The organism is Halobacteriovorax sp. RT-2-6, assembly GCF_047085025.1.
GTDB lineage: Bacteria > Bdellovibrionota > Bacteriovoracia > Bacteriovoracales > Bacteriovoracaceae > Halobacteriovorax_A.
The window spans coordinates 57,672-170,061 of the sequence record NZ_JBKIYH010000002.1 but is presented as its reverse complement, the minus strand read 5'-3'; the positions used below and the strand labels follow the sequence as shown (position 1 = coordinate 170,061).

Sequence of the window (112,390 nt, the reverse complement as noted above, 5' to 3'; positions counted from 1 at the left end):
AGTCCTAGCATTAAGACTTCAATTTCATCTTGAGTGAACATAAGTGGAGGCAGAAAATAACCTGGTTTTAGGATATAACCAACACCTGCTTCACCTTCAATTCTGGCCCCTTGTTGTTTTAGGGTTTCAATATCTCTATATAAAGTTCTTATGCTGATATCTAATTCATCAGCAAGTCTTGATCCAGTTACGGGATATTGGTTTTGCCTTAAGACTTGCATCAAAGTTAATAATCGTTCAGTTCTTGTCATGAAAAGTCTCCTGCCATTTTTTGACAGTAGCATGTGATAAAGTAGAAAAAAAGGAGATATGTATGATTTCGCCAAATTTGATAATACTTTACGTCGATGACCCTCTTAAAAGTAGTGAGTTTTATCGAGTATTATTAGGCCAGGAACCTGTTGGATTTCCAAGTTACCAATGTTTTGAACTTGAGAATGGCCTGAATTTAGGTCTCTGGTCAACAAAGGCAAAGAACTTTGTATCAGGGGGAGAAGGGCATAGAACAGAACTAGCTTTCCAAGTAGAATCAGAAGATAAAGTGAGGGAGCTTTATGAACAATGGAAATCCAATGACGTTAAAATCGAGCAAGAGCTTGAGGTAGCAGTTTTCGGTTTAACATTTGTGGCCGTTGACCCTGATGGTCATCGAATTAGAGTCAATTTATCAGATAGTTAAATACTTGTTTATAGGCTAGGGATGCAATAATTAATATCGTCTGGGCTACCATTAAAAGCCGAAGTTTACCGACTTCGGTTTTCCCCTTTTTATACTGTCGTATTTCAAACTTTATAACACCTATTCGTTATTTAAAATTTGTATTCTCCTGAGTCTTTGTTTTATAACTATAATTACTTATGAAAAAAATTCTCTTTTTAGGACTTGGACATTTAGGACAGCACTTTCTTTCGCAAAATAAAATACACGAAGTAATTGGGACAAGAAGAAAGTCAGATGAATTAGAAACTAACCTCATCGAATTCTCTTTAGGTGAGAGCTGGAAAGCTTCAAAGGACTTTGATGTTATTATCATTTCTTTTCCACCTGTCGAAGAATACTCTCTTAAACTTCAAAAACTATTAGATGATTTAGGGCCATTAAATAAAGTTATTTTTATTAGTTCGACTTCGGTTTTCGGCACAGGCCAGATAAATGAAGATAGTATGAAAGTTGGTCATACAAGAAATGCTAAAGAGCTTATTGAGTGCGAAAAATTGATATCACAGTTGGATGATTATGTAATTGTCAGGCCAGGTGGCCTTATTGATAGTAAACGCCATCCAAAATTCTTTTCTAAGAAAATGTCAAAGCTATCAAAGTCAAAAACTAATGTTAATCTAGTTCACACAAGTGATGTTGCTGCATTTTTACACTACGCAATTGGTCACAATATTATTAATGAAGATTTTAATCTGGTTTGCGATGATCATCCTACTAAAGAGGAATTCTATCGTAGCTTTAATTCGGCGATATCTTTTGATTCAGAAAATTCAGAACTTCGAATAATTGATAATTCTAAGAGTAAAAATACTGGTTTTACTTATCATTATAGTAATCTTTCTTGGTCTAAACTATAATAATTAAAATTTTTTAGATATAGTGAGGCCACAATGAATATTAGAACGCCTAGTCTGTCAGACGTAGATAAGTTATTTCAAATCGAATTAGAAAACTATGGTGAGCAAGAGGCGACTGAGAAAGAAACTTTTCAGGCCCTAGTTGAATTTCCAGAAGACTATATCGGCTATGACCTTAAGGTACTAGTAGATGCAGAGGTAATCGGATTTTATTGTACCGTGGAAGAGGACGGAAATATCGAGCTAGTTGATATTGCAGTCTCAAAAGATTTTCAAGGAAGGGGTCATGGCTCAACGTTACTTGAAGAATGTTTAAAAAATCATGCTCAAATGCCTTTATCTTTGACTGTTAGAGAAGATAATTATTCGGCAATTGCTTTATATAAGAAATTTGGTTTTAAACAAACTGAAATCGAGAAAGATTACTACGATGATTGTAATGGCCTGCGATTTGAGAAAACAGATTTATAAATAGGAATAATATGAGTAAGAAAGTAAAAATTTTTGTAGCTGAACAATATGATCCATATTTTAATCTCGCGACAGAGAATTGGATTTTTAACGATATGGACACGGATTCTCATGTTCTCTTTCTTTGGCAAAATGATGAAACTGTTGTCATTGGAAAGCACCAAAACCCGTGGACAGAGTGTATTACAAGTAAGATGGAAGAAGACGGGGTGAAACTTGCTAGACGCCAAAGTGGTGGCGGGGCGGTTTTTCATGATCTTGGAAATACTAATTTCACTTTCATGTCATCTAAAGAGTCATACGATAAGGACGCCAATAATAAGATCATTACAAATGCTTTAAAAACGTTTGGGGTTGAAGCCTTTGCTAATGGAAGAAATGATATTGAAGTGAAAATTGCACAAGAAGAAGGATCAAGAAAAATTTCTGGTTCGGCCTTTAAGGTAAAGAGAGATCGAAGCTTTCATCATGGAACACTTCTCATTAATGCTGATCTAAGTAAACTTGCTAACTACTTAAACCCTAATAAGAAAAAACTAGAGTCAAAGGGGATCAAGTCAGCACGTGCACGTGTGATGAACCTTTCTGAACTTAACTCTGAAATCAATCATGAGAGTCTTTCAAAGGCTATTGTTGAAGAGTTTTGTCGTTTCTACGATGCCCAAACACAGGTAGAGGTTTTAAACTACGACTTCTTAAAGTCTGTTCCTAAAGTTAATGAATACTATGAGGAATTAAAGGATTGGAATTGGCTTTACGGGAAAACGCCGAAGTTTAATCATCAATTTGATGAACGCTTTGACTGGGGTGGTGTTGAAGTTCATATAAATTCAAATAAAGGAATAATGGAAGAGGTGACAATCTTTAGTGACTGCTTACACCCACCTTTAATTGAGTCTTTTGCTGAAAAACTAAAAGGCATTGCTTATGATGTTAATGCTGTTCAAGATACCTTGAATAAACTTAAAGAGGACTTTCAAGATCATCATAGTGAAGTGGATGATTTTTCCAACTGGCTTGTCACAAATATCAAATAAATTTGTATGGAGTATTAATAATTGAAAGACATATATATTTTAAAAGATAATTTAAAGACATGCTTTAGGGTAAGTGGAGCAGAATCTGGGAAACCTGTCCTTTATATAAATGGTGCAGGGATGAGTGGAAGTTTAAATTTCTATCAAGAAGACCTTTTGGATAATAATATCAAGCTTTATTCGATTGATAGGCCAGGCTTTGGTCTGTCGGACTTCAATGAAGATAAGTCTTTTTCTAGTATCACTGAATCAGTAGAATTGTTATTAAGAGAGCTTAAGTTAGATCAGATTGACGCTATCGCATTCTCTCAAGGTGCGCCTTTTTTGTACCATATGTGCTTGCATGGGATTGTTAAAAAGGCCGTCATAGTTTCTGGTCAAGATGATCTACATTATAAAAGTACTTATGAGTTACTTGATGAGAATACGAAAGGTTTTGTTAACTCTGTAAGTAGTGGCCAATTAACATGCGATGAATTTCAAAAAACTTTCAATCTGGATGGTTTTATAGAGTTCGTTATTGGAACATCTTCTGAAGTCGATAAGAAGGTCTATACGCAAGATTCATATAAGAAGATGTATGGCGAATGTCTTCAAGAAGGGATTGGGAGTTCATTTGAGTCTTATTATCAAGACCTATTTATGTGCTTATCTCCTTGGGGCTTCAATCTTGAAGAAGTTACAACAGACGTATTCCATCTATATGGGAAACATGATTATAGCCCAGTTCATTCACCAGATTTTGGAGAGACTCTTACTCAAAGAAATTCTAATTTTACAGCTGAAGTAATTGATAGTGTTGGTGGAGCCTTGATTTGGACTCATGGCAGTTATATTTTGAAAGGGTTATGCTACAATTAGGTCATGAAATATCTCATTACTTTAGCGACTCTTATTTTTTGTCTAAGCTGCCAATCGAAATCTGAAGTTGACTATGACCAATACATAAAAAAGTGCAATGGTAATAGTTGTTGTGAAAGCTCTATACGAAATGCCAAGGCCTCTGAATCTATCATTATTGAAGAAGGTAAAAGTTGTCCTGCTGGATATCGTATTGAGATGCAAAAGTGTATTGGTAGCAAACGGTGGTGTGTCGAAAAAAAATGAAGAATAAAAAGGGCCAACTTAATTGGCCCTATATATTCTTAGTAAGCAAGAATTAGTGATTCAACAGGATCAATACATGACTCGAGAATAGTCATATATAGATATTCTTGTTTGTCATTATCGTATTCAGCAAGAGTTTCATTATTAAGTCCGTACATAGTACATGAGATATTTACAAATGCTCTGCCTTGTCTAACTAGTTGGAAATTTTCAAATTTAAGCGATGAGTTTAAATGACGATAATCTTTAGTCTTTCCATCTAGTGCTTTCAGAAGATCTGCATCAAATGAATCAGCTGAATCTTTCCAAGTATAGGCTTCGTATGAAATTGTACACTGATCACCGCTGCAGTTCATCCCTTGTGCATACCAATTTATATCGCCACCACAGTATGTATCCATACAAATATCACCCATGTAGTCATTGATATCTTTTGTTTCTGATTTGGATAGAAAATCAGACTGAGCTGAGACAGCTGTTGATAGTGAAATTAAAACTAGAAAAGATAGAAGACCTTTCATTTATTACTCCCTGCAAAATTTTTGTTTTATGTTTAAATAGCGAAAGTGACATGATGTGCAAAGGTACTAGATAATATTTACTTACAAGGGCCTAGAGGGTTTTGATTGTAAAGTATTGAAATTTAACAATCTAAATGTGTACGTTTTAAAATTTTATGATATATTCTGCGTCCTTATGAATCATTATGAGTATAAAGAATATTCGCAAATCTCTGATGAGGTCTTCGAAATCGTTTCCCAGACGAATTCTCAGATCTTTAGTACGCCGTATTGTGTCGACAGAATGTACTCAAAAACAAAAGACTGCACTAAGTTTCTTGCACAATTTTACTTTGATGGCAGCCAGCCAATCGCCTTTAAAGTTGGCTATGATTGTGGTGATTATTTCTACAGCTGGGTAGGTGGTGTTGTGCCATTTTATCGTGGTCAAAAATTAGCGACAAAATTGATGGAGAGGCAACATGAGTGGGCCAAAGAGCAAGGCTTCACAAAGGTTCGTACTCACACTGATGCTCGCTATCCAGAAATGATTGAACTCAATGAAAAATTTGGTTTTAAGTTAATTGATACTAGAATCAAAGAAAATCATATCGAACAGCTAATTCTAGAAAAAAACTTATAGTCATACTTAGAGTTTACAAAAACCTAACATTCAAATCCCATACTAAGGATATTATTTTTTTAATTTATTTTTAAAAAGGGATATCAATGAAATTTATATCAATCTTAAGTGCACTTATACTTACTCTTTCATCTTTTGCAGAAACTTCTCTTCAAGATCGACTTAACGAAAGAAAAGAGAAGGCCAATAAAAAGCGCTCTGTTGAAGTAACTAAGGTTATGGATGAAGCCCTTAAACATCTTAAAGATTCTGGAATTGTCGAAGAGAGTGTGAAAAAAGGCACTAAAGTTCCGAGTTTTAAAATTGGTGGGAAAGATATTAGTGAATATTATAAGGATGGAAATATCATTGTAAGCTTCTACCGTGGAAGTTGGTGTCCATACTGCATGATTCAACTCAAAGAGTATCAAAAGTATTATGAAGAAATTCAAAATAAAGGTGCAAAACTTATTGTTCTAGCACCAGATACCAAGAAGGAAATTGCTAAAACTAAAAGAAATCATAAATTAAATTTTCCAATTTATTCGGATGTCGATAATAAGATTGCAAAAAAATTTGGATTAGCTTTTAAACTCGAAGAAAGTTTGAAGGCCGTTTATTCAAAGTTCGGGATCGATATTGAGAAAAATCAAGGTAATGATAAATTTGAGCTACCTTTGCCTGGTACTTATATCATTAATAAGGAAGGACAGATTATTTATGCTTTTGCAGATGCTGATTATACGAAAAGGGCCGATCCCAAAGATTTATTACAATATTTAAAATAGAACTTACTCTTAATAGAATGGGTCTTTGATATAAGTTTCTAAGACTCTTTTCTTTCTAAGTTTTGTTGCATCACTATCTGGTAAATACTCTAGTAGACTAAGAATATTTGTAATTCCTGTAAGCGTTTTTGTGACACCATTCATAACTCTATCTCTGCCAGTAGAGACACCATACCTTTGACGATAAAAGAAGTAGCGATCTTTTAAGAGTTGCGACTGACCAAGTTCAGTGGCTGATGTTGTTAGTTTGAATTTAAAGACAGCATTAAATTTTGTTAGCTTTTGAAGTTTCAAATCTTTTTGATCTATATTCTTTAGTGATTTTCTTAGCACTTTAGCAATATAGGCCCTCAAGAATCTCGAACCAACTGAAATTTTAGTTCGCTTCTCCTCATATTGTGCGTTCTTATCCAGATAGAATGTGACTTGAAAATGTCCTTGGGCCTCAATTTCAACGAGTTCTTCTGGGTACGTTAAGTTTTGTTCAATTTTTGAAAATATTTGATTTGCTTTTGCTATTCCAATATTCGAGTTCGTTGAAATCTTGGCATCGTCTATGTTTAGGTGTTTTGGATTAATGGAGAAGTCTGAAAGCTTTAATCCCTTTGCTTTATAGTTTTTTGAGAAATTCTTTTGTATAGAGTTCTTTTTTTGTTTTAAGGATTTTACTTTCATTTTGATTGGTTCTCTTTGTGTAATTTTTTTGATTTGACCATTCTTTGAATATGAAAAGAGCAAGAGAGTATGAAGTAAGAAAGAGATGATTAAGTTTAATTTAAATTTTTTCATTACATCTATTGTATTTTTCAAATGAAAATTCTGTGGTTAGTACCTTGTCAATTTTGTGTGAATTTTAATTATTTGGTGACCACTTATTTTTCTTGTATAATTTAAAAAGTAATAAAAGAAAGGATACTTATGCATTTAGATTTTGAGCCGAGCGCGCCAGCTCTTACTGATATAGATTTTAGTAAATTTTTAGAAGTTGATATGAGAATAGGGGAGGTTCTTGAGATTGAAGATTTTCCAGAGGCAAGAAAGCCTAGCTATAAACTCAAAATTGATTTTGGCCCAGGTGTAGGTGTAAAAAAATCAAGTGCTCAAATTACTGTCCACTATAATAAGGAAGAGCTGATTGGAAAGAAGGTCTTGGCCGTTGTTAATTTTCCTCCAAGGCAAATTGGAAAGTTCATGTCGGAAGTTCTTGTTATGGGATTCTCAGATTCAAATAACGATATTGTCCTATTTAACCTGGATAAAAATGTGCCAAATGGAGCACGTCTACATTAGTCCAAGGGAGAGTTTAAATGAGTAATTTACATAAAGGTTCATGCTTATGTGGCACCATTGAATTTGAAGCGGAAGGGGCTTTTGATAATTTCTTTCTATGCCATTGTAAGTACTGTCAAAAAGATACGGGATCTGCACATGCTGCAAATCTTTTTGCAGGTAATATGAAGTTTAACTGGCTTAGTGGGGAAGATAATATTCAATCTTATCAATTACCTGAAACGAGACACTCTAAATCTTTTTGTAAGACTTGTGGCTCGGCCGTTCCAGGAGTTTTTAGCGAAGGAAAGCTCATTGTTATTCCTGCTGGTTGTTTAGATACTCCATTCAATAAAAAGCCAACCGCACATATTTTCATGAAGAGTAAGGCTGACTGGGATAATAGTTTAGAGAATATTGATAAGTTAGAGGGACTTCCTAGCTAAATCTTTTTATTTCTTGCAATCTTTGCCATAACGTTTCATGAGTTCATATAATTAAGTCCTACTAACAAAAGGGATGATATATGCGATGCGCATTTTTGCTGATGATTTGCTTAATGAATTTTTCGTATGCTTCTAATACTAGAAGTAAAAGTATTGATGGCCTGTTATGTGCGGTTGAGTCAGCAACTTACTATAAAAGGATCCTCGAATCTCAAAATATAGAAGTGGATAAATATAGACATTGTAGTGTCTCTTGTATTGTTGGTATCGAATGTGGTGTTAGCTCTTCTGCTGTCATTGGTGTTGCAAAAGAGATTTATGATCTCTTTGGTGGTGGCCATGCTGAATGGGCAGATCTTTTGGCCAATATACATGGGCTTCACTTAAGTCAACGAGCTGATATTCAAAATTTTGAAGATTGCTCTGCTTCTTGTAAACGCATTTACTAAAAGGATAAGAAAGGTGGGTAGGAAATTAATTTCTCTAAAGTGTGAGTGTGGCTCAGTTGAAGGTGAGTTAACAATAAATAAAAGCTTAAATAATCATGTCGTTTGCTGTTGTGATGACTGCCAGACGTATGCACAGTATTTAGGTCGAAAAGATCTTCTTGATAAGTTTGATGGTACGGAACTTTTTCAAACTGCGCCTCGCTATATAAAAATCACGAAAGGCCAAGAACATCTTTCGTGTTTAAGGTTATCTCCAAAAGGCCTCTACCGCTGGTATGCAGGATGTTGTAATTTTCCAATGGTTAATACTCTAGGTGCAAAAATTCCATTTAATGGACTTGTTTGTGCATTTGTTACAGGCGATAAGTCAGCGTTAGGGGATATCCAGTCTTATAATATGATGAAGTTTTCTTCTTTAAAATCTAGTGAGTGGCCAAAAAATGGCTTCGAAAAATTTTCAAAACTTGCGGGACTTTTTATTTTAAAACTTCTTTCTTTGGGCACAATTCTTAGATTAACAAAGCCTAATTCTTTCTTTGATCTTGATTCTGGTCTGCCAAAAGTAGAACCACAGATACTATCAAAAGAAGAAAGAGATTATACAAGAAGTAAAATTCTACACATTGATAAGTAATGAAGCTGAAACAAAAGTTAATCTTACTTATTTTGATATTAAGTTTTCAAAAAACTTACGCCAATGAATGCGGCAGCTTTCTTTCTGATTTTACGGCACCTATTTGTACGGATGCTAAGTACATCTTTTGGACCGGGACAGGGATTACACTCGGACTTCGTTTGCTAAAAGAATATAAAGGAATTGATGAAATTCAAGAACGTGCTGCTCAGAAAAACCACCTTAAAGATCTTGGTCAATTTGGTGGAGATATTGGTTATGGTGTTCTAAATGGTGCCTATATTATTGGACAATATTTTTGGGGCGGAAGGCTTGGTAAAGAGCGTGCTTCACATATGTTACAAGCGACTGCCTACACAGTTGGAACAACAGTTGCTTTAAAGACTGCCGTTCATGAAACAAGACCTGGATATCCCGACGAAAATGACTCGTTTCCTTCTGGTCATGCTTCTGCTTCATTTGCATTTGCTTCTGTTGTAACTGCACAACATGGCTGGGGCTGGGGTTCTGCAGCACACTTGGCCGCTATTTTTATTTCTTTTAGTCGCTTAAATGATAGTTGGCACTATCTACATGATGTTACTGCTGGAATGACTATAGGCTTAAGTTATGGATGGGGAATTTATTTTAATCATGTGGAGTATAATAAGCCTTACTGGTTAACTGTGCTTCCTACAGCGAAGCTCGATGGCCTTGCATTTAGTTTTTCACAAAGTTTTTAAAAATAAAAAAGGGCACTTAATAAGTGCCCTTGTATTTTATCTATGTAAATTAATTCTAGAAGTCAGTAATTCTTGAAACTAAATCTGGAGCGTCGATAAAAGGATTTCTATTTCCTTGAATGTCTTCAATTCTATCATTTCTTACACGCTCATCTTCATCAACAGGATCTAGCTCATGCCATTGGCGAAGAGTTTCTTCCATTTCCGTGCTGATTTTACGGTCGTAACGAATAGAAAAGTAGAACATTGCTCTTGCAACATTACCTTTGTGGTAAGTTGGTGGCTCGTATGTATTTCCATCAAATTTAGATGCTGGACAGTAGTCTAGTCTTGAGTTCTTTGCGTCTACTTTTCCAAAGTTATAATTACCACGCGTACTATTTGCTCTGTTTTGAGAAGGGTATAGGTGGTGAAGATCACCTACTTGATATTTTGCCAGAGCACCACGATCAAATTTAGATTGTGGCCAAGTGTGCTCACAATTTACTACCTCGTGGTTAGGGATTGTGCCCTTAGCGATTTTTCCAATTCTTGGAGTTGAGTTTGTATATACTTCGTCACAGTATACATCGCGAATATATAAGCTATTTCCATTGTCTCTTTCTAGGTGAAGATTTCCAAAAAGGTGCTTTCTTGCAACTTTATAAGAGTTCTTCGTGTGACCTTTTGTCGTTAGTCTTTCAAGTTCATAGCGAATACCATCAGAAGATCCTGAGCTTGCTAGGATTTCTTTGGCCTTTTCGAGGTTGCTTGATGAGTATGCGCATAAGCAAAGTGCGGATACAATTAAAAGTTTAAACATTCAATTCTCCAAGTGTTCATTATTGTGTGTGTATAAATGTTATAAGGTAGTAGTATTAAGTTGTCTAATATTTAAAATTAGTCATATCTAATAGGTTTTTTGTTTTTATGTAATATCCAGTGGTTTGCGAAGCATCATGAAAAACTCTTATTCCAGCAATCGAATCTATTCATTTTTTTTATTAAATTGAATTAACTAAAGTCTTCTTACTCAAAATGATTTGGGGTTGGATTAAGGAGAGTATTATGAAAAAGTTAATTTTAGGTCTTGCAGTTGTTCTGAGTTTTTCTAAAGCTGTTTACGCAGAGGTTGTTGTTATTCCACAAAGTTCGATAAATTTATATGTTGGTTCTTTCTCTAATATGGAAGCTGAATTGAAGGATAAGATTTTTGAAGCGGCCATTGAGAAATGTGGAGACTTAGAAAACGCACGTATTGGTAAAACTGAAATTCAATTAACATTAGGTAATGTTTTCAAATTTCCAGTTCAGTCAAAAGCTTTAGAGGGCTTAATTGAGGGCTCATACCCACAAGTAAGTGCTGTTACGAATATATCTTGTCGTAGGTAAAGTTTGGTTAAAAATAATGGCGTATATCAGGTCATAATCTTAAGTTAAGTTCGCAGTAAACATAGACGATTTGTTTACTGTGAAACTTGGCCTGTCAAAAATCTCATTAACAATTCTTGTCTTAGGAATCTCTTTCCTTGCGCTCTTATATCATCAAAGAGAAGTACTTCTTCGTGACAAGTATCAAGAAGAGTTTACTAGTGGTGCTCAAAAAATTATTTCAAGTATACAGGCCAATCGAATTGTTCGTGGTGAAGCCTTGGTTGGGATCTCACATTTCTTTGCTTCGTCATTAAATGTAAATAAGTGGGAGTTCAATAACTTCACAAAATCAACTTTAAATAAATTAAAAATCTCGGCCATTTGTTATAGCGGTGAAAATGGAACAACTTACGAAACTTTGCAGTCTAAGGGAAAGACTTGTGGCAAGTTTGGCAAGAATAATAAGGTGATTTTTGATACTGCAACATCCGATATTATCTTACAAGAATTTGTAAGCTCTGTTGATGGAACTAAGGGGAGGGCCTATATGATCTTTTCGTTCTCCTCTTTATTACCTTCAAATGTCAATCGAGGAGACTTGTCAGATTATCGAGTGAATCTAGATGTCGGTTATGGTGAAGGTGATAAGAATTACAATTTTTATCGTCAAGAGGAGCCATTTGCTACAGATGGTAATACAAATTATTACTTAACTGTATCTAGTCCAAAAACTTTATCAACACTTACGGTTTCATTTGATTACATTATTAACCTTGTTCTCTTTTTATTCATCATTATCCTAACTGTTTACATTATTGAAACAGGAAGAAAGCGAGAGTATCTGATTTCAAAAAAAGTAAAGAGACAAGAAGAAGCAATAAAAAAGCAGTATGAAGAATTAGGAAGACAAAAGAAGTTGGCAAGCCAAAATGAAAGGTTGGCCTCGATTGGAATTCTTGCTGCAGGAATTGGGCATGAAATAAATAATCCATTAACAATTATCTTAGGTCATTTAAAGTCTTTGAAAAAAAGAGTTACAAATAGTCATAAAGAAGAAATTATTGAAAAGATTGAAAAGTCAGAGTCAGCTGCACTTCGAATAGAAAAAATTGTATCAGGCTTAAGAAAGTTTTCACGGCAGACTCAAGATGATGAGCCAACAGATTTTAGTGTGCATAATGTTTTTAAAGATACTGTCTCAATGCTTAAAGACTTCTATGATAAAGATAATGTACATCTAAATCTCTATATGCATGTGAGTGATGAAGCATTGATAAAGGGTGAGAGAGGAAAATTTCAACAAGTTTTAATCAATTTAATTTCAAATGCTCGAGATGCAGTTGAAGGGAAGGAAAATGGAAAGATCAATGTCATTGTAAAAGAAAATAATGATCGAATTATTTTTAAAGTCGAAGATAATGGCCATGGAATTAGTGAAGAAGAACGTGAGAGAGTATTTGATCTGTTTTATACCACCAAGGATGTTGGTAAAGGTACAGGAATGGGACTTTCCATTGCTCATGGATTTATTAAAGATGATTTTAACGGAAAGATTGCATTGAAAAGTGTTGTTGGTATTGGAACAGTATTTAAAGTTTCACTCCCGATACATTATGGAAGAGAAGAACTACCATCACAGGAGAATAAAGTGGTTAGTTTAAGTGATTTTAAGATGAAGTTTCGTGCAATTGTAGTTGATGATGAAGAAGGTATTAGAGATCTACTTCAGGAGATTCTACAGGATGCAGGAATTACTGTATCGCTAGCAGAAAATGGTAAGGTTGCTTATGAAATGTACCTCCAAAGGCCAGAGGACTATGACCTAATTATAACTGATATGAAAATGCCTGTTATGAGTGGCCCAAAATTAATTAAAAGTATCAGAAACAATAAACAATTAAAGCAGCCGAGAATTTTAATTTCAACAGGCTGTGTGAGTATAAACTTTGAAGGCGAAGATCGCGAAGTTGCTGAAATGGTTGACGGATTTTTGTATAAGCCGTTCTCCGAAGAAGATATAGTTCAAGAAATCACAAAGGCAATGAATGTTGCTGTTGAAAAGAAGATCGCTTAACAATTAAGAATGTAATAGTAAATTGTTTGGTTTTTGTTAAGTATGTTAAGTTTTGAATAAGTAATTGCCGGGCCCTTTCGCCCGTCGTAGAAGTGCATTAGAATAGAATGGTAGCAACGTTTAGGCGTTGATTCAGTTTAAGAAAATTAGGAGTGTAAGATGAAGCGTTTATTTATTCTTGCTATTTTCTTAACTTCGCCACTTTCTTTTGCAGCTAATGAGAGAAAAATTAACAGCTCTGAAACTTACAATGCGCCAAAGAGTAAAGTGAATGAATTAAGCAATTATGCAAATGGAAAAAAGAGAAGTCATCAAAGAAAGAACTACAAGAGAAGTTATGATGACATCCAGGATTACCGCGAGGTACTCCAATCAGAAACAAGAGAACGTTAAAAAAAAGGCTACATAAAGTAGCCTTTTTTATTATAGTAGTGATAGTTCAAAGCTTACGACATCGCATCTCTCGTCAATTACCGTCTCAAGCTTATATGCACCTGAGTAAGTATTGAAGTAAGCCGAATAAAGATCTAGTCCTTCTTCGTTTAGTCCGTCAAAAGAGATATTAGTTTGATATTCGTTATAAACTTCGTCGTAAGAAACTGCTAGCTCTTGAGCTAGGATATCCATTGACTGAAGTTCAGCTTCTAAGCGACATGAAGCGTATGTGCTTGATAATGCAATAATAGAAACAAGTACTAGTTGAATAAATGATTTCATAAGGGCTCCTCATATTGATTTAAAGAGCTTATATGAATTTTGTTTTGATAGGTCAATTAGCATTGAGTATATATGAAAAAATTAATCTAATCTTGTTATAAATTACGGATTCCCCATAATATCTTTTACCTGAGATTGGATATTCTTAAATTGCTTGGAGTTAAAATCAATATTTTGGGCAGCACTATCTACTGTTAGCTCTGTGTTTATATTTGTCGTTTGCTGTGAGGCAAGCTTTCTTCCTAATTCACTTAGTTGGTTCCATTCTTGATCTGGCATTGCTACCAGTTTTGACTTTGCTTGCTCAGCTTCATCTTTACCAATGATTCCTCTGGCAACCATTTGGTCAATCATTGAGACTGTTGCATTGCGATCTATTTGCTGAGCATAGACAAATGTCGATAGTTTAAGTGATAAAATAAGTATCAATGGCCTTAAATAATTCATATTTGTCTCTCTCTATTCATATACCAAATTCATGCAGAGATTATAAATGAGAAACAGATTTGACCAAAAACTAACGAAATTTTAGTACTTTATATAGATAAGTCTTGGTAAAGTAGACCAATATTTGACAACTAATTTTGGAGGTTAAAATGAAGTTTCTCCACACAATGGTTAGAGTAACTAGCCTAGACGAAAGTATGGACTTCTATTGTAATAAACTTGGACTTAAAGAGGTTCACCGTATCGAGAGTGAAGCGGGTCGATTTTCACTTGTCTATTTAAGTGCACCTGAAGATGAAGAAAAAGCATTAAAGGAACAAGCTCCACTAATCGAGCTTACTTATAATTGGCCTGATGAAAATGGTAATACTGAAAAGCTACCTACGAGTAGTCGAAATTGGGGCCATTTAGCGTTTCGTGTTGATGACATTTATGAAACTTGTCAGAAACTAATGGATCAAGGGGTGACAATTAATCGTCCACCTAGAGATGGATATATGGCATTCTTAAAATCGCCAGATGATATCTCAATAGAGTTACTTCAAAAAGGTGAGCCATTGGCCCCATCTGCACCATGGAAAGATATGGAGAATATCGGATCTTGGTAAAATTCATATTAATGGACGCTGCTGTGTTTCTAACCTAGAATAGAAATATGGCAGCAGACATTGGTAATGATACCCGAAATATAAAATACTACTTTTCTTTTATCGCTCTTGGCGTCCTGACTGGAATTGCTTCGTCTGTCTTTTTACACCTTTTAAAAATCGTTACATCTTTAAGGTTTCGTTATAGCTACCTTATTTATTTTCTTCCAATTGCAATGGTTGCTGTAAATTTCTGTTATAAGAAATTTTCTCCAATAAGTGAGAAGGGAAATAATCTTATTATTGATGAAATTCACAATCCAAAAAGGGATATTCCCCTTATCATGATTCCCCTGATTTTATTTTCGACGCTACTCTCTCATTTATTTGGTGCAAGTGTTGGCCGAGAGGGAAGTGCTGTTCAGATGGGGGGAGCAATTGGCAATTATCTGGCTAAATTATTCAATCATTCAAAAAGAAAGAGGGCGGTTCTTCTTATGGCCGGATGTGGGGCCGGGTTTGGCTCTGCTATTGGTGCTCCCTTTGCTGGAGCAATCTTTGGCATTGAGGCCATTTACTTAAATGCAAGAATTAAGTTATCGACTTTTCTTGAGTGCTTAATTGCTTCTTATATTGGCTTTTACACAACACATCTATTATATGCGCCACACTCAAATTATATTCGATTCAAATTTTTAGGTTTTTCATGGAATCTAATCTTCTATGCACTTATTGCTGGAGCTGCCTTTGGTCTAGTTGCAAGGATATTTGTTTTAACTGTTGAGAAATCAAAATTGAAAATTAAAACTTTGGGAAAACCTTTGCTAATTACATTTACGGGAAGTGTTGTTTTATTACTTTTCTACTTTGTACTTAATGACTTCTACAAGCAGCGCTACACTGGACTAGGTATCGAAGTTATTCAGCAGGCATTAATAGAAGTTGTTTCAATAAAAGATTTTATTTTAAAATTCATACTCACGGCAATTTCTCTTGTTTCAGGAATTAAAGGAGGAGAGTTTACACCTCTTGTTTATATTGGAACGACAATGGGCTCTTGGATGTCATCGATTGTTGCGATCAATCCAAACTTTCTCGCTGCTCTTGGTTTCTGTGTTGTTTTTGGAAGTGCTTCAAATACACCTCTTGCTTGTATTGCTATGGGAGCTGAGATCTTTGGTTATGAATTATTGCCATATCTCTTTGTTGCGATGGCCGTAGGACAATTTGTCTCGGGTAAGAAGACAATTTACACATCTCAAATCGTTAAGAAGTTTAGATAGTTGACCAAAATACTTTCTAATTAAATCTGGCAAGTTAAATTTTTTTCTTCACAGACTGTTTTTTTAATTTCTATAATAACTTGTTTATATTTATTTATGTGCTTTCAGGGAGGAAAGAGATGAGAAAATCAACGCTATTGATTGCTCTTTTTGCTGCAATCTTTTCAATTCAATCTTATTCATGTGATATTCATGGAAAAACAGGAATCATGCCAGAGAACGATCTATACCGTGGTGTTGACGCACTAACAGGTAATGGAATGACTGAAGAGTTATTCAATATCATCATTGATCGTGCAAACGAAGTTTACGCTCCAGTTGTTGAAACTGAAGGTGCAACTCTAAAGTTTCACCGTAAATGGGAAGATGGAACAGTAAATGCTTACGCTAACCAAGGTGGCGGAGTATGGAATGTTCACATGTTTGGTGGTCTTGCTCGTCACGAGCTAGTATCTCCAGATGGATTTGCTCTTGTAGTATGTCACGAACTAGGTCACCACCTAGCTGGTGCTCCAAAAATCAAAAGATTTTGGGTTTCTTCATGGGCATCAAACGAAGGTCAGTCTGATTACTGGGCTTCACTTAAGTGTTTCAGAAGAATCTTCCAAGATGATGACAATGCTCGTATCGTATCAAAAATGGATATCGATCCAGAAGTTGAGTCAAAGTGTAATGCTGTTTGGTCTGATTCAAATGAAAATGCTCTATGTAAGAGAATGGCACAAGCTTCAAAAGGTCTAGCGACTCTTCTGAACTCTGGTCGTTCAGTATCTTTCACAACACCAGATATGTCTGTTGTTAGAAAAACTGATGACAAGCACCCAGCTGGTCAGTGTCGTCTAGATACTTACTTCCAAGGTGCTCTTTGTGACAAAGACCTAAATGATGACGTATCTAAAACAGATGCTCTTGCTGGTACTTGTAACAGAGTAGATAACTACGAAACAGGTATTAGACCACTATGTTGGTATAAGCCAAAAAATATGTAATTAAATTTTAAATTATATATAAAAAGAAAGGCAGGTTTTAAACCTGCCTTTTTTATTTCTATTGATTGATGACTTCTTGGATCGCTTCAATTTTACCATCAATTTGATAATGGTTATCAAGGCCTAGAAGTCTTAAGACAAGAGGGAAGATGTGAATATTCTCTTTTGAGTCTGCAATGTAATTCTTTTTAAAATCTGGCCCTTGAGCGTAGAAAATTCCATGCATCTGCTGATTTGTAAACTGATCCCAGCCATGTGAGCCCGCCGGTGTATCAAAGTCTGTTGCGGCAATCCACCAACCAGCATTAGCAATACAGGCAAATGTTCCAATACGAACATTATTTTTGAAATTGTATCGTGATGGAATTGAATCTTTATCATAGCACTTAAAGTTCTTTGCTTTTGCGTTTATTTGTTTAAGTGTTGCTTGAATATCTAAGACGATCTTTTGTTCTGTTTCTTTTTTATAGAATTGAACAATTGGTCCCTCTCCAAAAATTCGATAATCATCTTTTAACAGAGCTAGCGTTTCATCTTTTAAGATAATTTCCTTCTTGTTCTGATCAATATCTTCCATTCCATGATCTGAAACAATTATGATATTTAGATTTGGAACAAGTTTTGTTGCTGCTGTGATTAATTTCTCAAGAGAGGTGTCTACATTCTCAATGGCCTCTTTTACTTCTTTTGATTTTGTTCCGTAATGGTGGCCGGCAGAGTCCACATCTGGGAAGTAGAGAGTCATGAAGTATGGCCTTTCTTTAGTCGGTAGTTTTAGCCATTCTAGGATCTGTTTGATGCGATTTTCATGTGGCATTTTATGAATATAGTCATACCAATACGAAGGTCTTATTCCTGAAATATCAGCTTCAGATCCTGGCCAAAATAGAGTAGCAGTCTTTAGTCCTTGCTCTTCTGCAGCTGTCCAAATCGTAGGTGAAAGATAGAAGTTCTTATTTCTTACCGCTTTTCGATCTTTTAGAGAGTAGTTTAACTTTAGATCTGGAGCATAGAAATGATTTGCCACAATTCCATGATTCATCGGGTAGCTACCTGTTGCAATCGAGAGATGATTTGGAAATGTTTTCGTCGGATAAGAAGGAATGAGACTTTTTAATTGAGTTCCTTCATTTGAAAATTTTGTTAAAAACTTTGGTTTATAGTTCTTTGTATAATCGTATCGATAACCATCAAGAGAAATAAGAAGTACAGGGTTTATATTTTGTAATTCTTCTTCAGAGGCCACATTCTGGCTTGATCTCTCAATATGATAACTATTCTTGTAAGTGGAGTCGTTCTTCGTACATGAGCTATACGAGAATAAGCTTATTATTGCTAACGGAGCTAGTAACTTCTTCATTGGTTAATCCCTTGTAAATCAATATTTACTTAGATTGTAAGGGATTAACCGTATTCTTGTATATTAGGAATTAATAACAGTTATAATCGTCATAATCGATGTCAGAGAACCTGAACTTCAATGTACGAATATGGTCTAGAGGGATATCGTATTCTTGACGAAATAATCCATCTATATCCTTTGTGAAAATAATTCCATCTACTACTCTGTATTCAACCGCTTCAATTGTCATAAACTCTATCTCCTTCTTCATGAAGAAATTTTAAGACAAGTGATTAAAGGTGAACAAGTAAAGATTTTCTTAAGAAATGCTCTAAAGCCCCGTTTCTTAAGGTTATCTTAAGGTTCGTTAACGCTTAAAAAGAGGGTGAGTTCCTACACCCGTGTATTCACTAGTGATGTAGATACATGCAACAATAAAAGATGTTACGATTATTGTTGATAGTAGGAGTGTAACATTTTCTGACATTCCTTTCTCTTCTAAATAATTAACTAGCTTGGCCTGTCCCCAGATACCAAAAACGATGGTTACAATAAATAGAATACCTGTTGAAACAAGTGTCAGGAGGATATTTGAAATTTCAGTATAGTCACTATCAGGAGCGACATTTGCTGTCGTGTTCTTTGTGATTTTTCCACTTGGAAGGATGAGAGGCCCTCCGGATGTCTGAGCATCCAGAGAGACTTCACGTTTTACTGATTCTGTTGGAAGGTAAAAGCGAGAAAAGGCCGGCTTATCATTTGATTGATAGGCTTCGATCGTAAAGTTGATGATAACTTCTTCACCAACAACAAGTCCGCCGTCAAAGTTTTTACTCCAGTTGATACCAAAGTCAAAACGATTGATCTTAAAGCTTCCTTCAAAGTAGATCCCTTCTTTATTAGTCCAAGGATCAGTACGCTTACCAAGATATTTTAAGCTAACAGGAACAGTCTTCGTTTTTTCTTTTACTGTTATCGCTAGCTTTGCATCGGCCTTTTTGTCTTTTAAAACAATGGCCTGAGCACTTTTAAATTTGATAATTGGAAAATTCTCAGCATTGAAGAATTCATTTTTCTTTAAGTGCTGATCTCTTTTCTTATCAAAAGTATTGATACTCTTAACTATGATCTCACCTTGAAGATCAGAGATCGTATTATCGTCTTTCTTAAAGTAAATTGTGTAATCGTCAAATTGACCTTCAACATCAGTCAAGGCCATGTACTTAACACTGAACTTTAATTTTGAATGTTCTTTATTAACAATATAAGAAGATGCAAGAGTATTAAGGGAAATTAGTAGGGCAAAAAAAAGGTGCCCAATAAGGCACCCTTTGTAATTATTTAACAAATTTTTCATTATAGTCTTCTACGCCGAGGTTGATAACTTTCATTGCTGTTTCAGCATTGTATGTTTCTGTAATTTCTACTTTAGCTTCACCATCTTTTACAGGGATTTCCTTGTAAGTTAGGAAGTAGTGCTTAAGTTCTGCAAGTACAGCAGCAGGAACTTGATCGATATCAGTGATGTGACCAAACATTGCATCGTCTTTTAGTACAGCGATGATTTTATCATCAATTTCACCACCATCTAGCATTCTAAAACCACCAACAGGAATACAGTTAACTAGGATATCACCTTGAACAATATTCTTTTCCGCAAGTACACAAATATCGATTGGATCATGATCTCCAACAATTCCTGTGCGTCCTGTTTCTGCTTCAGCAAAGCTTGCTGATTTTGAGTCAGAGTAAGTGCGTGGGATTAATCCATATAATTGTGGAATAATATTTGAGAACTTCTGTGGACGATCTACCATTAGGTATCCACTTTCTTTATGAACTTCATATTTCACGCGGTCATTAGGAGTAATTTCGATATAAGCATTAAGAACTTTCTTATCTTCATTGTCCCAAGTCTTGATACCATGCCATGGATTTGGCCTAAACATTTTTCCATATTTCTCTAAGAAATCATTTAGCTCTGAGTTAGTCATTATTAATCCTTTTTGTGAATATTTTGGCATTAACTTAGCACAAAGAGGATAGTCTAGGAAGTTTTATCAGGCCCAATAAAAAGGGATTCGTCGCTACTTCGAAAAGAAGCGAATGATCTCTGCAAATGCACTTTTTGGTCCATTTACTGTATTCTTTAGATTGTTTTTATTGAGCTCACTTATAGCATGAGCGCTATGGGTAGTAGCGTTAAGAATACCAATCTTCGCCTCAATATCATCGAGGATTTTCTTTAGAAATGCTTCTTCTTTTGGGTCGAGCTCATCAGAGCGAAAGACAATATTTGCCAGGTGATGGAGTTGGCTTAAGTGAGCAGGGTAGTTTACTTTATGAATGAATTCATCTGGGCGATGTCTTTGAATCAGGTCTTCTTTTAGCTGAAGTCTATCTTTATCTTCAAGCTTGGCATTGTTGATAAAGTCTTGAATTAGAGTTTTTTCTTGTTCTGAAACAATATTATCGAGATGAGTCAGAGAAACTAGTGTTCTCCACATATTTAGGAAACTATCGTACTTCTTATCATCACTTAAACTATTCATTGAAATATCTTAGCACAAATGAAAAATCAGCTATTTAGGCATGACACTCTTTGCCTAGTGAACGCGAGACTATAAAGAAGGTATAATTTTTAGGACGGGCGGTAGTGTAAATTTATGAAAGTCGAAGATTACTCTAAGAAAATTACTCAAATGAATCAGGAGCAGCGAAAGCAGCTCAATCATATTCGTGAAGGCTATCAGTCCAATCTTCAAAATATTCAAGATAAGAATTCTCATAAAATCGATAATATTAAGCATGAGCACGCAAAGAAGCAGCAGGCCCTTATTGAGGATAATCAGCAAAAACTTGATGAAGCTGCAAAGAAGGCCAAGCTTGCTATGGCCAAGTCAAAAGAATTCTTTCGCGAAAGAAATGAGCAAATTAGAGAAGACTTTCATAAGACTTCCACTGATCAAAAGTCTAAATTCGACGAAAAGCTTGCTACCTTAAAACAAGCTTATGCAGATACTATTGAACAAAGAGATACTACATACGAAAGTAGTTTAGAGTCACAAAATAAAAGATCACAAGAGCGAATTGCACTTAATCAAGACCGTTTCCAAGATACGATTAAGCAATTAAATGAGCACACGAGTGAATCAAATCAAAAGCTTAATGCTGACTTCGCTGCCCGTGAAAAAGCACAAGTAAGAAGAAATCGTGACCAATTAAATGAGCTTAAGTCACAATTTTCTCTAGAGAATCGTGACCTTAAAAGTGCCGCTGACAAAAATCTTAGAAAAGTTGTCGATGAAGGCAAGAGACGTGAAGACTTCTTAGTTGCTTCTAAGAAAAATGCATTGGAAGAAGCAAACCAATCTTATCTTCGTCAAATTAATGAAAAGCAAGCAGGTGTTGATCAAATTGCTCGCGATCTTCATATGAAAACGCAAAAGTCTCTACAAGACCAAAGACTCAGTCACGAAAAAGAGGTCTCTGAGTTAATCAGAGATCAGGTTAGTAAAAGAGAAGATATCAAAGGTGATCATGATCTCGATATTGCTCGTTTCAAAAATTCTCAGTCGATGAGCCAAATGGAGCAAAAAGGTGTTGAAGATAAATTTCAACAAAAGATAGATCGCTTAAAAGAGCTTAACTCTCAAGTCATTAAAGATTTTGAGGATAAGTTAGTTGAAAAAGACAATGCGGTAACAAAAAGAGTTAAGGATCAGTCTCGTGAGCAACAGGCCCGTATGGCCGATTTCCAAAGTGAGACCAGAGCGAATGCTGATGAGATACAAGCTCGCTCTCAAAGACAGCATGAAATTAAAAAGGCCCAATATAATAGAAATATTTCTTATGAAAAAAAGGTTGCTGAAGACAATATTGTTCAAAAAGAAAATCAATTTCGTGAGTTGATGGATGGCCAGAGAAATCACTTTCGAAATAATCTTATTCGTACAGAAGAGAAAAATCTCGAAACAGTTAAGTCTTTGCAAGATTCATTTAGAGAAGAAAAAGAAGAGATCAATGCTCGTAATCACGAGATGTATGCAGATACACTAAAATCTCATCGCCAAGAAATGGATAAGAAAATCTCTGATATTCAGGCATCATATGAAAGTAAATTTCAAGTTCAAGAAGAGCACTTAAAGAAGTCAATTGCTGATGCTGAAGAAAAGCTATATATGCTGAGAACAACTTCAAAGAGAAAGCAGCAGTCTGAAAGTGAATTCTTTCAAGAACAGTCTCGTATGCAAAGAAGCGAAATGAAGGAAAATTTGGATCATATTAAGGATCAGTATGAGAAACAATTCCAAGCGCTTCGTGACGACTTTAACACTCGCCTTAAAATGGTAAAAAGAGAAAATGAAGTAAAAACATCTCGTATGACCCATAATCATAATCTTGAAAAACAGAAGATGACAGCAGATCACAATACAGATATGAGAAGAAAACTTAATCTTGCTCAGAAAAAGCTAGAGAGACAAATGAGCGACTCGCAAAGACTTAGAGATCAACTTGTTTCAAGTTACGAAGAGAAGATTAAGAACCTTAAAAAACAATATGAATTAAAACAAATTGAAGAGTATAAGCAAGTTTAATGAAAGTAGTTATTCAACGAGTCTCTAGTTCTAATGTAAAAGTAAATAATAAAGTTGTGGCCCAGATATCTAAGGGCCTTCACTTACTAGTCTGTATTGAACATGACGACAACCGACAAACAATCCAAAAGGCTTGTGAGAAGATCCTTGCTTTAAGAATATTTGCAGACGAGCAAGGAAGAATGAATCGTTCTGTTGTGGATATTGAAGGAAGTATTCTTGCGGTTTCACAATTCACTCTTTCTTGGAATGGTAAGAAAGGTAATCGACCAAGCTTTGATGGAAGCGCCAAGCCTGAAGTTGCAAATAAATTATTTGATGAGTTTGTTGAGATACTAAAAAGCACTGTCCCTGTAGAGAAGGGAGTCTTTGGAGAAAGCATGGCCGTCGAAATACATAACGACGGGCCAGTAACTTTTCATATTGAATTTTAATTAAGCAGTAACTTTAGATTTAGATCCTTCTTTTTCTCTTTTCTCCATTCTAACTGCTGTTTTCCAAATTCCAGCAAAGATGAAGGCAAAGATCACAAAGAAAGTCATAACGTGAAGAACTTCAATCGTCAGAGAAGATGCAATATATGCTGTATCTCTAACTGGCTCTAGCATTTCACCTTTAGGAACAATAGACGTCTCGTAAACTTTAGTGTTTTCCATGGGGTCTCCGTTTAAGTAGTCGATATTGCGTCAATATTAAACAATTTAAGAAAATTGTCCAGTATTAACTTACTACAAATATGAAATAGAAAACATGTTCTTTATCAGTTTTTTGTTTAGATTCGAAATAAGTATAAATTTCATGGCACTTATGCAAGTATGGACAATCCATTTTTTGTATTTTAAATACAATTTATTTTTATTTTCATCATATGGAGGGGATATGAGATTTTTTACATTTGCCTTATTACTAGGGCTATTAGTTGGTTGTAAGACTGAATTTAAAGGTACTCTAGCAGTTGACTCTGCTGTAGAGCTTAAGTCTAAAGATGATAGTATTTCACTTGCTCAAGGTGAGTACAAAGCTAAGCTGAAGTTTATCGGTAAGAGAAAGCTTAAGATTCAAGTTGCTGGTGAAAAGCTAACTGTTAAATTCGATGAGAAGTTTAAGCTTCCAAGTAATGGAGAGTTTACACTTGATAAGGCCGACACAACTCTAAATTATGATCTTCATGGAACGATCACAACTGATATCGAGCGTGGGCCAATTCGCCACCGTGATGAATTCTGTGAAATTACTATTCCTGAAGTTGTTTGTAGCAGTAGAAGAAGACAGTGTACGACAGTATATCGTCGCTACCCAGGTCGTCGTTTTGTTGAGTACCGTGATGACATTATTTCTAAAGTATTTAGAATTGATGTTGCAGATGCTGGTCAAACTTACTCGACTTTTGATGCAACTTCTAGAGACTACGACCGTGTTTACCTTTATCAAGGACGTTGTGGTTTTTAATTAAATCAAAATTAACTAAATGAAAAGGCCCTCTGTGTGAGGGCCTTTTTTATGCTATACCTTTGTTGATATCGTCGATTTGCTCATTAAGTGTCCAAAAGTCATAAAGAACACCAAAGAGGAAGAAGCCACCCGTTAGAAGATAGAGTATCCCCATAAGAATCTTTCCTTGATAAAACTTATGAAATCCAAAGACACCTAGAAATGTTAGAAGAATCCAAGCGATATTATAATCAAGGACGCCCTCATAATAGCGATTATCACATTCTTCATCCATAGAAGGAATTAGAAAGATATCTACTAGCCAGCCAAGCCCTAAAAGGCCTAGTGTTAGCATCCAGATCGTTCCTGAGATAGGCTTACCATAGTAGAAGCGATGAGCTCCCATAAATCCAAAAAGCCACAATAGATATCCCATGACTTTACTGTGAGAGTTATTAGGGAGAATTCCTTGTTGTTGATTCATTATTTATACTCCTTTAGACCCCATGGAGGTGCTTTGCGCTCACTTAAAAGAAGCTCAAAGGCATCTTCTATTTTTTCAAAAATTTCCTTGGCCTCAAAGAAATCCTCTAGCTCTTCCATTTGCTCTTCTTCATCAAGAGACAGGGGGATACCAGTGATAAAGTAGTTAAGCTCTTGACCTTCATACTTAGCATTTATCGTTAATGTATGAAATTTCATTTCATTATTTTGGTACTTCGTAAGCTTTGTACCAGATAGAAATAAATGGTATTTATCATTTGTGTCTGGGCCGATTTCAGTAGTGAAAAAATACTCAATATCGTTAAATTCGCAAGAGAACTTCATATTTTGCTCGTTGGTTTATTAGATTTAAATTTAAGTTACACTAATATTATACTAGACTTGGAGATATATGTGAAAGTTGATTATTTAATGAACTCAAATGGAGATAACGTGAGCGAAGAAAATAAGTCGAAAGACAGGAAAGAGCCTCGTCGCATTCTAGTTTCAAGTGATAAAAAAACTCTTAACCTTGCTGATAAAGATATCTTAATTGTGGCCTCAAAACTTAAGAAATATATTAAGGATAAGCATGGCCTAAATACTTCTGCAAATGTCATGGAAATCTTGTCTGATATCATTAGAGTAAAATGCGATTCTGCGGCCGAGCGTGCAAAGCAAAGCGGAAGAAAGACACTTCAAGAAAAAGATTTTTAAGTAATGTCCAAATTAGATGAAATAGCCAATAGTGTAGAGCTTTATTCTTCTGAGACCAAGTCGACAGTTACATTGTTTGGAGGAAGTTTTCATCCATTTCATCAAGGGCATCTTGAGTGTCTAAATCAATGTAGTGAGTTTGAAGACAATATTATCATTGTCTTAGACTACAGCCCTTGGAAGTCCAATGAACAAGAGGATCCGTATGGAGAGTATCTAAAGATCAAAGATGCCACAGGAGCTAGATTTCCTATCTATACGGGCTTTTGGGCCCAGAAGCTTAGAAGACCCACATATGAGTGGCTGCAAGAGGTTAAATACCCAAATATTAATTGGTTGATGGGTGATGATACATTTGGCTCATTTTTAAAATGGTATGAAGTTGAAAAAGTATGTCAGCTGCTTTCAAAAATCTATGTTGTGCCTCGTGATGAGAAAATGGATGAGTATAGGGAAGTCGAAGCTAAGATAAAAGTGTTTAATTCAAAGCTTGAGGTGATCTATCTTAAGCCTCATGAGTATCAAGAGCTAAGTTCGACAGCGATTCGGAATAAGTAGTCTTTATGCAGTTCGTGTCGACTTCGGCTCCTGCCTCTCGTCGACATACCGTCCATCCTGGACATAAAAAAAGGCTCCGTAAGGAGCCTTCTTTTATTTCTATTACTTAACTTTCCAGTAGTACTCAATAACTAGCTGAGAGTTGAATTCAAATGGTACATCTGATTCAAGAGGAGCAGCAACCATAGTTGCTTTCTTCTTATCTGTACCTTCAACATTGTAACAAGCTGGAACTGCTGCGAAACGTGGAGTTTCTTGAGTTTGCTTGTAAAGTTGGTTGTTATAACCTTTCTCAGTTAGAGAGATAACATCACCTTGGCCAACGATGAAAGATGAACGGTCAACTTTCTTTCCGTTAACTAGGATTTGTCCGTGAGAAACCATTTGAGAAGCTGCCATCATTGATGGTGCAAATCCAAGTCTGAAAACTACGTTGTTCAGTCTTGACTCAAGGTTAGATAGAAGTACTTCCATCCATGGCTTACCAGCAGTGTTCTTCTTAGCTTGCTTAACGTAAGTAACAAGTTGCTTTTCTCTTAGACCGTAGTGGAATACTAGTTTTTGTTTTTCTTTTAGACGAACGGCGTAGTCAGAAATTTTCTTTCTTTTGTTACCGTGTACACCTGGTCCGTATGGACGACGTGCTAATGCACCAGCTTTACCAAGACCTGGAAGTTCAACACCTAGTGCTCTTTGGATTTTAAAGCGTGATCTCGCTGTAGTACTCTTTGCCATTGTTGGCTCCTTTTGAATAAAAAAGACTTTAGGGACAAGGAAAAGTTACATCACATCTCAAAGGCTAACGCCTTAGGCCCATCAATCTTACTTAATATTTTCGGATGTAACTGAAGCTTTATAGCGAACAATGGCCACTATTGTCAATGGGAAAGGATGTAAATATTAGATATTATATAAGTTTCAGAGTTCAGACTTAAAGATATCAAGCACTTGTATAGTTTTACTTCCAGGTTTTCCATTTCCGATCGTTGTATCGTCAACTTTTACAATTGGAACAAGGTATTTTGTTGATGATGTAAGAAAGCATTCGTCAGCTTCTTTTAGCTCACTTCCCGTGAAGTTTACCTCTTCAAATGGGATGCCTTGTTCGCCAAGAATGCGGATAACATTTTCTCTGGTAATACCTTTAAGAAGTCCAGCTGCAATAGGGGGCGTTTTAAAAATACCATCTTTTACAATCCAGATATTACTCGTTGTACATTCTGTGACATTGCCATCTTGGTTAAGCATGATGGCATCAAAGTAGCCTGCTTCTTTGGCCTCGTTATATGCAAGGATATTATTAAGATAGTTTCCAGATTTGATATTTGGGTCCATCGACTTGACTGGATTTCTAAGAGTTGAAGCGATAATTACCTCAACGCCGTCTTCATACCAAGTGCTAGGATTTTCAGGAAGCTCTTTACCGATGATAATGACATTTTGATTACTGGCCGCTTGCGGGTCAAGAGTAATTTCTCCCTCTCCTCGTGTGACAATTAATCGTATATAGCACCTGTCATGACCAGCTTCGTGCAGCTTCTTTGCAACGTCTACAATGCGCTTTTCATACTCAGTAAAGTTGAGTTGAAGATGCATGTGCATCTTTAAAGCAGAGTTTTGTAAGCGTTCAAGGTGCTCTTTTAGAAAACCAATTTTACCATTTCTAACTTCCGTTACTTCGTAGACAGAGTCACCGTAGAGGAAGCCGCGATCAAGTACAGATATTTTTGCATCTTCTTCTCGCTCTAGAATTTGGCCATTGATACTTATTACTTTCATGGGAGAATTGCTTTGTATCCTTCTGGGATGATATTCCAGGCGTCATTCTCGAAGCGAATTTCTTTTGTTTCCTTACCCATTAGATAAATCTTCTGGCCACATTGTAGCCACTCGAGGATTCCACCAAATAAATTTGTAAACTTTGTATTAGGATTAGTTTTAGAGAGCTCGAGTATTGCCTTCGTTGAACGAGTTCCAATTGTAGAGTAGACGACAACTTCTTTGCCTTGAAGTTGAGGATAGACTTCATGAAGCTTCGATAAAGGAATTGCGCGTTCAATGTGAGAAACTTCAAATTGATAAATATCTCGTGCATCTACAATTACGAGGCGATTATCTTTTAAACGTAAGCGTCTTTTTAGGTAGTCACAGTCGATATTTTCAACGCTTGGGTACTTCTTAGAAAGGGCGGTTGCCATACTGCCAATAACTTTTCTCTGATCCTTGATTCCATCAGTTCCGATACAAGAAGTTAGCAGAAGTATTGAGAGAATAATATATTTCATAATTTGATCCAAACCTTTGTCATTTAAACAACTTAACTATTTTGATTATCATGCCAAATCTTTAATTATTTGACCATGAATAAAACTTAACCCATAATTTTACTATGCAGAAATTATTTAAAATCTTCATTTTTCTTTACCTTACAATCACTAGTGCTTACGGTGCGTCTCTGAGTCTGGATGACAAAACTGAGCCAATCTTCTACTTGAGAAATTCTACAGGTGAGAACTTAAATGAGCTTTTTTATAATTTGGGTGGGGATGGTTCCACTCCTGAAGCCGCGATTACTCTTTATGTTCCCCTAAGCCTTGGGACGGGAACTCAAGATTTTGCTTATTATACTGCAGACTCTGGGGGGCTAAGCCCAAACTTGGCAGATGAAACATCTGAGTTAGGTGGTCTCTACTTACAAGATGTTGACTCACTTGCTTACACTAATGAAGAGCTTTACGTTGCATTAAAAGATAACGACAATTCAAATCCTGCTTTTCGAATTGTTACTCAAATACCAAGCTCTCAAGTTGAAGCTCCTTTTGTAAGCTTTGCAGATATCTGTTCAACGAGTGAGCTAAATTGTGCTGGTATTACAGACTCTATCGCTTCTATTAAAGACAGTGTTGAATTAGTGTTATTCTTTATGCCTAATGATACTGATTACAGTTCAAATGAAGAAGTAGAGATTCCGGATGCTGTTGGTAGAGCAATCTACTTTAAGCTTGTTATTAGTGCAGCAGCTACTGATATTAGAACTCGTGCAACACTTAACATTATTGGTACATATGCAGGGGATCAGACTGCTGTTATTGAGTACACCGGTGATCATGGTGGTAATGGTGCCTATATTTCTCGAATGGCCCTTTACGTGCAAAGTGGCGGTGGAGTTGTAACGAGAAATATTAATGATATTAGAATTGTTGAAGATCAATCAAATGAAGGTAATGTAAAGGTAACTAACCTTACTAATAATACTACCTACAGTTCGGCAATTTCATATCTTGATCATTTTGGCTATGTCGGTCCAGGGAGTGTGAGTAATGCTGATTTGGCCACGCAAACTGGAAATTATCAACCGAAGCCAATTGAAAAGCTTTTGTCGCAAAATCAGTGCTATCTCGTGACTGCAGGCTTTCAAAGAGATCATTATGTCTTGAATTACTTTCGTGTCATTCGCGATGAGTACTTGATGAAGACGACGCTAGGGGCAGCATTTGTTGATTTTTACTATAGCAGTGCGCCATTTTTTGTTGAAACGATCTTAAATAACAAGGCCTTGGCCTCGATGGTTAAGAGATATAGTTTCTCAATGTATTTTATTTTACAAAATATCCTGTTTATAATAGGATGCATGACTATAATTACGTTGTTAACGTTTAGAAGAGAATTAACATATGCCGTACAAAGTTTTAATCGTCGATGACGAACCAGATATTCTAGAACTATTGGCCGAAGAGCTTGAGTTTGAAGGTTATGAGACAGAGTGCGCCAACTCTGGAAATAGCGCTGTAAAGCTTATCAATAGTGGAAAAACATTTGATGCCATTATTTCTGACTATAAAATGCCAGATGGTAATGGAAAGGTTGTCCTTGATTGCACAAATAGCAATGATAGCCAAAAAGAAAAAGTTTTCTACTTTGTTTCAGGTCAAGCTGATATTTCTTTGAAAGAAGCTATGAAGGAAGGGGTGACTCGTTTCTTTTATAAGCCTTTTGATTTAGATGAATTACTAACAAGCTTAAAAAGAGATTTACAATAAAAAAAGGGACCATTTGCGGTCCCTTTTTTATTTGGCTAGTTTAGAATTGTCGAATGCGTACCACGTACGTATCGATTTTTTCCGATGTGATCTTCTTTGCTTTCTTCAAGCAGTAGATCCCAAAAACCATCCATCTCATTATATTTGGCCAGTAGCTCATAAGTACGGCCAAGCCCCTGTCTCGAAAAGGCACTTCGTTGAAATTCTACATTTGTACGAAGTGACTCAAATTCACCCTTTAACTGATTTACTGTCTCTTGTGAAAGATCGCTGAACTCTTCTTGCATTAGCTCTAGAATTCTTCCTGCAAGTCTCTTTGGACCAAAGTATGACGAAATGAATTTCACAAAAACGCTGGCATTAATCTTTCTAAGAATAGGATTTGCTTTGTCATAAAAAGCTGCAAGGAAACACTCATCAATTTGCTGATGTCTTACTTCATCAAGCATATGATAGTAGTGGCATTGCCAAAAGTTCCAGTCCACTTCACCGGCCTTAAGGGCCTTATTGTATTTTTTAGAAATATCTAATGTTCTCTCTTCAAAGAATAGAGCAATCCAAATCCACCATAGAAAGATATTTGGAAATGTCGTAACAACCTTCATGATAAAGTTTTGAACTGGGCCAAGTTTAAAAATACGAAGAGGTCTCTCTTTCGAATAGTTTTCTGGCTCTGCCTTCATGAGCATTCTAAGAAAGATTTCACCGTGCTTATCTTCTTCTTCCATAAAGTGATCAATGGCCTCAGTCATTTGAGGATTAAGCTTATAGATTCTTTTACAGCTTTTAAGTGCCGGATTTAGAAGAACATTTTCAAACCAAATAAATTGCTCACAAATAGAGAGTCCAATTAATTGATTGAATCTAAGTTTTTGTGCTTCAGTAAGCAGATCATAACTAGGTAAGTAAGAGATAGTGACCATTTCTTCTGGTGTCCACTTGAGATTCTTATCGATTGGTTTAGACCAATCAAGTGCATCAACAGTGAAAGCACGCTCTACAGATTGCTTATTAAGTTTTTCTAATTTGCTAATAAGTCTTGTTTCCATCTTAGCTCCAATTATGAAAGTACTTGTCTCAGTTCTTCGTTATGATTTTTTTCTAAGTAATTAATTAGGTCTTGAGTTGTTTGACACTGTAAAAAAATTGTTACAGGTAGTTCTTCAAAATCTTCCTTAAGACGCCCAATAAATGACATGGCATCATAAGAATCAAGCCCAAGAGTGATAAAGCTAGTCTCTAAAGTCAGTGTGATCTCTTTTTCATCACTAACTTCAGCAATTGCTTCATTCAAATATTTTAAAATTTGCTCTTTCATCTATTTATCCCAATTTCTCTTTAATTAAGAAATTAAACTTAAATTTATTTTTTATGTAGCGAGATACTATAAGATTAAATCGATAATTTTTCTCGATTTTTGTAATTTCTCCGGCCATGTATCTTTTTTGGGCATTTTGGCGTTTTACTTTCCCACTAGTTGTCTTTTTAAGAGTTAGCTCTGGCACTATTGAAATATTGTCTTCTGTGAGTGCTAATTTTGATTTTAGAGCATTTGCCACGTCTTCTTTGACTTTTTTACGGGCCTCTTTTGACTTCTCATTTAGCTCAATGATGAGGTGAGGTTTCTCGCTCTTATCTGTTTGAATTGAAAAAGCAACCATACGCCCAAGCTTTACCGCAGGTACCTTTGCGGCCATAAACTCGATGTCATTTGCAAAGATATTAACACCATTGCAGATTAAGAGATCTTTACTTCGTCCTGTTACGTAGAGCCTACCTTCTTCATCTAAGAAGCCTAGGTCTCCTGTGTTTAGCCATCCATCTTCGAGATGAGTTTCTCTACCGTAATAGTTAGTCGATACTGATGGCCCTTTTATATAGATTTCACCAACACCTTGGTGTTGATTTCTAATCTCAAGCTGAGTCGGTGCTAGAACTTTTCCACAAGAAATAAACTCTTCATCTTTAATCGTGACTGTCTCAAACTGTGTACCAACCTCATGAAAAGTTACTGCAAGAGTCGCTTCTGCTAGTCCATAAACTGGCATAATGGCATTAGTATTGAAGCCATATTTTTCAAAACGATTGCTAAAGGCCTTTAAAACATTGGCCTTAATTGGCTCAGCTCCACATTGAGCAAAGCGTATATGAGAAAGATCAAGACCTTCTAACTTCTTTTCTGGGATTTTAGTTGCACAAACATAATATGCTGAATTTGGGATACAAAGTGCACTACACTTTGTTTCTGAAACAAGGTGAAGCCATTTATGAGGCGCAATGACATAGTCTTGAGTACGAATAATATGACATTCAAGATTCTTTAAAAGAGCAGTGAGAAGACTTCCTATCAGCCCCATATCATGGTGAAGAGGTAGCCATGTACAAATAGAGTCAGAATCACTCAATTTGATCCCTTGATTAATTTGATCATTATTTGCAAGTAGATTGCTATGGCTTATCACAACTCCTTTTGGTGCAGAAGTTGATCCTGAAGAAAATTGAATAAAACAAGTTTCACTGCTTTCAGGATTTGCAAATTGTGTTGCCATCTCAGCGTCATTAAATTTTGCTATATTTGTAAAGCCCTCTGGAGAGTTCTTTGCTGCGATATACTTTGTTTGTGCCGCAGATGCGAATTGGAATAGTAATTCTTGGTAATCATCTTTTAACATTAAGGCACTTGATGCCATTGGTACAGGTACGTTACCTGATAGGATGATACCAAAGAAGTAAGTCACAAAGTTTTCTTCATTTTCAAATGAAAGAATTATATTTTTTTTAGTAATATCATTTGCCTTAATTTTAGAAGCAATGACACGGGCCTTCTCCATAAGCTCATTTATAGAAAGTGAGCTAGCAAGCTTAAAGTTCTTGTAAAAGAAGAGAACCTTCTTTTCTTGATCTTTATTTGAAAGTAGCTTGTCGATGAGATTACGCATTCAGCTGACCTTCTAGGTATGAGATGATCTCAAGTGTTTTATTGAAGATATGTGGCATGAACTCATATTCATTTACACTGTGGCCTACATAGTAGAATAGAACTCGGTTAAGTAGATATTCATTTGCACAAGATAACATATTTTCTAGTTTTTCTTGCTTAGATAGTTCAAGCCCATCTTTTGAGAAGTAATAATCTATATCATTCGCAATTTCACCACTTGGTGTTGTAAAGCTCATGAATTCCACAAGGTCTCTATATGGAGAGTTGTAGCGAGATAGTTCCCAGTCATAGAAGCATGGGCGACCATTTTTAAAACAAATATTTCTTGGATTAAAGTCGTTGTGAGTAAGTGTCTTTGGACCTTCGTTGATGATCTTTGACCATTGTTCAAAAGTATTTAGAACTTCTTCTAACTTTTCCTCTGTCTTTGCACTGATGTAGTTTTGTGCACGAATATAAGTGATAATTGATTTCGTTAAGTCTTTATCAATATTTACTTTTCCAAGGTTAAGAGACGACTCAGAAACTTCTTGTGAATTTGCAAAGTTCTGATGAATCTTAGATATAGCATCAAAAATTAATTCACGAGTTGAGCTTATCCATAATTCTAAACATCCTTGAGTGTTCATTAACTCAATTTGAGAAAAGTTTAAATTTTCTAAAAGAAGAAGGTATGCTTCTTTCTGAGCATTTATATATGTTCCATGAAGCTCTGGCATATAGCGAGAGAAGTCCTTTGAAACCATACGGTATGCCTCAATTTCTCTAATATGACATTTCGTAAATTCATTATTGTGAATTGTTTTAATGAATTTTCTTCTGATATCACTATCCGCAAAACCTGCAATGGCCGCAAAACCTGCAATTACGTCAGTATCAAGGGGTTTTGACTTCAGAATTATTTTATCTTCTTTGTTGATCTCTAGTGATGTAAAACCAAGAGATTTGTTTACCACTCTTGAAGTAGCTTCAGTGATAATTCCATTTTCAATATTAATCTTGTGGTCGTGTTCAATTGACTCACTTTCTTTCACTAAAGTTGACTGATCAGTGAAGTTTTCATTGATAAATTCTTTTGTGATATCTTTCGTTTTAAGCTGATCTTTCGGATTATTTCTACCAAGCTTGTCGTGTGCATAAGCAAACTGTCCACCACAGATGGCCGACATTGTTGAAAGCTCAAGAGATAGCGCCGCACCAGCTATAATTTTTGCAAACCTTTCGACCTTTCCTGCTCCTGCACAACCGATCGACTTTAAGCAGTCTTTATAGTGACCAAGTCCTGTTCCACCTCCAACAGTTCCAATAACTAGTGAAGGTAGAGTTAAGCTTACGTATAAACCTTTTTCGTGTTTTTCAAAATTTAGAACAGCTGTTGATGACTCATGAATACAAGCAAGGTCTTGTCCTGTTGAAGCAAAAATGGCTGCAACAGCGTTGGCAACGTTTACGTTATATCCTGTCATTCCTTCAAGGCGAGTAATAGGTAGTGATCTTAAGTAGAGATTGATGAGATCAGTACTTGATGTTTTCAGAATACGCTTTAATACTTTTTCTGGTACTACACATTCTGCAGTTACATATGTTCCACGAGTCTGCATTGCAGAACCAACAGAAACTTTCTTATCACTTGAACCATTTCCTTCTAAGAAGAATTCAACAAGTTTAATTTTTGAAGTTAAAAGCTCTTCTTTGATCCAAAGACATGATTGCCACGTACAAACAGTTGTCATGTTTTGTCCGGAAGCGTCGGCACACTCATAGATAAATTTCGCGTGAACATTGCGACCGATAAGAACTGGCTTGATCTTTTTTAGATCTGCAAAGTTTGAATACTTTTTAGTAATACTTTTAATCGTATCGAAGTTATCTTCTAGCCATGAGATAAATTCATCAGCATGGTCAATATCATCAAATGTGAAAACTGGAGCACGGTACATACGCTTTCTTAAAACCTTGGCCTTGAAGCCACCACTTAAAGAAACGGCAAGTGCACCACGAGTGATCGAAGAAACTAGAGCGCCCTCTGAGGTTGCAATTGGAATATATAAATCTTCCTTTTCACCTTTCTCATTAATTTTTAATGGCCCACAAATTCCCATTGGAATTGAAATACTTCCAGCATAAGACTCGATATTACCTTTGAGGTTTAATCCATCTAGGTCTGTTATTTGAATTGAGTCGAGATTTTCCCCACACTGAGCCTCTAAAATCGCAATACGATTTAGCCTTGCCGCTTCAGAGTAGTCAAAACGAGATGGGGCCGAAAGCTTCTGCTTTACGACTTTTGCTTCCTGCTCAGAAGCTGAATTTGTGCTAATTTCATTGATCTTCATAGTTCAAATATAGCTTATAAAGATGAACGAGAACGTTTGATTGAAAATTGTACTATGGCCGTCTACACAGTAGACGGCAGTTTTATATTAGTAAAATCAATAGTTTAGATAGTGAATAGGTGATAGTAGCGAGTTTTCTGCGAAATATCTTTCGCAAATAGTGAGGGAAGGTTCCCGTCTCGCATCAAGCATAGATAAGCTTGCTCATAATGAGATCTTACTTGGGGGATAATTTCCTTAAGTAGGTAAATGAAGCTTAGCCCCATGTAACGATGATCTGGATGGACTCCCATAGTCTTAATTAAGAGCCTCTTTATATTTGTTGCTGTGGGATCCACAAAATTTAGGATGATCCCAATAATTGAATTGTCTGCTTTTGAAATTAGAGCACGTGAGGTATGAGGACAAATAAGGCCAGCCGCTTGTTGGCCATACTTAAGTTTGAATGTTTCAAATGAAATTGGTGAGTAGGCGATATTCTCTCCAAAAACTTGATCAGCACTTTGGTAAAATCGTTCAAGGTTATCAAGCCAAAATTGTCCATCAATTACTTTTAGGTCATAATTTTCAGTCATTGGTGAATCATCAATTTCATCAAATTGCTCAGACCATTTTAAGAGCTTATCAAAATCATTAATTTCATAAGTTACATAACTCTCAAAGATCTCACCATGAGACTTCAATAATTCGTACAACTCTTTGTCGTAAGAGGGCTCCATTAAGTGATGAGGTAGATCTTCATTCTGTTTTAAGCGGTAGCTATTATATGTAGAAAGATTTAATGACCCAACCATCTTTTCGCTTCCATACTTTTGACGATAATCTTTGGCGGCCTCAATAAAGCTTTGTGATAGCTTCCCATTACAAAAACCAAAGTACGCTTGCTTACCAATAAGAAAGAAAATTGCTGAAGCATCGCCATCAACAAATTGTTCAATACTTGAGATTGCTTCGTTATCTTTAAAAAGAAGGAACTCTTGTTTTTGCTCTTGGGTAAGTCGGTCTAAATTAATTTGCATAAACACCTACAATAAGAGCGATATAAAGTAGGAGAGCGAAGAGTCCGAATGACTTTTCATTCTTCTTACGTCCTTCAAGACTTGGTTTTTTTAAATATTTAAAAAGTGTCGATTGAGCAGCTGCAAAACCTGCGATACCCATTGCTGCTAGAATTGATCGTAGATTCGGCATTAGTGGGATGAGATAAAGAAAACATCCAAGAGTTATCATATTCATTAATGTGATAATGAGAACGCTTCCACCTGTGCCATAAATCTTTGTATATGAGTCAAGTGTTTCAGTCTCTTCTTCAGGGCCACGAGTCTTTCTTGTAAATTCATATGAGAAACCTGATGCAAAAGACATGGCAAGAATAAGATAAACATAGAATTCAAATGTAGGAACTTGCCATTTTGCCGACATAATCCAAATAATAATAAGAGGAGAAACGAGCATGTGGCTAATTGAATAAAGCGTTAAGCGCTTTTCTAGCCATGTACCAATAAAGAACTCCTTGGCCATAAGTATGGACCACAGATAAACAGCGCCGTAGCAAATAAGCGTTAAATAATTATTTGAAATTAAAGCAGAATAAATTAATCCAATAATAGTAAAAACTGCAGCAATAATATCTAGGTGCCAAAGTTTAATGAGGCCTCTTTGAAGCGCACGCTCTGGGTGATTAATACAGTCAACTTTGAAATCTTTATGTTCATCAAATACTCTTAAGACAAAGTAGTGTCCGACTACAGCAACTGCCCCTAGGATATCTAATGGTGTAAAATCTAATGCTTTATCTTGTAAGAATAGAGCAAGGCGACTCATGACAAAGAAAGTTATTAGACCGGAGATGACATTGGCCATTGGGAAGCGCTCGTTTGACCAAGCTAAATATCTCTTAATAAATGAATCTTCTATTGTAATATGACTTATATCTTTGCTCATACATCCTCATCTGAATTTATTTTCTTTGTACCATTATATAATGAAAACAACTATAATTGTGACATGGCAAAATATTTTACTGACAAATTAAATTACTCACTAGCAAATGAAGATATTGAGATGGAGTCAAAAGTTTGTGAAAAACTTTCTCCTAAAAAAATTGGCTCTATTTGTGGTGCAGGACCAAGAGGGTTATACCTTATTACAAATACTGACTCAAAGTTAGATCTCTTTGATGTATCGGGCCTTCAGATTGAATGGGCAAGAGCGTATGAGAAGGCGATTCTTGCACTTGAAGAAGTGGATTATTTAAGAGCATACCATGATGATTCCGCGATTTTAAAAACAGTTGGTGCTAATGTTGGACTTAATGATTATTTTGAGGCCAATGAAATTGCGGCACTTGCCGGATCATGGGAAAAAACATTTATTACCTTTTCAAAGCTTTGTCGTAAAATTTTAGGACATCGTATTATTGAGGCCCTTAGAAATTGTAAAACAATTCAAGAGCAATTAAATATAATGGATACAGTAAGCTTTAAGGTTAAGTGGACAGTTGTTTTATCAATTGTTGGAAACAAGGCCTTAATGAACTCTCTCTTGTATCGAGGTGACTTCATTAGAAAGAATATCCCAGAAAGTTATGTGAAATTTTATCGAAACCGATTTGCTCGTTTATTTAAAAATAATCTGATTAAAGATAATTTTTTCTTAAGCCTGTGCTTTTTTGGTGAAGTTACTTTGACAAATACACCCCTTCGTTGTCGAAATTATTCTGAGCTTAAAGAGTGCATAGAGACAACGCAAGTTAATTATCATATTGGTGATGTGGTTGCGGAGCTTGAAAGTGGTAAGTATCAATTTGATTACTTTTCTTACTCAGATGTTCCTAGTTACTTTGATGATAAACTAGGTAAGGATTTTATTAAGAAGGCAAGGCCATCAATTGCTATTGGTGGAGTTATTTGTGTCCGTTATTATCTACGTGTCCATACGCCGGAACTAGAAGGCTTTGAAGATATCACAGCTGAATTTAAAGATCTTATAAAGAAAGAAAAGGTCGGAGTTTACGACATAAGATTTTATAAAAGAGTTTCATAAAGAAAAGGCCTCTAATGAGGCCTTTATTATTCTTGGTTTTCTTGTAATAAGTTGATTAGACCTTTTTCACAGTCCATTTCAATCTCTTGTCCATTTTCTACAATTTTTGTAATTCCTGGAACTCCGACGATTGTAGGAATCTTAAGTTCTCTAGCAATAACTGCTGAGTGAGAAAGTGTCGATCCCTTTTCTACAAGTAGTCCTTTGATTGACGGAAATAATGGTGCCCATCCTGGATCAGTTCTTACTGTACATAGAATCTTGTCATTAACATCAATTCCATCATCCGGCTTAAAGAGTAGGGCAACCTCTCCTGTGATGTGACCTGGGTAACATCCTATACCTTTTAATGCACCATCATGATCAAGATTTGTATTGCCTTCATAGATAAATTTATTTCCTGCGTGAACGAAGCCAAATGTCTTAAAGTGATGACCAGGTTCCTCATCTTCATATGAATCGTACTCAGACTTTCTTAAGCTTATTAGTTCTTTTAGATTTGTCTGAACAATACGCCCATCTTTTAGTTCTTCAATTTCACTAAGAGTTAAAAAGAAAATATCATCTGGTGTACTGATTAGATTGAAGTTTGCTAATTGATTTCCCATTTCACGGTAAATTTGACGTGAGATACCAAAAGATTTTGTTCTAAGAAGTCTTGTGTTTTCACGATAACGAATGGCCTTTCTAAGTTTTGCCAGATCTTTATAAAAACGTTTTCTTCCAAAAATTGAAAGCTTTTTCTTAACTATTGGCTCAATCTTTTCTTCTTCAGACTCTCTAAGTTCAAGCTCATTTGCAATGAAGCTTTCATAACTTAGGCTTTCTTTAATCACGTAATTTTTTAGAATATTGATGAGAAAGTCTGGGCTTTCTCTCAGTGATAAGCTTTCAAGCTTAAGCTCACCAATTGTGCGATCACCATAGTTTTCGATATAATCTTGGCATAAATCAAAAATGGCCTTATTGTTGATGTAGAAGAAGTCCATAACTTTTGAATTTTCTAGTTTTAGGAATTGATCCTTAAGATTTTGATCGCATTTCTTAATTTCATCACTTATTTTTAAAAGTTCTTTAGTCGGTTGAGTACTGGCAATATCATGTTCTCCTGATAATAAATTTCCAAGAGTGATATCTGCATTTTCAACACCAAGCTTATCCATCCAGCGATACATCTTTCCATTCATCATCATAACGTAGAAGTCATTTATAAGTGGAGCGTGCCATTTACTCGTGATTTTCTGATCGAGCTCTTCAGTTAGATCATAGAGTTGAGTAAGATTAAGTCTATTGAGTTTGGTGAAATCAATGTCATTATAAACTTTATAAAAGTCAGACATAAAGTCGGCAACAACTTTATCTATTTTTGAGAAATACCAAAGAAGACTACCAAAGGTTTTTATCAGACCTGGTAACATTCTTAATCTCTCACATAAAGGTAGGTCTTTATCTTCAATAAAGTCGACAGGGTCTGTAATCCCCATCATTTTCTCCATATCTCCTTTAGATTGTTTAAAGGACGGAAGCAAAAGGAGCCCCTTATACCAAGATTGAATATTGTAGAATACTCGACCTTCAATAAGAGCGATCATATTCTTATGTCTTTTTTCGTGCTTTTTTAACTCTTCTTCACTTAGCCCAGTTAAGCCTAGTAGTTGATGATAGACCTTGTAGTACATCTTTGAGGCATAAGAGAAAGTTAGGGGCGTTGTAACTCCATTGAATGACTCTTGGATATTTGAGTTATCAAAAACATTGGCGAAGTCTTCACGCTTATCCATTGGAAGAGATGTGATATCTCGTGTCTGGACAATATAGATATTTCCATTTTGAAAACAAAATTCTATATCTTGAGGCTTCTTCTTTAATGCAAGAATATTTAGGGCAAGCTTATTTAACTCAATGATTTCTGCGTGAGTTAAGACACTTGAATTGATATCATTTCCTGTAACTTCAACTTTCTTTGTTGTTTTGTTTTCGTAGTCAGCAATTATCTTAAAGTCTTTTTCTCTAATTTCATCTCTAATGATACCAAGGTCATTGATTGTGTATTCATCAGTATTGCATTCACCACTTACAACACCTTCTCCTTGACCGTAGTTTGCTGAAATAAGCATCTCGTCTCTGTATCCATTAATTGGATTTGCCGTAAAGAGAACACCTGACTTCTCAGGATCAATCATTTCTTGAATGATGACGGCCATTTTAGGTGTCGATTGATGGATTTGATTTTTAAAGCGATATGTAAGGGCCGTTAGAGAGAAGTTGCTTTTAAAACAATTTCTAATGGCATCTTCTATTTTATCTTTTCCTTGAACATAGAGAAAAGACTCTAATTGTCCAGCGAAAGAGAAGTGACTACCATCCTCATCAGCAGCTGAGCTTCTAATAGCATAGTGAATATTAGGATTAATTCTCTCCATAACTTCATCAATAATGGAAATTTCACACTTATCAATTTCAGCATGAATTTTTGCGATTAGTTCTTTTAAATCATCAATAAATTGAAGTTGTGTGTAGCTTACAATGAGTTGCTTTAATACCTCATTTTGGTCAACTAATGTTTGAAAGTAATCACTAGTGATACAAAACCAATCTGGTGTATTAACACGACACTTTTCAAGCTTAGCAAGGTTATAGGCCTTACCACCAACTTGTGTTTTTGTTGTAAGAAGAGAATCAAATTTACTTAATAGATACATTTACTACCTAACATTACAAATTATATTATTTTCATTTAATATTATCATATGAAAAAAATTGAAGATATAAGGCAAGAACTGGGTTACGAAGGTATACCGATAAATGGATGTCACTACCTGGATTCTCACTTTCGAAATAATTTAGAAAAGCGATGCTTGATCTATCAAAATAAAGATCAGAACTATGGCGAGTTTATGTCTCAGGTTGGGGCATGGATAAAGACATTATCTGATGCTGGAATAAAGAAAGGGGATCGAGTTATCGTACTCATTCCATTGCGACTAGAGCTTTATCAGATAATGGTGGCATTGTTCTATATGGGATCAGTTGTCGTCTCAATTGATTCTACTATGCCAAAGGATAAACTTAAGCAGGCCATTGAAGATGCAAATGCTCAAGGGATCATCTCAGTTAAAGAGCTTTTAAAATGGACGCCTTTAATTCCTGCTCTGTGGAAAATGAAGCGCTTTACGTTTGATCAAAATTGTCTTTTTACTAAAACTTTAACAAGTATTAGAGCGCAAGATAATCTTAATTTCTCGCAAACACCAATTGAGCAAGATGCTCAGACACTTATTTCTTTTACAACTGGCTCTACTGGAAGACCTAAGGCCGCAAATCGAAGTCTTGATATCTTTTTATCACAAAAGATTGTCTCAGAATATTTTTGGCTACATAAAGAAGATGAAGTTGATATGCCATTTTTCCCAACTCTTGTTTTACAAAATTTGGGCCTTGGAATCACCACAATTTTCCCAGATATCGACTATCGTAAATTAGCTGAGTTTGATGCTTCAAGGGTTATTGCGCAAATGAATCAATATGGTGTCACACGATTTAGTGCTAATCCAATGATTATCAAAAGACTTGCTGATTACCTTGCATCAAATGATATCAAAATTCCATCGTTAAGAAGTATTATCATTGGTGGTGCTGAAATATCGACAAAGCATGCAAGTTTTGTGAAGGAACAATTCGATAGGGCCTGTTCGTTGGTTGAGATTCATATTATCTATGGCTCTACTGAAGTTGAGCCCATTAGTTTTGTTCAAATTGAAGAGTATATTTCAAATAAGAAAGTTGGACTTAAGTTGGGGCATATCATTGAAGTTTTAGATACTAAGATTGATAAGGTCGCTAATGGTTTTGATTTTCAGGAAGGAGTCGTTTGGGGAGAAATCTGTCTAAGTGGACCTCATGTTATTAAAGAGTATATTGATAATCATCCTGCCAATAAAACGACTAAGAGATGGGATGAACAGGGAAGACTTTGGCACCTCACTGGTGATGTCGGATATGTGAGTGGGGGACAGATTTATCTTCTTGGGCGACTCAAAGATTGTTTAAAGGTTAATGGCAAGCTCGTTCCAACATTTCACTATGAGAATGAATTGGCCCGTATTGATGGTGTTCAAAGAGCAGCTCTAGTTCAAGTCAATGATACGATATTGTGTCTCATTGAGGGTGAAGTTAAGATAAAAGAACATATTAGTGAAATCTTAAATGATTGGAATCTTGGTGAAGCGCTTGTTGAATTTGGCCGAGTTCCTGTTGATTCAAGGCATTTTTCTCGAGTTGACCGAAATGCCATAAGAGAAAGTATCCAGCACAAGTAGATTGTGCTGGATTGATATCTAAACTCTTATACTAGTTATCGTAATTTCGACAAAGAATTGAGATCTTCTTTGTCAGTTCTTTAGGTAGTGTTGAAAATAGGCTTGATCCGCTATTTACTTCGTGTCCATAACATCTTTGCCAGTGAGGAGTATAAAGTTGTCCTTTATCTCTTAAAAGGTACTCTTCCATATAATTTTGAAGATGCTTATCTAAGAGCTCTTTCGAATCAGATCTTTCTAAAACTTTTCTCTGATAAAGAGTATCTGCGATTTCAAATGGTGTAACAAAACTTGCTTGACCTTTGTATAGTTCATTTGATTCATCAAAGTTGTAGGCAGCACGTATAAAAGTATGAAACTTAATTCCTGGATAAGTCTGTTTGATACCATTATAGAAAGAGTTATCGTGTTCTCCGTTATCACCAACTAGGATAACTGTATCAGGTCTATTCTCAGCGATTAGCTCTTGAAGTCTTTGCGCTTTAAATACCTTGCTCGATACTTTAAAAGGTCTAATTTCCAAGCTTCCCTCTGGGAAGTTTCCGTTTTTAAGGAGTTCATTGTGCGACCATGCCATCACTTCCTCTGGCGCATTTGTTAGATAAAAAACATCTGCATCAAGGCGATTCTTTATGATGTGATAAAGGTCGGCCATGCCAAGGAAAATATTATTTGTGCGGTAGGCGTTTGAAACGGCATCGACTTTTGATCTGATATGGCCAACTTTAATTGTGTCGTCGATATCTGAAATTAGAATCGTCTTCCCACTATCTTTAGTAAAAGCTAGTGTTGCCGAAGCTAAGAGGTTTAACATTAATACTAGGATTACTGATTTCATCTTTCTTGTTTTCATGAAGAAATCATATTGAATGAATTCACTAATTTCACCATGTATCGCGTTAGTATGAACATTATACAGAGATTTCGTTAAAGTTTTCCATCCAAGTACTGAATTGTTGGCATTTTTGGACTTCTTTGGCCTTTAATAAGTAGAGATTCTTATGAGATCTGAATGTGAGAATACTACCATTCACTTTTAGCTCTTTTAGCTTTTCAATCTCTTTATAGTGCTCAATATTTCGATAATCACAAGTGCTGATTGTTTCGGCTTCAATTTTTTCTTTTTGAGTCACTTCTTCGTGTAGTTCATTTAAGAGATTTAATTGTTCTTGGGAGAGTTCGTGCTTAATCTGTGCTAATCTTTCTAGATAATCTTTTGATTCGTTAAGACTTCTGGCCGCAAGATGGCCCAGTCCTTTCTTTGAAAAGTTATTAAACTCTTCAATTTTCACTTGAGAGCGAAAGAGGTAGTCATTGGCCTTAGGTCCAACTGCATGAACCGTATTTGAAAGCCAGTAGACTCCGATTAATATAAAGATAAAGTATCTTAGTTTCATATGTATTTTATAGAGCAAGAAAAGTGCCAAGAAATAGGGCAGTTTTATACGAGCTTTCAGTAACTTGGAGTGTTTAGTATATGGACAGTGTCTAAAAATATCGTTATTTAAGGTACTTACTGTTTAAAACATGGTATAAGGCAAATTATGTACTATTTTGATCACGCTGCCTCAACTAAGCTCTATCCTGAAGTTATTGAAGTTTTATCGCAAAGCTTCGAACTGGACTATCCAAATCCTGCTGCTAAGCATTTAGCAGGAAAGGAATGTGCTAAGAAAATTGAGGATGCTAGAAGTAATATCTTAAAACTTATTCTGGCAAAAAACTATGGCCTAATCTTCACTTCTTCTGCAACTGAAGCAAATAATCAGGTGATTCGCTCGATTGAGGAGGGGATTATTTTTTTAAGTGGAGATCATCCTTCTGTCACTAAAGTCATTGATAATGGACAAGGTTATAAAAGCATCGATGAAATTGTCGATGGCGTAACAAGTGAAACACAACTTGTATGTATCAGCCTTGTTAACTCGCAATCTGGACAATACTTTGAAGTTGAAAAAATAGCGCAAGCTGTGAAGGCCAAGAATAGAAAGTGTCTCGTTCATGTGGATGCGACACAAGGCTTTGGTAAGGTTCCTTTCACACTCAAAGACTCTGAAATTGATTATGTCACTTTTGGTGCTCATAAAATGGGAGGTCCAAGAGGAATTGGCGGTCTTATTTTTAAAGAAAGTAAGGTTCAATTTCTTAAACGCTACCTAAGAGGTGGTGCACATGAAAAAGGCCTAAGAGCATCGACACCTCCTACTTCTCTTGTTGTAGCTCTTGAGAGAGCATGTGAATTGGCCTTTAAGGATTTAGAGAGTTCATTTGAAAAAGCAGAAGTTCTTAAAGAAGTAATTAAAAAAGGGCTAAGTGCTCTACATAAAAATATAAGTTATCCATTTGAGGATCGAAATACTTCACCATTTATTCTATGTGTTCTCTTTGAGGGAATTGCTAGTGATATCATCATGAGACACCTTGAAACCAAGGGAATCATGATCTCTTCATCTACAGCTTGTTCATCAAAGATTAAGGGATTAAACCCTCTCTTTGCAGGACTTGGGATTGAAGAGAAGTTTCATAAAAATATTCTTAGGATATCGATTGGTAAGTCAACAACACAAGAAGAGGTGGAAGGCCTTTTAAAAGGTTTTGGCGAAGTTATTGAAGAAATTGGTTTTTTAATTAAATAGGAATAATAAAGATGTATAAAAGTTTAATTTTAACAGTTGATGAATTATGGCTTAAGGGTAAGAACAGAAAGAGCTACTATAAGAAACTTCAGACAAATCTAAGTCGAATATTTAGTAAGTATCATCACACATCTTGGAAGCTAAAAAATAATCAACAGCGACTAGTGGCCGAAAGTGAAGAAGAGTTTAGTGAAGAACTAATCCATAGATTAACTTCTGTTGCTGGCCTAAGCTCTGTTACTCCGATGCGAGCGTGTCCATTAGATCTTGATTATGTTTGTGATCTTGCCGTAAAAGAATTAAGTCAATTATCAAATATTAAGACTTTTAAAGTTCAAACAAAAAGAGCTCTTAAACAATTTCCAAAAAATAGTGATGAAATTAACCGCTATATTGCAACTGCAATCTTAAAAAATACGGAACTTAAAGTTGATGTAAAAAATCCTGATCTCATGGTTGATGTAAAAGTCATGAATGAAGAGATCTATCTATCTTGGGAAAAGATTCCATGTATTGGTGGTCTCCCTGTAGGGACAAGCGGACATGCTATTACTCTTTTATCTGGTGGGATTGATTCACCTGTTGCTAGTTATTTAATGGCAAGAAGAGGCGTGAGACAATCTTTTGCTTTCTTCTATGCCTATCCATATGTTGGAGAGGAAGTAAAAGATAAGATTTTAGAGCTTGGAAAAATTCTTTCTAAATTTCAGGATAGCTTTAAATTATATGTTCTTCCTTATGGAGATATTCAAAACTATATTGCAAAAAATTGTAAGGAAGATTACAGAACATTATTTTTTAGAAAATATATGATGGATACTTCTGCGTATCTTGCAAGAAGAACAAAGGCGAGTGCCCTAATTATGGGAGATGCCCTTTCACAAGTTTCAAGTCAGACACTTCAGAATATGAGTGTACTTGATCGTTCTTGTCCGATGCTTGTGATGAGGCCACTTATTGGGATGAATAAGCTGGACATCATTACAGAGGCCAAAAAGATTGATACATTTGAAACATCTATTATTCCACATGATGACGCTTGTTCAATGTTTGCACCGAAACATCCAGTAATTAAGGCAGAAATAAAGTACTTTATGGAGTTTTGCGAAGAGCATGATTTATCAGAGTTAATTAAAGAATGCGTTAATAATGCTGAAGTATATCAGTATGATATTCAAGGTAACTTTGAAAAAAAATGAGCGGAATGAGATTTTATTGTGCGTTGCAAGTAATTTCTTCCTGAATAATTAATCTTTGATTAATACTGAAGAGGCTTTAAAATATAATTTAGGAACTACCTAATATTATTAGAATTGGAGCTTCAATGCACAAGAAATTTCGAAAGTCGTTGGGACTATTTTTAGGTCTCATTCTTTTATCAACGCCATTTGTTTTAAGAGCGGAAAATGGTTTATTTAGTATTAATAAAGATCAAGTTTTAGGGAACTTATTAATCGATGTTCTCGAAAAACTTCATTATAAAAAATTAAAAGTTAATGATGATCTTTCTAAAAATGCTTTCAAAGAATTTGTTCAAAAAGTCGATTACTCAAAGCAATTTCTATATGATTCGGATGTTAAAGAACTTAAGAAGTATGAGTCTTTAATGGATGATGAGATGAGATCAGGAAACTACAAGCTTGTTCTTGATGCCATGAAAATTAAAAAGCAAAGAATTGAAGAAGCAGATGCTTTAAGAAAGAAAATGTTTAAAGGTAAGTTTAACTTTCATGGAAATGAAGTTGTTGAGCTAGACCCAGAAAAAAGACATTTTGCAAAAGATAAGAGTGAGTTTGAAAAGAACTGGCGCCTTACTTATAAGCAATCAGTAATGGCCCGTTATATCTCGATTAAAGAAGACCAAGAAGACCTCAAGAATCCTAAGAAGAATGCTAAAAAGACTGCTAAGAATAAAAAGAATGGAAAGAAGAAGCTTGAGTCTGAAAAAATTCTAACTGAAAAAGAAATCGTAGCTAAGGCCCACGAAGCTATCGACAAGAAATATCGCCTTTATTTCGAAAGACTTTTAAAAGACACAAGAGATGACTATATGGAGCTTTTCTATAACTCTGTTGGTGCTGTATTTGATCCGCACACAGCGTACCTTGCTCCAAAGAGAAAAGAAGATTTTGATATCGATATGTCAGGGCAACTTGAAGGTATCGGTGCTGTCTTATCTGAAGATGAAGGTTATATCAAAGTTGTTGAAATCGTTCCAGGTGGAGCTGCATGGAGACAAAAGGAACTTGAAGTTGATGATTTAATTCTTGCTGTAAGCGAAGGTGACTCAGAGAAGGAGCCGGTTGATCTTGTTGGGATGAGAGTTGATGATGCCGTTAGATACATTCGTGGTAAGAAAGGAACAGTTGTTAAGCTTCATGTTAAGAAGGCCGATGGCTCACGTAAGTCAATTGGTATCACAAGAGATGTTGTTAAGATGGGGGCCTCTTTTGCTAAGTCTTCAGTTCTTGAACTTAAAGGTGTGAAAGGTAAGTTTGGATATATTAATGTTCCGAAATTCTACCGTGAATTTAATGGAACGATTAATTGTACTGATGATGTAAGAGCTGAACTAAAAAGATTAAAGAAACAAAAAGTTAATGGTGTCATCCTTGACCTTAGAAATAATGGTGGTGGGGCCCTGACAGATGCACAACTTATGTCAGGTCTATTTATTAAGGAAGGGCCAATTGTTCAAACTAGAAACTATATGAATCAAGTTGAAACTCTTGCAGATGAAGATCCAAGTATTGAATATGGTGGCCCACTAATTGTTATGGTTAACCGTTATTCAGCTTCTGCATCAGAGATTCTAGCGGCAGCAATGCAAGACTATAAGAGAGCTGTAATTGTTGGTGGTGCAGTTACTCACGGTAAAGGGACTGTTCAGGTTGTCTATAGCCTTGATCAAGGTCTAAATAAAATGATTGGTGAAGAGTTTGGAGCATTAAAACTTACGATCCAAAAATTCTACAGAATAAATGGAGTATCAACACAGTATAAAGGTGTAACACCTGATATTGTAATTCCAGATCCAATGTCATATGCTGAAAACCGTGAAAAGGATTTAACTTACTCACTTAAGTGGGATGAAATTAAGCCAAAGAAATATCAGAAGTGGGCAGGTATGTCTTATGATATGAAAAAGCTTATTAGTGAGTCTCAAAAACGTGTTCAAAAAGATGAGCGCATGCAAAAGATTGAAGAGAGCGTTGCTTACCTTAAGAAGAGACGTAAAGAGACTGAGCTTAAGCTTAATATTGACTCTTGGATGAAAGAAGAAGAGGCAAATAAGAAGAAGCTAGAAAGTCTAAAACTAGATCTAGAAAATAAAGATTTAGTTGTTACTCACTTCGAAGAATCACTAAAGTCACATGAGACTGTAAAAGAAGGTGATGAAAAGCAGTGGAAAGAAGACTTTAAACAACGTAAGGAAGAATGGGTATCATCTCTACGTAAGGATGCAGGGCTTGAGGAAGCAATCTATATTATGCGTGATATGATTGCTCAAGAAGCAAAGAAATAATAAGGATAAGAAATGGATTTTAATAAATTAATTGATAATTCAGATATTGATCATGTGATGGCAGTTCTTGAGGAAATGGATGATGAGCAATTATCAGTTGAGCTACTTAGAAAATTTAATGATAGCACTAAGGCCTTAGGAGAGTTGTTAATGAATCACGATCCTAGTTTAGATCATGCACATTGGAAGACTCAATGTGATGATGCAAAAAAGCTGGTTGATAAAGTCGTAAAAGAGATTCTTTCACATCAAAAATAATTTTTTAAGGTAAAAAAGAGTAAAAGTTTTAGATTATTTTTATATTTTAAATTAACAAAGGCCAAGTCATAAGTACTTGGCCTTTTACTTTTTATTTGCTGAAATTTCTTCCTCTTAATAAAAAGGGAAAAATGGCGAATAATAAATACCATGTAAGTCTTTTCTTACTATCCTCACATCAAGTTAGTCTAATTCGCGTTAGACGGATTGGCCCTGGCCCCCACCAGGGCCTTTTCTATTCTTGAGGTAGCGTTCTTGTTTACTACTTTGTCAGCATCAGTTTTCTCATGAAGTCACTTGCGCTTCGCACTTCCTTAGCAGCATCTTCCTCACTAATATAATTACCTTCAAGAAGATTAAGGATTGCCTGATCAAAACTCTGGCAAGGGATGTCTGCTGAATTTGTTCCACCATTTTCAATAATTGGAATGATGCGATCAAGAGGCTCATCTCCACGAATACATTCTTTAACACCTGGGCCAGTGACCATAATTTCTTGGGCAACTCGTACACCATTAGCAGATTTTTTTGAACGTATCATTCGTTGTGAGATTGTGGCATAAAGGGAGTCGGCCAAACGTTTTCGTGCATCGGCCTGTTCTTCACCTGGAAACATTGAAATGATTCGACTAATTGTCGATATCGCATCTGTCGTATGAATCGTTGCTAGTACCAAATGACCAGTTTCAGATGCCTTTAGAGCAATTTCGATTGATTTTTGATCCCTGAGCTCTCCAAGTAAGATAATATCTGGGTCCTGTCTTAGAGCATATTTTAGAGCATCTTCAAAATTATCGGTATCCACTCCAATTTCTCTTTGGGTGACACGTGATTTTTTTTGTTCATGGATATATTCAATTGGATCTTCGATTGTAATAATATGTTTTGCACGACGCTCATTAATATAGTTGATCATACTTGCAAGAGTCGTCGACTTACCAGAGCCTGTCGCTCCTGTAACAAGAATTAGTCCACGTTTAGCACGGATAATTTGTTTTAGTGAATCACTTAAGCCTAAGGCCTTATAGCTTGGAATTTCTTTTTTAATGACACGAAAAACAAGGCCATTCTTATTGTTGAATTTAAAGTAATTAAATCTTAGACGACACTTATCTTCAAAGTCAAAAGAGCCATCGAGATCCTTGATTGCCTCAAGCTCTTGCTGTTCCTTATCTCCAACGAGTAGGCGAAGGATATCGTAGATGCTTTCTTGGGTTAGTAATTTATTTGATTTAACGGCGACCATGTCACCACTTATTCTAAAGCAAGGGGTTTCGTCTGCCCTTATATGTATGTCACTCGCATTGTTGTCAATAGCGACATTGATTAGTGACTTGAAATGAGAGTACTCAAATGTCATTAATTACGTCCTTCATCGTATAGCTTCTATAAATCATAGATAGATAGAGACTTGTCGGAAGACCGCGCAAAAAAGTTTAGTATTATGTAATATTAATATCTTACTTCGCGTATTTCTTTCGCATTTCCCATAGAAGATTACTAATATAAGGCCTTCTCGACTCCTTAGTCGTAAGCATTAGAAGCTTTGTGATCTTAAGGTTCTTTGGGTCTGAGTAGAGTAGAATCAGCATCTCTCGAATGAAATTTGTCGAAAGGGTAATGTAATTATCTGTTCCAACCCCAAGCTTAACGCCTTTCTTTTCCCACCATGAAAATGGATGGTCTTTAAAGTCTGGGAAAACTCCTGTGAGCTTAAGGTTTGATGATGGAAGCGCAACAAGTGAAACACTCTTTTGAATAATACGGTTTAGAATATCGTGTTGATAGTGTTCAACTTCACGTGCATTATGAAATTTAGTCTTTAATAGTAAAGTCACTTCATCTGCTTCAAGTGGCTCACCTTTAAAGAGTTTCTTTTTTACTCCAATAGAATAAGATTCCCACTCCATCTCTTCGAGCTCATGTCCTTCTGTTGATTTCTTATCAATCGGTTGATGTTTTGCATTTGCTTCAACTATTCTTTGAAAGAGACGGTGGTAGTAATAGTTAGGATTAATCCCAAGGCTTAGCCCATGTTCAAGTGTATCAATATGCCAAATATTCATAGCATTATCGACAGATTGAATTCCTTTTTTTAAAGTCAACCAAGTCTCTCCGTGGTGAGAGCGAATCTTTAATCCACGGTACTGAAGCTTACGTAGTCCACTTTTAAGCTCTTTAAAGTGCGCCTTACGATAAAGGGCCTTCTCATCTCCAACTGTGTCAACTTCTACTAGGTTCTCTTTTAAGTACGGATACTTTTCCAAGATATCGAGTAGGGCATCCACTTGATGCTCAAAGTGTTCTTTCTTAGTCTCAAAGTTAATGTCATCAAAGAAGTTCAATTCTTTTCTAAAAGACGGAGATAGAATAAATTTGAAACTTGGTACTTCTTTTTGAAATTTCTTGAAACCTTCATAAAGTCCTAGAACAACATCTTCTTCAGTAACTTCTCCGATACCAGGGATTTGTTCTGCATCCATATTTGAAGCACGAGATAATGTAAACTTTAGACGAATACTTCCGACGTTATAATTTTCGTACAATTCTTTTGCCATATGATAGGCAGCATCTTGATGGGCCTTTTTAGATGTAAGGATAAGCTTTGCTAAAAAGAGTATTCGAAGGTAAGTTGCAAATTGTTCGCCTTCTTTAAGTCGAATAAGGTTATCGACATCTTCTATACTATTAATTGGGAGAGCATCATCTCCATAAACTTCTGCAATTCTCTTTTCGTAAACTTTTTTATTCTTACCACTTAGAAGTTTCTTTAAACGTGGATAGATAAATTCTGCATTTAAAGATCCTGTTAGGTGGATATGTTCTTCGTAGTATGGAATTGGAAATTTTTGAAAAAAGTTAAAAACTGCATCTGATACAGGGTGATTGAGAAGAGTTTCAATATCAACTTCATCAATTTGAAAAGATGAGAGTAGCTTCATAAATTCAAGAACTGGCTTCTCTAATAATTGATTGTCGCGAATACTAGGTGAGTGCACAAGTAGCTCTAGGGTATCATTTAAAGAGATACCATTTGTTTCGCTTACAATCTTAATTAGCTCACATTCAATATTATTGATAATTTGTTCTTTTCTCTTTTGCATCTTTTACTTCTCTCTATATCAATTACTTATTTTTATTATAAATATTTTGAATCTTATTAAAGTTTTCATTTAAACGATCATCAATGATCTTTGATTTTAATTCTGCCTGCCACTTATCTGGATGATAGGTTTGCACTAATTTCTTATATTTCTTTTTTCGGTCACTTTCTTCTTTTAGTGAACTAAATTCATCACTTAATTTATTTTCATCAATTGGAAAAAGTGCAAAAATCTCATCATATGAAGAGTTCATCTTCTTTGTCAGCGAAGTAAATAAAGAGTCTTTCTTAATCGGTAAGGATATTTCTTCGCTTCTTATAAAGCCTTCAAGAATTGCTACTCTATCACTTTTTATTGTGGATAAAGCTATAAGTAGCTTAAGTGTTAGTTTATTAAAGCGCTTGTGTTCAATTCTTTCTATGTTTTGAAAGAAAAATGCCGTTGTTGCAGCTGACAGAAAGGATTCTTTTGAAAGACTTGATTTGTTTAGCTTTGCTACTTTCAATAGCTCTTCCTTACAAAAGAAACTTTTTATAAAAGGATTTATTAGGGGAGATAGCTCTTCTTTATCAAATTTAAAATCTTTACGTAATAGATTTAATATCTCTTCACCTTCTTTAAAATCTCCCCACTGAAGAGACGACTGAAGACCTATAAAGAAATTTAAATCTTCATTACTTGCAAACATTTTCTTTTCTTCAAAATAAGAGAGAAAGGTTCTTTGAGATCCTTTCGTTGTTTTGGCCCCCGTTGCTTGAGTTGAGTTTGAATTACCTGTAGCAGACATTCTTTCAATCTTTCTTCGAACCATCTCATCAAACTCTTCTTTTGAATGAGACTTGTTTGATTTCTTATGAGGATTAAAGATTCCATCAAAGAACTCTTTAAACAGAGGCGCAAGCATGTAGGCCAAAACGATGGCAATAAATGCTAGTGTGATATTTGAAATTATTTTTGGTAACATATTTTAGTCTTTTTAATAATTATTTTAACGCTTTAAGGCATAATATGGAATGGGCAATAGATACACGACTAGTTAACTTAAATAAACCATGGAAGATTTCAGGGGCCGAGGTTTTGGCCAAAGAGATTATCTACGTGACTCTTAAAAATGGTGAATACAAGGGAGTTGGGGAAATTAGCTATGGTTCAAAAGAGAATATCTGCGTCGAAGATTTAAAACAAGAACTTGAGCGTTTTGCATCAGATTATGAAAATGCAGGTATTGTTCAATATAATGAGTTAACACAATATCTAGACCAATATGATTTTTATATTCCTCGTCTAAGACTAGGGGTGGAAACAGCTTTCTTAGATTATCTTGTGAAGGCCACTGAACTTAGTCCATGGAAAATTTTAGGTACTAATACAGTTAAAAGCGTAGACTCATTAGATTCATTTCCAGTTTTTGAAACAATAGAAGAAGGAAGAAAGCTGCTTGATGATGCAGATACTAATGGGGTTATCAAATTAAAGATTACACATGAAACATTTCCTGTTCAGGTACAACTTATAAATGAATCAAAGCGTGTATTCGTTTTAGATGCTAACGAGTCATATGGGAGTAATCTCGAATTATTACTTGAGCATTTAGCTATGATAGAAGATGAGAATGTACTTTTTATCGAACAACCGCTTTATCGAAATGAGTTCGACCTTTATAAAGAATTAAAAGAAAAGTCACCAATCGATGTTTTTCTTGATGAAGGCATTGAAGATCATCGATTTCTTGATCCTTTTAAAGACCTTTGTCATGGCGTTGTTCTTAAAACTTCAAAGGCAAATGGCCTGATGAAGACTTTCTCACAACTTCAACAAGCAAAGAAGCTAGGACTTAAGACAATGCTTGGCTGCATGGTTGAATCAACAGTGGGAATTGCGTCACTTTTCAATATTGCTTATGGTTTTGATTATTTTGATTTTGATGGTTTTACAAAATTGAAAGACGATTCAGGGCCTCATGTTATTTGGGAAAAAGGAAAAGTGATTTTGTCTAATATGAATTAAATTCCCCCCCTCGAAAAATTGTGGTGTTCATTTAAAATAGTAAGATATGTAAATTGGTAAAATTACAGAAAAACCTGTATTGAAGCTTTTTGGGAGCCCAATGAAAAAAATCAATATCTTATTACCTTTATTTATTCTTGTATCATGTGCAAACGTTCAGCCAACATATGTTAGTGAAACACCGGCACAAAATCCAAAAGTAATTGTAAAGGAAGTCGTAAAGTATAAATCTAAAGATGTAGGTAGTGTAAAGGCTTACACCATCAACAATATGGATAAACTTGAACTTCACTATCACCAGAAACATTTCGATTTTTGGGTTAAGTATTTTACAGAAAAAGAAAGAGATTTATTTCTTAGATATGTTAATAATGGTGCACGCTATCGTAATGTAATCGAAAAGATTATGCGCTCACACGGTATACCGGAAGATTTATTTTTCGTAGGCTTAATCGAGTCTGGTTACAATACTTTTATCAAATCAAAGGCCGCTGCAGTAGGTCCTTGGCAGTTCATTAAGGCAACAGGTATTAGATATAAGTTAAGAGTTGATAGCTACGTTGATGAGAGAACTCATATCATTAAATCAACTGAAGCAGCTGCTCAGTATTTTAAAGATCTTTATAATATCTTTGGTTCATGGGAGCTTGCTCTTGTTGCCTATAATAAAGGTGAGTACGGTATCATTAGAGCGATTAGAAAAGGTAAGACACGTGATTATATGAAACTTGTTTCACGTAAGTTAATTCCTACAGAAACAATCTATTACGTGCCAAAGGTCGCTGCTGTACGTGAGATCTATAATAATCCAGGTAAATACGGAATGAAGATTACAGAATCAAAAGATAGTCCTTTTGAGAAAGTAAAGCAACTCAACGTAAAAGGTTCATTTGATCTTTACAAATTAGCACGCGCTCAGGGTGTTGATTTAAAAACACTTAAAGTTTTAAATCCAGATTTAAAAAGAAAGTGGGTAAAGGTACAAAGAAGACATACTCAAAGCATCTTCCTACCTTCAAGTGAGTTTACTGATTATGATTCATTAGCAGAGTATGAAACACGTAAGTATATCAATATTGCTTCCAACTCTTCTGATAAAAAATCTTCTGGATTTTATAAAGTAAGACGTGGAGATAACCTTTCAATTATTGCAAATCGTCTAGGTGTTAGAGTAACTGATCTAAAGAGAATTAATGGAATTAGAGGTTCTAAGATTCTTGTTGGACAAAGGCTTAAGTATCAGACTAAAGGCGATATCGTTACTCATAAAGTTGCTAGAGGTGATAACTTAATTGATATTGCACGTAAGTACGGTGTAACAGTTTCAAATATTAAGACATTGAATAATCTTAAAGGAAACAGAATCTTCATTGGACAGAGACTAAAGGTTTCTACAACAAGAGTTCCATCAAGTGTTGCATATAAGAAATACCGCGTACGTCGTGGTGATAACTTAACTGCCATTGCACGTAAGTTTAATACATCGATTGGAACAATCAAGAAAGTAAATGATATTTCAGGTTCTGCTTTATATGCAGGACAAGTGATAAAAGTTCCAAGTGAGGGATAGGCAAATAGTGGCCTTTCCCTTATACTAATCAAATGAAAATTGGATTTGATGCAAAGAGAGCATTTCATAACTTCAGAGGTCTAGGGAATTATTCTAGGGACCTCATTGCAAGTTTAAGTCGCTATCACTCACAGAACTCATATTATCTTTTTACACCAGAATTTGATGACCCAAGGGCCATTCACTGGCTAGATCAATATGATAATTTGAATGTAGTTAAACCTTCTGACTTTTGGTCTAAAAAATTTCCAGCAGCATGGCGATCTTTTAAAGTTGCAGATGAAGCAAAGAGGCTAGAGATTGATATTTTTCATGGTTTATCTCATGAACTACCTCACGGTATTGAGAAGACGGGAATCAAGTCAGTTGTAACAATTCACGATCTCTTATTCTTACGTTTTCCTGAAAACTTCAAATGGATCGATCGACAAGTTTATCTTAGAAAAATAAAGTACGCGACAGAAGTTGCAGATGTTATTTTAGCAATATGTGAGCAAACGAAGAGTGATTTAATTCATTATCTTGGCTGTGATCCAAATAAGATCAAGGTTGTATATCAAACTTGTAATCCTCGTTTCTATTCTCCAATTCCTATTGAGAAACAGGTTTCTACAGTTGAACGCTATGGTGTGAACGAGAAGTTTATTCTTTATGTTGGTGCAATTGAGCCTAATAAGAACGTTCTAACTCTTGTTAAGGCCTATGCAGATATTAAGAAGTCGATTAATCATAAGCTTGTTATTATCGGAAATGGTGGAAGTTTCAAGAAAGAGGTTGAAAGTTATATTCACTCTAAAGGACTTGAAGATCGTATCATGATTCTTTCAAATGTGACTAATGATGACCTTCCAGCTTTTTACCAACGAAGTGATTTATTTGTTTTTCCATCATTCTTTGAAGGATTTGGTATTCCAATTATTGAGGCGTTATTTTCGAAGACACCTGTGATTACTTCTAAAGGATCCGTATTTCCTGAAGCGGGTGGCCCTAATACGATTTATATTGATCCAAGTAATAAACACGAAATGAGTGAGCAAATTGTCAACGTACTTACGAATCCTGATCTTGCCTTTGAGATGGTAGAAGCGGGCCGTAACTTCGTTGAAAAATTTCATCGTCGTAAGACGGCCCAGAATTTAATTGATTTGTATTCGAGTATGTAATTACTTTTCAGTGATTAGTGAGAGGTTAGTTAGGCTGTATTTTTTTAACACATCTAAAATACGCACTAGCCTCGAGTACTGAACTTCTTGATCAACTCTTAGATCAATTGGTTTATTCTTATCTTGAATAGATGCTAACTCAGTATCTAATTCATCGATAGTGTATTTCTTACCAGCAATTGCAACTTCTTCTTTTGATAATTCAATTGTTAAAACTTTAGAATCTGCAGAGGCCTTTTCACCAGACTCTGTCTTTGGAAGATTTAAAAGTAGCGCAAGCTCAGACTTCTTAAATACAGTTGAAGTCATGAAGAAGATCAAAAGTAAAAAGACAACATCAATCAATGGAGTGATGTCAGCATTTGCTTCTTGTCTTGTTCTTTTTGTGCGTGAACTCATAGAACTTTTTCCATGATTTCTTTTTCTAGTTTTGTCTCTAGTTTATCAACTGAACCAAGTAGGTAGTTGTGACCAACAAAGTGTGGAATCGCTACGATCATTCCACCAACTGTCGTGATAAGTGCCATTGAAATCCCTTGTGCAAATGAAGCCGGATTTGAAAGACCTGTTTCTGACATTACGTGGAAGGCCGTAAGTACACCAACTACTGTACCAAGAAGACCTAGAAGAGGTGAGATCGTTGCAATAATTTTTACAGTGTTTAGACCCTTTTCAACATTCATGATGTGGCCAGCAAGGTACTGCTTTGCAATTTCAATAGTTGATGAGGTGTCCATGTGCTCACCATTATCTTTTATCCTCTTTTGAATATCGCTTGAAGTTTGAGAAGTCATTTTCATTTCAACTGAAAGAAAATAAGCTTTTGATAACATGATTGCCCATCCTACTACATTGATAAATAGTAGAATATACATAATTAAGCCACCCTGTTGGATGTATTCATATAAGCGCATTGCGTCTCCTTTATTATAAAACATTTTAATTTTATTATAAAAATGGGGCCATGAGAACACTAAAATATTTTGATCAGATATGCTCAAATCAAACAATTTATTACTTTTAGAGAAATTTACAAAAATCTAACATAGCTCAGATAATTAATTGTGCTGGCCTGATATTATATATTCATAGAGGAACACAGGAAAAAATTGGAGGTCCTATGAACTATGAATTAAGCTTTCACAACGTTGATCACTCACCAGCTTTTGAGGATTACGTAGCTAAAAAGTTGAAAGGAATTTCAAACGACTTTAGAAATGTGGGTCATATTCAGTTCGTGGCCGATAAGAAAGGTCCAGAATATGTATTCTCGGCCAATGTGAACGGTCACAAACATCAGTTCCACAAAAAAGCCAAAGGAGATAATGTTTATCAAGCAGCTGCTGGTGTCTTAGTTGCTTTTAAAAGCTGGTATCGCGATCAGAAGATTGCTAGCTAATTAAAATAAGATACCAAAACAGTCGGCTTACGGCTCTCAATTCTAACTAGACAAGTGCCCAAAGTTTTTTACTTACACGTATAAACTTTGGGCATTTTTTTCCGATAAATTTTAAGTAGTAGACCCTTTCATGGTGGAAAGGGCCGAAAATTTAAAGGGTAGTCTTCAGGGATGAGAGTAGGGACTAATGTCACATCACAGCTGGCGCAAAGAATGCTAGGTGAAGTGAACGATCACCAGACGAGTGAGGTTCGCAAACTAGCAGGTGCAAAGCGCATTTATCAGGCCGCAATTGATCCGGCCGGCGCAGCTATATCCCTAAAGATGTCTGCACAGAATCGCTCTAATCTTCAGGCCCAACGAAACTCAAACGATAGTTTTTCAATGCTCGAGGTTGCTGATGCAACAATGGGGAGTATGCAAGATATTGCAATTCGCTTAAAAGAGCTCTCTATCCAAATGGCAACTGATACTTATAACGATAGTGATCGCGCCAATACAAACCGTGAATTCAAGCAGCTTGCACGTGAAATCATACGTATTCAAGAAAATGCTGAATATAATGGCACTAAACTTTTAAATGGTGGCCGTGATCTTGAAATGCAAATTGGTATTCGTAACTCAGAGAAGAATGATCGTATCAAGTACAATATCAGTGATGTAATGACTTCAAATCGTAAGCTTCTTAATCAAAACGTTCTGACAAAAGAAGGGGCGAGATCTGCAATGGGAGCTGCAGATGCTTTAATTGATAAGATCTCACATTCTAGGGCCAAGGTTGGTTCAACGATGAAAAGAGTAGAAAGTACTAGTGCTAATCTTCAGCATAATTATGAAAACTCTGAAGCGGCTAGATCAAAAATAGAAGATACAGATATTGCAAAAGCGACGGCAGCAAAGGCCCTCGATTCGATTAAGATGGAGTCTGCAACAGCATTCCTAGCGCAAGCTAATACTGCGCCAGGAGCAATTGCAAAGCTTCTTGGTTAGTTTACTCCAAGAGCTTTCTTAACTTTACCAAGAGTGATTGTTTCACCTAGCTTAATTAACTCACCATTCTCATTGATCACAAAGTAAGCAGGAACACCAACCATTCCCTGAGACTCTAGCCATTTTCCGATGGCCTCATCTTTACGAGTCCAGTCTCCAAGAAGTAGATCGATCTTATTTTCAGCAACCATATCTTTGAATGAGTCAGTATTGATAACAAGCTTTTCATTTACCTTACAAGTGATACACCAGCGAGCAGTGAAATCAATAAATGTAAGCTTCTTCTCATCAATGCGCTTATTCATTTCTTCTTGTGTCCATTTAGTCCAGTTAAGGCCTTCTCTTTTTTTGTCTTCGATAAGAGAGTTTCCGTTACCACCAGTATTAAGTGGAGTTGTTATTGCAGAATAGCCTAAGTAGAAGACTGGAAGAACAATGATTAAGGTTGCTAGAGCTTTCTTTGTCATATTCTTTCTCATATAGAAAAGGAAGAATGTGAAGACAAGGGCCGAATTGATATACATCATCGCAACAGGTGATCCCACAAGGGCTGAGTAGACATCAAGTAACCAGACAACTGTTAGAATTAAAGTTAATCCTAAAAGTTTCTTCACGTGATCCATCCACATACCTGGCTTAGGAAGGAAGCGAATTAGTGCAGGGAAAATTCCTGTTAGAATAAAAGGTGCACTTAAACCAAGTCCAATTGCTAGAAAGATCATGACAATATTTGTACTTGATTCTGAAAATGCAAAAGTAAGAGCTGTTCCAAGAAATGGAGCCGAGCATGGAGTTGAAAGTACTGTCGCTAAAACACCACTAATAAAGTCACCGTAGAAGGTATTTCTAACTTCAACATTTCCAAGTTTTGTTCCACCAGGAGTTTTAAATTCAAAGAGACCAAAGAGGTTTAGCGCCATCGTGAAGATGACAAAGACCATGATCGCTACAAACATTGGTGATTGAAGCTGAAAACCCCAACCAATTTGTTCACCAGATGCTTTAAGGCCAACAATAGTAAAGGCAAGTGCCGCAAATGTAGCAAGGACACCTAGTGAGTAGAACATATTATGTTTTAATACTTTTGAACGACTCTCATTCGAATGCTTAATTAGCCCAAATAGCTTAAGAGAGATAACAGGTAGAACACATGGCATGATATTTAGAATTAATCCACCAATAAAGGCCATAAAAAGAAAGTAAGGTAGGGAAGAAGAGCCTTCCTCATTGCTTACAATATTCTTATCTTGAACAGGCCTATCATTATCAACTTTTGTTAGTCTCGCGTAGAATGTTTTAAATGACTCTTCATTTGTTCCAAATGAATTAATGTCAAAATCAACTCGATATGTTTCACCGATAACTGGGTCATTAAAAACAAACTTAAATGCAAGTGGTTCAACAAAACGCCCATCTGTCGGAAGAGGGTATTCTGGCTCTAAGTATTCTCCATCCCAATCTAACTGGTAGAGTCCGTAGTGATTTCCTTTTGTGTCTTTATAGAGTGCTTCTCTTTTAAAACTGATTGGACTCGTTGTATAAGGTGTCAGGACATTTTGTCCCGCCGTAAGCTTTTGGTTTTCACCAGTAATATTATAGACAAGAGCAAGTCCGCCTTCATACTTTGTTAATTGAAGATTTAGGTATGTTGGAGTTTCTCTAAGAGTAGGAAGGTTATTAAATCTTTTTTCAATTTCAGAATTTGCTACTTGGATTTGATTATCTTTAGATTTGAAAACACCACCATCAAAGTCACCCTTAATTATCTTTTCCTGTGGAATACAAATGTCATGACAAATTAAGTATTTTAAATGAACTTCAAAATTCTTCGCATTATCAAATGAATTTCCTAGGTAGTAGAAATACGAGTAATCATCTTTGTGACCGAATGTCTGAATATCACCCTTCTCAATAAACTTATGTGGTATTGGCCATTCCACTAGATCCAGTACAATTTTATCGCCATCTTGTTTAAACTCAACTTCTGTCGCTAAACCTGAATCCCCTGGGTTTTGCCAGTATGTATGCCAACCATCTTTATTTCTCAAGTTAATGGCCAAGTACTTATTGTTGTTCTTAGCAAACGTTGTTACCTGGGCCTTCACTAGGTCTGAGTAATCTTTTTTATCGGCGTAGGCAAAGAGGGTGATGGCCAGGGCCAGTAGGATTTTGTACATTATTTTTTCCTTAAAATATCTTAATTAATTTCATACCTTAGCGGTATTATACGCTAAAGCATGACGCTAAATCTAGGAATTGACAAAGATTTGACGATAAAAGCTTCTCTCTTAACATTGTGAATGAATATTAACATTTCGCCTTGTAACTCCTTAAAAATACGTAGTCGCAAATTTTGCTAAATATTTTAGTCCATTATCCGAAAAGAAGAGCGAAGAGGTACTAATAACGAGGAAAAAAAAGTGAAAACCGTTAATTCTTTATTCTTTGGACTTGCATTGATGTCGCTAACATCGTGTAGCTATGTGGAGCATTTTGAAAAACGCGCCCAGGCCATTAACGAGTTAGAGGACAAGATTCTAGTTTTATCAAAAGAAAATCAAGAGATGAACAATAAGCTTATGCAAGCTAATTACAAAATCAAAACTCTTGAAAGTAAGAATTATTATCTCGAAACACAATTAAAAGATAAAGCTCCTAAAAAGGAGAGTTATACAAAGAGAACAATTGCAAGTGTTGCACGCGTCGATAGTAACGACCTCGTTAAGTACGATGTGTATAAGTGGGATGCAAAAGAGATGGTCTCAATTGCACAAAAAGAATTTGATTCTAAGAATTACGAAAAGAGTGCGCAGTTTTTTAATGCATACACAAAGAACTTTCCAAACTCAAAAGAGCTTGATGCTGACTTCTTATTTCAAGCAGGTGTAGCAAGTTATGAGTCAGGAAAACACTATGATTGGAGTGAGAAATATTTCACTTATCTTACTAAGAAGTATCCAACATCAAAATACTACCTAGGTGCAAAATTATGGCTAGGTATGAGTTATTTAAAACAAAATCGTAAAGACGAATTCTTTGCAGTCGTTGAAGAATTTAGAAAGAAATATAGAAACACTCCTGAATGGAATATCCTAAGTGGGCACTATGAGAAAATCGTACAGAAATATAAAAAGAACTAGTCTGCTAATCTTAGCATTCATCTCGACTTTTTTTACAGTTGCTCTTGGTGCCGAAACGGCAAAATCTCCAAGGGCCGTTGTTGCAAGAGTGCAGGGGAATGTTTTTGTAACTAGTAATCAACAAACAAAGAAGTTAGATGCAGGAAGCTACATCTATGACTTTGACGATATTTTTACTGAAGTAGGCGCTGAACTTGTTTTTAGAGATTACTTTGATCACGAGTATCATGTTTCAGGTTCAAGTTATGTCTCAATGCTTAATAAAATCGTTGAGCTTAAGTCTGGATATATCTGGGTAAAGTCTATTGAAAATACTGATGATAAGTTTCAACTTCAAACTGTTAATGCGACAATTTCGTACGATAGTGGAGAGTATATTGCTTCTTATGATCCAGAAAATGGAAAGACTCAAATTTTAAGTATTACAGGTACTCATACAATCAATAATAATGTTTATGAGTTTATGAAAGAACAGGTTGGCCCTGGCCGCTTTTCTTTTGTGAAAGAAGATTATGAAAATGGTGCTCCAAGAGTTCCGACACCTATTTCTTCTAGCGCTTATGAAGCTGTGACTTCTTTATTTCCTGCAGTTAAACCGATGAATGAACGCACTCTTGTTGCTAGAGCACCAAGGCATAAAGACAATAAGATTTCGCAAGAGCTATATACAAAGACTCCTAAAAGATCGACAGCTTCTGTTACTCTTAGAGAAGATATGAGGGTTTCTAATAAGCCTGGTGAAATTGTTGTAAGACAATCTCAAACAGTTAAGTCTCGTCGAGAGATTGCTTCTGTTGGAGTCGAAGGTGGGGCAAGAGCAACTCGACTTGAGCAATTCTATGAAGAAAAACTTAAGGAAATGGCAAAAGAGTCACCTAAGAAGAAAGCTTTTAAGAAGTTTAAGCCAGACTACACAACTAAATCTGATGTAGAAGTTAATGTATACGGGCCAAATACTAGGGTTCCTGCTTCTGAAGAAAAGGCTCCTACTCAAATGAAAAAAGAGCGTGAGTATGAGAGGGAAGCTCCACAAGAAGGAGTACGTCCAGAGCGTAAGTTTAGGCCAGAGAAGCCTCAGTCTTTAAGAAATCCTGCATCTGTACCTTCACCTGTTGATGAAGAATTTAAAAATGATGTATTTGAGACATCTTTGAGAAAAGAGTATTTAGGTCAACAAAAGCATAGCGATGCTGTAAGCAGTCTAATTAATGATCTTGAGAGTTATAGTCAGGATTACAAAGAAGCCTACTAAGAAAAATTCCCGGTATTATAAAAAAATGATCTCAGTTAAAATATAAGCAACTATTTGCTTATATTTTAACTATTTAGATGGGATCAGTCTTATGTCTATTGCACAAATTCCTCAGGCCCTTACTTATGATGATGTCTTAATTAAACCAGGATATTCAGAAGTATTGCCTGGAGATGTTTCTTTAAAAACAAAGTTTTCTCGTAATATTGCTTTAAATATTCCAATCGTTTCGGCGGCCATGGACACTGTAACAGAGTCTAAGACTGCAATTGTTATGGCCCAACAGGGTGGTATTGGTGTTATTCACAAGAATATGTCTCCTGAAGATCAAGCGTGGGAAGTTGAGAAGGTAAAGAAGTTCGAGTCAGGTGTTGTTCTAAATCCAATTACAGTTAATCCTGAAATGCATTTAGAAGAAGTCATAAGGCTGACGAGTAAAAATAAGATTACAGGGGTTTTAGTTGTTGATTCTGAAAACTATCTCGTAGGAATTCTTACTAGTCGTGATATTCGTTTCGAACATAATCTGAATCAAAAAGTTAAAGATATCATGACTCCAAAAGATAAGCTTGTTGCAGCTCTGGAGGGGATTGATCTCGATGAGGCCCAGAAAATTCTTCATAAGAATAGAATTGAGAAGCTTCCAATTATTTGTAAGGATGGAAAGCTTAAAGGTCTAATTACAATCAAAGATATTTTAAAGCGTATCAACTTTCCTAACTCGAACAAGGATGCATTAGGACGTCTTAGAGTTGCCGCTGCTATTGGCGTAGGTGATAAAGAGGTTGAGCGTGCAAAGCATCTTATTGCTGCTGGTGTTGATTGTATCATTATTGATACAGCACATGGTCACTCAAAAGGTGTCATCGGTATGGTTAAAACAGTAAGAGGGCTTATTTCTAAAGATCAAAGTGTTGATATTATCGCAGGAAATATTGCAACACCTGAAGCATGTCTCGCTCTAATCGATGCTGGTGTTGATGGTGTAAAAGTAGGAATTGGTCCAGGATCAATTTGTACAACTCGTGTTGTTGCAGGAATTGGAGTTCCTCAACTTTCTGCAGTTATGGATTGTGCTGATGTTTGTTTTAAGGCAGGGATCCCATTTATTGCAGACGGTGGAATTAAATACTCTGGTGATATCGTTAAAGCACTTGCTGCAGGGGCCAGTTGTGTCATGCTTGGTTCAATGTTTGCAGGGTGTGATGAAACACCTGGAGAGATGGTTTTATATCAAGGTCGTACTTATAAAGTTTACCGTGGTATGGGCTCACTTGGAGCAATGAAGCTTGGTTCAAAAGATCGCTACGGACAAGGTGATGTAGATGATCAAAAATTAGTTCCAGAAGGCATTGAAGGGCAAGTTCCATATAGAGGAAGCCTTGCTTCAAATATCTACCAATTAAATGGTGGTATTAGAAGTGGTATGGGCTATATCGGTGCTTCAACAATTGTAGAAATGCAAGAGAAGGCCCAATTCGTAAAGATTACGGCAGCTTCACTTAAAGAGAGTCATCCACATGACATCATGATTACGAAAGAAGCGCCAAACTATCAAATTGAAAAATAAAAAATAGGAATAATAAAATATGAGTGCAAGACAAATATGGATCGTGGACTTTGGTTCACAGTACACACAATTAATTACAAGAAAATCACGTGAGCTCGGTTACTCAAGTGAGATCATTACAGTAAAGAAGGCCCGCGAACTTTTTAGCGAAGGAAAGAAGCCAAATGCTCTTGTTCTTTCTGGTGGACCTCAATCAGTATTTGAAGATGAAACAAATTATGACTTTGTTTTTGAAAATGAGAAACTTCCTATCCTAGGTGTGTGCTACGGAATGCAGCTAATGGGGAAGTACTTTGGTGGTGTTGTTGAGAAGGGAACAATCGGTGAATACGGTAATGCTAAGATTCATTTAATTAATGGATTCAAAATGGATGGAGTTCCTGAAGAAGTAAACGTTTGGATGTCCCACTCTGATCATATCTCAAAACTTCCTGAAAATTTTAATCTTGTCATGGAATCAGGAAACGGTCTTGTTTCTGCAATTGAGCATACAACACGTCCAATGATGGGATTACAATTTCACCCTGAAGTTGAACATAGTGAACATGGAAAGGATATTTTAAATCATTTCTTTAAAGATATCGCAAAGCTTGAAAAAGATTGGGATGCGACTGAAATGCTTGAAGAGGCCAAAGAGCTTGTGCGTGGAATTGAAAAATCAAAAGTTCTATGTGCTTTCTCTGGTGGTGTAGACTCACTTGTTGCAGCTCAACTTTCACACGAAGTAATCGGTGATAATCTATACTGCTTCTTTGTTGACCACGGACTTCTACGTCCTCAAGATTACCAGCATATTGAAACATTAAAAGAGAAAACTCAGCTTAATATTGAAGTGATCGACGTTAAGGCAGAGTTTATGGCAAACTTAGAAGGTAAGTCTGATCCTGAAGATAAGCGTAAGGCTATTGGAAAAACTTTCATTGATATCTTTGAAATGAAAGTAAAAGAATATCAAGAAAATCACGGCATTAATTTTGAATACCTTCTACAAGGTACTTTATATCCAGATGTCATTGAATCAATCTCTCCCCATGAAGAAGATGGAAAGTCAGTAACGATTAAGTCTCACCACAATGTTGGAGGACTTCCTGAGAGAATGAATTTAAAACTTCTTGAGCCTCTTCGTTACCTATTTAAAGACGAAGTGAGAAAGATGGGAGAAGAGCTTGGTCTTGAACATAGTTGGGTTCACCGTCATCCATTCCCTGGGCCAGGAATCGGAATTCGCGTTCTTGGTGAATTAACTGAAACTCGTATTGCTCAGGTACAACAAAGTGACCAAATCCTTTTTGAAGAATTACATAAGCACAATCTCTATGAATCAACTTGGCAGGCACTGACTGTTTTACTTCCTGTAAAAACAGTTGGAGTAAAAGGTGATGGCCGTGCCTACGAAGAAGTTATTTGTCTTCGCATGGTTAACTCAAGTGATGGGATGACTGCGACGTGGACAGATATGCCACACGCTTTCTTATCTCGTGTTTCAAATCGCATCACTAATGAGGTTAAGGGTATCACTCGTGTGGTTTATGACATCACGTCTAAACCTCCTGGCACTATTGAATGGGAATAGCCGCGGTCATCTTGGCAAAGCCAAGATTTGACGCGGCTATAGCGCCCCACCATTTGGAATGAATCAATACTTCAACAGGCCGACGTTTATGTCGGCCTTGTTGCCTCAGGCGCAATGGGAAAGCCTTAGCGGCTATGGTACGCGCCACCTTTTCGAGATTTAAATGGTTTAGATTATTATTTCTTTCGAATTCATCATCAATCTATTTCAAAATCAAGATTCTTTAAGAATAACTAATTTCAAACGGATTAAGGTATTAGCATATTTAATATGGGATTGAAATTTGAGCTTCAACATAGATATTTAGAGCAGAAAAACTAGATAACTATGTTGAATCTCGAAAAGGTGGCGCGTACCTTACTGAGTACAAACAAGCTTATAAACAGTTGCCCCATTTACGCTTGCTAGCTCAAAACGATTATTTTGATCAAAGGTTGCTGTTGAAACAATTCCTTTCGTGTAATCAGGACCAAATGTAATCTTAGCGACAAATTGTTCCTTATCGTACTTTGTGAAAACGAAGTAGGCTTCGTCGATATCCGCGTGAATTTTTGCATCAGTATACTCAAATGCATTTTCTAGTTTGATTTCTTTAAGTTGAGACTGTCCTCTGTCGTCCAAATATCTTTTTGAACCGATACAATCCATTGACAGGGCAGAAGATGCCAAAAGTAATGCTAACGTGATTTTTGCGATCTTTTTCATTTGAACTCCTTACCCCTAAGTTAATTAATAGGAAATTCTAGTGAAGAAATGCTATCAACGCAAAATATTGTGCTCAATAGTTAGAAAGTGTTAGATTTTTGTCGACTTAAGTTACTGAATTAACTTTAAAAGGTCCTTACTGAATGCATTAGACATGAGGGCCGAGAATAAGAAGATAAAGAATGTTGCAAAGACTTGTTTGATGAATTTCTTTTCCATATCGAAATCTTACTGGATTTTAATATTTGAAAATACTTTTTTAATAATTGCCTAGGTAGTGTTCAGCTTTATTTTTATTACTGTGCAAAAAGGTTAAGCTGATCAAGGCGTGATTCATGCTTAGAGAAAATTGTCTCAACAGAGTGCTCATGAACTTCGCGTTTTTCAAAGCCATTGTCATAAGTTTGAATAACGAAGAAAGACATACGTGGAAATTTTGCTTTTAGCTCTTTCATCGCATCTGTAATGAGATCGATATTTCCAGCATCATCATCACTCATTCCAAAGCGGTGATAATCTGAGTATCCGTATTTTTGAATAGCAAGTTCAACTGATTCGATAATGGCCTTGTACTTAAGTTCAGGCACATTATAATCCTCATCACGTCCACCAAGTCGTACACGAGTTTCTGGATTTGAAACAGCATAGACAGTGTGAAAGTTTGGCATATTTGGTAGGTGACCTTCGTTATAGATAACTTCGATCCCTTGCTTAATTGTATCTTCTCTGTGACCACGAGCTGTAATAATTGAAACTGGTCTTTGATTATAAGTTGCATGATAGAAGTGATTCCAGCTCGGAGCTTTCCAAGTTGAATCACTTCTTTCAAGTGCATCCTGGATATCTGTGATAAGTGATTGCTTTCTTCCGGTTAGTCGTTGAGTAAGCGAAAGATCTGAATCGCGGAAATTTCTAAAAGTTCCCGTCTCATCATCGAAATCCATGTGATAATTTGCGTAAGGTCCTTCTTTTCCAATGATCTTATTATGAGCAGCAAATTCGTGAGAAGAAAGAAGCTTCTCTTCGCCTGTCTCATTGTGAAAGATAATAATTGGAGTTGAAAGGAAAACGACATTGTCGTCGAAATCGAAGAAATAGAAAGACTTTCCACCAAGGTGGAAATTGCGATCGTTTTCACGCGGAAGCTCAAAGTTAAACTCGAGCTGTTCCTTGTTTTTAGGTGATTTTTTCTTACGATTAAAAACCATGGTTTCTCTTTTCTATTTCTAACGAAAATACTTTTTATGGCGTATATTCGCAGAAGTTGTGGTCGCGTTCAAGAAAAGAGCTTAGTATCTGCAATATTTACAGATACTAAGTTATTGAAAACTAATAGCATTTACTATCGTTTAGCAGGGTAATTGTAGCTGAAATCATCATTTTAAGGTCATTACTATCAAATACTAGTGAGCTATTTGATAGAGTTGCAAGGCTTTGTTCAATACCTGTACAAATCATCCAGTCTTCAGAGGCAAAACTGATCGCACTTAAAAGATTACTCGTGTAATCTGAAATGATATAGCTATTCTCCTCTGTTAGTTCAAAATTCGTCATTCTAATTTTAAAGAAGAAGTCACGTAGTAGTATTAATGTTAGTTTATTAAGTAATACATAATTTGGATTACCTCGAATTTGATCATAAGAGAGTTTATCAATCATTGGGATGATATCTCTTAACATTTTATAATCTGCCCTTAAGGTTTTTAGGCGATTAAGTTCTTTCGAATCCGCATAAAGTTCGTTCGATAAATTTAGATTTAAATTAATTAAAGGTGCAAGTGCAATTGTATTATATTTCTCAAGTGATAAATTTCCTTGCTTGAAATATGCAAGCTCTTCTTTTATCGAGCGTGAATTAAATGAACGCAACTGAGTGTTTTCAACGATGTCAAAAGACTGCTTGGCCCATTTCATTTTAAAGTCACCAAAGCTCAAGATATCTTGCTTTATTAATACTTTTGTCGAGTAGACATAATTATCATCATTAATTCCTTGAGCTCTAAGAAGCTCGTGAAGAACCATAATGTTTGTAAGGCGAGAGTTTTTAAAAATATTATTCCAGTGAAGCTCTGGAATGGCATCTCCCACATATAAAGTTATCTTTCCCGGAACCCCAATCGCGCTAACTGGATTTCCAAGATTGTCGATTAAAATATCATTGGAAGTACTAATCGTATTGATATTTAGATGGGCCTTAAGTAGAAGAGGAGATACAAGAACTTCACTAATAGACTTAAAACCATCTTTATAATAATCGATGATACCATTTCCTGTGTTTATAAAGCGAAGCCTTATTGTATCACCACCATTGCCAACTCCTGAGCCTCCTTCTCGTAAAACAGGACGTTCTTTAGCTGCTGAGGTCAAAGTTAATAAAGATAGTGCTAGAATTAAAAGTACTTTCATTGGTCAACCTTATTTGAAATAGCAAAGAAGTTAATTGCTAAGTGATATAATTGATTTCCTTCAAAGTCCTTTTCGATAAATTTTTGAGAAAATTCCTCTCTGAATTTTCTTAACTCTTCCTTCGCTTGTGGAAGATTTTCGACGCGAATCCCAAATGTAAAGCCAGAGAACTCTCTGTCCTTCACATCTTGTTTTTCAACTGCTTCTTTTGCGAGTTCAGCAATGTTCTTGTGATATTCTTGCTTGGCAATATTTGGGATATCATTTGCTGTGAAGACTGTCTCGTGGGCCTTGCGATAACTACCATCTTTTAAAATTAACATTTCAAGCTTTGTTAGTAGCTCAACACTTTTTCTGATTTCTGTAAGAGGGTAGTTATGAATTAGTAATTTTTGAATCTTGATTGGTGTAAGATCAGCATCTATTAAGCAAAATAATTCAAGAATGAAGAAGTTAAGAGGATTTCGTATCAGCTCGTAATTATCTACTTCATAAACTTCAAGAGTTTCATTATTTCTCTGTATTGAGTTTAAATAGAATAATTTTTCTTCTTCTGACTTTGCGGCTTGAAGTTTTACTAGTTTTTCAAAATAGTCTGCTTCCTCTGCCTCAAGTTTTAAATCTCTCGCAATAGTCATTATATACTTACTAGGAAGATTGCGTTTTCCGTTTAGAACTTGGTGTAGCTGAGAATGGGAAGTTATTCCAAGTTTTTGTGCCCAAGACCTAATTGAGAAGTTTGGGTTAAGCTCTTTCTTCTTAAGCCAAGTATCTCTTAAGTACAGAGAAGCATTTACGTAGTTGTAAATATCCACGCAATGCTTATCTGATAAATATGGGTGATTTGTTTGTATATCCAATTATTTTACTTTTAAATCAAGTCCGTAATCTAAGTTCCAAATACAAGTGTAATTATTTGTCCCTTTTGTTTTTTGAGTCATATTCTCTGGGATTGAAATATTCACTTTACCTTTTTGGTAAGTCAGAGTTCCGATATTAAGGTTTTGTAAATAGTCGTTCTTGTTACGATATAAATCGTAGCCACCAAAACCATCTTCTTCACCGATGAAGCTCATTGCAAAACCTGCACATTTCTTTCTGTCTTGTGACTTTAGTAAAACAGTGATTCTACCTGTACTTGATTTTGTAATCTGAACATCTAACTTAATATTTAGAGTCTTACTTTTTCCATAGTAGTCTTCGTAATCAAAACAAAGAAACTTGCTACAATCAGCCTGAAAATAACCCGTGTAAGTTAAAGAGATCTTTTTCTTTCCACTATATTCACCTTCAATTGATTTCTTTCCAAGTGCCTGAGTACTTAAAGAGAGTGTTAGTAGGGTAATTGCTGTGATTAATCTTTTCATTTTTTATCCTTATAATATTATTTCTTTAGGTTTACGTTTAATCCGTGCTTAAGATCCCATATGCAGTTGTGTCCATTGCGACCTTTTGTTAGCATTGATATCTCTTGTGAAATTGCAATATCTAATTCTTTTTGCGCATAAGTTGCTGTACCAAAGACCTCATTTTTTAAGTATGATTCTTTGTTTTTGAATAGATCATATCCTCCAAAACCATCGGGCTCACCGATTAGTTTGATTGAGAAACCTGCACACTTTTTCTTGTCTTGTGAAGAAATCATAAGAGTAATTCTTTCTGAACTTGTCTCAACAACCTTTGCTTCAAGTTTTACTTTGAAAATATTTTCGCGAACATAGCTATTGTTGAAGCATACTGATTGCTTGTAACTTTGAACCAAGATAAATGTTCCGATGATCCCAATTGGACCAAGTGACCACGCTGCTCCAGCGGCACCTAGTGAAAGTGCATTGTAGCCAAGCCTTCCATCGAATGAGCATTTGTTAAGGAATCTAACACCATCGTAGTTTAAGGAAATACTCTCTTTACCTTTATACATTCCCGTGATGCCATTATCTTTACCACCAAAAAGTGCATAAGTATTTGTACTTAAGATGACAGTACTAAATACTGCGATTAATACTCTTTTCATTTCTCTCTCCCTAGTTCTAACTTATTAGTTACAACCATTATTTCTCATCATTCTATAAGCGCTTAAAACATTTCTTCTCTTGCTTGATACATCATTCGTTTGAAGAACAAATGTTAAACTCTTCTTTGCACACTCATAATTTCTAGAGAATGTACTTTCTTCGATTAACTCAATAGCAAGTCCTGCTACACGATTTAGCACTGCAATTTCTGTTTCATCATTCTTTGATCTTTCGCCCTCTGTAAGACCTCTTGAAAGAATGTCTTGAACATACTCTCTGTGATTTCCATAACACCAAAGACAAAGTCTTCTAGTAAGTCTGTCGTGAAATTTATTAAGATCACCAATTGCATCTCTTAAGTGTCTTCTTAGGAAGAGAACCTTATGTTCAGGTGAATCGTAAACTTCAGTGCCATTAATTGCACTTGCAAGAGTTGTGTAAAAATAGAAGAAGTTCTTTTTTGGAGTGCTATCTAGAACAAAGTGTGAGGCATCTAAAAGGATTTCTAATTCCTCTTCATAAGTCACGCTTTCAAAACCTGATACAATTGCGTTCTCTAAAATAAAACTCGTATCTTTACACCACTTGCTAACTTCAGCGTTAGTTGTCAGTGCCAAAAATGTACAAATAAAAACTAATAACTTTCTCATCGAATCCTCCCAGATCGTTTCCAATGGAGGTGTTGTATCGATTTAAAAGTCAAAGTTGAACGCATTTGTACACAAACTGTATCAAAAATGTAAACAGCTCATTTGAATGTCAGTAAGATTTATGTAGTCAGGACTACCAGTTGGTTCCTTTCATATTGTGAATCACTTCAAAAACAGTCGTTCTTTCAATGATTCCAACTACTTTCTCGTTCTCTACAACAGGAAATGCATGGAAAGGATAGTGGAGAAAGAGTTCAACGATGAAGGTGAGGTTGGACTTTGAAGGAATGGTTACAACATTCTCGCTCATATAGTGTTCAACGAGTGAAGAAGGGTGGTTGTAGTATTTTGCATCGAGGCTATATTTGAGGCAGTCTTTTTGCGAGAGAAAACCAACAATATTTTCAAACTCATTAACGACAGGAAGACCTGTAATATTGTGTTTTATGAAGTATTCGCCAGCTTCTTGCATATCCATACTTGTGTGAAGTGGAACGAAAGCTTTGATAACTCGATTTATAATATTATAGCTTGATGTAAAGTGTTCTTCTTTTTCTCTTTGTCTTGGGGCCTTATCGCGTTCGATAGGTGGAGTGTAGTTAACCATTATGCATCCCTTTTTTGTTTAAACCTATCTCAAATTGTATTGTTAAAAGTTGAAAAGATTTTGATTAAATGTAGAGAAATCATCATAATAATTAATAATGGAATTCATTCAAGACTATGGCATCGTAGGGCTTTTCTTTATAAGCTTTGCCGCCGCAACTATTCTCCCATTCAGCTCTGAAGCATTCTTATTTGGTGCTGTAAAAGCAGGACTTTCAAGAATTGATATTTTCTGGGCCGCAAGCCTTGGCAATTTTCTTGGAGGGGTAAGCTGCTTTTATCTTGGTCACTTGGGCAAGATAAGCTGGTGTGAAAAATACTTAAAGATTAGTAAAGAGCAGATCGTACGTTGGCAAAATCTTATTCAGCGCTTTGGGCCGGCCCTTGCTTTTTTGACATGGCTTCCCATCGTTGGTGATCCCTTGGCCGTAGCACTCGGCTACTTTCGTTGTCGCCCTGCGTATGTTTTCTTATCGATGTATATCGGTAAAGCGTTGCGTTATGTCTTTGTAATTTGGTTAGCAAATAAGTTCTAAGAATATGACAAAACGCCTTGAAAATGGGATACTTAAATAGCACGACACACTGATTAAATAAGACATTTTGAGGACTCCATGGAACAAGATAGTAACGTCGAATCTAGCGAAACGAAATCACTAAAAGAAACTCACCCAGATAGCTTTGTACACCTTCACTTACATACACAGTATTCACTACTGGATGGAGCGATTCGTTTAAAGGATTTAATTCCACAGGCAAAGGAATTAGGTGTTCCGGCAATTGCACAAACTGACCATGGGAATATGTTTGGTGCTATTGATTTTTACACTCGCTGTAAAGCTGCAGGGATAAAACCAATACTAGGTTCAGAAATTTACTTCACACCTGGGTCACGCTTTGATCGTCGTGCGGCCAAGAAGTCTGCTAGTGTTAGTTCACAGGATGCTGAAGAGTCTTCAAGACAAATTCACCATTTGATTCTTCTTGCAAAGAATAATACTGGTTACCAAAACTTATGTAAGCTCCTTTCAAAAGCTTATCTTGAAGGTTTTTACTATAAGCCACGTGCAGACGTGGAACTTCTTCGCGAATATAGCGAAGGGCTAATTTGTACGACAGCATGTCTTAAAGGTGAGGTTGGTTATAACTTCTTTACTGGACAAGATGAGCGTGCCATTCGTGCAATTGAAAAACTAAGAGATATCTTTGGTCCTGATGACTTCTATCTTGAGATTCAAGAAAATGGAATTCCTGAACAGAGAATTGTAAACGAGAAAGTTATCGACTTTGCAAAGAAGAACGATATCAAACTAGTTGCAACAAATGATTCGCACTATATGACACCTGAGGATGCGACAGCTCAGGAAGTCCTTCTTTGTATTCAAACAGGAAAGACATACGCTGACGAAAATAGAATGCGTATGACGTCGCAAGAATTTTATTACAAGTCACCTGAAGAGATGAGAGCTGCATTTCACTATGCACCTGAAGCTTGTGATAACACTCTTGAAATTGCAGATAAGTGTAATGTTGAACTTTCGTGGACTGATGAAAAAGGAAATCAAATTTATCATCTTCCAGACTATGAAATTGATACAGATGAAACTCTTGAAGAATACTTTGATCGTGTAACAAAAGAAGGTCTTCAAGCACGTTTTGATGGACCGCAATTTAGAAATATTGTTAACCAACCGGATTGGGAAGAGCAGAAACCAAAGTATTACGAGCGTCTTCAATATGAGATGGATCTTATTAAGCAGATGGGATTCGTTGGATACTTCCTTATCGTTGCTGACTTCATTCAGTGGTCAAAAGATAATGGGATTCCGGTAGGTCCTGGACGTGGTTCTGGAGCTGGTTCTCTTGTTGCTTATGCTTTAACAATTACCAATATTAACCCTCTACCATACAACCTACTTTTTGAGCGTTTCATTAACCCTGAGCGTATCTCGATGCCAGACTTTGACGTCGACTTCTGCCAGGCGGGACGTCAGCGAGTTATTGAGTACGTAACGCAAAAGTACGGTGAAGATAAGGTAGGGCAGATTATCACTTTTGGTAAGCTTCAGGCCAAGGCCGTTGTAAAAGACGTTGCTCGTGTTTATGACTTAACATTTGCTGAAGCCAATATGATATCAAAACTGATTCCTGATGAAATTGGAATCACATTAGATAAAGCAATTGAAATGGAGCCGAAGCTTCAGGAGCTTATTGAAACTGATCCTAAGATTCGCCAAATCTTCACTATTTCAAAAAGGCTTGAAGGACTTTATCGCCACGCTGGTATTCACGCGGCCGGAGTAATCATTACCTCTGAACCGCTTGTAAACTATTGTCCACTTTTTAAAGGGGCAAAAGGTGAAAAGGTTGTTCAATTTGATAAGGACTTCTCTGAGCTAATTGGACTTGTAAAATTCGACTTCCTTGGACTTAAAACTCTAACGGTAATTGATTACGCTTCTGATTTTATTAAGCGTGACTACGATCCAAATTTTGATATTGAAGCAATCGATTACGAAGATAAGAAAGTATATGACCTGGTTTCTGAAGGGGATACAATTGGTGTTTTCCAGCTGGAATCTTCTGGGATGCAGGATCTTTGTCGTCGTATTTCACCGGATACTCTCGATGATATTACGGCCATCAACGCTCTTTATCGTCCAGGTCCTATGGGATCGGGAATGCACGATGAATTCGTTGAAATCAAGCACGGGCGCAAAGAAGAAAGTTATCCATTCGAATCTCTTAAGCCAATCCTAAACGATACATACGGAATCATTATCTACCAAGAGCAGGTTATGAACATCGCCCGTATTATTGCTGGATATTCTCTTGGTCAAGCGGATATGCTTCGTAAGGCGATGGGGAAAAAGAAAATTTCGGAGATGGAAAGACACAAGCAGATCTTCCTCGATGGTGCAAAAGAGAGAAATTACGATTTAAAAATTGCTGAGACTCTCTATGATCAGATGGCGAAATTTGCGGAATATGGTTTCAACAAGTCTCACGCCGTTGCCTACTCATATATTGCGTATCAAACAGCATACTTAAAAACTTATTATCCGCCAGAGTTCTATGCAGGACTCCTGAGTACGGAACTTTCAAATACAGATAAGATCACAACAATCATTAACGATGCAAGAAATCATGATATTCAAGTTCTTGCTCCTTGTGTGAATGAGTCGCTTTGGCTATTTAACGTTGTTGATGGAAACCTACGCTTTGGTATGGGTGCCATTAAAGGTGTTGGTGAAGGTGGTGTTGAAGAGATGATCCGTGAAAGAACGGAGAATGGCCCATTCGTTGGCTTCATCGACTTCTGTGAAAGAGTAAATCTTAAGAATGTTAACAAGCGAGTTATTGAATCACTTATTCGCGTAGGTGCTTTTGATGGTTGTGAAACAAATCTTAATCGTCGAACAATGCTTGAGAATATGGAAATGGTTGTGGCCTACGCGCAAAAGCGCCAAAGAGAAAAAGAGATGGGACAAACGAATCTCTTTGATATGGCCGAGGCAACAGAAGATACTGGTGCTAATCAGCTTGATATTCAATTTGTTGCTGACTGGGATGACCGTGAAAAACTTTTATATGAAGCAGAGCTAATTGGGGTTTATGTTTCAGGTCACCCGCTAGATCGTTACCAAGGTGTTATTGAACAAATGGCCTCGATGCCAATTGGACAAATCCAAGATATCGATGGAACTTCAAAGAGAGATATGGTTCTTGCGGGGATGATCGTTGAGAGAAAAAATATCATGACGAAGAAAGGGGATCGCATGTGTTTTGCTACCCTAGAAGATTTGTCAGGTAAGATTGAATGTATCATTTTTCCAAAAACATTCGTTCAATACGAAGAGATCCTTGCTACTGATGACCCAATCATTATGACTGGACAGGTAAATTTGGCCGAGGAACCGCGAAAATTCTTCCCTTCAAAGATTCAAAAGCTCAAGGAGCAGGCGGAGGAAAGGGTATCTTCTGTTCGTTTGAATGTTCCAATGACATCTCTAAATGAGGGACGTCTAAACCGTCTTAAGCAGACGATTTTAGGTCACAGAGGAACAGTTCCACTACATATTATTTTTGAACATGATTCAGGTAGAGCAAGAATGCCACTTGGAAATGACTATCTGGTAAACCCAACACCACAAATGGCAGCAAAAATTAATGAGATTTTTGATGCTGATGCGGTGAAGTTTATTATTGATGGAAAAATCAGCGATGTAGGGTAAAATACTTAAAGATATTTTTTAATCTAGGGATGGATAATGAAGAAACTAATATTATTGCTATTATTAGCGACCAATACTCTTGCAGCATCAGTAAGTGCAAGGGGACAGTTCACCTCAAAACCTGGTGACTCTTTATCTTTTATTAAAGAGCAACTCTATGCCAACACGGTTCGCAACGTTCTTGATTCTGAGCTTGAAAAGCTAGGTCTTGATACAAAGACTTTTTGGCAAAATTACGAAACACAATTTGATGAATACTTTGCGCCAATTAAAGAAAATTACGATCGTGAAACTGGTGCAGTTGATGCTGAAGGCAACCCTGTAACTCTAACGGGGAGTGCTCTTGAAAGATACCAAAGGGGAATTCGTAGCAAGAGACTAAAGGCACGCGCTTCTTTTGGTGGATTTAACTCTATTATTTCTTCATACACAGTAAAGAAGATGTCGAAGTCTTTATCACGAGCAGATACACACTATTATAATATCGATGCAAAAGTTAATCGTAAGTTAGTTTCTGAAATTTACTATCGCTATATTGGACAAGGTAAAACACGTAACTTTACAAAACTTTATCTAAATATCAATTACAAGCTTAAGGATCTAACTTGGGAAGAAGTTGGTGTAAGTTCTCAGTCGAAATTTACAGATGTTGTCGAAGATCACTGGCTTAAAGAGTTAGGAGAGAGTGTTGGTGGTGTCTTTCTTGAAGGGATTGAAGTTGTTAATCCATCAACAAGACAAGAAATTTTCGAACACCTAAAGAAGCCTCTTGTTGTCCTTCGTTCAAATGAAGGAGAGATTCTTGGTACTCGTCAGGAAGAGCTTAGAAATTCACTTATGCTAACTCTTGATATCGCACTTGAAAAAGAGTTTAAAGACGAAAAGCAAAAGCAAATTAATATACAGACATTTGGTGGATTAGTTCTTACTGATTTAAGAGATGGTACGATTGTAAACTTCAAAGATTTTGAGGCCAAAGGACAACAGTATTCGACAGTTGATCCACACAAGCAGAGCTCTGATATTGCAAGCTTTGTTTATCAGCTGCCAATCTCAGAAATGAAGGGATTAAAGAGAACGATTAAGGAGAAAGTATCTGTAAAGAACTCTTTTGATATCGTATTAAGAAATACTCATAATATTAATGAGGCATTTGATTTTGCTGGAATGTTAAAAGAAGAAGGTGTTGTTTACTTCTTTGATCCACAAATTACTTCGACTCTTCAAAATGTAGTCAATATTAGTATCACTTTCTCTGGTGATAAAGATAAGGCAATGGATGTCTTGAAGAAGTTTTCTAATACAAAATTATCAGAGCAAGCTTCGATTAAAAGAGATGAAAACCTTCCATTTGTTTTTAATATTATTCATGCTGGTGAGAGTGGAAAAGTTATTAAGGAAGATAAGGAAGCAGCTAAGGCAAAAAGTCTATGATTAAGTTTTTATTACCAATTTTAGTTTTAGTTACAACATCGTGTTCTCTTTTAGTACCACCACAAAAAAGAGATTATCACGGAAGAAAAGAGAGAACGTCTCAGCGTCAACATTTTACAGGCGTTAAAAAGAAGGTTGCACTTCTAACTTTCTTTAATGAATCTCCATTTGGTGGCCAAGATTTAGGTGTTATCGCAACAGAAGAGCTTCGCCGTGAGCTTCAAAAGACGGGACAATTCATTGTGGACCCAATGTCAGCTAGATTATTTGGTTCTTCGAAGCAGGTCTACTCTCAAGGTGGGTCAAAGCTTGTTCAGATGACAAGAAAGGCAAAAGGAGAAGGTGTAAACTTTGTTATTTTTGGTCGAATTATCGAAGCAAGAGTTAGAGAAAAGTCTGATGAAGTAGGTTTTGTTAGAAGCACAAAAAGCTATAGTGAAGCAAAAGTCGAGATTAGAATCTATGACGTTAACTCTAATAAAGAAATCTATACTGATACTCTTGATGGTTATGCAGACGATAGCAGCTACCGCTTCTTTAAGTCTGATCGCGATTCACAAACAAAGTACCGTCAAGATCTTCTTCGCTATGTAACAAAAGTTTCTGTTAGAAAATCAATTCCAAGAATTCTTGATACAGCTCAAAAGCTAGAGTGGATCGGACGTGTTGCAAAAATTATTGGAAATAATATCTATATCAATGCTGGCCGTGACTCAGGACTTAATATCGGTGATGTTTTAAAAGTTGTAACTGAAGGTGTTGATATCTATGATCCTGAAACTGGGGCCCTTATTGGTGTTTCCAAGGGAGAAGTCAAAGGGACTATTGAGATTATCGACTTTATTGGAGCAGATGCTTCAATCGGTATCTTACACTCCGGAGGCTCTGTTCACGAAGGTGACTTTGTTAAGTTGTACTAATGATTTATTCTCTTGCCCGTAACTTCTTATTCAAGTTAGACGCCGAAGATGCTCATGATCTTACAATCGATTTCATGGAGAGATTCCCTGTCCTTTCTGAGGTCTATCCGAGTTATCGCTCTGATAGTTTAAAATTAAGAATTGGTAAGTTAACGTGGGCAACACCTGTTGGGCTTGCTGCTGGACTTGATAAAAATTGTCGTGGATACGAATTTCTTTCTAATCTTGGTTTTGGTGCAATTGAGGTTGGAACTGTAACACCAAGGCCCCAGGGTGGAAATCCTAGGCCAAGACTATTTCGTTATATTGAAGAAGAGTCTATTCGTAACTGCATGGGCTTTAATAATGAAGGTGGAGAGTTTCTTAAGAATCAAGTACGCTTAGCAAAGCGTTCAATTCCATTAGGTGTGAATATTGGAAAGAATAAGGATACACCTGATAATCTAGCATATGAAGACTATGCGAGCCTTTATCAAGATTTTAAAGATCTTGCTGATTATATCGTTATAAATGTTTCCTCGCCAAATACTCCGGGACTTCGTTCGCATCAAACTCGTGAATCCTTAGAGAAGATCTTTGCTGCTTTAGAGCGTAAAGACGGTGAGGCCGATCTCTATTTAAAAATTTCACCAGATATTGAAGAAGATGAAATTGAAAGTATTATCAAAGTCGCAAGTGACTATAGACTAACTGGTATCATTGCAACAAATACGACTATAATGCAAGAGCGTGGGGTAGGAGGTGTTTCTGGAAAACTGCTTCTGGCCAAAGCACGTAGGGTCCGTAAGGCATGTCTTGATAAGATGAAGGATTTTCCTCATTTAGAGTTCATCGGGGTTGGAGGTTTTTCTTCGTATGAAGATATTGTTGATTATTGGCGTGATGGTGGAAGGTGTTTGCAGATCTATTCGGCCTTTATTTTCCAGGGGCCTAAGCTTCTCCAAGATATTAATCGATCAATAATAAATGATATGTCTCTAAAGGGATTTAATTGTGTTGAACAACTAATTGATCATTATCAAAAAAAATCTCAAATATAACCTATTAAAATTATGTATAAATAAAAACTAAAACTTAATCTTTTCCTAATATTAACCGAAACGAGTAAAAAGGTTGGTTAAACATTTAAGGAAAGAAATGATTAAAGGCTTAGTTCATACTGTCGTAATTGCATCATTAGGCGCATTTGTCTTTTTCACTAGTAGTGATATTGAGAGTACTCTTAAACAAGAGCTTGGTAGTGGTGCAAATCCATACAAGCATGTTAATCGTTCACCTGACTTTGTTAAACGTTCAATTGCATCTTTATCTGATGATGTTACGGCCCGTGAACTAAAAAAGAGAAGAGTTGAGGATATGCATATCTACAAGTCTTACGAGGAGTCGTTATCAAAACTTAAGGGTTGTATGAGAAGTATCTGTCAGGAATACTTCACAAGTGATGAAGTTTCTGAAAATTATGATAGGTATGGGGATTATATTACAGCGAAGATTAATCAAAATATTAATCAGCTATATAACTTTACGTCAAAAAGAGGCTTTCGTTCTCACTCAATTATTACGACAGCACTAGATTTTATCGATCTTTCAAATGAAGAATTAAAGAAGAACTTAGTTTTACTTTTAAGTACGCAAAAGAGTGATCTAAGATCATTAAATGCCTTAGTTAAACTTTCACAAGGTGTTTACGGTAAGGATCTTCATTCTCTTATTATTTTAGAGCTTGAAAAATATGCAAAGTCAGATGATTTTAAAGATAAGGTAAGCGATCAAATAGTGACAACACTAGCTTCAAACGCTAGCAATGAAAACTCACTTATTACAAGAGAGCTATATCGTTTCATCAATAAAGATAATCTTCAAAAGTTTAATCATCTTTTAACAAAGATTCCTAACGAGAGTCGAGTGTATTCACAGCTTGCAAATCATATCGAGAAGTTCGAATCGACAAGCCTATAAAACAATCTTAAGTTTTTTTGCGACAGTGATTTCTTTCTCATTCATATTTAGTTGGTAGGCAAGAATCTGTACTCCAGCTTCTTTGGCCTTGATAAGAAGTCTTTTATATTCTGTATCAATATCACTCACATTAAAGCTCTTAACATCTTCACGAGAAATAATATAGAGCATTGTGGCCTCATGACCTTGCTCCTTAATTGCCATAAGTTCTTCAAGATGCTTTTGGCCTCTGGTTGAGACGGCATCCGGGAATTGGGCCTGGTCGCCAACTTTTAAAGTAACATTTTTTACTTCAACAAAATTGTACTTAAAACTAGGATCCTCAAGTTTTAAATCTTTCTTATCGATCTCTTTATTGCTTAAGAGAAAATCAATTCTACTTTTACCAATTTTTACTTCACTCTTAAAAAAATCATACCCTCTAAGTTCTTCGAATTTTCCAAGTTCTAGACCTTCCTGAACAATCTTATTTGTAAGGCCTGTATTTACCATAATCCAAGAATCCCCATTCGAAATCATCTGAGCAGAGAATTTAAGCTTTCTCTTTGGATCATCAGAGTGGGTCATTAGAACTTTCCAATCTGGCTCCCAACATGTTTTCATGCTTCCTGTATTTGCAAGGTGGGCCGTTAGAGTTTGTTCACAACTATACTCTTTAAAGGCATTATCTAATTTAAAATCTAATAAAAATCGTTTGTAGCGTTCAATAATTGTCCCTAAAACCAATTCATTTTCTTTAAATTGCATATTTTTCCTTGTGTGCATGTTGCTAAGCATCTGTAATTATATGTTACAATGACAAATACGATATCATTTTAAGAGGAATTTGTGAAAACTGCTTTAGTAATTTGTGACAATGAAGTTTTAAATTCAATCTACAGTGTAAATCTTAAGACATACACTGAGTTGAATCTGATTTTTACGTCATCACTTGATGAGGCGCTCATTCATATTGAGGACACAGAAGTTCCTATTGATCTACTCGTAACAATGGCCTCAATCGGGGATGAAGATACGGCCCTTTTGGCCTTTCATAATCTTATTGAAAATGATCGCGATATTCCTTCGATTGTTATTGGAGAAGGGGATCTCGTTCCAGATGAGAACTATGTTGTTAAAAATCAATTTGATATCCCTGGCATTCTACAAAATATTTTTGAATGCTTAAAAATTACACCAAAAGAAGTTTTGGCCGTTGTGACAGAAGAGTTATATGAAATGCCAATTCGTCTCTTCTTTCCGTTTAATAAAGCATTTTGCGATACCTACTATATGCTAGAAAATAATGGCGAGAAAGTCCCAACTAAAATATATGACACTGAAAGTGATGTATGGCCAAAGGTAAGAGAATTCTTAGACCAAAATGTTTCACATCTTTTGATACCTGCAAGAGAGCGTTTCGCTTTCACTAAGAGGGTAACTGAGCTTTTAATTGAAAGTATGGAAAAGGTGACTCCTGAAACTCCTCAACAAGAATCTCTTGATTTTGTGGAGCAAAGTATTGATGCAATTGCTGAACAGCTATTTGAAGATGAAGGGGTAACGAAAGAAGTTGTCCAGCTTTCTCAAATGTGTATGGATACGATGGAAGAAGTTATTGATAATGTTCCAGATCTAAAATCTATCCTAAAGGATTTAGCAGCGCTAAAATCTGGCTTTCTCTATAGTCACTCAATTATTGCAGGTTACGTTTCGTCCCATATTCTCGACAACGTTGAATGGGGTGGCCCTGCTCATAAAGAGAAATTAAAATTTGTTCTTTATTTCCACGATATGTACTTAGTGCAAGTCTATAAAAAATATCCTGATCTAATGTACGAGGATAAGATCATTTTTGATCCTCAAGTCTCTGAAGAAGATAAGGAAATCATTATCAATCATGCTGCTGAAGCAGCAGATGCAATTAGGCGCTATCCTGCATGTCCACTTGGCGCCGATGTTATTATCATGCAACACCATGGAACATCAAATGGACTAGGTTTTGCGACAAGTTTTAAAGATGATATCTCTCCACTTGCTAAGGTTCTTATTATTGCTGAAGCATTTACAGAAGAAATCTACCAAAGAATTGAAGATCGCCAAAAAATAAATGTTGAAGATGTAATAACTAAGCTACGTGAGCGCTTTACTAAGCACACGTATAAGAAGATCATCGAAACACTTGCGACGATTAAGATTTAAGCAATATCTACTAATTTTTTTATTGTGACACTATCTTGTTCGAGGGTATAGATTGCGTGCCAGCTATCCTTTAATTGAATCTTTCTGATATTATTGATTTCATCAATTTCAATATTGAGAGGCCCATCGTATTTAATCTTGAATTCACGTGCCTTATCGATACCTAGATCTGAAAGAAGATTTATCCAACAACTAATTTCATCTTGAACTTCAATGGGAGTATTCGCTAGTTGTGCTAAGGCCTGTTGTTCAAATTCAATACTTACTTTTTTCATTTTAAAACTATAGCGATCTTACTTGTGTGTGGCAAATGTCATGTTTTTTTGTTTACTTTCGATTAGTAAAAGAAATTTAGTCCTGCCATCGCTCTTTGGTAAACTTCATCATAGTATTGGTAGGCAAGTCTTAAGCTAACATCCTTGGTAAAGTGAAACTTTGCTTCGCTATTCCATTCATGTTGCTTATTTAAGCGAGTGTTATTTCTAAATGAATATTGATAACTACCTTGCCACGAAAAGTATTTACTCGAGTAGATAAGCCTTATTTTTGGCCCATAAGTAAGAGCATAGTCATAGTCTGACTCATAGATATAAGAGTTTTGTGTTGCTATAAATGCTGCCAGTGCGAATACTTCGTTACCAAGAGTGTAACCAAGATCAAAATCTAAGTAGGGATTTAATGTTCGGCTTTGATATGTAAAGCTCTCAGCAAAACCAAAGTTAAATTGCCAACTAAGCTTCTTTGCAAAAACTGTTACAGGTCTTAAGGCATCGATACGAGCAAGCTGTATATCGACTAACCTCAGTCGATCTTCTTGATAGCGATTATAATCTAACTTTATATTAACTAGCTCTGTTGTGGACATGGGAAGATAACCACTTTGTCTATCGAGTAGGTCGTGGAGTGCTCCACGAAACTCAATATTTAGATATTCTCCATTACTATCAAAGCTTGGACCTAGGCTAAAACGATTTGTAGAGTGGCCTTTATCCGGAGATTTAGGCATTAAAAAATCATAGTTAATATCTTGTGATTTTGAAGCTAATTTTGCTCGTTTGCTATTAATACGAAATTTTTGTGTACGGTATTCTTTCTTCTCTTTATCTTTTAAAGACTTCGTTGCATCAACATCAGCATTCTTAAAGTCGATATAAAGATTATAAGTATCTAAGACAAATAGTTCATCAACATTATCTTTGATGTCGCTGATATTCTTAGAATCCTTGATAAGCTTTTTGAAAAGTGCTCCTTGCTTTGGATTCATCTCATCATACCTCGCTTTTAATTTTGTATACGAAGCGGGTCTAACTTTAATATTCTTTACGATATTGTCTTGTTCGAATAAAGCGTAGATTGTATCAACTGGAGGAACTGTAGTATCGATATTATCAATTAGCTTCCAGTCTGTTCTAATGGCATCGACAAACGCTAGAATGTGGTAAGAGCAATTCTTAGTGAAGTAGAGATAGTCGAAATAAGCTCGATTCATTTCAAAGAGGTGCGCCTGAAAATAAATAAGATCTTTTCTATCTAAGTTTAATTCATAATCCCAAAGATCTCTCGATTCCATATTATTATATTCTTTAACTTTTACATAATATGGCATCATAGCAAACATGCCTTTAAAGCCACCAAAAATACCTTTGTAGCCATAAACGAGGGGATTACTAGTATCGACTTTCGCACTGAAGTCCACGCCGTAATCTAAGAGATCATTATCTTGGCTTTTAGATGACTTTGAACGAACACGAAAGAATGTGTGACCAAAAGTTGAAGCGGGCTTTTCTATAAAGTAAGAAGAAAAAATAATAGAGACTGAATAGATATCGATTTTCTTTATATAGTCTTGATAAGCAGGACAATCATACAAATTTAATGATTGCTCAATTAGCCTATGTTCTTTTAAGAGCATGAATCTTGCAGGGAAAAGACACTTCGGATGATTATTCATGTCTTTAACAAGAGGGGATTCAACACCTGAAATTGTTTGTTTCAATTCCTCTAGTGGTGATGTCATACCATTTTCAGAAAGAAAATATTCCTTCGCTTTTACTAGGGACTCGTAACCGAAAAGATTCTTTTCATATCGTATGAGCTTTAGCCACCTTTGTGACTTAGAAAAAGTTTCGAGCTCTGTTGATGCCCAAGAAGAATGCCCTAGAGCAAAGAAGAGAAATGTTGCAGTTAAATATTTTTTCATTCTAAAATCAATTTTTGGCGTATTGGAAAAATGGCCTACAACCGAAGTTGTAGGCCAAAGTATTACATCGCTAGTACAGTTTGGATGTTATTGTGGATTGTTTGTGCGTCAGCATTTTCAGCAAAAATCTTATCAAAGTTTTGCTTTAGGTTTGTTTTGTTTGCTGCTGGAGCATTAACTAGAGCAAGGTATGCATCTAGACTTTCACCTTCGCCACGAGCAATATCGCTTGAAAGTGCGATCATGTTGTTTTCAACAAATGATACAGCTGATACACGTGCTGTTTTTGCATCTTCACAACCAAGAGTACCAGTTGACATTGCAAATGTCTGGTTACCTAGGATACCGTTTGTTGTAGCTGCAAGAACGTTAAGAGCTAGTCCTGACTTACCTTCGAAAATTACCGAACCAAGACCACAACCTGCTGGTCCGTGAGCTGCAAATGCTGAAGAAGTAACAACTGTAAAAAGTGCTGCACATAATAGTTTTTTCATCAATAAACTCCTTAATATTGTGATGTTTGTAAAACAATACAAAGAGTTTAACTTAACTAAGAAAAATGTAAATTAAAAATCCCTCGTTTTTGTTTGAGCAAAGGACTCCGCTTTTTAAGAAAAATTTAATTTACAGTATCGTCCTTTGTAGAGCATTAAGTGGGTCTTTGAAGTTACCTTGGTTGTAAACTTCTTTAATTTCTCTAAAGATATTAAGTAAGTTTTTTTTGCCGCCTGTACTTGTACAAAGTTTTAAAATGTAGTTATTTGCTAGGATAAATGCACACGAGTGGGCCGTTAATTTATTTGTACTTAACTTATTAGGGAAGCCATCTCCCTTTGGTTTTTCATGGTGCTGGGCCACGACAAAGTCTGCTTCAGGGTAACCTGTAAAGTACTGTGCAATCTCAGCTGCTTTAAGAGGATGGAGACGGTAGCTTTCTTGCTCACTTTCTTTGAACATTTTAAGCTGTGGGTCTTCTAATGATTGAATTGAAGCAAGGTCTTCATTTTCAAGCATTGAATCATATAAAAGTGAGGCCAGTCCAAGTTTCTTCTTTGATGTCTCAGAGGCCCAGCCAAGAGCTTGTAAAATGAAGTGTGATAAATAAAGTGTCATAATTGATTGAGTGGCAATATCAAATGGCCCTTTTGGAAATAGCGAAAGGACATTACGATACTTCTTATTTTCAAGAATGATTTCACGACTACAAAGAATGACTTCATCACAAAGTTTAATTACATTCTCTGATACGCCAACAGTTTTAACATATTGATGAATCAAAAGAACGGCCTTAATTTGATTTTCAATAACTTCTGAGTCTTTAAGCCTTTTCTTGCTTTCAAAAGTTTTAAGGAGGTTTTCTATTCCTTCTTCTAAGAATTTTAAGTAGTCATTCTTTTTTAGATAAAGGACTTTTATATTCTTTCTCGCATAAGAATGAATTGTTGCGTGAGAGTATTTCTTATTTGCCGATATGATCTTTGTATACTTTGTTTGAGTTAGTTCTAAATAGACATCGTAGGCGAGTGTATCAAATAAATAAAAGCCACGAATCTTCATTGGCAATAAATCGTCTTCTTCAAATTCCTCAATGCTAGAGCCGAAGTCTTCACTTTTAACCCAGGCAAGGGCCTTGTTAACTGCGCCCATAAAATCTTCTTCTTCAATTGGGCGAAAAAGTGCCGAGCTCGATTCACTTCGTGCATAGAGTGCATCTGGAATTTTTTGTTTGATCATGGCCTCCATACCGATAAAGATAAATGGCCTTTGACCTGTAATCGAAAGAATTTTTCCCGCTAGCTGAGACGGATCTTCATTTTTAAGAGCTACTTCAATAATGATCACGGCAAAAGGACCTTCAAAGCTTAAAAGGTCAATTGCATCATCACCACTCATTGCGCAATGAAGTTGGATATCTGGATAACAATTTGAGAAAGAATCTCTAATGTATCCCCATTCATCTTTTTCATCACAAATATATAATGCTTTCAAAAACGTACTCCTTTAATCAACTAATCATTAATTTCTTTTCATATATCTCCCGCATCGGTAAGTTATTGAAATAATAAAATTTAGTTAGGAGAAAAAATTAATAATCAATTGATAATTATACAAGAATTCGACTTTTTAAGATGGATAAATTTGTTTAAACTATTTTAAAGGGGTTAGCATGACAGAAAAGACAATCTCTCTTGTAAAAGAGATGATAAAATTTGGCTTAATTAAAATTTCTCCACAAAATCCATTTAAATACGCTTCTGGTAAGACTGGGCCTATTTACTGTGACAATCGCCTTATGTCTTCTGATCCAAAAATGTGGAAGCTTGCAATTGAGCTCATGAGTGAACTCATTGAAGAGAATAACTTTTCATATGACTTCATTACAGGTGTTGCAACTGCTGGAATCTCTCACGCTGCGGCATTAGCATTTTATCGTAGCGAGCCAATGAATTATGTACGCTCAAAGCCTAAGGCCCATGGCACGGGTAAGATAGTGGAAGGAAAAGTTGGCGAAAATAGTAAATTACTTTTAGTTGAAGACCTGGTTAACCAAGGCTCAAGTATCGAAAAAGTCATTGGACTCATTCGCGATCAGGGCCATATGGTAGACTCAGTGCTGTGTTTGGTCGACTATCAAACTCCCAATGCTAAAAGGGTTGCTAAAGATTTAGGTATTGAGATTTTTTCTTTAATAAATCTTAATCAATTAGCCGATATTTGTTTGTCGCAAAAATTGATCGATGAAAGAGGCCATGAGCTTCTTATGAAATGGCAGCAAGACCCAGATAATTGGGAAAATTAATGCAACGCTGTGCATTTTAGACGCAAGACGTGTCGACAGATTTAGCAAAAAAAGATATGTATCTACTTAATTTAATTCGTGTTTTTTAACGTATTTAAGTTATATCCAACTTAAATTTTGGAGGAATAAAATGGCCGATAGTGCAAAAATTGAAATCAATGGTCAAACTATTGAAGTTCCTGTGATCGTAGGAACTGAAAACGAAGTCGCTTTAGACATCTCAAAGCTAAGAGCAGAAACAGGTGCTATTACTTTAGATATTGGTTTTGTTAACACAGGATCATGTACGTCGAAGATTACTTTCTTAGACGGAGAGAAAGGTATTTTAAGATACCGTGGTTACCCAATCGAACAACTTGCTGAATCTTCAAACTTTGCTGAAGTTTCTTACCTTCTTTACAATGGAAAGCTTCCAACTGTTAAGGAGCTAGATACTTTCAACAGAGAAATTTCAGCTAACAGCAAGCTTCCAGGTGGCGTTGAAAAAATCATCGACCAATTTCCTGGTTCAGCTCACCCAATGGGTGTACTAGCTGCTGCGATCTCATCTCTAAGTGGTTTCTACCCAGAGTTCTTAGATCCAGAAGCAACTGAAGAAATTAAGAACAAGGCTATTGTTCAATTAATGGGACAAGTGAAAGTTATGATGGCGCAATTCTATCGCAAGACGATGGGAAAAAGCCCACTAACTTCAAATGCTAAGCTAGATTACTCAGCAGATTTCCTAAATCTAATGTTTGATGGTGAAGTAGACCAAGACGTAGCAGACGCTCTTGATACACTTCTAATCCTTCATGCTGATCACGAGCAAAACTGTTCAGCTTCAACTGTAAGAGTTGTAGGTTCTTCACATGCTAACGTATTTGCTTCAATTGCAGCTGGTGTTACAGCTCTTTGGGGACAATTACACGGTGGTGCAAACCAAGCTGTACTTGAAATGCTTGAAGAGATTAAGAAAGATGGTGGTGATTACCAAAAGTTCATCGAAAAAGCGAAAGATAAGGACGATCCATTCCGTCTTATGGGATTTGGTCACCGTGTTTATAAGAACTTTGATCCACGTGCAAAAATCATCAAGAAAGCATGTGACACAATTCTTACTAAGCTTAAAATCGAAGATCCACTTCTTGATATCGCAAAAGGTCTTGAAGAAGTTGCTCTTAAAGATGAGTACTTCGTTAAGCGTAACCTATATCCAAACGTAGACTTCTACTCAGGAATCATCTACAAAGCACTTGGAATCCCAACTAATATGTTTACAGCAATGTTCGTATTAGGTCGTTTACCAGGTTGGCTATCTCAGTGGAAAGAACTGAGAGAAGATGGAGCACGTATTTCTCGTCCTCGCCAAGTTTATATTGGTGAAAATGAGAGAGATTACGTAGCACCAGAAAAAAGATAGTATAATCTTTTAAAAAGAATATTGAATTCGGGCCCAAGGATTTCTTGGGCCTTTTTTTTAGGAAGTAGAAATGTTTGAATACGATAAAATTTTAAAGAGTCTCTTAAATCCAAATCTTAATAAGCAGCAACTTGCAAAACTTATTGGGACTCAGTCGACACAATTTACTAGTGAGCGTACTAAGCTTAAGAATAACTACTCTGATGAGGATTTAATCAGTGCCTATACATCATTCTACTTTCCAACAAATGCTCTTAAGCTTGAGTTTTTAACTGAGCATTTAAGCGAGCAGATGAAGGCCGAAATTTCTAAAACTCACATCTTAGATATTGGAACAGGGCCTGGAACTTATGTTTTTGCGGCAAGTGAGCTTTTTTCGGATGCTCTTTCTTTCACAGGAGTTGATGAATCTAAGCTTATGATTGAACAGGCCAATAAGCTTAATAATGAGTATTTTCAAAATCCTAAAATTGGTTTTTCTCAAACTCTACCAAATGTTGACGATGCTCCAAGAACTCTTATTTTTGGTAATTCGATCAATGAAATGGGAATGCCTGCGGCCTTTAAGATTATTAAGCGCTACAATCCTAAATTTATCATTTGTATTGAACCTGGAACAAAAGATGTATTTAAAGACCTTCTTGCTTTAAGAAAGAAGCTTCTCTTAATCGATTACAAAATTCAATATCCATGTATGGGACAGGGGACTTGTCCTCTTGAAGGGATCGATGACTGGTGTCACCAATCAATTAAAACTTCATTGGACTTCGAGCTCGAGTCTCTTTCGCAAGTTGCAAAATTAGATCGTAAGGTCATGCCTGCAACAATTCACTTCTATGCATTAAACCAAATTGAAGATAAGAGCGGTAAAGCAAGAATTATTCGTTTAAAGAAAAATGTTAAGCACGCATTCCTTTGGGATGTCTGTGATGAAAATAATAAGTCTGTGACTTTAGAAGTTCCTAAGAAACTCTTTAAGAAGAAAGTTGTTAAGCAATTAGAAGAGATTTCCTCTGGTATTTGTGTTCGCTATACAATTGATAAGGAACTTGAAAATTCTACTGTTCGTGTAAAGACTATTGAAGTTGAAGGTGTTGAATAAGGGAGCATAAGGCTCCCTTAGATATTTACTTTTTACTAGCTGGTAGACGATTAAGTGGTGCTGTCAGGACGTCCTGAAGTCTTACGCCTGATCTAAACTCGATTAAATCCATACTTGTGATTTTTTGCTTTCCAATAATATAGGCCTTCTTTGAAATCATATTAGTCATAAAGGCGGTATCAAGTTCACTTAGAAGCGCTTTTTTATTTTTTTCAAGTGAGTCGACGTGTGCTTTCGTTGCATGATAATTTCTTACCTTTGCTCCTTGTGCTCCACCTGCAGGTGCCCAAGCAACTGACAGTGGCCAAAAGAGCAGGTTTATAACACCATTAGGTACATCGCCATTATAGAAATCTCCTACACCTGGCAGGATATTTAAAACTGCGGCCAATGTTTCATCTTTTTCTTTCACTTCAAGTCCTTTTGCTTTCCACTCAGCATACTCTCTTGCTTGATATGAGTTGATAGAAGAACAACTTGCTAGAAGTGATAAAACAGATAGAAGTAGAAATACTCTTTTTAATAATTTACTCACTATTCCCCCTTAAGTGATACATGTTCAGTTTCACTTTATTCGGTAAATATACTTTATTTCTTTAGTCGGGAGAGTGCGTAAGTATCTGTAAATAAAGGGATTTCTTTAGGCTGTCTTTGGTTAAGAGAGCTAACTTATGAAAATAATGAAATGTAATTTACTGATAAAATAAATAATTTATTTTTAAGATTATTTAGACTTCAGCTCTTTGACTTCGTAGATAATTTTTTCTTTATCCATCTTGAAGTGGGGCATTGTTAAGATTTTTGAAAGGACATCCTTGGCAAGTTTTCTCATTTCCTTTGTTTCAAGAATGGCCATCAGTCGATTCACTTCATTTTCTGTATAATTGGCCTTAATACGTTTTTTTATTTCTTCTTTGATATCAACGAAGCTTGTATTGTCATCAATGATTTTTTCAAGCTTTTTATTGTCTAAGCTTTTTGCAGACTTTTCTATCAGCTGTCTTTTAACAAAGTCTGCACGTTCTTTTGAGTCATTAATTAGGTATTGCTCTTTTAACAGAATGTCGGCGATATAATTGATCTTGTTATCGAGGTTGGCAAAACTTAGCTGTGCAATAAAGATAGTGATTAGAAATTTCATATCTTAAATTATAAATAAAAAAGCCTCGCAATGCGAGGCTTCTTTTATATTCGAAAATTTTGATTCGATAATTACTTTTTCTTCCCAAGTGAAGCGTAAGAAGTACCAAATTTCTTTCTGAATTTATCGATACGACCTTCAGTATCAAGAACTTTAGTTTTTCCTGTATAGAATGGGTGAGAAAGACTTGAGATATCAAGTTTTACGTATGGGTAAGTTTTCCCATCAAACTCTTCTTCTGAATCAGCTTTGATTGTTGATTTAACTACAAATTTTGTGTCTGCAGAGATGTCATGGAAAAGAACGTCTCTGTACTCTGGGTGAATACCTTTTTTCATTTTAAACCTCGTTATCTTTTGCATTGCTTGGTACAATGCTGATTTAGTATTAATTAGAGATTTGAGCAATTTCGCCCATATAGGACCATTTGTCAAGATCTAATGTAGTGCTTCCATAGCTGAGATGGGCATTTTTAATGTGCGCTACAAGAGCTGCAGCCACCTCCAGACTTATCTGTCGGGTCGTTAAATTGCCAATGTCCATATTTTTCATTGATAAAATCAATGGCGCTCTTTAAAGAGCTGAAATCTCGTTGAAAAACCTCAAGATCTTCACCGTCCACAACTGTAACAGAATAGAGGATTAGCTCTTTTATTTGGCCATCAACTTCTTGGATATCTCCAGTCATTCCAATGAATGATTTAAAGTGCTCACTATTGTAGTGGGCGAAGTTCCAATTTTTGAGATTTACAAGATTTTGTGTTTCCATGCTGTATTTTTAGCAGTTGGCCCTTGCCATGACAATGTATTTCTAGTAAGTTTCTAACCTACGAATTGTAATTTGTATAAATTAGAGAAAACAATTTTAAAGTTTTATATATTTTAGGAGGCAGTTATGGCAAAGGGGCCAAGAGTTATTATTACACTTGAGTGTACAGAAGCGAGAAAGAATGGACAAACTCCATCTCGTTACACAACTACTAAAAACAAAAAGACTCATCCAGAGAGACTTGAAGTTAAGAAGTACAATCCTTTCTTAAGAAAGCACACACTTCACAAAGAAATTAAGTAATTTGATTTTTCAAATTTACATATAAAAAAAGCCTCGCATTGCGAGGCTTTTTTTATGAACTAGAGTTCAAATTCACATTCGTATTCAGCTGTTTCCACAGACTTCTTCGAAAAGAGCCTTTTATTAAAAACATGGGCCTTCATCATAGATGGGTCATCAAGATTAAAATCAACTTCAGTTGTATAACCACGACTAGGGTCTCTGTATGAGAGGTGTGTGTCGCCATTGTCACTAACTTCGATTTTAGCTTTTTCAAACATTTTACCATTTTCAAGAATTGTTGGGATAATACTCAGTCCTTCATAACCCTTTTCAGTATCCCAAAAAGACACTTTATACGTTGTGTTCTTGTATTCCGAGAATTGCTCTTTAATAATTCCAAAACAAGCCCTATCGCCAAGAAGTAAGTTCTTTTCGAGGACATAAGACTTTGCTTTCACGCGATTACATTTTATGACATTAGAAATTTTATTCCCTGGCCAGCTTGGATCAAATAGCGCCTCGTCAGCGCAAAAGCCAGCAAATACAGATGATGTTAGTACTAGAGTAACGATTAGTTTCATATGTTTATCCTTCAAATTTATTGTTTGAGGATTTATAGCAAATTTAGGATATAAATAGTGTTTAGTTGAAATAATTACAATAGGCTTCCTGACGGAAGCCTTTATCATGATTAATTTTCAATAACTTCGTGACAAAAAACATCTCTGCTGTCGATATGACGACACTCTGGTGCTTTGCTTTTACAATGCTCAACTGCAAGTGGGCAGCGAGTATGAAAGTTACATCCAGCAGGTGGATTAAGAGGTGATGGAAGCTCCACATTCTTAAGTGGTGGGAAGGCCTTGATCACTTCGTTTTCTACCGCGTGGGCCGACTTTAGAAGTGTTTTCGTATAAGGATGCAGTGGAGTCGTAAAGATGACATCACTTTTTCCGTATTCACAAACCTTTCCAAGATACATGACAAGTACCTTGTCCGCTATATAGCGAACGACAGAGAGATCATGAGAGATGAAGATATAAGTGAGATTAAATTCTTCTTGAAGGTCTTTTAAAAGATTTAAAACTTGCGCTTGAACTGAAACATCAAGAGCAGATACTGGCTCATCAAGAATTAAAACTTTTGGTTTTAAAATAAGAGCTCTGGCAATTCCTATTCTTTGACGTTGGCCACCACTAAACATATGTGGGTACTTGTGAGCATGAGCACGACGAAGGCCTACTGTTTCCATAAGTTCACATGCACGCTCAAAAGCTTCTTTCTTTGTTACTTTCTCATTGATAAGAAGGGGATCAGCGATTATTTCCCATGCTTTTTTTCTTGGGTTAAGTGACTCGAGTGGATTTTGGAAAACCATTTGAATGGACTTGTATAGTTCTTTTGAAGAAAGAGTTGAGAAGTCTTTACCACCGATTGTGATACTTCCATCTGTTATTTGCTCAAGTGCCATAAGACATTTTGCAAGAGTCGACTTTCCACAACCAGATTCCCCAACTATTCCAAGAGTTGTTTTTTCTTGAAGAGTGAAGCTTAGGCCATCGATGGCCTTTACAAACTTGTCTGCGACAGGATAGTACTTTTTTAAATCATTTACTTTAATTGTATCAATCATATCTATACCTAATTCTTAATTTAATGGGTGAATACAACGAAGAGAGCGATCATCATGAATGACAAGTTTAGGGAGTAATTCACATTGTTCAGTCGCATATTCACATCGCTTTCTAAACTGACATCCTGTAGGGCGATCACCTAAGTCTGGAACCATCCCTTTTATTGAGTAAAGGGGAGCGTTAATATCATTTGTAAATGAAGGAATTGACTTCAATAGTCCTGATGTATAGGGGTGGCGAGGAGAATTGATGACGGCCATTGTTGGTCCTTTTTCAATGACTTCGCCAGCATACATAACTTGAAGAGTTTGCGTGAAGTCTTTAACGACAGCAAGATCGTGGGAGATAAAGATAACGGCCATGCCTGTTTCTTTTTGAATCTCATCTAGGAGCTCTAGAATTTGCTGTTGAACAGTAACATCAAGGGCCGTTGTTGGCTCATCTGCAATTAAAAGCTTTGGGCTTGAAGCAATGGCCATCGCAATCATCACTCGTTGGGCCATTCCACCAGATAGCTCGTGTGGGTAAGCTTTCATGCGCTCTTTAGGCGCAGGAATTCCAACTTGAATTAATAGCCTTTCAACACGATCCTTACGTTCTTGTTTTGATAAGTTTGGTTCGTGAATGAGAAGAACTTCCTCAATCTGATTTTCAACTGTATAACATGGGTTTAGGCTACTCATGGCATCTTGGAAGATCATACTGATATCACCTCCGCGAATCTGTTGCCACGATTTCTCATTAAGTTTTTGCAGATCCACTCCGTTGAAACTTAATTCTTCTGCTTCAACGACAGCATTATCATCAAGCAGGCCCATTATTGCCATATTCGTGATACTTTTTCCACAACCTGACTCACCAACGATTCCAAGTGTTTCACTCGCTTTAACTTCAAACGAAACATTTCGAACGGCGTGAATAAGTCCTTTCTTTGTTTTAAAGTGTATATTTAAATTCTTAACTTTTAATAAACTCATATATTTCTCTTCTATCGTTTAAGCTTCGGATCAAGTGCATCTCTTAGGCCATCTCCAAAAAGATTCAGTCCCAAAACAACGGCCAAGATACAAAGACCTGGAAGTGTCACAAGCCATGGGGCACTTTGAATGTAAGGTCTGGCATCACTTAGCATAATTCCCCATTCTGGAGTAGGTGCCTGGACACCTAGGCCTAGAAAGCCAAGTGCGGCCGTTGAAAGAATCCCTTCTGAAAGGCCTAGTGTTACTTGAACAATGAGTGTTGCCATACAATTTGGTAGAATTTCTTTAAGCATAATTCGCATAGGTGAGGCACCAAATGTTTTTGCTGCCTGAATGTATTGAAGATTTTTTATTTCTAATACATTTGCACGAATAAGTCGTGTAAACGAAGGTACACTTACTAAGGCAACAGCAAAAACCGCATTCATTAGGCCTGGGCCAATTACAGAAACAACGATAATAGCAAGTAAGATACTTGGGTAGGCCATAAGAATATCGATGAATCTCATGATCACTGCATCTGTTTTGCCTCCAAAGTATCCAGCAAGAAGGCCAAGCATTGTTCCTACTACAGTTGAGATCAAAACAATTGAGATACCAACAAAGAGAGAAATTTGAGCTCCATAGATAAGTCGGCTTAGAACATCTCGACCCAGATCATCTGTACCTAAGATAAATTGCATAGAGCCATCCGCTGCCCAAAATGGAGGTATACGAAGTTGTCCTGGGAAAATCTCGCTTGCTCCATGTGGTGCAATTAAAGGTGCCAGTAGAGCAATGATGATAAAGCCTAAGACAAGAGCTAGACCGAAGAGCGCCCCTTTGTTGTCACTAAAGTGATCAATAAATTCCTTAAAGACTTCCATTGTTGTTACATTTGAATTTTGTACTTCCATTATTTTGAACCTGAAATTTTTGGATTAACAATTGAGTAGATAATATCCACACACATATTGATGAAAATTACCATCAGAGCAATAAAGAGAATTCCTCCTTGGATAACTGGATAATCTCTTGCGTGAATACTTGCAACTAGCCAGCGTCCAATACCTGGCCAAGAAAAAATTGTTTCAGTAAGAATTGCCCCAGTAATAATACTTCCAAAAAGAAGACCGATTACTGTGACAATAGGAATCAGTGCATTTCGTACAGCGTGTTTCCAAACAATCTTTTGATAGCTTTGACCTTTGGCCTTTGCTGTTTGGATATATGGAGCTTTGAGTACTTCAAGTACACTTGATCTTGTCATTCTTGATATAACGGCGAGGGGAATTGTTCCCATGGCAATTGTTGGAAGAATGAGGTGCTTTAGTACAGAAGTAAAAGGTGCAAAACCATCAAGTGAAATGACCTCTGGGTTTAATGTATCAATTAGCATTAGACCTGTAACTCTTGGAACATCAAAGAGAACATCCATTCTGCCTGATACTGGAGTAATTCCCATGTTAACTGAGAAGATAATGATAAGAATTAAACCCCACCAAAATATTGGCATTGAGTAGCCAACAAGTGAAGTACCCATTAAGAAATAGTCCATAAAAGAATTGCGCTTTAATGCCGCATAAACTCCTGCTGGTATTCCAATCAAGATTGCAAAGATCATAGCACAAATTCCCAACTCTAAAGTCGCTGGAAAACGCGAAAAGAACTCATTAATGACAGTTTGCTTGGTCACAATGGAAACGCCAAAATCACCTGAGAAAATATTCTTCATATAAATGAAGTATTGCTCTAAGATGGGGCGATCAAGGCCAAGTGTTTTTTGCATGGCCGCATAGACTTTGGGATCTGCACCACGCTCTCCTAAGAGAAGTAGGACAGGATCACCAGGAACTAAACGGACAACGATAAAAGAAAATAAGCTAATCCCAATAAGTGTTGGGATTAGCTGTAGAAAGCGTTTTTGTAAAAAATTTTTCATATATTATTCTAATGAAACTTTATCGAAGATATCATTTCCTAATGGGTGAATCTTAAATCCTTTCACATTACTTCTCATTGCACGGTGTACTGTTGAGTGAAATAGTGTGATCCAAGGAACTTCTTTTTTGAATACTTCTTGAGCTTTCATGTAGTGAACAGCTCTTTCTTTTTTGTCACTTAAGCGCTTGGCCGCAATAACTTCACTATCGTATTCTTTATTACACCAATTAGCATAATTTGATCCTGCCTTTGCTCCTTCACAGCTTAGTAGCATATAGAGAAAGTTGTCAGGATCTCCATTATCTCCCGTCCATCCCATCTGTAGCATTGCGTGTTCACCAGCGTGGGCCTTTTTCAAGTAAGTCGGCCAGTCATAAGTAACGAGCTCAACTTTAATTCCAACTTTTGCAAGATCTTCTTGCATTAGTTCACCCATCTTCTTTCCATTTGGGTTGTAAGGACGTGAAACTGGAAGAGTCCAAAGAGTCGTGCTAAAGCCATCTGGTAACCCTGCTTTCTTTAGTTCTTCTTTTGCCATCTCTACATTGTAGTCATAGTCTTTGATATCGTTGTTATATCCCCAGATTGTTGGTGGCATTGGGTTTTTAGCAACTGTTGCATACCCAAGATAAATTGGCTCAACATATGTCTTTCTATTTAATGCATAATTAATCGCGCGTCTTACGTGAATATTATCAAATGGCCTCTTTTGAGTGTTAAGAGCAAGATAACCAACATTTAAGCCTGGCCCTGAAAGAACAGTGATATCTTTGTTCGCATCAAGTGCTGCGATATCTGTTGGTGCAGGTTGAGTCGCTAAGTGACATTCTCCGGCCACTAGCTTTTGAGTTCTAACTGATGGGTCTGGAGTGATTGAGAAAACCATTCGTTTAATTTTAGGTACGCCATTAAAGTATTCTTTATTGGCCTCATAGCGAATCATTGTATCTTTCTGATAAGACTTAAAGATAAATGGTCCCGTTCCAACTGGATTGCGATCAAGAACTTCAGGAGTTTTGGCCGCTAGCATTTTTTCACCATACTCACGAGAGAGAATACTTGTGAATGCCATTGCAAAGTTTGCAAGTAGGGGTGCTTCAGGGTGATGAAGAGTAATTTGTAATTGGTACTTATCTGTCTGGTTGATACCTTTGATGATATTACTCATTCCCATACCATCCCAGTACTCATAAATACCGCCACTAACTTTGTGGTAAGGATGATTCTTATCGAACATACGATTAAAAGACCACACAATATCACTTGCATCGAGATTACGAGTCGGTTTGAAATCTTTTGTTGTATGGAACTTAATATCTTTTCTGATATTGAAAGTATAAGTTAGTTGGTCTTCAGAAATTGTCCAGCTTTCAGCAATTGATGGAATGATATTTGTCGAGCCTGTCTCAAATTTTACAAGTCGGTTATATAGAGGATAAACGGCCGCATTATGTGATGGGCCATCTGTTAAGAATTGTGGGTTAAACCCAGAAGGTGAGCCTTCTGAACAATAAACAAAGGTTGATTTATTTGCGCTGCTCTTTCCCGAGCACGATACGACAAGTGCGGCCATGATTAATGTGGCCATTAAACTTTTAAGCATTATTCTCTCCCTTTACTTAAAATGTATTAATTTTTATTTAGTTAAAATGATACGTAGCATTTAGCGCTCCGTAAACAATGCCTAGCGACATTTTGACTAAATATAACTTCTTTTAACTAGATTATTGTGAGGAGAAAATAATAGAAAAACCCCCTACGCTCAGTAGAGGGTTTCTTTATTATAAGTGGCCTTCATCAATTCCCTAATATTGAAGAAGGCCCTTATATTAAATAAGGGCCAATTTATTAAAACTTAGCTTTTGTATTTAGTGTGTGTGTCACTGACTTAAGTTCTTGTCCTGGTACTTTTGATACTAGAGGAAAGAATGTAAGTGTAACCTTTAACTCACGTGCCTTTTCAAATGGCCCAAGAGCAAATTTCTTAATCTTTTCAAATCCGTGCTTTTTCAATTCTTCTGTAAATAGAATATTTCCATTATCAAGAAGAGTTTTATTAAAAGTTAGAAGATTGATTGTTTTCTTAAAATGAATCTTCTTCTTTTCTTTGTCATAGATAACAATTTCTGCACTTAGCTCTTGCATGCCTTCCGTAAAATTTGAAAGCTCCAGTTCGAATTGACCTTTAACTCCAACTTTTACGTTTTCAGGATTTACTAGAATAGGAGCTTTCGCCTCATCTAGGTCAAAGAATTCTACTTTAAGAGTTGACTCATAATTGTAATCAGAAACTTTTGTAAAGTCTGAAACTTGGAAGTTAATTTGAGTTGCTTCTTTATTTAAGTTTTGTACAAGTGTATCAAAGCTCTTAAGTTCGTTGCTAAACTCAAGCGTGAAATTTGCATCAGCTTTATCAACTGCACCAAGGTATTGTACCTTTACTTTGTGAGTTACATTTTCCATTTCTTTGTATGCAACTGTACGAGTCTTTGTACATGAGTATGGTTCTGAGCGGTACTTTGTTACATCACGACAAACATATTTTTGGTAAGGAACATTGTCACATACATTACGTCCTGGACGAGTGTGACATCTTCTTACTGGTACATTTCCACATACACGATCTTGATATGGGATTGAACGACAAGTTTCGCGCCCTGGGACTGTCTCGCAAACACGACGGCTATCACGTTGACGACATTCTTGTCTTCCATTCACTGTACGACAAATTCTTTGTCCCGGAACTGTACGACATTCTTGTCTCGAAGGACCTCTTGTACACTCACGACGATATCTCGTTTCATAACGGCATTGGTAATCATATTCAGTTTCACAAACCTGACGGCCTGGTTCCCAACGACATTCTCTTCTATAATCTGTTTCATAACCACACTCATTTTCTTGATATGGTATTTGGCGGTAACATGTCCCTTCGTATGGCTCTTCTTTGTACTTAGTAACTTCAACTTCCTTAGCTAGTACTTGTACATCATTATCTCCACCATTGAATGAGAAGTTTAATTGATGATCGCTTGCATTCGCAGCGAGAGTGTAACATGCGAGCATTAGCCCGATTAGAATTTTTGACATTTCTCCCCCTTAAAATATAACAGTTGATAATTTCTATCGAGTTTTAGGTGAAATTGAAAAAAATACGTCGGTAAATTTTAAATTAACCTCAAAATGTAAGATATTTTGAGAAAAATAACACTGATTTAGTAAGGTAATTTAGATGGTAAATGATTTTTGGTAAGAAAATGGCCCCAGGTAGGGGCCAATATTTCAAATCTTAATTTAGATTTAGTGGAGTGTATTCAAGATTTAGATCTTCAGCAACTTGCTTGTACACAAGTTTACCTTTGTAGATATTGATCCCTTTCTTAAATGCTTCATCCATCATCGCTGACTCTTCAACACCGTACTTTGCGATCATACGAGCGTACTTAAGAGTTACGTTTGTAAGTGCATAAGTTGAAGTTTGAGCAACTGCACCTGGCATATTTGCAACACAGTAGTGAACAACACCATCTACTAGGAAAGTAGGGTTTTGGTGAGTTGTTGGCTTACATGTTTCAATACAACCACCTTGGTCAACAGCGATATCAACAACTACTGAACCTTTTTCCATTTTAGAGATCATTTCTCTCGTTACAAGCTTTGGAGCTTTTGCACCTGGAACAAGTACTGCACCAATTACAAGGTCCGACTCTTGAACTGATTTTTCAATATTGTCGATATTTGAGAATAAAGTTGTAATTCTGTTATCAAATAGGTCATCAAGCTCAGCAAGACGCTTAGTTGATAGATCGATTGCAGTTACGTCTGCACCCATACCCATTGCCATTTTAATTGCGTTTGTTCCCGCAACACCACAACCAATAACAGTTACCTTTGCTCTTCTTGTACCTGGTACACCACCAAGTAGAATACCTTTACCACCATGATCAAGTTGAAGGTAAGCGGCACCAATTTGAGTTGCCATTCTTCCTGCTACTTCAGACATTGGAGTTAGAAGTGGAAGAGATCCGTCTGCAGGTTGGATTGTCTCGTATGCAATACATGTCGATCCAGACTCCATAAGACCTTTTGTTTGTGGCTCATCTGCCGCAAGGTGAAGGTATGTGTAAAGAATATGGTGTGGTTTTAAAAGAGCAATTTCTCTTGGTTGAGGCTCTTTAACCTTAATGATCATTGTCGACTTTTCAAATACTTCTTCAAGTGATGGAAGAATCTTTGCTCCAGCTTGAATATATGCTTCGTCAGAAATACCAATTCCAACTCCTGCATTTGTTTCTACGTATACTTCGTGACCATCGTGGATAAGTTGTCTTACACCACCTGGAACTAGACCTACGCGATTTTCGTTATTTTTAATTTCCTTAGGAACACCAATAATCATAAAAACTCCATTGAATTGAAGGCGTTAAAATACTCATAAAATATATGAGGCAAATATAATTGTTTTCAAATGCTATTACAATAAATTAAACCTCGAATTTTAGCCCGTCATAAGCAACTTTGACACTTCCATCTGGAAAGTGAGCATCGCACTCTTGTTGCAATAAGTCGTGATCAAGTTCGTGGCCCATGTGGGTTAGGTAATTATGATTGGCCCCTATTTGTCTAATGTAATCAAAGCTTCTTTCGACATAAAGGTGAGCTGGGTGAGGCTTGTGTCGCACACAGTCAATAATGAGAGAATCTAATTTGTAAGAGCGTAGCTTTTCTATTTCATCTTGCGGGATCTCATGGCAATCTGAAATGATGGCAAGCTTTCCAATAATAAGACCTAAGCTTGTCCCATTGCCATGTGGCAGACTTATGAACTCGCAATCTAAGTCGCAAATCTTACTTATGGTATTTGGCCGTATTTCGTTGAGCAAAAGCCTCGGACTTGATCCGATGTGACCAGGGTTATTTCCAAAGATATAGCTAAATCTTATATTCATAATATTTGCGCTATTTTGGTCTGTATAGAGGTTAATAGGGTGTTTAAAGGTGAATGGCCTTATATCATCAATGCCGTTCAAGTGATCAGCATGGGCATGTGAAATAATAACTGCACTGATATCCTTTACGCCTTCACGCAATAATTGCGTGCGAAGATCTGGCCCCGTATCAAAGAGAATTGTGGTATCATTTTGTTGGATTAAAAATGAAGTACGCAATCGTTTATTGTGTTTATTAGAGCTTGTGCAAACTGGACAGCTGCAGCCTAACATTGGAATACCTGTACTTGTTCCGGTTCCTAGGAACGTAACTAATAAATTCATAACTTTATATTGCCAAGAAAATCATAAGTTTTTAAGCTATTTATATTAACTTTTATTGGAGATTTGATGTTTAAAGCAATTAATTTATTTGTCTTTACAGCCGCAGCTCTTATTCTAAATTCATCGTGTTCATCTACAAATGAAAATCAACATTCTAATAAGGACCTAAGCCTAGGTTCATTAGAACTAAATATTGATGTTCAGAAACACACTTTAGAAAATGGCCTACGCTTACTACTTGTTCGTGATTCGAAATTACCGATTGCCTCGATCTATACTTTTTATGATGTAGGTGGACGCTATGAGAGAAAGGGGACAACTGGAGCGACACACTTTCTAGAGCACATGATGTTTAAGAAAACGAAGAACTATCCAGCAGAATACTTCTCTGACTATATCGAAACTTATGGGGGTAATTCTAACGCTTATACAACATTTGATAATACTGTTTACTACGAGAATATCGCAGCTCAGACAGTTGAGAAAATGATTGAACTTGAAGCGGAGAGAATGGCAAATCTCATGCTTGAAGAAGTTCCTTTTGAAAAGGAAAGACAAGTTGTTCTTGAAGAAAGAAAGATGCGTTATGAGAATAGACCAAGTGGTAAGATTCACCTCGCTATGATGAAGGCCATGTTTAATGGAACTCCTTATGGAGGGTCTGTCATAGGGGACGCAAAGGATGTTAAAGAGTTAGATCGCAAACAAATGCTTGAGTTCTATCATGACTTTTATGCTCCAAATAACGCCATTATGGTGATTGTTGGTGATATTAATCCTTCGGCAATTCTTTCAAAGGTTCAAGATACTATTGGTAAAATTCCAATGAATAAGACTCTTGATACAAAGAAGGCAAAGCTTGATGATGCTGGTAGATATAAAAGAGAAGGTAAGCTTCCATATGTAAGAAGTCTAAAAGGACAGTCGAAAAACCCAATGTTTAGACTTGCATTCCCTTCTGTTTCAGTTACTCACGAAGACACTTACGCTCTCGATTTTCTTTCAGATATTCTGGGAACAGGTACAAGCTCTTACTTAGTAAAGAACTATGTTGTTTCGAAAAACCCAAGACTCTCTAAGGTTTACTCATACAACTATAACCTAAAAAATGGTGGTATTTTCGTTATTGGAGGAGAGTTACTTCCGAAGAAAGGTATTAAGGACACTCGTCGTAAACTTCTAAAGTCTTTAAAGGATTCATGTGAAAAGGCCATTACCCCAAGAGCAGTTCAAAAGACTAAGAATATGCTTCTTAAACAATACTATGAAGCAATTTCGACTAATGATGGCCTAGCTAGTTTCCTAGGTTCTTCTGAATTCTTTAATGGAGACTATAGAGAATATAAGAAACAGCTTAAGAGTTATAGTGAGATGAATGTTGATCAAGTTCGTGATGTTTGTCGTCGCTATATTTCTGGTAACGATTATGTTTTCTTATCAATTTGGGATCGTAACTAGGATGAAGGGATTAGTAGCTATGAATAAAATTTTAAAATCAATAATCATTGCATCGACTTTCATGAGTGTTAGTGCCAATGAACTAGTCGATAAAATTGAAAAATTTAAATGGGAAAATATCGATGTCACTTATATTCAAGATGATAAATTCCCTACTTATAATGTAACGATATTCTTTGCTGATGGTGCAATTAAAGATGGCCGCACTAAAGGTGTAACTAAGATGATGTTTGATCTACTTGAGAGTGGAACAAATCGTTTTAGCCTTAATGAAATTGCAGATAACCTAGAATTCTATGGGGTTTCAACTTCTTCAAATGTAACTCACGAATTCTCAAGTTATTCATATAATGGACTTGCTAAAGACATTATTCCTACTACAAAGAAAATTTGTCATATCTTTAGAGATGCAGTTTATCCTGCTCAAGAACTATCTAAAGCTAAGAAATCTCTTACTGCCCAAAGACAGAATCTTGTTTCAGATCATGGTGAATTAGCTTCTACAGCATTTCGTACTATAAGCTTAAAGGGGACTCCATACGTATCAGATGTAAGGGGAAGACTCGCAGATATTAAGAGAATTAAAAGAAGCTATCTTCAAAGTCGTCTGAAATATTTTAGAGATGATGTTAAAAAGAAAGTTTATATCACTGGTCCACGCTCAATCCTAAAGATTAAAAATATTGTTACTAATGAATGTGGTTTTGATTCTAAAGCAAGCTTTGTTAGAAATTTAGATACTGAAGTAAAAGAGATCAAGAAGTTCAATCCAGAAAAGCCACTTATTCACTTTGTTGAAGTTCCAAAAGCGAACCAAGCACAAGTTAGAGCTGGAATTTACATGGCCAAGAAAGAAGATCCTGGCTTTGAGAATTTAGAGTTTATGTCTCAATACTTAGGTGGTGGTTTCACTTCAATTCTTGTAAAGGAACTTAGAACAAAAAGAGGATTAACTTATTCTGCATGGGCAACAGCTGGTATGCAAAAAGACTATGGCCGCTCTATTCTTTCAACTTTTACAAAAGAAGAAACTGTTAATCAGATGGTTCAAGAAGTAATCAAAATTCTAAAGGACAATTCTCAGGCAGAGAATATTTCGATGGAAGAAATTGAAAAGGTAAGAAAGGCCGTAAAAGGTGGATTTGCTTTTCAATTTCAAAAGCCATCAAGCTTTATGAGACAGTTAGTAAGCCTTGATAATTCTCAAGTGGATATTAAGCGTTTTCTAGAGTACACGAACTCAGTTGATAAAATCACGCAAGAGGATGTTGCAAAGACTATTTACTCAGCATTCCCTTATGACAAGGTTCAAATAGTTGTTCTTGGTGATAAGAAGATGATGAATGCTCTAAAGAAGATTGCAAAGATCAAAGTTTATTCTTACAAAAACTTTTTATAATTAATAATCTGGAACAACCAGAATATGGGTAGGGCCTGAGAGGCCTTGCCCAATTATCCTTACAAGAGAATAATCACTAATATCAATTTCCACTAAGTGATTAAATGAATAATCTGAAACAATAATATTACCACTTTGTAGTTGGGCAACACCTCTAGGATTTGTAAGGTAAGTCGTATTGCTATAACTTGCTCCAGTTGCTGTTAAAGAGCTATCATATTCAATCACTTGATCAGTTGCACCACTCCAAATACCCACAATATCACCATTATCAAGCTCTATAGCAAAGTAGCCATCAGTTGCACCTGCTGGCCCTGCGACACTATTTTGTTGAACACCATCTTCATCATAAGTTCTTATTTGATCAGAGCCACGTGAGCTAATAATGAAGCCACCATCACTTAGTGATGCCATGCCTTGTCCTGTATTGATGATATTTGCAATAGGAAAGCCTGAAGTCTCTCTTTGATGTCCATCTCCAAGTGGAGTAAATAACTCGAGGGCGTTGGATTCAAGAACTGCGATATTTCCATTTGCTAGCTCTGTTACACCTCTTAATGCACCATTTAGTCCCGTGTGCACAATGACATCAGAAACCTTGCCTGTGTAGGCATTTATACCAAGTACGCGGTCATTGCCATCAGTAGTAAAAAGAAGTTGATTTGTCTCACTCGACCAACCAAGGGCCATCAAAAGAACACTGTTGCCAGTTGCTTGATAGATCGTTCTTTTAAAAACCCCATTACTATCAAGTTGAACGATAGAGTCAGAAGTATAATTCATGACAATGATATCTCCAGGTTCAAGATAATTGCCACTTGGTGCAGGTAAGGGTTCCGCCTTGATAACAGATTCTACTTCCTTACATGAGGCCGTACCAAAGAGTAAGCTCATAAAAAGTGTTAAGGATAAGATACATGTATTTAGCTTTGTCTTTTTCATGCCTAAAGAATCGGGCCATAGTTAAAATAAAGTTAATTGGGTGATTAAATAGATAAAATTGAGAAAAAACTTCCACTTATCTTGATTCAGGAAAATTTATTTTCTTTTTGTTACAATAGCTTAGAGGTGGTTAATTGAGCTTAGCTAAATATTTAAAACTATTCACTTTATTATTTCTCTGTCTTCAAGTAAAGGCCGATATATCTTATTTAAGGTTTGATGGTGTTTTTGGAATTGGGACAAATGATAAAATGGACCAATATGATACGGCAACTACAGGTATTGGCTATAATTTGTCCTATGGGGTAAGAAATCGTGTTACTGGAATCGAGGCATTCTATACAAGAATTGATCTAAGCGGCGACATTAAACATGGTGGTGTTGATAGGGTGGCAGTTCAATCGCTTGCCATCTATGGACTTGAATTTCATTTTTATCCAATTCAGAGACTTGCTGTAAAATTAGGGTATGCCCTTGTTTCATTTAATGATTTTATTGAAGGAAATTCTGATGGAAATATCTTTGCTGGAGCGGCCAATACTTATGGCCTTAGAAGAGATACAACACTAGGTGGATTAAGAATTGGTATTGGTTATGATTTTTTTCGTATAACCAGAAAAATTAATTTTCATACAAGCTATGTTTACCAAGAAAATGGTAATGGGCATGAAAATCTAATTTCATTAGGTCTTGTTTTTAAATTTGAACGTGGAATTATCGATCGGCTTATACGCTAACTAGTAAAATCACTTCTATGATTCTAAAGTATGCCCTTGCATATTAACCTTTGCTCCTGGAGCAATATTAATATTCTTAGCGACAATCTGTCCCTTAACAGTTCCTGTAGGAAAGACCTTAACTTTACCTTGTGCAGTTATGTCTCCATTTACTACACCATAGATATTCAAGTCCCCACAGCGAATACGCCCTTGGACATTTCCTTGTGGCTCAATTGTTAGTTGATGTTTTTCATCAATTTGAATATCGCCTTCGATAGTCGAGCAAATATGAGAAGGGCCATTTAATACAATATCACCCTTAATAACTGAGCCAATTCCAACGAATGTAAAATTTTGATCTCTTAAATCCATAGTAAGGCCCTACTTAATTTCTTCTCTAAATAATTGCTGATGAACAATATCGCCAAGACGGTTGAAAATAAAAATCTTAAACATAACTGTTTTATTCTTAGGCATATCAAACTTAGCTGTTACAGGACGAAAGCGTGATGTTGCAAATGATTCACCCTTTGTGTAGTTAAGTGAGAAATTTCTAATTGAGTCACCGCCCTCAGGGTAGTGGAAGTAGTTATTCCCATCGAATAAGAAAATATGGATATAACCAGAAACCCTATTATTATCTTTTGTGATATTGATAATATTAAAGTTAAGTTCCGCTTTATCATCTTTCTTAGTTACTTTTAAGTCTTCGATATTAATGCTGGCCGGACTCGTTAGGTCTTTTTGACCTTTTACTGGAGCAATAATATTAAGTGAACTTGCACTAACTGCACTAATCGTTTCATTGGCAAGTCGATTTGTTAGGTCAAGGTTCAGAGTTGTTAACTCAGTATTCTTTTGTGCCAGAGTCGAGTTCTCATCTCTTAGATTTTTTATAATTAATGGCTCTTTGGCCTTGATAAGCTTTTCAATATTCTTCGTGTAGAAGTATGAGCCAGCTAAGGCAAATATAGAAAATACAGTAAGAACAACTGGTACATAAATGATTGCTTTATACTCGCGAGGAGAAAGCTGTAAGTATCTTGGTACTTTATTATTTTCATAAAGAATGAAAGACAAATTATTCTTTGCCTTTGAACTACTTGATGGTGTGGACATCCCGTTCCCTTTTAATTTTCGCTATACGGTCTCGTTAAAGTGAGATTCAGTGTGAAAATTTGTTTTGGGTCTTGCGAAGTAAAGAACCTCTGTGAAGGTTCAAAACTTAAGTGCTCCCTCTCGTTTGTAATATCCATTGGAATACGCTGCCATCTCTCCGCGACAATCTTCCACTTATAATAAGGGTCACGCTTTAAATAGAGCGTTTTCTTTCCAATATCGTTAATTGTATTACTAGTGTAGTCTTGCTTGAACGTTACGACAACATAGTCATCAGCTTTTAATACAGTTAAATCTTTTAACTGAATTGAAGGAGTCCCTGGGTTTGCAAATACGGCCTTCTTATACTGAGCAAATGAATTGTAACGTCCACGAGTTGGATCGATAAAATCTGTGCGTGAGTAGAAGCTTAAGTAGTCATTGATATTCTCTGTTGACCAAGCTGTTAGCCAACCATTTACAGTATCAAGGACTTCATTCTTTTCTTTTTCCCAAGTTTCCTTGTTAAAGAATTTTAAGTTGTGAACAACGACAATATTTGTCTTATTAATTTCAATAAATTTTGAAATATCAATTAGGTTTACATTGTGAGCAACAAGGCAACCTTTTGAGTCTAGGCCTTTGTCAATTCTTGGCTCGTTGTCTGTTGAGTGTAGCCAAATTCCGCCACCTGTTTTTCCTAGCGCTTTATCAATTGGGTTAGGGTAGTTAAGAACAAACGCTCCAACCCCATATTGAGCTCCAAGCTCACCATGCTTTCTAATTAAATCTTTATGTTCAATGAATTGCTCAAAATGATAAACACCTTCTGGTGTTCTACGATCACCTTGAAATGATTTATTTCCAACTTTCTGACCTGTGGCCATTTGATATGTTTTAATTAAACGTGGCAGGCCATTATTATTTTCATATAGGTAGATTGTATGAGTCGACTTTTCTGCAACGATCACATGATGAGCGAAGTAATCATTTAATAAAAGTAGACTCGATGGAAAAAATTCTTGAGCAAAGCTACTTACTGAAAAAAAAGTAGATGTAAAAATAGTCGATAAAAATAATAGTTTTTTAATCATGAAAAGCCTTTATATTTGATAACTACCTAATATTGTAGAACATTTTTTAATCACTTCTCAAGTCTTTATGCCTCAAAAAGTAAAATAACTTTCGATAAAATAACTTTATGCGTTGTAAGTACTCAACTTTTTTCGAAAAAAGGCGAAAAGTAGAGGGTAAGGATTTAAGAAAAGGCCATATTTAAATAAATTTCATACGTTTTGCATGGCCGCGATGGGGAAAATTATGTCAGCAGAAAAGAAGCAACAGGAAGAATTACTCGCTGAAAGTGAGAAAATTCAAAATGCGGTTGATGAAGTTCTTGGAAGCGATACTGATAGTAGCAGTGACGCACAAGAGAAGACTTCTCTAACTCTTGTTGATACTAATATTGACTTCTCTCAGCTAAATAATGAAGACAGCTCCCCACTGGATGAAGGTATTGAGCTAGATTTTGATGATGTCAGTGCCATCGATCTTTGTGGTGATGATGATATCGTAGAAAATGCTCCAGTAAATGCAGATTCTCCAACTGATCTTGATATGGATTTTTCATCTAGTATTACCATCAACCTTACTCAAGAAGGGGATACTATTCCAAATGCTTCTCTAGATGCAGCTCGTGAAGATGACTTGGATCTGGATAATAATCCGATTATTGTTGAAGATAAGCTAGAACAAGTCGATGAAGAAATTGATGAAGAAGATGATGCCGTAGAGGCCAGTGCTGAATCTGAAATAGAAACAGCTGATGACTTTTCAGTAAACCTTGAAGAAGATTCAGGTGATATTTTAGATGAGGACCTTGATGATCTTGAGATGTCACTAGGTGAAGATTTAGATGATGAATTAGATTCACTTGGTAACCTTGATAATTTAGGTGAACTCGATGATATGGGAGATCTAGATGACTTTGATAGTCTTGATGCAGATCTCGATTCCGAGCTTGATGATCTCGACGCCGATATTGATATGTCGCTAGACGATGATCTTGATCAATTTGATGATGAAACAACTAATGAAGTGGAACTTCCTTCTGTTGGCCAAGAAGATACAATGGCCCAACTTGATGGAATGGTTGATGCAAATCACCAGCAGTATAATTCTCCAGATGAGACCTTAACTGTAACGGCAGTTTCACCAACTGAAGAAACTGGCAATATTGATCTTGGGGGATTTGATTCGGTTGAAACTCCTGCTGCTTCTGAGCACCATGATTTCGTTGCATCGGCACCGGCCGCTCCAGCATCGAATCACGTTAGTGCAAATATTAACTTTCACCCTGGGCACATTTTAAGCTCCCTAAGTGAAGAGCAGTTACTTGATTTAAGAGTAACTGTTACAGAGTTAAAAGAAGATCGTATTAAACTTTTAACTGAACTAAATGAATTAAAAACAATGATTGAGCTTCTTAAGAGAGATTCGTTAAGCTTAAGAACAGAAGTTGATGAAAAAAATATTGAGCTTTCGATTGCTAAAAAGCGACATGCAATTGAAGTTGAGGAAACGAAATCACTTCTTGATAAATACAAGCATGGGCTAGAGCTTAGTGAAGCTAAGAATAAGGCCATGAGAGAAGAGATGGCCGAAATTGGGACACGCTTAAAAATCGATCATACAAGTGTTAGAGCACGTGAACAAGAGCTAGAGAGTCAATTAGAACTTATGGCCATCGATAGTGATAATAAAATAAAAGCAAGAGATGAGAAGATTTTAGAGCTTAAGCGAAAAATTGATACTCTTGAATTTAATATGGAAAACGTTGCAATTAATGAGAGGCAAGCAAAGAAGGAAAGAGTTTTAGCTGAGCAAAAACTTGAACGCCTTATTAGTAATCTAAGAGGATCTTTGAATGTAGTTGCTGATACATTAGAATTAGATGATGAACTAGAACTGGATGATTAAAAATTAGTATGTTGGAAAAACAGTATAAAGCACTTTTAGAATTTATTTGTCAAAATGTTGAAGAGCATAATTTCAATATCGTATTGAAGTCTTTTCGCGATTTC

Annotated in this window: 119 protein-coding genes (2 of these 119 only partly in view); 57 read left to right on the top strand and 62 right to left on the bottom strand. The window is 36.1% G+C overall.

The genetic code is table 11. The features are described from left to right. Window positions 1-251, bottom strand: the start of a protein-coding gene (locus tag ACMAYS_RS09295) for a helix-turn-helix transcriptional regulator (protein ID WP_392992455.1). The gene continues 460 nt to the left of window position 1, outside the view; the window shows 251 of its 711 coding nt (coding positions 1-251); the start codon lies at window positions 249-251; its stop codon lies off the left edge, out of view. 62 nt (window positions 252-313) lie between these two features. On the opposite strand from ACMAYS_RS09295, the gene ACMAYS_RS09290 reads away from it, so the two are divergent. From ACMAYS_RS09290 to ACMAYS_RS09265, 6 genes are all read left to right on the top strand, one after another. Further along, window positions 314-679, top strand: a complete 366-nt coding sequence (locus tag ACMAYS_RS09290) for a VOC family protein (RefSeq protein WP_392992453.1) — start codon at window positions 314-316, stop codon at window positions 677-679. A gap of 179 nt (window positions 680-858) precedes the next feature. Then, the gene (locus tag ACMAYS_RS09285; protein WP_412463143.1) at window positions 859-1,578 is read left to right on the top strand and encodes a hypothetical protein; all 720 of its coding nucleotides are present in this window, start codon (window positions 859-861) and stop codon (window positions 1,576-1,578) included. Between the two features lie 33 nt (window positions 1,579-1,611). Then, the gene (locus tag ACMAYS_RS09280) at window positions 1,612-2,049 is read left to right on the top strand and encodes a GNAT family N-acetyltransferase (protein ID WP_412463142.1); all 438 of its coding nucleotides are present in this window, start codon (window positions 1,612-1,614) and stop codon (window positions 2,047-2,049) included. A gap of 11 nt (window positions 2,050-2,060) precedes the next feature. Further along, complete coding sequence (locus ACMAYS_RS09275; protein WP_412463141.1) at window positions 2,061-3,086, top strand: lipoate--protein ligase; 1,026 nt, start codon at window positions 2,061-2,063, stop codon at window positions 3,084-3,086. Between the two features lie 21 nt (window positions 3,087-3,107). Then, window positions 3,108-3,947, top strand: a complete 840-nt coding sequence (locus ACMAYS_RS09270) for an alpha/beta hydrolase (protein WP_412463140.1) — start codon at window positions 3,108-3,110, stop codon at window positions 3,945-3,947. Window positions 3,948-3,950: 3 nt separating this feature from the next. Beyond that, window positions 3,951-4,193, top strand: coding sequence for a hypothetical protein (locus tag ACMAYS_RS09265; protein WP_412463139.1), 243 nt, complete (start codon window positions 3,951-3,953; stop codon window positions 4,191-4,193). Window positions 4,194-4,231: 38 nt separating this feature from the next. On the opposite strand, the gene ACMAYS_RS09260 is transcribed toward ACMAYS_RS09265, so the two are convergent. Further along, on the bottom strand, window positions 4,232-4,714 hold the full coding sequence (locus tag ACMAYS_RS09260) for a hypothetical protein (protein WP_412463138.1): 483 nt from the start codon (window positions 4,712-4,714) through the stop codon (window positions 4,232-4,234). A gap of 175 nt (window positions 4,715-4,889) precedes the next feature. Here ACMAYS_RS09260 and ACMAYS_RS09255 point away from each other — a divergent pair, with 175 nt between their 5' ends. Together ACMAYS_RS09255 and ACMAYS_RS09250 are read left to right on the top strand one after the other, a co-directional pair. After that, window positions 4,890-5,336 carry a GNAT family N-acetyltransferase gene (locus ACMAYS_RS09255; protein WP_103219102.1) on the top strand — a complete coding sequence of 149 codons (447 nt, stop codon included), beginning with the start codon at window positions 4,890-4,892 and terminating at the stop codon, window positions 5,334-5,336. An 86-nt stretch (window positions 5,337-5,422) separates the two neighbouring features. After that, the gene (locus ACMAYS_RS09250; protein WP_103219103.1) at window positions 5,423-6,103 is read left to right on the top strand and encodes a peroxiredoxin-like family protein; all 681 of its coding nucleotides are present in this window, start codon (window positions 5,423-5,425) and stop codon (window positions 6,101-6,103) included. A 9-nt stretch (window positions 6,104-6,112) separates the two neighbouring features. Here the strand turns inward: ACMAYS_RS09250 and ACMAYS_RS09245 are convergent, their stop codons facing one another. Further along, on the bottom strand, window positions 6,113-6,892 hold the full coding sequence (locus ACMAYS_RS09245; RefSeq protein WP_412463137.1) for a hypothetical protein: 780 nt from the start codon (window positions 6,890-6,892) through the stop codon (window positions 6,113-6,115). Window positions 6,893-7,021: 129 nt separating this feature from the next. Here ACMAYS_RS09245 and ACMAYS_RS09240 point away from each other — a divergent pair, with 129 nt between their 5' ends. The 5 genes from ACMAYS_RS09240 (at window position 7,022) to ACMAYS_RS09220 (ending at window position 9,623) form a co-directional block, all read left to right on the top strand. Then, entirely contained in the window at window positions 7,022-7,393 is a 372-nt protein-coding gene (locus ACMAYS_RS09240; protein ID WP_412463136.1) for a tRNA-binding protein, read from the top strand. Between the two features lie 17 nt (window positions 7,394-7,410). Further along, window positions 7,411-7,818, top strand: coding sequence for a GFA family protein (locus ACMAYS_RS09235; RefSeq protein WP_392992436.1), 408 nt, complete (start codon window positions 7,411-7,413; stop codon window positions 7,816-7,818). A 113-nt stretch (window positions 7,819-7,931) separates the two neighbouring features. Then, on the top strand, window positions 7,932-8,267 hold the full coding sequence (locus tag ACMAYS_RS09230; RefSeq protein WP_392992434.1) for a hypothetical protein: 336 nt from the start codon (window positions 7,932-7,934) through the stop codon (window positions 8,265-8,267). Window positions 8,268-8,280: 13 nt separating this feature from the next. Next, a complete protein-coding gene (locus ACMAYS_RS09225) occupies window positions 8,281-8,901 on the top strand; it encodes a DUF6151 family protein (protein ID WP_412463135.1) in 621 nt (206 codons plus the stop codon). Then, complete coding sequence (locus tag ACMAYS_RS09220) at window positions 8,901-9,623, top strand: phosphatase PAP2 family protein (RefSeq protein ID WP_103219110.1); 723 nt, start codon at window positions 8,901-8,903, stop codon at window positions 9,621-9,623. Before ACMAYS_RS09225 ends, ACMAYS_RS09220 begins: the two co-directional genes overlap by 1 nt. Window positions 9,624-9,678: 55 nt before the next feature. Here the strand turns inward: ACMAYS_RS09220 and ACMAYS_RS09215 are convergent, their stop codons facing one another. Further along, a complete protein-coding gene (locus tag ACMAYS_RS09215) occupies window positions 9,679-10,425 on the bottom strand; it encodes an endonuclease I family protein (protein ID WP_103219111.1) in 747 nt (248 codons plus the stop codon). Window positions 10,426-10,670: 245 nt separating this feature from the next. Between ACMAYS_RS09215 and ACMAYS_RS09210 the strand changes: the two genes are divergently transcribed. The 3 genes from ACMAYS_RS09210 to ACMAYS_RS09200 all read left to right on the top strand — a co-directional run bounded on the left by ACMAYS_RS09210 (window position 10,671) and on the right by ACMAYS_RS09200 (window position 13,443). Further along, the gene (locus ACMAYS_RS09210; RefSeq protein ID WP_412463134.1) at window positions 10,671-10,994 is read left to right on the top strand and encodes a hypothetical protein; all 324 of its coding nucleotides are present in this window, start codon (window positions 10,671-10,673) and stop codon (window positions 10,992-10,994) included. A 79-nt stretch (window positions 10,995-11,073) separates the two neighbouring features. Next, on the top strand, window positions 11,074-13,050 hold the full coding sequence (locus tag ACMAYS_RS09205) for an ATP-binding protein (RefSeq protein WP_412463133.1): 1,977 nt from the start codon (window positions 11,074-11,076) through the stop codon (window positions 13,048-13,050). A 159-nt stretch (window positions 13,051-13,209) separates the two neighbouring features. Next, complete coding sequence (locus ACMAYS_RS09200) at window positions 13,210-13,443, top strand: hypothetical protein (RefSeq protein WP_103219114.1); 234 nt, start codon at window positions 13,210-13,212, stop codon at window positions 13,441-13,443. Window positions 13,444-13,473: 30 nt separating this feature from the next. Here ACMAYS_RS09200 and ACMAYS_RS09195 read toward each other — a convergent pair whose 3' ends face one another. Then, a complete protein-coding gene (locus ACMAYS_RS09195; protein ID WP_392992422.1) occupies window positions 13,474-13,767 on the bottom strand; it encodes a hypothetical protein in 294 nt (97 codons plus the stop codon). A 102-nt stretch (window positions 13,768-13,869) separates the two neighbouring features. Continuing rightward, complete coding sequence (locus ACMAYS_RS09190; RefSeq protein ID WP_412463132.1) at window positions 13,870-14,214, bottom strand: hypothetical protein; 345 nt, start codon at window positions 14,212-14,214, stop codon at window positions 13,870-13,872. Between the two features lie 149 nt (window positions 14,215-14,363). Between ACMAYS_RS09190 and ACMAYS_RS09185 the strand changes: the two genes are divergently transcribed. The 3 genes from ACMAYS_RS09185 to ACMAYS_RS09175 all read left to right on the top strand — a co-directional run bounded on the left by ACMAYS_RS09185 (window position 14,364) and on the right by ACMAYS_RS09175 (window position 17,073). Then, complete coding sequence (locus ACMAYS_RS09185) at window positions 14,364-14,822, top strand: VOC family protein (protein ID WP_103219117.1); 459 nt, start codon at window positions 14,364-14,366, stop codon at window positions 14,820-14,822. Between the two features lie 47 nt (window positions 14,823-14,869). Next, window positions 14,870-16,084 (top strand): chloride channel protein, encoded by a 1,215-nt coding sequence (locus ACMAYS_RS09180; RefSeq protein WP_412463131.1) that lies wholly within the window; start codon window positions 14,870-14,872, stop codon window positions 16,082-16,084. Window positions 16,085-16,203: 119 nt separating this feature from the next. Further along, window positions 16,204-17,073 carry a hypothetical protein gene (locus ACMAYS_RS09175; RefSeq protein WP_103219119.1) on the top strand — a complete coding sequence of 290 codons (870 nt, stop codon included), beginning with the start codon at window positions 16,204-16,206 and terminating at the stop codon, window positions 17,071-17,073. Window positions 17,074-17,131: 58 nt separating this feature from the next. On the opposite strand, the gene ACMAYS_RS09170 is transcribed toward ACMAYS_RS09175, so the two are convergent. The 5 genes from ACMAYS_RS09170 to ACMAYS_RS09150 form a co-directional block, all read right to left on the bottom strand. Then, window positions 17,132-18,433: an ectonucleotide pyrophosphatase/phosphodiesterase gene (locus ACMAYS_RS09170; RefSeq protein ID WP_392992418.1), complete on the bottom strand. Its 1,302-nt coding sequence runs from the start codon at window positions 18,431-18,433 to the stop codon at window positions 17,132-17,134. Between the two features lie 70 nt (window positions 18,434-18,503). Continuing rightward, window positions 18,504-18,686, bottom strand: a complete 183-nt coding sequence (locus ACMAYS_RS09165) for a hypothetical protein (RefSeq protein ID WP_146037917.1) — start codon at window positions 18,684-18,686, stop codon at window positions 18,504-18,506. Between the two features lie 96 nt (window positions 18,687-18,782). Next, window positions 18,783-19,772, bottom strand: coding sequence for a YceI family protein (locus tag ACMAYS_RS09160; protein ID WP_412463130.1), 990 nt, complete (start codon window positions 19,770-19,772; stop codon window positions 18,783-18,785). Further along, window positions 19,753-20,409: an inorganic pyrophosphatase gene (locus tag ACMAYS_RS09155; RefSeq protein ID WP_392992415.1), complete on the bottom strand. Its 657-nt coding sequence runs from the start codon at window positions 20,407-20,409 to the stop codon at window positions 19,753-19,755. Before ACMAYS_RS09155 ends, ACMAYS_RS09160 begins: the two co-directional genes overlap by 20 nt. 93 nt (window positions 20,410-20,502) lie before the next feature. Continuing rightward, window positions 20,503-20,967 (bottom strand): hypothetical protein, encoded by a 465-nt coding sequence (locus ACMAYS_RS09150; RefSeq protein WP_392992413.1) that lies wholly within the window; start codon window positions 20,965-20,967, stop codon window positions 20,503-20,505. A 114-nt stretch (window positions 20,968-21,081) separates the two neighbouring features. Here ACMAYS_RS09150 and ACMAYS_RS09145 point away from each other — a divergent pair, with 114 nt between their 5' ends. Both ACMAYS_RS09145 and dtd read left to right on the top strand, forming a co-directional pair. Beyond that, complete coding sequence (locus ACMAYS_RS09145) at window positions 21,082-23,013, top strand: hypothetical protein (RefSeq protein WP_412463129.1); 1,932 nt, start codon at window positions 21,082-21,084, stop codon at window positions 23,011-23,013. Beyond that, window positions 23,013-23,447 (top strand): D-aminoacyl-tRNA deacylase, encoded by a 435-nt coding sequence (gene dtd, locus ACMAYS_RS09140; protein ID WP_392992410.1) that lies wholly within the window; start codon window positions 23,013-23,015, stop codon window positions 23,445-23,447. Before ACMAYS_RS09145 ends, dtd begins: the two co-directional genes overlap by 1 nt. On the opposite strand, the gene ACMAYS_RS09135 is transcribed toward dtd, so the two are convergent. Further along, window positions 23,448-23,669 carry a hypothetical protein gene (locus ACMAYS_RS09135; RefSeq protein WP_103219125.1) on the bottom strand — a complete coding sequence of 74 codons (222 nt, stop codon included), beginning with the start codon at window positions 23,667-23,669 and terminating at the stop codon, window positions 23,448-23,450. It abuts the gene before it with no gap. Window positions 23,670-23,892: 223 nt separating this feature from the next. Here ACMAYS_RS09135 and ACMAYS_RS09130 point away from each other — a divergent pair, with 223 nt between their 5' ends. After that, a complete protein-coding gene (locus ACMAYS_RS09130) occupies window positions 23,893-24,462 on the top strand; it encodes a hypothetical protein (protein ID WP_103219126.1) in 570 nt (189 codons plus the stop codon). Window positions 24,463-24,511: 49 nt separating this feature from the next. Here the strand turns inward: ACMAYS_RS09130 and ACMAYS_RS09125 are convergent, their stop codons facing one another. Beyond that, a complete protein-coding gene (locus tag ACMAYS_RS09125) occupies window positions 24,512-24,928 on the bottom strand; it encodes an NINE protein (protein WP_103219127.1) in 417 nt (138 codons plus the stop codon). After that, window positions 24,928-25,272 (bottom strand): hypothetical protein, encoded by a 345-nt coding sequence (locus tag ACMAYS_RS09120; RefSeq protein WP_103219128.1) that lies wholly within the window; start codon window positions 25,270-25,272, stop codon window positions 24,928-24,930. Before ACMAYS_RS09120 ends, ACMAYS_RS09125 begins: the two co-directional genes overlap by 1 nt. A 69-nt stretch (window positions 25,273-25,341) precedes the next feature. Between ACMAYS_RS09120 and ACMAYS_RS09115 the strand changes: the two genes are divergently transcribed. Both ACMAYS_RS09115 and ACMAYS_RS09110 read left to right on the top strand, forming a co-directional pair. Continuing rightward, the gene (locus ACMAYS_RS09115; RefSeq protein WP_103219129.1) at window positions 25,342-25,644 is read left to right on the top strand and encodes a hypothetical protein; all 303 of its coding nucleotides are present in this window, start codon (window positions 25,342-25,344) and stop codon (window positions 25,642-25,644) included. 3 nt (window positions 25,645-25,647) lie between these two features. Continuing rightward, a complete protein-coding gene (locus tag ACMAYS_RS09110; RefSeq protein ID WP_392992406.1) occupies window positions 25,648-26,202 on the top strand; it encodes an adenylyltransferase/cytidyltransferase family protein in 555 nt (184 codons plus the stop codon). 102 nt (window positions 26,203-26,304) lie between these two features. Here the strand turns inward: ACMAYS_RS09110 and rpsD are convergent, their stop codons facing one another. The 3 genes from rpsD to ACMAYS_RS09095 form a co-directional block, all read right to left on the bottom strand. Further along, on the bottom strand, window positions 26,305-26,937 hold the full coding sequence (gene rpsD / locus ACMAYS_RS09105; protein ID WP_103219131.1) for a 30S ribosomal protein S4: 633 nt from the start codon (window positions 26,935-26,937) through the stop codon (window positions 26,305-26,307). A 183-nt stretch (window positions 26,938-27,120) separates the two neighbouring features. Further along, entirely contained in the window at window positions 27,121-27,981 is an 861-nt protein-coding gene (locus tag ACMAYS_RS09100) for an aminotransferase class IV (RefSeq protein ID WP_103219132.1), read from the bottom strand. Continuing rightward, the gene (locus tag ACMAYS_RS09095; RefSeq protein WP_412463128.1) at window positions 27,978-28,487 is read right to left on the bottom strand and encodes a rhodanese-like domain-containing protein; all 510 of its coding nucleotides are present in this window, start codon (window positions 28,485-28,487) and stop codon (window positions 27,978-27,980) included. Before ACMAYS_RS09095 ends, ACMAYS_RS09100 begins: the two co-directional genes overlap by 4 nt. Window positions 28,488-28,591: 104 nt before the next feature. On the opposite strand from ACMAYS_RS09095, the gene ACMAYS_RS09090 reads away from it, so the two are divergent. Together ACMAYS_RS09090 and ACMAYS_RS09085 are read left to right on the top strand one after the other, a co-directional pair. Then, window positions 28,592-29,905, top strand: coding sequence for a CFI-box-CTERM domain-containing protein (locus ACMAYS_RS09090; RefSeq protein WP_412463127.1), 1,314 nt, complete (start codon window positions 28,592-28,594; stop codon window positions 29,903-29,905). Beyond that, window positions 29,877-30,242 (top strand): response regulator, encoded by a 366-nt coding sequence (locus ACMAYS_RS09085; RefSeq protein WP_392992403.1) that lies wholly within the window; start codon window positions 29,877-29,879, stop codon window positions 30,240-30,242. The genes ACMAYS_RS09090 and ACMAYS_RS09085 overlap by 29 nt, the downstream gene beginning before the upstream one ends. 35 nt (window positions 30,243-30,277) lie before the next feature. On the opposite strand, the gene ACMAYS_RS09080 is transcribed toward ACMAYS_RS09085, so the two are convergent. From ACMAYS_RS09080 to ACMAYS_RS09055, 6 genes are all read right to left on the bottom strand, one after another. After that, a complete protein-coding gene (locus ACMAYS_RS09080; RefSeq protein WP_103219137.1) occupies window positions 30,278-31,291 on the bottom strand; it encodes a diiron oxygenase in 1,014 nt (337 codons plus the stop codon). An 11-nt stretch (window positions 31,292-31,302) separates the two neighbouring features. Beyond that, window positions 31,303-31,560, bottom strand: coding sequence for an acyl carrier protein (locus ACMAYS_RS09075; RefSeq protein ID WP_103219138.1), 258 nt, complete (start codon window positions 31,558-31,560; stop codon window positions 31,303-31,305). 4 nt (window positions 31,561-31,564) lie between these two features. Then, the gene (locus ACMAYS_RS09070; RefSeq protein WP_412463126.1) at window positions 31,565-33,181 is read right to left on the bottom strand and encodes an AMP-binding protein; all 1,617 of its coding nucleotides are present in this window, start codon (window positions 33,179-33,181) and stop codon (window positions 31,565-31,567) included. Further along, the gene (locus ACMAYS_RS09065; RefSeq protein WP_412463125.1) at window positions 33,174-35,519 is read right to left on the bottom strand and encodes a phosphotransferase; all 2,346 of its coding nucleotides are present in this window, start codon (window positions 35,517-35,519) and stop codon (window positions 33,174-33,176) included. Before ACMAYS_RS09065 ends, ACMAYS_RS09070 begins: the two co-directional genes overlap by 8 nt. Window positions 35,520-35,623: 104 nt before the next feature. Next, window positions 35,624-36,538: a hypothetical protein gene (locus ACMAYS_RS09060; RefSeq protein WP_412463124.1), complete on the bottom strand. Its 915-nt coding sequence runs from the start codon at window positions 36,536-36,538 to the stop codon at window positions 35,624-35,626. Further along, entirely contained in the window at window positions 36,528-37,463 is a 936-nt protein-coding gene (locus ACMAYS_RS09055) for a hypothetical protein (protein WP_103219142.1), read from the bottom strand. The genes ACMAYS_RS09060 and ACMAYS_RS09055 overlap by 11 nt, the downstream gene beginning before the upstream one ends. A 63-nt stretch (window positions 37,464-37,526) precedes the next feature. Between ACMAYS_RS09055 and ACMAYS_RS09050 the strand changes: the two genes are divergently transcribed. Beyond that, window positions 37,527-38,564 carry a DUF3419 family protein gene (locus ACMAYS_RS09050; RefSeq protein ID WP_412463123.1) on the top strand — a complete coding sequence of 346 codons (1,038 nt, stop codon included), beginning with the start codon at window positions 37,527-37,529 and terminating at the stop codon, window positions 38,562-38,564. A 26-nt stretch (window positions 38,565-38,590) separates the two neighbouring features. Here the strand turns inward: ACMAYS_RS09050 and ACMAYS_RS09045 are convergent, their stop codons facing one another. Beyond that, window positions 38,591-41,266 (bottom strand): PEP/pyruvate-binding domain-containing protein, encoded by a 2,676-nt coding sequence (locus ACMAYS_RS09045; RefSeq protein ID WP_392992392.1) that lies wholly within the window; start codon window positions 41,264-41,266, stop codon window positions 38,591-38,593. Between the two features lie 48 nt (window positions 41,267-41,314). On the opposite strand from ACMAYS_RS09045, the gene ACMAYS_RS09040 reads away from it, so the two are divergent. Then, window positions 41,315-42,883: an AMP-binding protein gene (locus tag ACMAYS_RS09040; protein ID WP_412463122.1), complete on the top strand. Its 1,569-nt coding sequence runs from the start codon at window positions 41,315-41,317 to the stop codon at window positions 42,881-42,883. 31 nt (window positions 42,884-42,914) lie between these two features. On the opposite strand, the gene ACMAYS_RS09035 is transcribed toward ACMAYS_RS09040, so the two are convergent. Together ACMAYS_RS09035 and ACMAYS_RS09030 are read right to left on the bottom strand one after the other, a co-directional pair. Continuing rightward, window positions 42,915-43,736, bottom strand: a complete 822-nt coding sequence (locus ACMAYS_RS09035) for a phosphatase domain-containing protein (RefSeq protein ID WP_103219146.1) — start codon at window positions 43,734-43,736, stop codon at window positions 42,915-42,917. Between the two features lie 58 nt (window positions 43,737-43,794). After that, window positions 43,795-44,280 carry a hypothetical protein gene (locus tag ACMAYS_RS09030; RefSeq protein ID WP_392992389.1) on the bottom strand — a complete coding sequence of 162 codons (486 nt, stop codon included), beginning with the start codon at window positions 44,278-44,280 and terminating at the stop codon, window positions 43,795-43,797. A 147-nt stretch (window positions 44,281-44,427) separates the two neighbouring features. Here ACMAYS_RS09030 and ACMAYS_RS09025 point away from each other — a divergent pair, with 147 nt between their 5' ends. The 4 genes from ACMAYS_RS09025 (at window position 44,428) to ACMAYS_RS09010 (ending at window position 49,303) form a co-directional block, all read left to right on the top strand. After that, window positions 44,428-45,519, top strand: a complete 1,092-nt coding sequence (locus ACMAYS_RS09025) for a cysteine desulfurase family protein (protein WP_412463121.1) — start codon at window positions 44,428-44,430, stop codon at window positions 45,517-45,519. Window positions 45,520-45,530: 11 nt separating this feature from the next. Further along, window positions 45,531-46,718 (top strand): tRNA uracil 4-sulfurtransferase ThiI, encoded by a 1,188-nt coding sequence (gene thiI / locus ACMAYS_RS09020; protein WP_412463120.1) that lies wholly within the window; start codon window positions 45,531-45,533, stop codon window positions 46,716-46,718. Window positions 46,719-46,843: 125 nt separating this feature from the next. Beyond that, entirely contained in the window at window positions 46,844-49,045 is a 2,202-nt protein-coding gene (locus ACMAYS_RS09015) for a carboxy terminal-processing peptidase (RefSeq protein WP_103219150.1), read from the top strand. Window positions 49,046-49,057: 12 nt separating this feature from the next. Next, on the top strand, window positions 49,058-49,303 hold the full coding sequence (locus ACMAYS_RS09010) for a hypothetical protein (RefSeq protein ID WP_103219151.1): 246 nt from the start codon (window positions 49,058-49,060) through the stop codon (window positions 49,301-49,303). Between the two features lie 262 nt (window positions 49,304-49,565). On the opposite strand, the gene ACMAYS_RS09005 is transcribed toward ACMAYS_RS09010, so the two are convergent. The 3 genes from ACMAYS_RS09005 to ACMAYS_RS08995 form a co-directional block, all read right to left on the bottom strand. After that, entirely contained in the window at window positions 49,566-50,663 is a 1,098-nt protein-coding gene (locus ACMAYS_RS09005; protein ID WP_103219152.1) for a type IV pilus twitching motility protein PilT, read from the bottom strand. Between the two features lie 100 nt (window positions 50,664-50,763). Further along, window positions 50,764-52,407 (bottom strand): hypothetical protein, encoded by a 1,644-nt coding sequence (locus ACMAYS_RS09000; protein ID WP_392992384.1) that lies wholly within the window; start codon window positions 52,405-52,407, stop codon window positions 50,764-50,766. 22 nt (window positions 52,408-52,429) lie between these two features. After that, window positions 52,430-53,371, bottom strand: coding sequence for a hypothetical protein (locus tag ACMAYS_RS08995; protein WP_412463119.1), 942 nt, complete (start codon window positions 53,369-53,371; stop codon window positions 52,430-52,432). Window positions 53,372-53,415: 44 nt separating this feature from the next. Between ACMAYS_RS08995 and ACMAYS_RS08990 the strand changes: the two genes are divergently transcribed. The 3 genes from ACMAYS_RS08990 to ACMAYS_RS08980 all read left to right on the top strand — a co-directional run bounded on the left by ACMAYS_RS08990 (window position 53,416) and on the right by ACMAYS_RS08980 (window position 57,147). Continuing rightward, entirely contained in the window at window positions 53,416-54,414 is a 999-nt protein-coding gene (locus tag ACMAYS_RS08990) for an enolase C-terminal domain-like protein (protein ID WP_412463118.1), read from the top strand. Window positions 54,415-54,514: 100 nt separating this feature from the next. Continuing rightward, entirely contained in the window at window positions 54,515-55,984 is a 1,470-nt protein-coding gene (locus ACMAYS_RS08985) for a LysM peptidoglycan-binding domain-containing protein (protein WP_103219156.1), read from the top strand. Window positions 55,985-56,016: 32 nt separating this feature from the next. After that, entirely contained in the window at window positions 56,017-57,147 is a 1,131-nt protein-coding gene (locus tag ACMAYS_RS08980; protein WP_103219157.1) for a glycosyltransferase family 4 protein, read from the top strand. On the opposite strand, the gene ACMAYS_RS08975 is transcribed toward ACMAYS_RS08980, so the two are convergent. Both ACMAYS_RS08975 and ACMAYS_RS08970 read right to left on the bottom strand, forming a co-directional pair. Further along, window positions 57,148-57,546, bottom strand: a complete 399-nt coding sequence (locus ACMAYS_RS08975) for an ExbD/TolR family protein (RefSeq protein WP_103219158.1) — start codon at window positions 57,544-57,546, stop codon at window positions 57,148-57,150. Further along, window positions 57,543-58,061 (bottom strand): MotA/TolQ/ExbB proton channel family protein, encoded by a 519-nt coding sequence (locus tag ACMAYS_RS08970; RefSeq protein ID WP_103219159.1) that lies wholly within the window; start codon window positions 58,059-58,061, stop codon window positions 57,543-57,545. Before ACMAYS_RS08970 ends, ACMAYS_RS08975 begins: the two co-directional genes overlap by 4 nt. 206 nt (window positions 58,062-58,267) lie before the next feature. Here ACMAYS_RS08970 and ACMAYS_RS08965 point away from each other — a divergent pair, with 206 nt between their 5' ends. Beyond that, entirely contained in the window at window positions 58,268-58,546 is a 279-nt protein-coding gene (locus tag ACMAYS_RS08965) for an HPF/RaiA family ribosome-associated protein (protein WP_103219160.1), read from the top strand. Window positions 58,547-58,717: 171 nt separating this feature from the next. Continuing rightward, entirely contained in the window at window positions 58,718-59,536 is an 819-nt protein-coding gene (locus tag ACMAYS_RS08960) for a flagellin (protein ID WP_392992378.1), read from the top strand. Here ACMAYS_RS08960 and ACMAYS_RS08955 read toward each other — a convergent pair. Further along, the gene (locus tag ACMAYS_RS08955) at window positions 59,533-61,713 is read right to left on the bottom strand and encodes a cytochrome c biogenesis protein CcdA (RefSeq protein WP_103219162.1); all 2,181 of its coding nucleotides are present in this window, start codon (window positions 61,711-61,713) and stop codon (window positions 59,533-59,535) included. The genes ACMAYS_RS08960 and ACMAYS_RS08955 overlap by 4 nt on opposite strands. A 243-nt stretch (window positions 61,714-61,956) precedes the next feature. Between ACMAYS_RS08955 and ACMAYS_RS08950 the strand changes: the two genes are divergently transcribed. The 4 genes from ACMAYS_RS08950 (at window position 61,957) to guaA (ending at window position 67,071) form a co-directional block, all read left to right on the top strand. Next, window positions 61,957-62,676 (top strand): tetratricopeptide repeat protein, encoded by a 720-nt coding sequence (locus ACMAYS_RS08950; RefSeq protein ID WP_103219163.1) that lies wholly within the window; start codon window positions 61,957-61,959, stop codon window positions 62,674-62,676. Beyond that, a complete protein-coding gene (locus ACMAYS_RS08945) occupies window positions 62,642-63,928 on the top strand; it encodes a hypothetical protein (protein ID WP_412463117.1) in 1,287 nt (428 codons plus the stop codon). Before ACMAYS_RS08950 ends, ACMAYS_RS08945 begins: the two co-directional genes overlap by 35 nt. A 91-nt stretch (window positions 63,929-64,019) precedes the next feature. Continuing rightward, window positions 64,020-65,498 (top strand): IMP dehydrogenase, encoded by a 1,479-nt coding sequence (gene guaB / locus ACMAYS_RS08940; protein WP_103219165.1) that lies wholly within the window; start codon window positions 64,020-64,022, stop codon window positions 65,496-65,498. 19 nt (window positions 65,499-65,517) lie between these two features. Continuing rightward, window positions 65,518-67,071, top strand: a complete 1,554-nt coding sequence (gene guaA / locus ACMAYS_RS08935) for a glutamine-hydrolyzing GMP synthase (protein ID WP_412463116.1) — start codon at window positions 65,518-65,520, stop codon at window positions 67,069-67,071. Between the two features lie 357 nt (window positions 67,072-67,428). Here guaA and ACMAYS_RS08930 read toward each other — a convergent pair whose 3' ends face one another. The 8 genes from ACMAYS_RS08930 to ACMAYS_RS08895 all read right to left on the bottom strand — a co-directional run bounded on the left by ACMAYS_RS08930 (window position 67,429) and on the right by ACMAYS_RS08895 (window position 73,454). Beyond that, entirely contained in the window at window positions 67,429-67,776 is a 348-nt protein-coding gene (locus ACMAYS_RS08930; protein WP_103219168.1) for a hypothetical protein, read from the bottom strand. A gap of 296 nt (window positions 67,777-68,072) precedes the next feature. Beyond that, window positions 68,073-68,984: a hypothetical protein gene (locus ACMAYS_RS08925; protein WP_103219169.1), complete on the bottom strand. Its 912-nt coding sequence runs from the start codon at window positions 68,982-68,984 to the stop codon at window positions 68,073-68,075. A gap of 121 nt (window positions 68,985-69,105) precedes the next feature. Then, window positions 69,106-70,182, bottom strand: coding sequence for a hypothetical protein (locus tag ACMAYS_RS08920; protein WP_412463115.1), 1,077 nt, complete (start codon window positions 70,180-70,182; stop codon window positions 69,106-69,108). Then, entirely contained in the window at window positions 70,179-71,042 is an 864-nt protein-coding gene (locus ACMAYS_RS08915) for a TIGR02147 family protein (RefSeq protein WP_412463114.1), read from the bottom strand. Before ACMAYS_RS08915 ends, ACMAYS_RS08920 begins: the two co-directional genes overlap by 4 nt. Further along, a complete protein-coding gene (locus ACMAYS_RS08910) occupies window positions 71,043-71,549 on the bottom strand; it encodes a hypothetical protein (protein WP_412463113.1) in 507 nt (168 codons plus the stop codon). Window positions 71,550-71,566: 17 nt separating this feature from the next. Beyond that, the gene (locus ACMAYS_RS08905; RefSeq protein ID WP_103219173.1) at window positions 71,567-72,196 is read right to left on the bottom strand and encodes a hypothetical protein; all 630 of its coding nucleotides are present in this window, start codon (window positions 72,194-72,196) and stop codon (window positions 71,567-71,569) included. 24 nt (window positions 72,197-72,220) lie between these two features. Continuing rightward, window positions 72,221-72,847: a hypothetical protein gene (locus tag ACMAYS_RS08900; RefSeq protein ID WP_103219174.1), complete on the bottom strand. Its 627-nt coding sequence runs from the start codon at window positions 72,845-72,847 to the stop codon at window positions 72,221-72,223. A 133-nt stretch (window positions 72,848-72,980) separates the two neighbouring features. Next, window positions 72,981-73,454 (bottom strand): CBS domain-containing protein, encoded by a 474-nt coding sequence (locus ACMAYS_RS08895; RefSeq protein WP_103219175.1) that lies wholly within the window; start codon window positions 73,452-73,454, stop codon window positions 72,981-72,983. 97 nt (window positions 73,455-73,551) lie between these two features. On the opposite strand from ACMAYS_RS08895, the gene ACMAYS_RS08890 reads away from it, so the two are divergent. From ACMAYS_RS08890 to ACMAYS_RS08865, 6 genes are all read left to right on the top strand, one after another. Then, the gene (locus ACMAYS_RS08890; RefSeq protein ID WP_412463112.1) at window positions 73,552-73,989 is read left to right on the top strand and encodes a YqaA family protein; all 438 of its coding nucleotides are present in this window, start codon (window positions 73,552-73,554) and stop codon (window positions 73,987-73,989) included. Between the two features lie 78 nt (window positions 73,990-74,067). Then, a complete protein-coding gene (gene dnaE / locus ACMAYS_RS08885; protein ID WP_103219177.1) occupies window positions 74,068-77,688 on the top strand; it encodes a DNA polymerase III subunit alpha in 3,621 nt (1,206 codons plus the stop codon). 36 nt (window positions 77,689-77,724) lie between these two features. Then, window positions 77,725-79,122, top strand: coding sequence for a hypothetical protein (locus tag ACMAYS_RS08880; protein WP_392992363.1), 1,398 nt, complete (start codon window positions 77,725-77,727; stop codon window positions 79,120-79,122). After that, on the top strand, window positions 79,119-80,042 hold the full coding sequence (locus tag ACMAYS_RS08875) for a hypothetical protein (protein ID WP_103219091.1): 924 nt from the start codon (window positions 79,119-79,121) through the stop codon (window positions 80,040-80,042). The genes ACMAYS_RS08880 and ACMAYS_RS08875 overlap by 4 nt, the downstream gene beginning before the upstream one ends. Then, window positions 80,042-81,082, top strand: coding sequence for a quinone-dependent dihydroorotate dehydrogenase (locus tag ACMAYS_RS08870; RefSeq protein WP_412463111.1), 1,041 nt, complete (start codon window positions 80,042-80,044; stop codon window positions 81,080-81,082). The genes ACMAYS_RS08875 and ACMAYS_RS08870 overlap by 1 nt, the downstream gene beginning before the upstream one ends. Window positions 81,083-81,179: 97 nt before the next feature. Next, window positions 81,180-82,001 carry a hypothetical protein gene (locus ACMAYS_RS08865; RefSeq protein ID WP_103219090.1) on the top strand — a complete coding sequence of 274 codons (822 nt, stop codon included), beginning with the start codon at window positions 81,180-81,182 and terminating at the stop codon, window positions 81,999-82,001. Here the strand turns inward: ACMAYS_RS08865 and sfsA are convergent. Further along, on the bottom strand, window positions 81,996-82,748 hold the full coding sequence (gene sfsA, locus ACMAYS_RS08860; protein WP_412463110.1) for a DNA/RNA nuclease SfsA: 753 nt from the start codon (window positions 82,746-82,748) through the stop codon (window positions 81,996-81,998). The genes ACMAYS_RS08865 and sfsA overlap by 6 nt on opposite strands. 81 nt (window positions 82,749-82,829) lie before the next feature. Between sfsA and ACMAYS_RS08855 the strand changes: the two genes are divergently transcribed. Beyond that, complete coding sequence (locus ACMAYS_RS08855; protein ID WP_103219088.1) at window positions 82,830-84,182, top strand: hypothetical protein; 1,353 nt, start codon at window positions 82,830-82,832, stop codon at window positions 84,180-84,182. Here the strand turns inward: ACMAYS_RS08855 and ACMAYS_RS08850 are convergent. The 4 genes from ACMAYS_RS08850 to ACMAYS_RS08835 all read right to left on the bottom strand — a co-directional run bounded on the left by ACMAYS_RS08850 (window position 84,179) and on the right by ACMAYS_RS08835 (window position 88,371). Next, window positions 84,179-84,457, bottom strand: coding sequence for a hypothetical protein (locus ACMAYS_RS08850; protein ID WP_392992359.1), 279 nt, complete (start codon window positions 84,455-84,457; stop codon window positions 84,179-84,181). The genes ACMAYS_RS08855 and ACMAYS_RS08850 overlap by 4 nt on opposite strands. A 62-nt stretch (window positions 84,458-84,519) precedes the next feature. Further along, on the bottom strand, window positions 84,520-86,382 hold the full coding sequence (locus tag ACMAYS_RS08845) for a DUF4105 domain-containing protein (protein ID WP_412463109.1): 1,863 nt from the start codon (window positions 86,380-86,382) through the stop codon (window positions 84,520-84,522). 62 nt (window positions 86,383-86,444) lie between these two features. Further along, complete coding sequence (locus ACMAYS_RS08840) at window positions 86,445-86,876, bottom strand: DUF3015 family protein (protein ID WP_103219085.1); 432 nt, start codon at window positions 86,874-86,876, stop codon at window positions 86,445-86,447. Between the two features lie 130 nt (window positions 86,877-87,006). Beyond that, entirely contained in the window at window positions 87,007-88,371 is a 1,365-nt protein-coding gene (locus tag ACMAYS_RS08835; RefSeq protein ID WP_103219084.1) for a hypothetical protein, read from the bottom strand. Between the two features lie 178 nt (window positions 88,372-88,549). Between ACMAYS_RS08835 and pyrE the strand changes: the two genes are divergently transcribed. The 3 genes from pyrE (at window position 88,550) to ACMAYS_RS08820 (ending at window position 91,686) form a co-directional block, all read left to right on the top strand. Next, a complete protein-coding gene (pyrE, locus tag ACMAYS_RS08830) occupies window positions 88,550-89,182 on the top strand; it encodes an orotate phosphoribosyltransferase (RefSeq protein ID WP_103219083.1) in 633 nt (210 codons plus the stop codon). 130 nt (window positions 89,183-89,312) lie between these two features. Further along, the gene (locus tag ACMAYS_RS08825) at window positions 89,313-90,584 is read left to right on the top strand and encodes a citrate synthase (RefSeq protein ID WP_103219082.1); all 1,272 of its coding nucleotides are present in this window, start codon (window positions 89,313-89,315) and stop codon (window positions 90,582-90,584) included. Window positions 90,585-90,654: 70 nt separating this feature from the next. Next, window positions 90,655-91,686: a small ribosomal subunit Rsm22 family protein gene (locus tag ACMAYS_RS08820; RefSeq protein WP_103219081.1), complete on the top strand. Its 1,032-nt coding sequence runs from the start codon at window positions 90,655-90,657 to the stop codon at window positions 91,684-91,686. A 25-nt stretch (window positions 91,687-91,711) separates the two neighbouring features. On the opposite strand, the gene ACMAYS_RS08815 is transcribed toward ACMAYS_RS08820, so the two are convergent. From ACMAYS_RS08815 to ACMAYS_RS08800, 4 genes are all read right to left on the bottom strand, one after another. Then, the gene (locus tag ACMAYS_RS08815; protein WP_412463108.1) at window positions 91,712-92,221 is read right to left on the bottom strand and encodes a hypothetical protein; all 510 of its coding nucleotides are present in this window, start codon (window positions 92,219-92,221) and stop codon (window positions 91,712-91,714) included. Window positions 92,222-92,410: 189 nt separating this feature from the next. Next, window positions 92,411-92,827 carry a hypothetical protein gene (locus ACMAYS_RS08810; RefSeq protein WP_103219079.1) on the bottom strand — a complete coding sequence of 139 codons (417 nt, stop codon included), beginning with the start codon at window positions 92,825-92,827 and terminating at the stop codon, window positions 92,411-92,413. A gap of 71 nt (window positions 92,828-92,898) precedes the next feature. Continuing rightward, the gene (locus tag ACMAYS_RS08805; protein ID WP_021268340.1) at window positions 92,899-93,165 is read right to left on the bottom strand and encodes a type B 50S ribosomal protein L31; all 267 of its coding nucleotides are present in this window, start codon (window positions 93,163-93,165) and stop codon (window positions 92,899-92,901) included. 134 nt (window positions 93,166-93,299) lie between these two features. Next, window positions 93,300-93,596 (bottom strand): hypothetical protein, encoded by a 297-nt coding sequence (locus ACMAYS_RS08800; protein WP_103219078.1) that lies wholly within the window; start codon window positions 93,594-93,596, stop codon window positions 93,300-93,302. 126 nt (window positions 93,597-93,722) lie between these two features. On the opposite strand from ACMAYS_RS08800, the gene rpmG reads away from it, so the two are divergent. Further along, window positions 93,723-93,899, top strand: coding sequence for a 50S ribosomal protein L33 (gene rpmG, locus ACMAYS_RS08795; protein WP_021268365.1), 177 nt, complete (start codon window positions 93,723-93,725; stop codon window positions 93,897-93,899). A gap of 59 nt (window positions 93,900-93,958) precedes the next feature. On the opposite strand, the gene ACMAYS_RS08790 is transcribed toward rpmG, so the two are convergent. The 9 genes from ACMAYS_RS08790 to ACMAYS_RS08750 form a co-directional block, all read right to left on the bottom strand. Beyond that, the gene (locus ACMAYS_RS08790; RefSeq protein ID WP_392992354.1) at window positions 93,959-94,462 is read right to left on the bottom strand and encodes a hypothetical protein; all 504 of its coding nucleotides are present in this window, start codon (window positions 94,460-94,462) and stop codon (window positions 93,959-93,961) included. A gap of 110 nt (window positions 94,463-94,572) precedes the next feature. Beyond that, complete coding sequence (locus tag ACMAYS_RS08785) at window positions 94,573-95,514, bottom strand: ABC transporter ATP-binding protein (RefSeq protein WP_392992352.1); 942 nt, start codon at window positions 95,512-95,514, stop codon at window positions 94,573-94,575. A 15-nt stretch (window positions 95,515-95,529) separates the two neighbouring features. Further along, window positions 95,530-96,492 (bottom strand): ABC transporter ATP-binding protein, encoded by a 963-nt coding sequence (locus ACMAYS_RS08780; protein ID WP_103219075.1) that lies wholly within the window; start codon window positions 96,490-96,492, stop codon window positions 95,530-95,532. An 11-nt stretch (window positions 96,493-96,503) separates the two neighbouring features. Further along, window positions 96,504-97,391 carry an ABC transporter permease gene (locus ACMAYS_RS08775; RefSeq protein ID WP_103219074.1) on the bottom strand — a complete coding sequence of 296 codons (888 nt, stop codon included), beginning with the start codon at window positions 97,389-97,391 and terminating at the stop codon, window positions 96,504-96,506. Continuing rightward, window positions 97,391-98,416, bottom strand: coding sequence for an ABC transporter permease (locus ACMAYS_RS08770; protein ID WP_412463107.1), 1,026 nt, complete (start codon window positions 98,414-98,416; stop codon window positions 97,391-97,393). The genes ACMAYS_RS08775 and ACMAYS_RS08770 overlap by 1 nt, the downstream gene beginning before the upstream one ends. A gap of 3 nt (window positions 98,417-98,419) precedes the next feature. Then, window positions 98,420-100,021 (bottom strand): ABC transporter substrate-binding protein, encoded by a 1,602-nt coding sequence (locus ACMAYS_RS08765; RefSeq protein WP_412463106.1) that lies wholly within the window; start codon window positions 100,019-100,021, stop codon window positions 98,420-98,422. Between the two features lie 245 nt (window positions 100,022-100,266). Continuing rightward, entirely contained in the window at window positions 100,267-101,508 is a 1,242-nt protein-coding gene (locus tag ACMAYS_RS08760; protein WP_103219071.1) for a hypothetical protein, read from the bottom strand. Window positions 101,509-101,707: 199 nt separating this feature from the next. Then, the gene (gene ald, locus ACMAYS_RS08755; RefSeq protein WP_103219070.1) at window positions 101,708-102,817 is read right to left on the bottom strand and encodes an alanine dehydrogenase; all 1,110 of its coding nucleotides are present in this window, start codon (window positions 102,815-102,817) and stop codon (window positions 101,708-101,710) included. Between the two features lie 85 nt (window positions 102,818-102,902). Next, window positions 102,903-103,691: an MBL fold metallo-hydrolase gene (locus ACMAYS_RS08750; protein ID WP_103219069.1), complete on the bottom strand. Its 789-nt coding sequence runs from the start codon at window positions 103,689-103,691 to the stop codon at window positions 102,903-102,905. A gap of 66 nt (window positions 103,692-103,757) precedes the next feature. Between ACMAYS_RS08750 and ACMAYS_RS08745 the strand changes: the two genes are divergently transcribed. Both ACMAYS_RS08745 and ACMAYS_RS08740 read left to right on the top strand, forming a co-directional pair. Further along, window positions 103,758-105,149, top strand: a complete 1,392-nt coding sequence (locus tag ACMAYS_RS08745; RefSeq protein ID WP_103219068.1) for a M16 family metallopeptidase — start codon at window positions 103,758-103,760, stop codon at window positions 105,147-105,149. Window positions 105,150-105,168: 19 nt separating this feature from the next. Beyond that, on the top strand, window positions 105,169-106,548 hold the full coding sequence (locus ACMAYS_RS08740) for a M16 family metallopeptidase (protein ID WP_412463105.1): 1,380 nt from the start codon (window positions 105,169-105,171) through the stop codon (window positions 106,546-106,548). On the opposite strand, the gene ACMAYS_RS08735 is transcribed toward ACMAYS_RS08740, so the two are convergent. Continuing rightward, on the bottom strand, window positions 106,549-107,490 hold the full coding sequence (locus tag ACMAYS_RS08735; protein ID WP_392992340.1) for a hypothetical protein: 942 nt from the start codon (window positions 107,488-107,490) through the stop codon (window positions 106,549-106,551). 134 nt (window positions 107,491-107,624) lie between these two features. On the opposite strand from ACMAYS_RS08735, the gene ACMAYS_RS08730 reads away from it, so the two are divergent. Beyond that, window positions 107,625-108,227 carry a hypothetical protein gene (locus ACMAYS_RS08730; protein WP_103219065.1) on the top strand — a complete coding sequence of 201 codons (603 nt, stop codon included), beginning with the start codon at window positions 107,625-107,627 and terminating at the stop codon, window positions 108,225-108,227. A gap of 15 nt (window positions 108,228-108,242) precedes the next feature. On the opposite strand, the gene ACMAYS_RS08725 is transcribed toward ACMAYS_RS08730, so the two are convergent. Genes ACMAYS_RS08725 through ACMAYS_RS08715 form a run of 3 tightly spaced genes read right to left on the bottom strand, consistent with a single transcriptional unit; the run spans window position 108,243 to window position 110,401 of the window. After that, window positions 108,243-108,581 carry a bactofilin family protein gene (locus ACMAYS_RS08725; protein WP_103219064.1) on the bottom strand — a complete coding sequence of 113 codons (339 nt, stop codon included), beginning with the start codon at window positions 108,579-108,581 and terminating at the stop codon, window positions 108,243-108,245. Window positions 108,582-108,590: 9 nt separating this feature from the next. Further along, on the bottom strand, window positions 108,591-109,328 hold the full coding sequence (locus tag ACMAYS_RS08720; RefSeq protein ID WP_103219063.1) for a hypothetical protein: 738 nt from the start codon (window positions 109,326-109,328) through the stop codon (window positions 108,591-108,593). Between the two features lie 11 nt (window positions 109,329-109,339). Then, the gene (locus tag ACMAYS_RS08715; protein ID WP_103219062.1) at window positions 109,340-110,401 is read right to left on the bottom strand and encodes a L,D-transpeptidase family protein; all 1,062 of its coding nucleotides are present in this window, start codon (window positions 110,399-110,401) and stop codon (window positions 109,340-109,342) included. A 226-nt stretch (window positions 110,402-110,627) separates the two neighbouring features. Between ACMAYS_RS08715 and ACMAYS_RS08710 the strand changes: the two genes are divergently transcribed. Both ACMAYS_RS08710 and ACMAYS_RS08705 read left to right on the top strand, forming a co-directional pair. Beyond that, window positions 110,628-112,286, top strand: a complete 1,659-nt coding sequence (locus tag ACMAYS_RS08710; RefSeq protein WP_103219061.1) for a hypothetical protein — start codon at window positions 110,628-110,630, stop codon at window positions 112,284-112,286. A gap of 8 nt (window positions 112,287-112,294) precedes the next feature. Beyond that, on the top strand, window positions 112,295-112,390 hold the beginning of the coding sequence (locus ACMAYS_RS08705) for a GGDEF domain-containing protein (RefSeq protein WP_103219060.1). 867 nt of this gene lie beyond the right edge of the window; 96 of the gene's 963 nt are visible here — the first part of the coding sequence; its start codon is at window positions 112,295-112,297; its stop codon lies beyond the right edge, outside the window.

What these genes read in the sequence shown, in the direction of transcription:
- ACMAYS_RS09290 (WP_392992453.1), top strand. Translation starts at nt 314, where the DNA reads ATGATTTCGCCAAATTTGATAATACTTTACGTCGATGACCCTCTTAAA.
- ACMAYS_RS09285 (WP_412463143.1), top strand. Translation starts at nt 859, where the DNA reads ATGAAAAAAATTCTCTTTTTAGGACTTGGACATTTAGGACAGCACTTT.
- ACMAYS_RS09280 (WP_412463142.1), top strand. Translation starts at nt 1,612, where the DNA reads ATGAATATTAGAACGCCTAGTCTGTCAGACGTAGATAAGTTATTTCAA.
- ACMAYS_RS09275 (WP_412463141.1), top strand. Translation starts at nt 2,061, where the DNA reads ATGAGTAAGAAAGTAAAAATTTTTGTAGCTGAACAATATGATCCATAT.
- ACMAYS_RS09265 (WP_412463139.1), top strand. Translation starts at nt 3,951, where the DNA reads ATGAAATATCTCATTACTTTAGCGACTCTTATTTTTTGTCTAAGCTGC.
- ACMAYS_RS09260 (WP_412463138.1), bottom strand. Translation starts at nt 4,714, where the DNA reads ATGAAAGGTCTTCTATCTTTTCTAGTTTTAATTTCACTATCAACAGCT.
- ACMAYS_RS09255 (WP_103219102.1), top strand. Translation starts at nt 4,890, where the DNA reads ATGAATCATTATGAGTATAAAGAATATTCGCAAATCTCTGATGAGGTC.
- ACMAYS_RS09250 (WP_103219103.1), top strand. Translation starts at nt 5,423, where the DNA reads ATGAAATTTATATCAATCTTAAGTGCACTTATACTTACTCTTTCATCT.
- ACMAYS_RS09245 (WP_412463137.1), bottom strand. Translation starts at nt 6,892, where the DNA reads ATGAAAAAATTTAAATTAAACTTAATCATCTCTTTCTTACTTCATACT.
- ACMAYS_RS09240 (WP_412463136.1), top strand. Translation starts at nt 7,022, where the DNA reads ATGCATTTAGATTTTGAGCCGAGCGCGCCAGCTCTTACTGATATAGAT.
- ACMAYS_RS09235 (WP_392992436.1), top strand. Translation starts at nt 7,411, where the DNA reads ATGAGTAATTTACATAAAGGTTCATGCTTATGTGGCACCATTGAATTT.
- ACMAYS_RS09230 (WP_392992434.1), top strand. Translation starts at nt 7,932, where the DNA reads ATGAATTTTTCGTATGCTTCTAATACTAGAAGTAAAAGTATTGATGGC.
- ACMAYS_RS09220 (WP_103219110.1), top strand. Translation starts at nt 8,901, where the DNA reads ATGAAGCTGAAACAAAAGTTAATCTTACTTATTTTGATATTAAGTTTT.
- ACMAYS_RS09215 (WP_103219111.1), bottom strand. Translation starts at nt 10,425, where the DNA reads ATGTTTAAACTTTTAATTGTATCCGCACTTTGCTTATGCGCATACTCA.
- ACMAYS_RS09210 (WP_412463134.1), top strand. Translation starts at nt 10,671, where the DNA reads ATGAAAAAGTTAATTTTAGGTCTTGCAGTTGTTCTGAGTTTTTCTAAA.
- ACMAYS_RS09200 (WP_103219114.1), top strand. Translation starts at nt 13,210, where the DNA reads ATGAAGCGTTTATTTATTCTTGCTATTTTCTTAACTTCGCCACTTTCT.
- ACMAYS_RS09195 (WP_392992422.1), bottom strand. Translation starts at nt 13,767, where the DNA reads ATGAAATCATTTATTCAACTAGTACTTGTTTCTATTATTGCATTATCA.
- ACMAYS_RS09190 (WP_412463132.1), bottom strand. Translation starts at nt 14,214, where the DNA reads ATGAATTATTTAAGGCCATTGATACTTATTTTATCACTTAAACTATCG.
- ACMAYS_RS09185 (WP_103219117.1), top strand. Translation starts at nt 14,364, where the DNA reads ATGAAGTTTCTCCACACAATGGTTAGAGTAACTAGCCTAGACGAAAGT.
- ACMAYS_RS09180 (WP_412463131.1), top strand. Translation starts at nt 14,870, where the DNA reads ATGGCAGCAGACATTGGTAATGATACCCGAAATATAAAATACTACTTT.
- ACMAYS_RS09175 (WP_103219119.1), top strand. Translation starts at nt 16,204, where the DNA reads ATGAGAAAATCAACGCTATTGATTGCTCTTTTTGCTGCAATCTTTTCA.
- ACMAYS_RS09170 (WP_392992418.1), bottom strand. Translation starts at nt 18,433, where the DNA reads ATGAAGAAGTTACTAGCTCCGTTAGCAATAATAAGCTTATTCTCGTAT.
- ACMAYS_RS09165 (WP_146037917.1), bottom strand. Translation starts at nt 18,686, where the DNA reads ATGAAGAAGGAGATAGAGTTTATGACAATTGAAGCGGTTGAATACAGA.
- ACMAYS_RS09160 (WP_412463130.1), bottom strand. Translation starts at nt 19,772, where the DNA reads ATGAAAAATTTGTTAAATAATTACAAAGGGTGCCTTATTGGGCACCTT.
- ACMAYS_RS09155 (WP_392992415.1), bottom strand. Translation starts at nt 20,409, where the DNA reads ATGACTAACTCAGAGCTAAATGATTTCTTAGAGAAATATGGAAAAATG.
- ACMAYS_RS09150 (WP_392992413.1), bottom strand. Translation starts at nt 20,967, where the DNA reads ATGAATAGTTTAAGTGATGATAAGAAGTACGATAGTTTCCTAAATATG.
- ACMAYS_RS09145 (WP_412463129.1), top strand. Translation starts at nt 21,082, where the DNA reads ATGAAAGTCGAAGATTACTCTAAGAAAATTACTCAAATGAATCAGGAG.
- dtd (WP_392992410.1), top strand. Translation starts at nt 23,013, where the DNA reads ATGAAAGTAGTTATTCAACGAGTCTCTAGTTCTAATGTAAAAGTAAAT.
- ACMAYS_RS09135 (WP_103219125.1), bottom strand. Translation starts at nt 23,669, where the DNA reads ATGGAAAACACTAAAGTTTACGAGACGTCTATTGTTCCTAAAGGTGAA.
- ACMAYS_RS09130 (WP_103219126.1), top strand. Translation starts at nt 23,893, where the DNA reads ATGAGATTTTTTACATTTGCCTTATTACTAGGGCTATTAGTTGGTTGT.
- ACMAYS_RS09125 (WP_103219127.1), bottom strand. Translation starts at nt 24,928, where the DNA reads ATGAATCAACAACAAGGAATTCTCCCTAATAACTCTCACAGTAAAGTC.
- ACMAYS_RS09120 (WP_103219128.1), bottom strand. Translation starts at nt 25,272, where the DNA reads ATGAAGTTCTCTTGCGAATTTAACGATATTGAGTATTTTTTCACTACT.
- ACMAYS_RS09110 (WP_392992406.1), top strand. Translation starts at nt 25,648, where the DNA reads ATGTCCAAATTAGATGAAATAGCCAATAGTGTAGAGCTTTATTCTTCT.
- rpsD (WP_103219131.1), bottom strand. Translation starts at nt 26,937, where the DNA reads ATGGCAAAGAGTACTACAGCGAGATCACGCTTTAAAATCCAAAGAGCA.
- ACMAYS_RS09100 (WP_103219132.1), bottom strand. Translation starts at nt 27,981, where the DNA reads ATGAAAGTAATAAGTATCAATGGCCAAATTCTAGAGCGAGAAGAAGAT.
- ACMAYS_RS09095 (WP_412463128.1), bottom strand. Translation starts at nt 28,487, where the DNA reads ATGAAATATATTATTCTCTCAATACTTCTGCTAACTTCTTGTATCGGA.
- ACMAYS_RS09090 (WP_412463127.1), top strand. Translation starts at nt 28,592, where the DNA reads ATGCAGAAATTATTTAAAATCTTCATTTTTCTTTACCTTACAATCACT.
- ACMAYS_RS09085 (WP_392992403.1), top strand. Translation starts at nt 29,877, where the DNA reads ATGCCGTACAAAGTTTTAATCGTCGATGACGAACCAGATATTCTAGAA.
- ACMAYS_RS09080 (WP_103219137.1), bottom strand. Translation starts at nt 31,291, where the DNA reads ATGGAAACAAGACTTATTAGCAAATTAGAAAAACTTAATAAGCAATCT.
- ACMAYS_RS09075 (WP_103219138.1), bottom strand. Translation starts at nt 31,560, where the DNA reads ATGAAAGAGCAAATTTTAAAATATTTGAATGAAGCAATTGCTGAAGTT.
- ACMAYS_RS09070 (WP_412463126.1), bottom strand. Translation starts at nt 33,181, where the DNA reads ATGCGTAATCTCATCGACAAGCTACTTTCAAATAAAGATCAAGAAAAG.
- ACMAYS_RS09065 (WP_412463125.1), bottom strand. Translation starts at nt 35,519, where the DNA reads ATGAAGATCAATGAAATTAGCACAAATTCAGCTTCTGAGCAGGAAGCA.
- ACMAYS_RS09060 (WP_412463124.1), bottom strand. Translation starts at nt 36,538, where the DNA reads ATGCAAATTAATTTAGACCGACTTACCCAAGAGCAAAAACAAGAGTTC.
- ACMAYS_RS09055 (WP_103219142.1), bottom strand. Translation starts at nt 37,463, where the DNA reads ATGAGCAAAGATATAAGTCATATTACAATAGAAGATTCATTTATTAAG.
- ACMAYS_RS09050 (WP_412463123.1), top strand. Translation starts at nt 37,527, where the DNA reads ATGGCAAAATATTTTACTGACAAATTAAATTACTCACTAGCAAATGAA.
- ACMAYS_RS09045 (WP_392992392.1), bottom strand. Translation starts at nt 41,266, where the DNA reads ATGTATCTATTAAGTAAATTTGATTCTCTTCTTACAACAAAAACACAA.
- ACMAYS_RS09040 (WP_412463122.1), top strand. Translation starts at nt 41,315, where the DNA reads ATGAAAAAAATTGAAGATATAAGGCAAGAACTGGGTTACGAAGGTATA.
- ACMAYS_RS09035 (WP_103219146.1), bottom strand. Translation starts at nt 43,736, where the DNA reads ATGAAAACAAGAAAGATGAAATCAGTAATCCTAGTATTAATGTTAAAC.
- ACMAYS_RS09030 (WP_392992389.1), bottom strand. Translation starts at nt 44,280, where the DNA reads ATGAAACTAAGATACTTTATCTTTATATTAATCGGAGTCTACTGGCTT.
- ACMAYS_RS09025 (WP_412463121.1), top strand. Translation starts at nt 44,428, where the DNA reads ATGTACTATTTTGATCACGCTGCCTCAACTAAGCTCTATCCTGAAGTT.
- thiI (WP_412463120.1), top strand. Translation starts at nt 45,531, where the DNA reads ATGTATAAAAGTTTAATTTTAACAGTTGATGAATTATGGCTTAAGGGT.
- ACMAYS_RS09015 (WP_103219150.1), top strand. Translation starts at nt 46,844, where the DNA reads ATGCACAAGAAATTTCGAAAGTCGTTGGGACTATTTTTAGGTCTCATT.
- ACMAYS_RS09010 (WP_103219151.1), top strand. Translation starts at nt 49,058, where the DNA reads ATGGATTTTAATAAATTAATTGATAATTCAGATATTGATCATGTGATG.
- ACMAYS_RS09005 (WP_103219152.1), bottom strand. Translation starts at nt 50,663, where the DNA reads ATGACATTTGAGTACTCTCATTTCAAGTCACTAATCAATGTCGCTATT.
- ACMAYS_RS09000 (WP_392992384.1), bottom strand. Translation starts at nt 52,407, where the DNA reads ATGCAAAAGAGAAAAGAACAAATTATCAATAATATTGAATGTGAGCTA.
- ACMAYS_RS08995 (WP_412463119.1), bottom strand. Translation starts at nt 53,371, where the DNA reads ATGTTACCAAAAATAATTTCAAATATCACACTAGCATTTATTGCCATC.
- ACMAYS_RS08990 (WP_412463118.1), top strand. Translation starts at nt 53,416, where the DNA reads ATGGAATGGGCAATAGATACACGACTAGTTAACTTAAATAAACCATGG.
- ACMAYS_RS08985 (WP_103219156.1), top strand. Translation starts at nt 54,515, where the DNA reads ATGAAAAAAATCAATATCTTATTACCTTTATTTATTCTTGTATCATGT.
- ACMAYS_RS08980 (WP_103219157.1), top strand. Translation starts at nt 56,017, where the DNA reads ATGAAAATTGGATTTGATGCAAAGAGAGCATTTCATAACTTCAGAGGT.
- ACMAYS_RS08975 (WP_103219158.1), bottom strand. Translation starts at nt 57,546, where the DNA reads ATGAGTTCACGCACAAAAAGAACAAGACAAGAAGCAAATGCTGACATC.
- ACMAYS_RS08970 (WP_103219159.1), bottom strand. Translation starts at nt 58,061, where the DNA reads ATGCGCTTATATGAATACATCCAACAGGGTGGCTTAATTATGTATATT.
- ACMAYS_RS08965 (WP_103219160.1), top strand. Translation starts at nt 58,268, where the DNA reads ATGAACTATGAATTAAGCTTTCACAACGTTGATCACTCACCAGCTTTT.
- ACMAYS_RS08960 (WP_392992378.1), top strand. Translation starts at nt 58,718, where the DNA reads ATGAGAGTAGGGACTAATGTCACATCACAGCTGGCGCAAAGAATGCTA.
- ACMAYS_RS08955 (WP_103219162.1), bottom strand. Translation starts at nt 61,713, where the DNA reads ATGTACAAAATCCTACTGGCCCTGGCCATCACCCTCTTTGCCTACGCC.
- ACMAYS_RS08945 (WP_412463117.1), top strand. Translation starts at nt 62,642, where the DNA reads ATGAGAAAATCGTACAGAAATATAAAAAGAACTAGTCTGCTAATCTTA.
- guaB (WP_103219165.1), top strand. Translation starts at nt 64,020, where the DNA reads ATGTCTATTGCACAAATTCCTCAGGCCCTTACTTATGATGATGTCTTA.
- guaA (WP_412463116.1), top strand. Translation starts at nt 65,518, where the DNA reads ATGAGTGCAAGACAAATATGGATCGTGGACTTTGGTTCACAGTACACA.
- ACMAYS_RS08930 (WP_103219168.1), bottom strand. Translation starts at nt 67,776, where the DNA reads ATGAAAAAGATCGCAAAAATCACGTTAGCATTACTTTTGGCATCTTCT.
- ACMAYS_RS08925 (WP_103219169.1), bottom strand. Translation starts at nt 68,984, where the DNA reads ATGGTTTTTAATCGTAAGAAAAAATCACCTAAAAACAAGGAACAGCTC.
- ACMAYS_RS08920 (WP_412463115.1), bottom strand. Translation starts at nt 70,182, where the DNA reads ATGAAAGTACTTTTAATTCTAGCACTATCTTTATTAACTTTGACCTCA.
- ACMAYS_RS08910 (WP_412463113.1), bottom strand. Translation starts at nt 71,549, where the DNA reads ATGAAAAGATTAATCACAGCAATTACCCTACTAACACTCTCTTTAAGT.
- ACMAYS_RS08905 (WP_103219173.1), bottom strand. Translation starts at nt 72,196, where the DNA reads ATGAAAAGAGTATTAATCGCAGTATTTAGTACTGTCATCTTAAGTACA.
- ACMAYS_RS08900 (WP_103219174.1), bottom strand. Translation starts at nt 72,847, where the DNA reads ATGAGAAAGTTATTAGTTTTTATTTGTACATTTTTGGCACTGACAACT.
- ACMAYS_RS08895 (WP_103219175.1), bottom strand. Translation starts at nt 73,454, where the DNA reads ATGGTTAACTACACTCCACCTATCGAACGCGATAAGGCCCCAAGACAA.
- ACMAYS_RS08890 (WP_412463112.1), top strand. Translation starts at nt 73,552, where the DNA reads ATGGAATTCATTCAAGACTATGGCATCGTAGGGCTTTTCTTTATAAGC.
- dnaE (WP_103219177.1), top strand. Translation starts at nt 74,068, where the DNA reads ATGGAACAAGATAGTAACGTCGAATCTAGCGAAACGAAATCACTAAAA.
- ACMAYS_RS08880 (WP_392992363.1), top strand. Translation starts at nt 77,725, where the DNA reads ATGAAGAAACTAATATTATTGCTATTATTAGCGACCAATACTCTTGCA.
- ACMAYS_RS08875 (WP_103219091.1), top strand. Translation starts at nt 79,119, where the DNA reads ATGATTAAGTTTTTATTACCAATTTTAGTTTTAGTTACAACATCGTGT.
- ACMAYS_RS08870 (WP_412463111.1), top strand. Translation starts at nt 80,042, where the DNA reads ATGATTTATTCTCTTGCCCGTAACTTCTTATTCAAGTTAGACGCCGAA.
- ACMAYS_RS08865 (WP_103219090.1), top strand. Translation starts at nt 81,180, where the DNA reads ATGATTAAAGGCTTAGTTCATACTGTCGTAATTGCATCATTAGGCGCA.
- sfsA (WP_412463110.1), bottom strand. Translation starts at nt 82,748, where the DNA reads ATGCAATTTAAAGAAAATGAATTGGTTTTAGGGACAATTATTGAACGC.
- ACMAYS_RS08850 (WP_392992359.1), bottom strand. Translation starts at nt 84,457, where the DNA reads ATGAAAAAAGTAAGTATTGAATTTGAACAACAGGCCTTAGCACAACTA.
- ACMAYS_RS08845 (WP_412463109.1), bottom strand. Translation starts at nt 86,382, where the DNA reads ATGAAAAAATATTTAACTGCAACATTTCTCTTCTTTGCTCTAGGGCAT.
- ACMAYS_RS08840 (WP_103219085.1), bottom strand. Translation starts at nt 86,876, where the DNA reads ATGAAAAAACTATTATGTGCAGCACTTTTTACAGTTGTTACTTCTTCA.
- pyrE (WP_103219083.1), top strand. Translation starts at nt 88,550, where the DNA reads ATGACAGAAAAGACAATCTCTCTTGTAAAAGAGATGATAAAATTTGGC.
- ACMAYS_RS08825 (WP_103219082.1), top strand. Translation starts at nt 89,313, where the DNA reads ATGGCCGATAGTGCAAAAATTGAAATCAATGGTCAAACTATTGAAGTT.
- ACMAYS_RS08820 (WP_103219081.1), top strand. Translation starts at nt 90,655, where the DNA reads ATGTTTGAATACGATAAAATTTTAAAGAGTCTCTTAAATCCAAATCTT.
- ACMAYS_RS08810 (WP_103219079.1), bottom strand. Translation starts at nt 92,827, where the DNA reads ATGAAATTTCTAATCACTATCTTTATTGCACAGCTAAGTTTTGCCAAC.
- ACMAYS_RS08805 (WP_021268340.1), bottom strand. Translation starts at nt 93,165, where the DNA reads ATGAAAAAAGGTATTCACCCAGAGTACAGAGACGTTCTTTTCCATGAC.
- ACMAYS_RS08800 (WP_103219078.1), bottom strand. Translation starts at nt 93,596, where the DNA reads ATGGAAACACAAAATCTTGTAAATCTCAAAAATTGGAACTTCGCCCAC.
- rpmG (WP_021268365.1), top strand. Translation starts at nt 93,723, where the DNA reads ATGGCAAAGGGGCCAAGAGTTATTATTACACTTGAGTGTACAGAAGCG.
- ACMAYS_RS08790 (WP_392992354.1), bottom strand. Translation starts at nt 94,462, where the DNA reads ATGAAACTAATCGTTACTCTAGTACTAACATCATCTGTATTTGCTGGC.
- ACMAYS_RS08785 (WP_392992352.1), bottom strand. Translation starts at nt 95,514, where the DNA reads ATGATTGATACAATTAAAGTAAATGATTTAAAAAAGTACTATCCTGTC.
- ACMAYS_RS08780 (WP_103219075.1), bottom strand. Translation starts at nt 96,492, where the DNA reads ATGAGTTTATTAAAAGTTAAGAATTTAAATATACACTTTAAAACAAAG.
- ACMAYS_RS08775 (WP_103219074.1), bottom strand. Translation starts at nt 97,391, where the DNA reads ATGGAAGTACAAAATTCAAATGTAACAACAATGGAAGTCTTTAAGGAA.
- ACMAYS_RS08770 (WP_412463107.1), bottom strand. Translation starts at nt 98,416, where the DNA reads ATGAAAAATTTTTTACAAAAACGCTTTCTACAGCTAATCCCAACACTT.
- ACMAYS_RS08765 (WP_412463106.1), bottom strand. Translation starts at nt 100,021, where the DNA reads ATGCTTAAAAGTTTAATGGCCACATTAATCATGGCCGCACTTGTCGTA.
- ACMAYS_RS08760 (WP_103219071.1), bottom strand. Translation starts at nt 101,508, where the DNA reads ATGTCAAAAATTCTAATCGGGCTAATGCTCGCATGTTACACTCTCGCT.
- ald (WP_103219070.1), bottom strand. Translation starts at nt 102,817, where the DNA reads ATGATTATTGGTGTTCCTAAGGAAATTAAAAATAACGAAAATCGCGTA.
- ACMAYS_RS08750 (WP_103219069.1), bottom strand. Translation starts at nt 103,691, where the DNA reads ATGAATTTATTAGTTACGTTCCTAGGAACCGGAACAAGTACAGGTATT.
- ACMAYS_RS08745 (WP_103219068.1), top strand. Translation starts at nt 103,758, where the DNA reads ATGTTTAAAGCAATTAATTTATTTGTCTTTACAGCCGCAGCTCTTATT.
- ACMAYS_RS08740 (WP_412463105.1), top strand. Translation starts at nt 105,169, where the DNA reads ATGAATAAAATTTTAAAATCAATAATCATTGCATCGACTTTCATGAGT.
- ACMAYS_RS08735 (WP_392992340.1), bottom strand. Translation starts at nt 107,490, where the DNA reads ATGAAAAAGACAAAGCTAAATACATGTATCTTATCCTTAACACTTTTT.
- ACMAYS_RS08725 (WP_103219064.1), bottom strand. Translation starts at nt 108,581, where the DNA reads ATGGATTTAAGAGATCAAAATTTTACATTCGTTGGAATTGGCTCAGTT.
- ACMAYS_RS08720 (WP_103219063.1), bottom strand. Translation starts at nt 109,328, where the DNA reads ATGTCCACACCATCAAGTAGTTCAAAGGCAAAGAATAATTTGTCTTTC.
- ACMAYS_RS08715 (WP_103219062.1), bottom strand. Translation starts at nt 110,401, where the DNA reads ATGATTAAAAAACTATTATTTTTATCGACTATTTTTACATCTACTTTT.
- ACMAYS_RS08710 (WP_103219061.1), top strand. Translation starts at nt 110,628, where the DNA reads ATGTCAGCAGAAAAGAAGCAACAGGAAGAATTACTCGCTGAAAGTGAG.